The organism is Oleisolibacter albus (genome assembly GCF_003336875.1).
In the GTDB taxonomy this organism is placed as follows: domain Bacteria; phylum Pseudomonadota; class Alphaproteobacteria; order Azospirillales; family Azospirillaceae; genus Niveispirillum; species Niveispirillum album.
Genome location: NZ_QGNJ01000001.1, coordinates 451626 through 563004, shown reverse-complemented (window position 1 = coordinate 563004; position 111379 = coordinate 451626). Strand labels below are relative to the sequence as shown.

Genomic DNA, 111379 nt, shown 5'->3' with positions numbered 1-111379 from the left:
AGCCGGCTGGAGCAGGCCGGGTTCCGCGTGGAGGCCTGCCTGCTGTTCCCGCGGCCGACGCCGGTGGCAGCCGGCCTGCGTGCCTGGCTGGAGACGTTTGCCGGCTCCTTCCTGGCCCTGCTGCCCGAGGATGAGCGCGGCCCCTATCTGGACGAGGTGGCTGCGGATCTGGCCCCCACCTGCACCGCGCCGGACGGGAGCGTGACCCTGGACTATGTCCGGCTGCGCTTCCGGGCCGTGAAGCCATGATGCTGCCGGAATGCCGGATCAGGATGGCGGGACGGATGGCCGCCACGGGGACCGGCCGCGACGCCGGTCGAAGGGAGTTCCATTGCAATGAGCGCTGAAGCGCAGGGGCGGGCCGCACGGTCGCCGCTGTCGACCCTGCTGGCTGTCGCCGGCGGTCTTCTTCTGATGATCCCCGGGACGGCGCCGGCCCAGGACGCGGCTCCCCCGGCGCCGGCCGCCGCCGGAGAGATGGTCCCGCCGAGCGCCCGGCCGGAGGCGCCACCGGCGCCGGAGCGGCAGTTCGACGACATGGCCGTGGCCGAGTTGCAGGGGCTGGACAAGATCACCGCCCGCATCTCCTCCTTCACCGTGCCGGTGGGGCAGACCGGGCGCTTCGGCCAGCTTCAGGTGACGGTGCGCGCCTGCAAGAAGGCGCCGCCCATCGATCCGCCGGAATCGGCTGCCTTCCTGGAGATCACCGAACTGCGTCCCGACGAGGGGCCGGCGGCCGTGTTCCGCGGCTGGATGTTCGCGTCCAGCCCCGCCGTCTCGGCCATGGACCACCCGGTCTATGATGTCTGGGTCGTGGACTGTAAAAGCGCCGCCACCAGATCGTCCTCGCCCAAGGCCGGATAGAAGGTCGCCTCGGCGCGGACGGCCGCGGCCAGCTGGACCCGGTAGCGGTGGCGCGGAATCTCGGTGGCGCCGAACTGGGTCAGGTGACGGGTGACGAACTGGGTGTCCAGCAGCCGGTAGCCGCCGGCCCGCAGCCGGGCCACCAGATGCACCAGCGCCACCTTGCTGGCGTCGCTGGTGCGGGAGAACATGCTCTCTCCGAAGAAGGCTCCGCCCAGGGCCACCCCGTACAGGCCGCCGACCAGGGTCCCGGACTGCCAGCATTCTACCGAATGGGCGTGGCCCAGCCGGTGCAGCGCCGTATAGGCCTCCAGGATCTCGGCATTGATCCAGGTGCTTTCGCGGCCGGGGGCCGGGGCGCCGCAGGCCTGCATGACCGCCGGAAAGTCGCTGTCGATCCGCACCTCGAACGGGGTCTGCCGCATGGTGCGGCGCAGCCGGCGCGGCACATGGAACCCGTCCAGCGGCAGGATGCCGCGCCAGGGCGGGTCGAACCATAGTAGTTCGGTGCTTTCGGCGCTTTCCGCCATGGGAAAAACACCGGCCGCATAGGCGCGCAGCAGCAACTCGGGCGTCAGCGTGAGCATTGCGGGTTGTGTCTCGCGGGGCAGTACATCGCCAAGTGCTAACAGATACGGTCTGCCAGACAAGCTGTCATAAAAACTTCGCACCGTCGCGGCATGACTGTCGCAATCCTGCCTTATCTAAGGAACCGGTGGCACGGGCCTATGCCCATGCCTGCGGTAAATGTGTGTGTACGCATTATTATCCCGGTGAACGACCGGCCTGCCCCCAGCGAAGCGGATGGACCGATGACAGACTTCAGCCTCCCGGCCGATGCCGACCTTTCCGTGCCGGCAGATCGGGCGACAGCGGCGGGTGGTGGTGGGCCGTCCACGCTGGAGCGCCGGGTGGGCGACTGGCTGGCGCAGCTTTCCATCGTCACCCGCATCGGCCTGCTGGTGGGGGCGGCCCTGGTGACCGTGCTGCTGGTGGCCGGCCTGTTCCTGCTGGGCAATGCCCGCAAGGATGCGGCCACCGGGCAGATGGCGGCCCTGTCGGGGCTGGCGGAACGGGCGGCCGACCTGGACCGTCATGCCATGGCCCTTGAACTGCATATCGGCCGCCTGTTGCGCGACCGCGATGCCGACGCCGGGGACCGGTTCCGCGGCACGCTGGCGGACCTGCGCACGACGGCGGCCGCCATCGCCGCCGACCCGGCCGCCGCGGCCATGCGCGACACGGTCACCGGCATCGATGCCCGTCTGACAGAGGTGGCGACCCGCTTCGATACGCTGGTGGACCGGCTGCGTACCGTCGGCTTCGCCGATACCGACGGGCTGCGCGGCCGCATGCTGGCGGCATCGGGGGCGGTGGAGGCCGAGCTGAAGGCCTGGCCGATGGATCTGGCCGCGCCGCTCTTCATCGCCATGGCGGAGATGCGCACGGCCGACCGTGCCCTGCTGCAGACCGGCGATCAGAAATATCTGGGCCTGCACCGCAAGGCCTACAACGAGTTCAATTTCCAGCTGCCCCAGTCGAAGCTGGACGACACCAGCAAGGAGAAGCTGACCACGCTGGTTGCCAGCTACCGTCAGGAGACCGTGGCCCTGGCCGGCGCCATGGAGGAGATGGCCAAGCAGGTGGCGGCCTTCAACGCCGTGTTCACCGAGCTGCCGCGGCTGGTGGACGGTCTGTTCGTCTTCACCCGCCAGGGGCTGGAGCAGGCCAAGGCCGACGAGGCCGCCATCACCGGCGGCACCCGGCGCATGACGCTGCTGGTGGGTGGCCTGCTGGTAGCCCTGTTCTGTGCCCTGTCGCTGCTGCTGGTGCGCTCCATCACCCATCCGCTGTCGGAGATCGAGGGGGCCATGGACCAGCTGGCCCGCGGTGAGCGCCTGTCCTTCATCCCCGGCACCCACCGCCGCGATGAGATCGGCGACATGGCCCGCGCCATCGACGTGTTCCGCGCCAACGCCGAGGAGATGGACCGCTTGAAGGCCGAGGAGCAGGCGCGGGAGCGGCTGCACAAGCAGCAGTTCGCCGACCGTCTGTCCGGCCTGTCCGGCGCCATCGAGCGGGAGATCAGCAGCACCGTCACCGGCGTGCTGGACGAGGCCGGGGCCATCAAGGACCTGGCCGGCCAGATGAACGAGGCTGCCCGCCGCACCGGCGAGCAGAGCCGCGGCGTCGCCGACGCGGCCGAGGGCGCCACCGGCGCCGTGCAGACCGTGGCCGCTGCCACCGAGCAGCTCGCCGCCAGTTCGCGCGAGATCGGGCGCCAGGTGTCCGACGTGGCCGATATGGTGCATGAGGCCGTGCGCAAGGGCGAGACGACGCGGGCCGTGGTGGCACGGCTGTCCGATGTGGCCGACAGCATCAGCCGCGCGGCCGAGCTGATCGGCACCATCGCCGGCCAGACCAACCTGCTGGCCCTCAACGCCACCATCGAGGCGGCCCGCGCCGGCGAGGCGGGGCGCGGCTTCGCCGTCGTGGCGTCGGAAGTCAAGAATCTGTCGACACAGACCGGCAAGGCCACCGAGGAGATTTCCGCCCAGATCACGGCGGTGCAGCAGGCCACCCGCCAGGTGGTGGCCGATATCGGCGAGCTTCAGGGTGTCATCGCCCGCATCGACGATATCGCCGGTGCCATCGCCAGCGCCGTCACCCAGCAGGGCGCCGCCACCGAGAGCATCAGCCAGAGTGCCGCCAGTGCGGCCAGCGGCACCACCGAGGTGTCGGATCGCATCGGCACCGTGGCCCGCGACGCCGGCTCCACCCGCACCCTGGCCGACGACCTGGACCGCAAGGCGGCCGAGGTGACGGATCGGGTGCGCCATCTGCGCCAGCGGCTGATGGGAATCCTGGACAGCGCCGCCTGATCCGCTGACGGGGCGGGCGCGTTCGGCGCCGTGCCGGACGGGCCGCCTGATTTGTGCGACCGCAGGTCCGGCACCCGGAACCTCCCTGGTCTTCGGCAGCCATGCCGTGGGGGAGGCCGTGGGGGAGCATGCCATGGGGGAGGATGTGCCACCCCGGACCGCGGGCAGCGCCCGGCTGGACACGGACGGCACAGAAAAGGACCCGGCCGGGCGGCGCGGGTCCTTTCAGTGATCCGATCTGCGCGGCAGTCCGATCGGGCGGGTCCGCCGGCCCGGGGGGCCGGCGGCGTCAGCAGCGAAGGCGGCTTACTGGCCGCGCTTCATCCACTGTTCCATCCATTTGATGTCGTACTGGCCGTTGATGAAATCCGGCTCGGCGATGATGCGCTTATGCAGCGCGATGGAGGTGTCGACGCCTTCGATGACGAACTCTTCCAGCGCCCGGCGCAGCCGCATCAGGCACTCGTTGCGCGAGTTGCCCGACACGATCAGCTTGGCGATCATGCTGTCGTAATAGGGCGGCACGCGGTAGCCGTCATAGAGGGCGCTGTCCACGCGCACGCCAAGACCGCCCGGCACATGGTAGCGGGTGATCCGGCCCGGCGAGGGCAGGAAGGTCTCCGGGTTCTCGGCGTTGATGCGGCACTCGATGGAATGGCCGTGGAAGCGCACATCGGCCTGGCTGAAGCCCAGCGGGGCGCCGGTGGCCACCCGGATCTGCTCGCGCACCAGATCCACCCCCGTGATCATCTCGGTGATGGTGTGCTCGATCTGCAGGCGGGTGTTCATCTCGATGAAGTAGAAGTTCCCGTCCTCGTACAGGAACTCCATGGTGCCGACGCCGCGATACCCCAGCAGCTTGGCCGTGCGGGCCGCCATAGTGCCGACGCGCTCACGCTGTTCGGCGTTCAGGGCCGGGGAGGGGGCCTCCTCCACCACCTTCTGGTGGCGGCGCTGGATCGAGCAGTCGCGCTCGCCGAAATGCACCACGTTGCCGTGATGGTCCCCCAGCAGCTGGATCTCGATATGGCGCGGATTGGCCAGATACTTTTCGAGATAGACCTCGTCGTTGCCGAAGGCGGCCCGGGCCTCGCCGCGGGCCAGCTGATAGGCTTCCTTCAGCTCGTCGCGGTCCCAGGCCACCTTCATGCCCTTGCCGCCGCCGCCGGCCGCGGCCTTGATCAGCACGGGGTAGCCGATGCTGTCGGCCACGCTGGCCGCCGCCTCGTAGCTCTCCACCGGGCCGTCGGAGCCGGGCACGCAGGGCAGGCCCAGGCCGATCACCGTCTTCTTGGCGGTGACCTTGTCGCCCATGATGCGGATATGCTCCGGCGTCGGGCCGATCCAGGCGAAGCCGTGCTCGATCACCATCTCGGCGAACTGCGCGTTCTCGGCCATGAAGCCGATGCCGGGATGGATGGCGTCGGCGCCGGTGATGGTGGCGGCCGACAGGATCGCCGGAATGTTGAGATAGCTCTCCTTGGCCGAGGGCGGTCCGATGCACACGCTCTCGTCGGCAAGGCGCACATGCATGGCGTCGGCGTCGGCGGTGGAATGCACCGCCACGGTCTTGATGCCCATCTCGCGGCAGGCGCGGTGGATGCGCAACGCGATCTCACCGCGGTTGGCGATGAGGACCTTCTCGAAAAGCCCGTCCTGCATCAGCGTCACTCGATGATCATCAGGACTTCACCGAACTCGACAGGCTGGGCGTCCTTGACCAGGATGTCGGTGATCACGCCGCCCTTGGGCGCCTTGATCGGGTTCATGACCTTCATGGCCTCGATGATCATGACGGTCTGACCGGCCTTGACGGTGTCGCCGGGCTTCACGAAGGGCGCGGCGCCGGGCTCGGCCGCCGCATAGGCGGTGCCGACCATCGGGCTCTTCAGGGCGCCGGGGTGCTGGGCCGGATTGGCGGCCGCAGCCGGGGCGGCCGGAGCCGCCGCGGCCACCGGTGCCGCCATGGCTGCGGCCGGCATGGGCGCGTAGGCGACGGCAGGCGCCGGCGGGGCCGCGCGGCTGAGGCGGATGCGGCGCTCGCCTTCCGAATATTCCATCTCGGTCAGGCCGCTCTCCTCCAGGAGTTTGGCCATGGTGCGAACGAATTCCGCGTCCAGTTCGAAGCTCGCCATCGTCTTTTCAACCTTTTCCAAAGGCAGCGGTGCCGTCACGGCCGGCCGGACGCTTCGATCAGGCGGGCGACCGCCTGTAGCGCCAGTCCATAGCCATGCGAACCGAAGCCGCATATGACCCCCCGCGCGATCGTCGACACATAGGAATGGTGCCGGAACGCCTCGCGCCGGAAGATGTTGCTCAGATGCACCTCGACCACCGGCAGATCCACCGCCGCCAGCGCGTCCAGGATGGCAATCGATGTGTGGGTATAGGCCCCCGCATTCAGGATGATGGCGTCGTGTTCGCCCCGCGCCTCCTGAATCCAGGTCACCAGCTCGCCTTCATGGTTCGACTGGCGGAAATCGATGTCCAGCCCCAGGCGCGCCGCCTCGTCCTGGCACAGCCCTTCCACATCGTCCAGGGTCTCCCGACCATAGACATGCGGTTCCCGCGTGCCCAGCAGGTTGAGATTCGGCCCGTTGAGGATGAGCACGGAGGGCTGAATGGCCACGTAAGGGTACCCGGTCTGGTGACACCGAAAGCCGCGGCTTTATAGCATGGGTGTACGCCGGAGCAATGCCGGAGAGACAGGGGCACGGTTGCCGCCTGTCCCGGCCCCCCGGGCGGGCGGCATCAGCCGCCCTTCTTCGCGTCCTTGGATCCGTCCTTGCCCGCCCCCTCCTTGCCGGCATCGCGGGCCTGGGCGAACAGCTGCTTGAACTGGTCGGCCTGGATGGCACCGGGAACGATGGTGTCGCCGACGATGAAGCCCGGCGTGCCACGGATGCCCAGCTTCGGTCCCAGGTCGAGATTGGCCTGGATCTCCTTCTGGATGGCCGGGTCGCCCATATCGTCCTCCAGCTTCTTCACATCCAGCCCGACCCCCTTGGCGATCTCGCGGATGGTGTCGGTGTCCAGCTTGCCCTGATGCGTCATCAGGGCCGTGTGCATGGCCTCGTACTTGCCCTGGCGCTGGGCCGCCAGCGCCGCCTTGGCCGCCTCCATGGAGGAGGGGGCGAGGATGGGGAATTCCTTGTAGACCAGACGGACCTTGCCGTCCTTCTTCACCGCCTCGACCCGCTCGGGGTGGGTGCGTTTGCAGTAGCCGCAATTGTAGTCGAAGAATTCGACCAGCGTGACGTCGCCCTTGGGGTTGCCGCCCACCGGCGAGGTCGGGCTGTCGGTCAGGGCCTTGCGGTTGTCGGCCAGGGCATCGGCCTGGGCCTTGTCGCTGGCCGCCTGGTCCTTGGCCTCCAGCGCATGGATGGCCTCCAGGATGATCTCGGGATTCTTGACCAGCGTCTCCCGCACGATGGCTTCGACCGCGGCGCGGTCCAGCGGCTTCTCCTGGGCCAGGGCCGGCCGGGACAGGCCCGTCTGGGCGGTGGCGGCGGTCAGGATCAGGGCCAGGGCGGTGACGGGAGCGGGAAAACGACGCACGGCGGACATCCTCGAACAAGATCGGACAGGGGTGGAACAGGCCCGCAAGGTGCGCAGGAGCGGGCCGCCACGGCAACAGGAAACAGCGGCGGCGGCCATGGCGGCGGCGGGAACCTCCGGCCTCAGTGCAACCGATCCGAGAAACATCCTTGCCTCCCCGCGCGAGCTATGCGGAGATAGAATGGCAACGGAAGGGCGCAGCGGCCGTTGGATATCAGCATCGGGCCGGTTGACGGCTTTTTTGCGACAACACCGATCCGCGCCGCGCCCCTCAGCCAGTCCCGTGCAGGCCGATGAGCGATACAGACGATTTTCTGTTCCAGGACGATCCGCCGCCTTTGGATCTGACGCCCGCGGCCCGGCCGTGGCTGGTCCTGATCGTCGATGACGATCCCGAAGTGCATGCCATGACCCGGCTGGTGATGAAGAAGTTCACCTTCGCCGGGCGCCCGGTCCAGTTCCTGTCGGCCTATTCGGCCGAAGAGGCGATGGCCCTGCTGCGCGACGATCCCGGCATCGCCCTGATCCTGCTGGACGTGGTGATGGAGACGGAGGATGCCGGCCTGCGGCTGGTCCCCCGCATCCGTGAGGAGCTGAACAATGATGCCGTGCGCATCATCCTGCGCACCGGGCAGCCCGGCCAGGCGCCGGAAGACGCGGTCATCCACAGCTATGACATCAATGACTACAAGGCCAAGACCGAGCTGACGGCCCAGAAGCTGGGCACGGCCACGGCCGCGGCCCTGCGGTCCTACGAGCATATCCGCGCCCTGCAGCGGTCGCGCCGGGGCATGGAGCGCATCGTCGATGCCGCCTCGGTCCTGTTCACCCAGCGCTCCCTGGACGGATTTGCCGGGACCATCCTGCACGAGCTGGCCCGCGTCCTCGATCTGGCCGATGACGGGCTGGTCTGCGTCGCCCGCGGGCCGGCGCGGACCGAGGCACAGATCCTGGCCGGCACCGGCCGCCATGCCGGTGCCGCCGGCATGCCGTTGCGCGTGGCGGTCGACGGCACCCTGACCCAGGCGGTGCTGGATGCCCTGCGCGGCCGGCAGTCCGTCCAGGGCGACGGGTTCCTGGTGCAGGTGTTGACCATGGCCGACGGCCGCGACTGTGCCGTGTGCCTGCACACGGCCGGCCGCACGCTGGATGCGCTGGAGCAGCGGCTGATCGACGTGATGGCGGCCAAGATCACGGCCGGGTTCGAGAATCTCTATCTCTATGACCAGCTGCGCCGGGCCCACAAGGCCACGGTCATCGCCCTGGCGGGGCTGGCCGACCACAAGGATCCCGACGGCAGCGGCGACCAGGGTTTGCGTGTCTCCCGGCTGGTCAGCGAGACGGCGCTGGCCCTGCGGGCCGATCCGGCGCTGTCATCGCAGATCGACGACGGCTTCCTCGACCTCATCGCCATGGGCGCCATGGTCTATGACATCGGCATGGTGGCGGTGCCCGACCGCATCCGCTGGAAGCTGGGTCCCCTGGACGCCGATGAGCGCCATGAAATGCAGCACCATTGCGAGCGCGGCGCCGCGCTGCTGGAAAAGGCCTCGCGCCTGGTCCAGGGCAGCAACTATCTGTCCTTCGGGGCCGAGGTGGCCCGCTGCCATCAGGAACGCTGGGACGGCAGCGGCTATCCCGGCGGGCTGGCCGGCACCGATATCCCCCTGGCCGCCCGAATCGTGGCCGTGGTCGATGTGTTCGATGCCCTGACCCACCAGCGCAGCTGGCGCGAGCCGGAGCCCGTGCCCGAGGCGCTGAACTGGATCGAGGCGCAGGCCGGGACGCAGTTCGACCCGGCTGTCGTCCGCGCCTTCCTCAAGGTCATGGCCGACCGCCGTTTCCTGATGTGAGCGGCGGCGGCTATTCGCCCCGGTCCATGCCCACGCGGCTTTCCACCATGACGCGGATATCCTGGGCACGCAGCCATTCCGGCGAGCCGGCGGGCAGCATCTGCTCGGCCTTGTCCGCGTGGAACTTGGCGGCCCGGATATCACCGCGGGCCAACGCCTCCTCGGCGCGGGCATAGGCCAGCTGCGGCTGCATGTCGGCGCGGCTGTAGGCGCTGGACAGCAGCTGCCAGACGAAGGCCGAGCGGCGCTCCAGCCGGGCGGCCGCCTGCAGCGTCTGCACCGCCTCCGGCACCAGCCGGTCGTCCCCCACCTCCAGCAGCGCATGGCCCAGGGCCGAGCGGATCAGCCCGGCTTCCGGTGCCAGCTGCACGGACCGGCGGTAGGGCGGCACCGCCTCGGCGGCATGGCCGTTCTCGAACAGGATCTGGCCCTTCAGCTCCAGGAAATAGGGATTGTCGGGCTCCTGCTTGATCAGCCCGTCCACCAGCGGCAGGGATTCGGCGATGCGGCCCTTCTGGTACAGGGCGATGGCGCGGGCATAGCGGGCGGCGACCGCGGTGTCGTCGGCCGAGTAGCGCCGCAGGGCCAGATCCGGGCGCATGAAGCCCAGCAGCTTGGCCTTCATGCGGGCATGCATGTCGTAGAAGGCGGCCGGGAAGCTCTTGTTGTTGTTCTTCGACTCGTGCTCGACGAAGTTCTTGATGACCTCGACACGGTTGCGCGTCAGCGGGTGGGTGCGGACATATTCCACCTGCCGGCTTTCCGGCAGCAGCTCCTGCGAGGCCAGCTTCTGCATCATCGACAGCATGCCGGTGGCCGGCCAGCCCACGGCTTCCAGCGCATGCATGCCGAACTCGTCGGCCGAGCCTTCCTGCTGGCGCGAGAAGGAGAAGAAGCTGCGCATGGCGATCTCCTGCCCGCCGCCCATGACGCCCTGGGCCACGTCGCCGCGCCCGGCGCCGATGGCGGCGGCCAGACCCAGCAGCAAGGAGAGGGTGGCGATGGTGGAGGCGTTGGACATGGCGTCCCGGCTGCGGGCCAGATGCCCGCCGACGATATGGCCGGTCTCGTGGGCGATGACGCCGATCAGTTCCGGCATCTCCGTGTCCATCAGCAGGCCGGTATGGAAGAAGATGTTCTGGCCGCCGGAGACGAAGGCGTTCAGCGAATCGTCGTTGATCAGGGCGATGGTGACCGATTCCGGAACGATGCCGCCCTGCTGCCACAGGGGGGTGGCGTACTCGCGCAGGATATGTTCGATTTCCGTGTCGCGGATGAAACTGATGGACCGGGACTGGGCCAGGGCCGGCTGGACCGTCAGCACCAGGGACAGCACCCAGACGACTGCGATACCGGCCAACCGTTTCGGACCTGCAAACATGACGTCACCTTCTGGCGGCACTGCCCCGAGCGGGCAAGCTCAGCGCGATGAATTTGGCAAGGGAATGGCGGCGGCGCCAGCCCCGTCACCGCATGCGTCCCCTGATACGGCGGCCTGGGCACCGTCCTGCCGCGGCCAGGTGGCGCCCTTCATCGTCATGGAGGTGCTGCGGGCCGCCAACGCCCGGCAGGCGGCCGGGGGCGACGTGCTGCATCTGGAGATCGGCCAGCCCTGCACCCCGGCACCGGCGGCCGTGCGCGCCGCCGCGGCGCGCGCCCTGGAGGCCGAGACGCTGGGCTATACCGACGCCTTCGGCCTGCCGGCCCTGCGCGAGGTCATCGCCGGCTGGTACCGCGACCGTCATGGCGTGGCCGTGCCGCCGGAGCGCATCGCCGTCACCACCGGCTCCTCCGCCGCCTTCCTGCTGGGCTTCCTGGCGGCGTTCGAGAAGGGCGACCGGGTGGCCCTGGCGGCCCCGGGCTATCCCGCCTACCGCAATATCCTGCGCGCCCTGGACCTGGAGCCGGTGGAGGTGCCGGCCGGGCCGGAGACGCGGTTCCAGCCCACGGTGGAACGGCTGGAGGCGCTGCCGCAGCCGGTGCGGGGCCTGATCCTGGCCAGCCCCGGCAACCCGACCGGCACCATGCTGGGCCGGGCCGAGCTGCGGCGGCTGTCGGACTGGTGCGAGGCGCGCCGGGTGCGGCTGGTCTCCGACGAGATCTATCACGGCATCGATTATGGCAGCGTGGCCCCGGCCACGGCGCTGGCCTTCGGTCAGCGGGCGCTGGTGGTCAACAGCTTCTCCAAATATTTCAGCATGACCGGCTGGCGTCTGGGCTGGCTGGTGCTGCCGCCGGAACTGGTGCGCAGCGTCGAGTGTCTGGCCCAGAATCTCTATATCTCGCCGCCGACGCTGAGCCAGCATGCCGCCGTGGCCGCCTTCTCCTGCATCGGGGAACTGGACGGCCATGTGGCCCGCTACCGGCGCAACCGCGACCTGCTGCTGAACGAGCTGCCGTCGGCCGGGTTCGGCAAGCTGGCGCCGGCCGACGGCGCTTTCTTCCTCTATGCCGATGTCTCCGACCTCTGCGACGACAGTCAGGTGTTCTGCCGGCGGATCCTGGAGCGGACCGGGGTGGCCCTGACGCCCGGCGTGGATTTCGATCCGGCCCGCGGGCACCGCTTCATCCGTCTCAGCTTCGCCGGGACCGAGCCGGACATGGCAGAGGCGGCGCGGCGCTTGCGCTCCCTGACGCGCTGACCAGGAGCAGGCTGACCGGGGTCGGGCCGCTCAGGATGGGGCGCCGTCCAGCCGCCGGCTCCAATCCTCCACCGCCAGCGTCTCCAGCCGGGTGCGGGCCGTGCGGGCGAGGCCGGCGCTGATGCCGGGCAGCGCCGCCAGGGTGGCCAGCGCCTCCGGGTCCAGCATGTCCACATAGAGAAGGCGCAGGGTGCGGGGCAGGGTCCAGCCGGGATTGGGCCGGTCCACCAGGGTCAGAGGGTCGCCGGGGCCGATGGCCCCAGACTCCAGCACCCGGTAGTACCAGCCGGTGCGCCCGGTCTTCTGCACCAGCCGCGGCAGGGCGGGCAGGCCGAAGCGCACCCCCAGCTTCCAGCAGGGCTGGCGCGACTGGGTCAGTTGCAGCAGGGCACTCCCGGCGCGCACGATGTCGCCCAGGCAGACATCGGCCTCGCCAAGGCCGCGGGCGGAGAGATTCTCCCCGAAGGCGCCGGGGGCAGCCAGCAGCGGGGCCATGGGTGGTTGCTCCGCCGCCCAGCGGTCGTAATGGTCGCGGGGGTAGAAATGGATGGCCTTGTCCGGTCCGCCATGCACCGTGCCATCGCCCACCGCGTCGCCGGCCAGACCCAACGGGCCGGCCTGGACGGGACCCGCCGCCGGCACACGGGTGGCGATGGAACTGGGCGCGGCCTTCGGCCCCAGCGGCTGCGGCGTGCCGGTCAGGACGGCATCCAGGATGACGGGCTGCATGGGGTGCGCTCTCCTGCGGTGGTCGGGCCAGCCTACCCGCCCGCCGCCGCCAGGGGAACCGCGGGCATGCGGGACAGGGAGGGCAGGGGGCAAAGCGGGGACGGCATCGGGCGGGGGTCAGAGCCCGGCCAGGAAGTCCAGCAGCGCCTTGTTCACCGCCTCCGGCGCCTCCTGCTGCACCCAATGGCCGGCGCCCTCCACCAGGGTCGTGCCGCGGAAATCGATACAGGTCTCGTCGAGCCGGTGAACGGCCTTGTCCATGCCCGGCATCTTCAGCACCCCGTCCAGGGTGCCGGCGATGAAGCAGGCCGGCACCGGGATGCGGGCGCCGACCCAGGGCGCAGTGACGGCATGGTTGCGGTCCATGTTGCGGTACCAGTTCAGACCACCGCGATAGCCGGTGCGCCGGTAGGTTTCGGCATAGACGGTCAGATCGGCTTCGCTGAGCCAGGCCGGCAGGGTGTCCACGGCGGGACAGGCCTCCACCAGCGTCATGCCCTCGGGGATGACGGCCGGCCAGGCGCGGCCTGTGCGCACCGCGTCGCCGGAGGCGCCGACCAGCAGACGGCGGTGGCTCTCATAGGCGTCGCGCTCCAGATCGGCCTCGGCCACGCCCGGCTCCTGGAAATAGACCATGTAGAAGCGCTCCATGCCCAGATGGCGGGCCACGGCGACCACGCTGGCGGGACCGCGCGGCGACCAGGGCACCGACAGGCCGGCGACGCCGCGGAACAGGTCAGGACGGAACAGGGCGCAGTGCCAGGCCACCGGCGCGCCCCAGTCATGGCCGACGACCACGGCGTTGGGCTCGTCCAGCACCTCCACCAGGGCGACCATGTCGCCCACCAGATCCATGATGCCATAGGCGGCGATGTCGGCCGGGGCGTCGCTGGCGCCGAAGCCGCGCATGTCCGGCGCGACCACGCGGTAGCCGGCGGCGGCCAGCGCCGGGATCTGGTTCCGCCAGCTGTGGGCCAGTTCCGGCCAGCCATGGCAGAGCAGCACCAGCGGGCCGCTGCCCGCCTCCAGGTAATGCAGACGGATGCCGTTGACTTCGGCGAAGCGGCTCTGCGGCGTGACGTCCACGATGGTTTCCTCCCTGATTCTCGCCGCCCGGCAGGAGCCGGCGGCGGGTCTGTTTCTTGCCGCCCGGCAGAAGCCGGCGGCGGGGTTGCGTCCGGCGCGATTGTGCCCGGCCCCTTGCGGCCTATATACCGCGGCCATGGACGCGCAGCACCTCAACACGCTTGGATTTGCGAAATCGCCCGCCGACACCCGCGTGGTCGTGGCCATGTCGGGCGGCGTGGACTCCTCCGTGGTCGCCGCCCTGCTGAAACAGCAGGGCTATGACGTGGTCGGCATCACCCTGCAGCTCTATGACCACGGCATGACCGTGGGCAAGAAGGGGGCCTGCTGCGCCGGCCAGGACATCTATGATGCCAAGCGCGTGGCCGATGCCATCGACATCCCGCATTATGTGCTGGATTACGAAAGCCGGTTCCGCCAGTCGGTCATCGATGATTTCGTCGATACCTATATGCGGGGGGAGACACCGATCCCCTGCGTCCGCTGCAACCAGACCGTCAAGTTCAAGGATCTGCTGGCCCAGGCCCGCGACCTGGGCGCCGACTGCCTGGCCACCGGCCATTATGTCCGCCGCAACGGCGGGCTGACCGGGGCCGCCCTGCTGCGCGGGGCCGATCCCGGCCGCGACCAGAGCTATTTCCTGTTCGCCACCACCCAGGCGCAGCTGGATTTCCTGCGCTTCCCCCTGGGCGACAAGCCCAAGACCGAAACCCGGGCCATCGCCGAACGGCTGGGCCTGCCGGTGGCGGACAAGCCGGACAGCCAGGACATCTGCTTCGTGCCCTCGGGCGGCTATGCCAGCGTGGTGCAGAAGCTGCGGCCCGGCGCCATCGAGCCGGGCGAGATCGTGCATGTGGACGGGCGGGCCATGGGCCGCCATGACGGCGTCATCAACTTCACCGTGGGCCAGCGCAAGGGGCTGGGCATCGGCGGCCGCAAGGGGCCGGACGGCGAGGAACTGGACCCGCTCTATGTGGTGCGGGTGGAGCCGGAGACGCACCGCGTCATCGTCGGGCCGCGCACGGCCCTGGCCCGCGACCGGGTGCAGGTGCGCGAGGTCAACTGGATCGGGCCGGAGGCGGTGGGCGTGCCGCTGCGCATCGAGGTCAAGCTGCGCAGCGCCCAGCCGCTGAGTCCGGCGACCCTGCTGTTGCAGGGGGACGGCCAGGCCGTGGTCGAGCTGGATCAGCCGCAATACGGGGTCAGCCCCGGTCAGGCGGCCGTGTTCTACCAGGAGGACCGCCTGCTGGGCGGCGGCTGGATCGCGGCCACGGCGCTACGGGGCGGCTGAGCCGCCGTGGCTGTCACCGGTCGCCACGGCGGCCGGCACCAGACCATCGACCACCATGCTGTTCCATGCCTCCGACCAGCGCCGGACCGTTGCCGCATCGACGGCCGGCGTGGCCGCCAGCCAGAGTTCGGCCGGCAGGATCTGCGCTCCCGGTTTCAGCCGGTCGGCGGACAGGCCCAGCGCCCGATAGGAACTCAGCGCCGTCTCCAGCGCGGTGGCCCAGATCCCCACCCGGCCGCTGCTCAGCAGCTGGGCCGCCCGTCGCTCGGTCTGCACCGGCTCGATCCGGCGGAAGCCGGCTTCCTGCAACGCCTGCTCTGCCACCGAACCGGTCACCACCACCACCAGCTGATCGCGCGCCTGATCGAGACTGATGGCCGCCGGCGCGCTTTCGGAGACCAGGACCAGGTCGGCCTGTCCCAGGCGGCCGATCCAGTGCAGAGGGGCCTGACGCTCCGGCCGCCGGACCGTCACGAACAGCAACGGGCCGTCGCTTGCGGCCTCCCGGTTGAAGCGCGGCCAGGGAATCAGGGTCAGCCCGCTGCCATCCCCGACCCGGCGTGCCACCTCCCGGGCCAGATCGGCGATCTCGCCCCGCATGATCCCGTCTTGCGTATAGGCGAAGGGCGGCTGCTCGCCCGCGATGAAACGGACCGGGTCCGCAGCCGCCGGCAGCGGCAACAGCGCAAGGCAGGCGGCGAAGAGGGGGCGAGACATTCTGTGACCCCGTGCGGACACATTCATGCCGATGGAGGCGCATCATTTGACGAGAGTCAATATATTAAAAATGCCTTCCGGTTGTAGGGAAACCATTCGGGCGCTGCCGCAATTCTCCCCAGGCGGGCAGGTCACGGTTTGAGCGCGATTGTGTGTGTCACGCAGGCTGCGCATAGTGGGCGCCCTCACCATACCGGGGGTTCCCGTGCGCACTCTTGCATTGATCGTGTCCATATCTTTTCTTCTTTTTGGTTGTTCTTCCGTCGAGACGGGGGCTGCCGATAAGCCGCTGACGCTGGCCACCTGGAACATGGGCTGGCTCAGCGATCGCGCCGCGGAGATCAGCACCGGACTGCGCAATCCGCTGCACCAGCGCACGCCGGCCGAGTTCCAGCGTCTGGGGGACTATGCCAAGCGGCTCGGCGCCGACGTGGTCGCCATCGAGGAGGTGGACGGAGAGGCCGTGGCCAGCCGCGTGTTCGGGCCGGATTACACCATCGTCCTGACCGACGAGTCGGATTATCAGCGGCCCGGTTTCGCCATCCGCAAGGGCATCCGCTTCACCCGCAATCCCGATCTGGCCGAGCTGGATGTTCTGGCCGGGCAGGAACCCCGCAGTCTGCGCCGCGGCGCCGATGTGACCCTGCATCTGCCCGGTGGCGACCTGCGTCTTCTGGCCGTGCATCTCAAGAGCGGCTGTTTCCAGCCCGGCAGCAAGTCCGAGGCCTGTCCGCAGCTGGCCCGGCAGATCCCGATTCTGTCCGCCTGGATCGATGCGCGTCAGGCCGAGGGCGTGCCCTTCGTCGTGCTGGGTGACTTCAACCGCCGCTTCCCCGCCGGCGATCCGCTGTGGGCCGCCCTGGACAATGGGCCGACGCCGCTGCTGCGGGTGTCGGAAGGCCACAGGTCCGCCTGCTGGGGTGGGCAGTATCCCGACCATATCGACCATATCATCCTGGGCAATGGCGCCGTCCGCACCCTGGTGCCGGGCAGCTACCGCGAGCTGGTCTATGACGAGACCGACCGGGCGCTGCAGGACAGCCTGTCCGACCATTGCCCGTCGGCGGTGCAACTGCGGCCGGGCGCGCAGGTCGCCGCCCAGTGAGCCTCCTCGGCCCCGTCCTGTCCGGATCCGCGCGGGCGGTCTGTCCGCCGGCAACAGCCCATGGACAGGACGGGGCGTCCCGCCGCATGGTGTCCGCCTTGCGCTGTTTCTTCCGCCGTGATGTCCGTTCCGCCATGCCGCTCCCACCCGCTGATCCGGTTCCCTTCGACTTCCGCTGGCGCACCGGGGATGGCCGGTGGACCGAGATCACCTGCTGGGCCCGGACCCAGACCGAGGCGGAAGCCGCGGCGCGGCGGGGCGGCTGGCCCGGTCATGACGGCACGCGGCTGGGCCGGTTCCGCGCCTGGCTGCGCGGGGCCATTCTTGATGACCAGCCACCCGCCGCCAGCCCGTGAAGAAAATCGGCATCAGGATGCTTGACAGCCTTCGACGATTTCACTAAATCACGCGCCACGCCGGGGCGACGCTCCGGACGCGCTGAAGCACCGTAGCTCAGTGGTAGAGCAGGGGACTCATAAGCCCTTGGTCGGCAGTTCAAATCTGCCCGGTGCTACCAATATGGACGCCCGTCGGACCCCGGTCCGGCGGGCGTTTTCCTTTTGGCTGCCGCCTTCTGCTGCCGGCAGGCCCGTGGCCTCCTGCATAGTCCGGTATCCCGCTTTCCAGAGTGTGGCCCCGTTGCCGCGGGCGGTCCATCCCGGGTTCAATGCGTCCCATCGACACAGTTACGGGACTGAACCCATGTCCGTTGAAACGACCGCCTTTGCCGCCAGCATCCGCCAGGACGCGGCCCTGATGGCCCGCCTGTCCACCCTGTCCGACCGCGGCGCCCTGGTGTCGGCCCTGGCCGACGAGGCCCGGACCCGCGGCCTGCCGCTCGGCGCCGCCGAGATCGAGGCCGACCTCGACCGGCACCTGTCGACCGCCGAACTGGATGACAGCGCCCTGGATCTGGTCAGCGGCGGATCGAGTTATGGTGTCGGCCATCCGTCCGACACGTCGGTCAGCAGCAAGAAGCGCGGCTGAGCACCGGCCCGGGGCGCCTTCCATGCTCCGGGCCTGTCAGCCGTGGTCATAGTCCGGTCCCCGGTCCGAGTATCGTGCGAGTGCCGCAGGGCCGGGCTTGCAGGACCAGTGCTGATGATCTCTATCGACAATGGGGAACGAAGAATGTCCGCCGATACCGCCACGGCCTTTGCCGCCAGCATCCGCCAGGACGCGGCCCTGATGGCCCGCCTGTCCGCCCTGTCCGGCCGCGAGGCCCTGGTGTCGGCCCTGGCCGACGAGGCCCGGACCCGCGGCCTGCCGCTCGGCGCCGCCGAGATCGAGGCCGACCTCGACCGGCATCTGGGCGAGGGCGAGTTGGATGACAGCGCCCTGGATCTGGTCAATGGCGGATCGCGCCCCAACTGCAGCGCGCCGGGGAAGATGGACCCCGACGACTTCAGCCGGCAGAGCTGAGCGCGACGCCGCGTCTGGCCGCGGGCACCAGATAGTGGGCGCCAGACGGTGGGCACCAGACGGTGGGCGCCGCACAGCGGGTCTCGGATAGCGGCCATCGGGGCATCCCGGCTTCCCGCTGCTGTCAGCGTCTGCCGGTGTCAGCGCCGCCCGCCGTCCGTCCGTGCCAGCAGCAGGCACAGGATCAGCGCCGGCACCCCGACCAGGGCGGTGCCGGCGAAGAACAGGGCATAGGCGGTCAGCGGCGGCATGCTGGCCTCCAGCGCTTCGACCATGCCGCCGGAAAATCCCTTCAGCAGCTTGCCCAGGACCGTGTAGAGCGAACTCAGCAGGGCATATTGGGTGGCGGTGTAGCCCAGGCTGGTCAGGCTGGACATATAGGCCACCAGGGCCGTGCCGGCGAAGCCGGTGGCCACATTGTCCACCACCATGGCCGCGGTGAAGACGCCGATATCGGGTCCGCTGACCGCCATCAGGCTGAAGGCCAGGTTCGAGCCCGGCCCCAGGATGGCGCCCAGCACCAGGGTGCGGCGGTAGCCCAGCTTCAGCGCCGACAGCCCGCCCAGCGCCACCCCGGCGATGGAGGCCCACAGCCCGGCCGTGGCGCGGATGGAGCCGACCACCTCCTTGCCCAATCCCAGATCCACATAGAAGGGGTTGGCCATGGGGCCCATCAGGAAGTCCGGCAGCCGGTAAAGCGCCACCGCCGACAGCATCAGCGCGGCCTGGGCGCCATGGGCCTGGAAGAAGGCGGCGAAGGGGCCGACGATGGCATCGCGCAGGCCGCGCAGGCTCCATAACGGGCCGGCCGCGGCGATCACGGCCATGCGCACCGGCTCATGAGCCAGCAGTGTCGCCGCCAGACCGATACCCATGGCAAGGCCGCAGGCGGCATAGGAGGTGGCCCAGCCCACCTGCGCCGCCAGCACCAGGATCAGGGCGTCGGTGGCCAGCAGGGCGGCGCGGTAGCCCATCTGATAGGCGGCGGACAGCAGCCCGGTCTCGTCCGGGCTGGCCGCCGCCTCGATGCGCCAGGCATCGACCACCACATCCTGGGTGGCCGAGGCGAAGGCGGCCAGCAGGGCAAAGCCGGCCAGGGTGGCTAGGCTCGGTCCCGGCCCGGTGGCGGCCATGCCCAGCAGGCCGGCACCGACGAGCAGCTGCGCCAGGGCCATCCAGCCGCGGCGCCGCCCCAGCAGGCGGCCCAGCACCGGCGCATCCACCCTGTCGATGACGGGGGCCCAGAGGAATTTCAGCGAATAGGCCAGACCGACCCAGGACAGGAAGCCGATGGTGGTCAGGTCGACGCCGCCCTCGCGCAGCCAGAAGCCCAGCGTGTTGCCGGTCAGCATGAAGGGCAGTCCGGAGCTGAAACCCAGCAGCAGCATGATCAGCACCCGCGGCTGGCGCAGCGCCGTCAGCACCTCGCGCCAGCCGGGGCGGGGCCGTTTCGCCATCCCGTCCGGCCCTGCCGCCGGACCGGCGGCCGGCGGCGGCGGGGCGGTGGGGGCGGCGGGGGCGGGCAGATCGGACACGCGGGATTCACCGGGCAATCGGAACGGGTTCGCGAGTATAGAAGGGGGATGGGGACACGGGTAAGCTATTTGCGTACGAAGATTGCGCAAAACGCAGGCGTTCCGGACTGGAAACAACCCGTCCGATTCGCGTAGAACAGGTGCCCCGCCGCGGGCGCGGCAGGACGTGTTTTGACAAAGAGGTGGATCATGCCAACGGATAAGCAGATGGCCGGGACTGTCGGGCGCTGGGCGCCGGACAGCTGGCGCACCAAGCCGATCCGGCAGGTCCCGCAGTATCCCGACGAATCGAAGCTGCGGGCGGCCGAGGCGCGGCTGTCCACCTATCCGCCCCTGGTCTTCGCCGGTGAGGCGCGGCGGCTGAAGGATCTGCTGGCCAAGGTGACCCGCGGTGAAGCCTTCCTGCTGCAGGGCGGCGACTGTGCCGAGAGCTTCGCCGAGTTCCACCCCAACAATATCCGCGACACCTTCCGCGTCATGCTGCAGATGGCTGTCGTGTTGACCTTCGGCGGTGCGACCCCGGTGGTGAAGGTGGGGCGGCTGGCCGGCCAGTTCGCCAAGCCGCGCAGCGCCGATACCGAGGTGATCGGCGGCGTCGAACTGCCCAGCTACCGCGGCGATATCATCAACGGTTTCGATTTCAACGCCGATGCCCGCATCCCCGATCCGGACCGCATGGTCCAGGCCTACAACCAGGCGGCATCGACGCTGAACCTGCTGCGCGCCTTCGCCCAGGGCGGTTATGCCGACCTGCACAAGGTGCACCAGTGGACGCTGGGCTTCGTCGCCAAGAGCCCGCAGGGCGAGCGCTACCGCGATCTGGCCGACCGGCTGGACGAGACGCTGGCCTTCATGAATGCCTGCGGCATCACCGGCGAGACCACGCCGCAGATCCGCGAGACCGAGCTGTTCACCAGCCATGAGGCGCTGCTGCTGCCCTATGAGCAGGCGCTGACCCGCATCGACAGCACCTCCGGCGACTGGTACGACGTCTCCGCCCACATGCTGTGGATCGGTGACCGCACCCGCCAGCCCGACGGGGCGCATGTGGAGTTCCTGCGCGGGGTCAAGAATCCCATCGGCCTGAAATGCGGGCCGAGCATGGACCCGGACGAGCTGATCCGGCTGATCGACCTGCTGAACCCGGAGGACGAGCCGGGCCGCCTGACCCTGATCGTGCGCATGGGCCACGACCAGGTGGAGGACAAGTTCCCGCCGCTGCTGCGCCGCGTGCTGCGCGAGGGGCGGCAGGTGGTCTGGTCCTGCGATCCCATGCACGGCAACACGGTCAAGAGCAGCACCGGCTATAAGACCCGTCCCTTCGACCGCATCCTGGCCGAGGTGCGGGGCTTCATGGAGGTCTGCCGCGCCGAGGGCGCCCGCCCCGGCGGCGTGCATTTCGAGATGACCGGCCAGGACGTGACGGAATGCACCGGCGGTGCCCAGGCCATCACCGACACGCTGCTGGGCCAGCGCTATCACACGGCCTGCGATCCGCGCCTCAATGCCAGCCAGGCGCTGGAACTGGCCTTCCTGCTTGCGGAGCAGCTGAAGGCCATGCGCAGCGGTCTGCCCCGCCCGCGGGTGGCGGCCGAATAGGCCGAGGCACGACGGGGACCGATACGAACGTCCCGCCATCGATAAAAGCCCCTCTGCCCCTGTTATGGCAGAGGGGCTTTTTTCTGGGCGATGTCAGAAGTTCCGCAGACCGGCAGGTCCGGTCGGTCACATCCCGCATAAACTCACATCCGGCACAAACGCCGATGGCCACGCCCCCGGGAGGAGGCGTGGCCATGGGAAAGACACTATCGCAGAGGGGAAGGACCCGCAGGCAGGCCCGTGAACCCGGTCCGGCGTCGGCGGTCAGCCGATGGCGCCGAGCACGCTCTCGATCTTCTTCTTCAGGGTGTCGGCGTTGAACGGCTTGACGATGTAGTTGTTCACGCCGGCTTCCTTGGCGGCGATGACGTTTTCCGTCTTCGACTCCGCGGTCACCATGATGAAGGGCATCTGCTTCAAGCGGATGTCGGCGCGCACCTCCTTGAGGAGCTGCAGGCCGGTCATCGGCTCCATGTTCCAGTCGGAGATGACGAGCCCGAAGGCCCCACCACGCAGCTTGGCCAAGGCCTCGGCCCCGTCCGCCGCCTCTTCGATCTTGGTGAAGCCGATCTGGGTGAGCAGGTTTCGGATAATGCGCCGCATCGTCGCATAATCATCGACAACCAGCACCTGAAGATTGGTCACGGACACGCGGAAACCCCCACCTGGACGTGTTGCACGGCATCGCTCCGACCCGCATCCACCGGGACGATCATGGAGCGCTTGCGCACCTTACGCGGACTGGGGCGAAGGAAGCAATACGTACTCCCCCACCCCATCCGAATGGTACGTCGGCGGGCACTTTGGTGAGGGGACGGACCCTTGTCAAGACAGTGGAGGCTCGGCTTTTTCAACCCTGTAACCATCTGCCGCGGTGCGCTTTCCATCGACCCGGGGCGGAACCCGCCGCCCTGGTCTCATTTTTGTTGCAGCAGCGAGAGCAGGCCGCTGGTGATGGGATAGCGCCGGTCCTTGCCGAAGCTGCGGGCGGTGACCTTGACGCCCGGCGGCGCCTGCCGGCGCTTGTATTCCGCCCGGTCCAGCATGCGCCAGACCCGGTTCACCGTCTCGCGGTCGTGGCCGCGGGCCATGATCTCATCGAGTCCCAGATCCTGTTCCACCAGGCAGCTCAGGATATCATCCAGCACCTCGTAGGGGGGCAGGGTGTCCTGGTCGGTCTGGTTCGGCTTCAGTTCCGCTGTGGGCGCCTTGGTCAGGATGCGCTCCGGGATGACCCGCCCGCCGGGACCCAGCCCGTCGCCGGGCCGGTGGGCGTTGCGCCAGCGCGACACGTCATAGACCGTGGTCTTGTACACATCCTTCAGCACCGAATAGCCGCCGCACATGTCGCCGTAGAGCGTGGCATAGCCCACGCTCATCTCCGACTTGTTGCCGGTGGACAGCACCATGCTGCCGAACTTGTTGGACAGGGCCATCAGCGTCATGCCGCGGGCACGGCTCTGCAGGTTCTCCTCGGTGATATCCGGGTCGCGGCCGGCGAAATGCGGCGCCAGCATGCCGGCGAAGGCGGTCATGGCCGGCGCGATGGCGATGCTGTCCAGGCGGCAGCCCAGCAGCGACGCGCAGTCGGCGGCGTCGTCCAGGCTGTCCTGGCTGGTGTAGGGCGAGGGCATCATCACGCAATGGACGCGGTCGGCGCCCAGCGCATCCACGGCCACGGCGGCGGAAATGGCGCTGTCGATGCCGCCGGACAGGCCGATCAGCACACCGGGGAAGCGGTTCTTCTCCACATAGTCGCGCAGGCCCAGCACCATGGCCCGGTAGACCGATTCCAGCCGCTCCGGCGGCGGCGTCAGCGTGGTGGAGCTGCCGCGCCAGCCATCGGTCGTCCGGGTCCAGGCGGTGATGGCCACATGCTGCTCGAAGGCCGGCAGCTGGGCCAGCAGGGTATGGTCGGCGTTCAGCGCGAAGCTGGCGCCGTCGAACACCAGCTCGTCCTGGCCGCCCACCTGGTTCACATAGATCAGCGGCAGGCCGGTTTCCGTCACCCGCGCCACGGCCAGCGACAGGCGGCGGTCGGCCTTGTCCATCTCGAACGGGCTGCCGTTGGGCACGATCAGGATCTCCGCCCCGGTCTCGGCCAGGGTTTCGGCCACATCCGGCGTCCACATGTCCTCACAGATCAGCACGCCCAGGCGCACGCCGCGGAAGCTGATGGGGCCGGGCAGGCCGGCCGGCTCGAACACCCGCTTCTCGTCGAAGGGGCCGTAGTTCGGCAGGTCATGCTTCAGCCGCACCGCCTCGATACGGCCGCCATCCAGCAGCAGGGCAGCATTGTGCCGCTTGCCGCCGACGCGCCAGGGGGCGCCCACCAGCAGGGCCGGGCCGCCGTCCGCCGTCTCCGCCGCCAGTTCCTCCACCACCGCCTGGACCCGGTCGAGGAAGAAGGGCTTCAGCACCAGATCCTCGGGCGGATAGCCGCAGATCGACAGTTCCGGGCAGACCACCAGATCGGCGCCGCGGTCCGCGGCCTGGGCGCGGGCCTGGCGGATCAGCGCCGCATTGGCGGCCAGCGCCCCCACGGTCGGGTTGATCTGGGCCAGGGCGATGGTCAGGCGGTCGGTCATGGCTGTCGTTTCCTGAAACCGGGTCGGATAAATGTCTCCGCTTATGCTCTTCATGAGCATAAGGGTCAAGTTCTCCATCGCACTCTGCCACGGCAGAGGGGGGCGGGGGGAAGGGCCGAGACCGGAACTTTCGGCAAAGCCGTCATGTTCCCGAGCCAGGGCGGCATCCGAAGCGGCGGCCGCCGAACCCTGAAAGGAAGGCCGAGATGCGCGGCACCGGCAGCAGCAGATCCCTGTGGATGGACACGGCACCCCGGCCAGAGGCCACACGTGTCGCGCCGCATCCGGGTGAACCGGCGCATCCGTCGGACCTGGACATGGACAAGGGGCTGGCCTTTGCCCCTTACAGTCTGGTCGACCGCGACAGGCCGGCCGATGTCGTGGTGGTCGGCGCCGGCATCGCCGGGCTGACCACGGCCTATCTGCTGGCGCGGGAGGGGCGGGCGGTGCTGGTGCTGGATGCCAGGGACCCCGCCGGCGGCGAGACGGCCCGCACGACGGCCCATCTGTCCAACGCCATCGACGACCGCTACAGCTTCCTGGAGACCCAGGTGGGCGAGGAGGGGGCGCGGCTGGCGGCGGAGAGCCATACCGCCGCCATCGAGATGATCGGCCGCATCGCCGCGCAGGAGGACATCGCCTGCGACTATCGCCGGCTCGACGGCTGGCTGTTCCTGGCGCCGGGCGACGACCGGCATCTGCTGGAGGAGGAACTGGCCGCGGCCCACCGGGCCGGGCTGACCGATGTGGATCTGGTGGAGGATTTCCGCCTTCCGGCCAATTATGCCGGTCCGGCCCTGCGCTTCCCGCGCCAGGGGCAGTTCGATCCGATGAAATATGCCGCCGGGCTGGTCCGGGCCATCCGCGCCCTTGGCGGTCAGGTGGTGGCCGGCCAGCGCGTGACATCGGTGGAGGGCGGGGAGGAGGCCATCATCCATCTGGCCGATGGACACAGCCTGAAGGCGGCCGCCTGTGTCGTCGCCACCAACAGCCCCGTCATCGACACGGTCGCCATCCACACCAAGCAGGCCCCCTACCGCACCTATGTGGTGGCGCTGCGGGTGCCGCGCGGCAGCCTCGAACCGGCGCTGTGGTGGGACACGCGCGACGACTATCACTATGTACGCCTGCAGGCGGCGGCCGATGAACAGGGGGACGATATCCTCATCATCGGCGGCGAGGATCACAAGACCGGGGAGGCCCAGGACCACGACCAGCGCTTTCTGCGGCTGGAGGACTGGGCCAGGCGCCATTTCCCCATGGCGGCCGAGACGGTCTGCCGCTGGTCCGGCCAGGTGATGGAGCCGTTCGACGGGCTGGCCTTCATCGGCCGCGATCCGGCCAACACCGCCAACATCCTGATCGCCACCGGCGACAGCGGCATGGGAATGACCCATGGCACCATTGCCGGCATGGTGCTGACCGATCTGTTGCAGGGGCGCGCCAACGCCTGGGCCGGCCTGTACGAGCCCTCGCGCAAGCCGGCCCGGAACCTGCGCGAATACCTGAAGGAAAACCTGGACGTGGCCCGGGAATACGCCTTCGGCGGCTACCGCCACGAGGGCGGGACAGACATCACCAGCGAAGCCGCCATCGCGCCGGGCGGCGGCGGGGTGCTGCGGATCGGGGGGCAGCCCGTGGCCGTCTTCCGCGCGGAGGATGGCAGCCTGACCCGCGTCTCGGCCAAATGCACCCATCTCGGCTGCACCGTGCATTGGAACGGGCTGGAGAACAGCTGGGACTGCCCCTGCCATGGCAGCCGCTTCGCACCGGATGGCGCGGTGCTGGCGGGACCGGCCGTGGCCGATCTGGCGCCGGTCGATGCGTCCGGCGAGCCGGTCGGCCCGCCGCCGGAGCCGTGACCGGCGGGCCTTGCCGGGGCTGCGGGCCGGGCGTAGGGTCGCCGCCATTCCAAGCCGTGCTGGTGGTTTCCCGATGATGCCGTTCCCCCGTCCGTTCCGCCCGGCCGCCGCCGGTCTGATTCTGCTGCTGGCGGCAGCGCCGGCCCTGGCCGCCAAATTGCCAGCCCCGCAGGCGGACTACAGCGCCCGGCAGAGCCTGACCGCCAACGGCGTCACCACCGAGTCCCGGCTGTTCCATTCCCGCGGGCGGGAACGGCGCGAGGCCACGGTGGACGGTCTGGCCAATGTGCTGATCCTGCGGCCGGACCGGAACAAGGCCTATGTCATGCAGCCGCAGGCCCGCATCGCCATGGAGATCTCGCCGCTCGACCCCGAGGTGGGGCTGGATACGGCGCTGCTGGCGACGCTGGACGGCGAGGCGCAGGGCAAGGAGACCATCGGCGGCCTGCAGGCCACGAAGTACAAGGTCCAGGATGTCTTTGCCGGCGGCGGCGGTTTCACCGGCACCGTCTGGGCCACGGCCGATGGCATCTATCTCCGTGTCGACGGCACCGCCACCGACGGCGGCGAGGGTGTCCAGGTCCATATGGACCTGACCGGCGTCAGCCGGGGGCCGCAGGATGCCGCCCTGTTCGATCTGCCGGCCGATGTGCGGATGATGACGCTGGACACGCTGCCCGATCGCCCGCCGGCCCCCGGCACGCCCATGGCCGCTCCCGGCGACGCGATGCCGGCTCCGGCCGGCCGTGCGCCCCGCTGACCGCGTTTCCCGCTGACCGGCGGGCCGATCCCTCTCGACCCCGGCGCGCGGCAATGCTACGCGAAAGGGGCGGGCGGCCCGGCGATGCCGCCCGATGTCCTTACCTCGCGGAGATCTTCATGCCCCTGCGCCCCGCCTTCCTGCACAAGTCCCTGGTCACGGGCCTGGTGGCCGGTCTGGCCGTTCTCGCCGCCGGCAGCGCCACGGCGCAGCAGCCGCCCGCCGCCACCACGCTGCCGCCGCCCAGCCCGCAGAAGCAGTATCTGGTGGAGAACGCCAAGAAGCCGGGCTGGATGGTGACGGCGAGCGGGCTGCAATACCATGTGGTCAAGCGGGTGACGGGCAATGCGCCGCGTCCCCTGCCCACCGACACCGTGGTGGCCCATTACCGCGGCACCCTGATCGATGGCCGCGAGTTCGACAGCAGCTACAGCCACGGACAGCCGGCGACCTTCGCCATCAACAAGCTGATCCCCGGCTGGCGCGAAGGCATTCCGATGATGCGGGTGGGCGAGGTCTGGGAATTCGCCGTCCCGTCGGAACTGGGCTATGGCAACAAGGGCGCCGGCGATGAGATCGCTCCCGGCGCCACCCTGCTGTTCACGGTGGAGCTGCTGCAGATCAAGAAGCCGCAGGAAGAGAACCTGCTGGACAAGCCCGCCGGAATCCGCTGAGGACTCCGTTCGGCGGACCGGCCGGCCAGCCGGCGCGGGGGCAGCTGGCCGGCCGGGTCCTGTGGACGTCAGCGCCGCAGCAGGAACTCACGCCCGACCTTGACCCGCGGGACGCCGTCATACTCCACGATGTCGGCGGTGGCATAGGTCTCCGACCAGCGGTCCGGCAGGTAGCTGCCGGTCCCGACCACGTCGATGGGGGCCAGGGCGTCGGCCATGACCCGGCACTTCTCCGGATTGAACCCGCTGCTGGCCACGATCCTGACCCTGGGGAAGCCGGCCTCGTCCAGCTTCTCCCGCAGCCAGTGGATGGCGGCGGCGGAGACGCCGGCCCCGATGAGATGGCGCAGCTCCGATTCGTCGCGGTAGCCGCGGATGGAGGCCGGCGCCCGCCGGTCCAGGACGGCATAGCTCTGCGGCGGGTCCAGCCCCTCGACGAAGCGGCCGCCCGGCGTGTCCAGGCGCAATGACAGGGTGCCGGCCGCCGCCATGTCGGGGAAGCGCCGGCAGACCGCCAGGCTGTCGCTGACCTCGCGGCCGAAATAATCCACCAGCACCGTCATCGGCTCGTCCGGGAAGGTTTCCCGGTACAGCTCCGCCGCCCGCACGGTGGAGCCGGCATAGCCGATCAGGGCATGCGGCATGGTGCCCAGCCCCTGGTCCTTCCCGAAATAATGGGCCGTGGCGTCGGTGGCATTGCCGACGAAGCCCATGGCCCCGTCCTTGCGCTGAGCCCGGGCCGAGCCGACCGACGCGGCATAGGCCATGATCTCCGCCATCTCGGTCCCGGCGCAGTGCCGGGCATCCATGGCCAGGAAGGCGGTGCGGGGCAGGCCGGCGCACATCATGTAGGCGTTGTAGGCGGCGACGCAGGCCGGACCCAGCTTCATCAGGAACAGGGTTTCCAGTTCCACCAGCCGGGTGAAGGGACCGGTGATCCACAGCATGGGCTCGCCGGCGCCGACCCATTTGCCCTCCTCGTAATTCTGCTGGATCTCCGGGGTGAAACCACGCTCGGCGGCCACGGCGCGCAGCCAGTCCAGGGCCAGTTTCGGGGCGAAGATCACCGGGCGGCGCATGAACACGGCATAGGTGACCCGGGCATCACCGAAGCGCTCGACGATGGCGCGGGTGCGCTGGAAATAGGCGTCCGTCCAGCGGGAAACCTCGGCGGCGGCAGGCGGCGTGACGACAGGGGGGTGGCTCATGGTCTGGACCTGGATGCTTTTCCGGCATTGCGGGCAGGGCGGGGGCGGCGACACCGCCAGGATGAGGACAGCCGCGCCGGCCCACTGTAACCGTCCGCACAGCGAAAAAGGTAGGGGGTGCAACACCGGCCCGTCCCGCCCTGTTGTCAGGGCGCGGAACCGCCGGGGCCGCCATAGAGCCAGACCAACTCCCCCGGTCCCTACCGAAGACAGAGGAATTGCCGATGGCTGCGAAGTCCATGAAGGACCTGCTGGTCGAAGAACTGCGCGACATCTACGACGCGGAGAAGCAGGCGCTGAAGGTCTATCCCAAGCTGCAGAAGGCGGTGCAGAACGACCAGCTGAAGCAGGCGTTCCAGAAGCACCGCGAGGAGACCGAAGGCCAGATCGAACGCCTCAAGCAGTGCTTCGAGCATCTGGAGCAGCGCCCCCGGGCCAAGCACTGCGACGCCATGGAAGGGCTGATCGAGGAGGTGACCAGCCTGATGGATGAAGGGCTGCCGGCCGAGCTGCAGGATGCCGCCATCCTGGCCCATGCCCAGAAGATGGAGCATTACGAGATCGCCGCCTATGGCACCGTCCACGCCTATGCCGAGGCCTGCGGCCTGACCGACGTGGCCAAGCTGCTGGATGAGACGCTGGCGGAGGAGAAGCGGACGGACGAGCTGCTGAACAAGATCGCCACCGGCGACGTCAACCGGAAGGCCATGCAGGCCGCGGCCTGAGCCGGTCCGGCCGGCCTTCCGGCACGCAATGCCCCAGGCCGCAAGGGCCGCCCGACCGGGCGGCCCTTTTCACAGGCACCTTGTCACGAGCACCGTGACAATGGGCGCCGACGGGGGGGCACCAACGGGGGCGCCAACGGGGGCGCCGACGGGGGCGCCGACGGCAGCCGGTGCTTTCCCCGTCAGCGCTCGCCGCGGCCGGGCGCTTCAGGACCGCCGTCGCGCCGGCCCGGCGGTTCGTCACCAGGATCGGGCGGCGGCGGCAGCGTCCCCTTGCTCTGGGCCTCGTCCAGGGTCTGCACGATGGCGCCATGTACCCGCTCCTGGGCGTACTGGGTGGTCTGACGCAGCCGGGCCAGCGCCGCGGTGGCGGCGTCGGCGTCGAAGGGGCGGGCCCGCAGGGTGCGGGCGGCCTCGGCCATGGCCTGGCGCACGGTGTCGCGCAATGCCTCCCCTCGTGCCACCGCCGGATCCTCGGGATTGCGGATATGGCTCCACAGGGCCTTGCGCAGCTCGGACGGCACATGGCCCATGGCCAGTTCCGGATAGGGCGGCCGGTGGCCTTCCTTGCCGAACGGTCCGCCATGCAGACGATGGCCCAGCACGATGCCGGCCACGGCCAGATTGGCCGAAACGGACAGCACCAGCAGGATGGTCAGGATCAGGGTCTGCCGCCTCATGGCAGGGTCTCCAACGGGGAATAGAAGGCCAGGCTGGCGACCAGCTCGCCATCGCTGGCGCTGGCTTCGCTGCTGGCGGTGTCGGTTCCGGTCAGGCCGGGCAGGGTGATGAGCTGGCCATAGCCCAGGACGAAGCCCAGGGCGCCGGCGGCACAGGCGGTGGCCATGCCGGCGGACAGCGGCCGCAGCAACCCGGCCAGCCAGGCCCGCAGTCCGAAGCGCCGGGGCAGGGTCCGCGGATGGGCCAGGGGGATGGACAGGATGGCGGCGCGCAGGCCGCTGCCGGCTGTTGCACCGGGCAGCCCGTCGGCCAGGACCGTCCGCAGCTGCCGATCCGCCTCCAGCAGGGCGGCCATCTCCGGGGCGCGGCGCAACAGGGCGTCCGCGGCGGCGCGTTCACCGGCCGGCCACTGCGCCAGGTCCGGTCCGTGCCGGTCCAGCAGGTCTTCGAAGCGCGACGGTGTCATCATGCCCCTTCCTTCCTTTTGCTCTCTTCGTCGGTCCCGCCGGCGGCGCCCCAACCGGCCAGACGGGTCCGCAACGCGCGCCGGGCGCGCACCAGAACCGTTTCGAATGCCTTGACGCTGACATCCAGCGTCCGTGCCGCCTCGGCATTGCTGAGGCCGGCGTCATAGGTCAGCGTGATCGCCGCCCGCTGCCGCTCCGGCAGTTCCTGGATCGCGGCCGCCACGGCCGCCGCCGTCCGGTTCCGCACCAGATTGGTTTCGGCGTCCGGGGCCGGGTCCTGCGGGTCTCCGGCATCGTCCAGCGCCCTGCCCTTGGGCCGGCGCTGATGATCGAGGCAGAGATTCATGGTGACCCGGTAGAACCAGGTGGTGAAGCGGGCGCCGCTGTCCGGCCGGAAGCGGCCGGCATTCTGCCACAGGCGCAGGAACGCCTCCTGTGCCACATCCTCCGCTTCGGCCTGGCTGCCCAGAACCCGCCGGGCGATGGTGACGGTGCGGTCGAGATGGCGGTCGACCAGCAGCGCATAGGCGCGGCGGTCGCCGGCCGCCACGCGGACGACCAGCGCCTCGTCACCGGGTTCGCTCCGGCTGGCGTCCGATCCTGTATCCGCGGACCCGGTCAACCGCACTCCTCCAGAGGTGGGGGACCCGGCAGGCCGGGTCCCCTCCATCCTAGTGGCCAGTGCCTGCGCCGTCATCGCCGTTCACCCGCGGATCAGTTGCGTTTGCCCTGGGGCCGGTCTTCCGGCGTCAGCTTGCCGTCGTCGTTGCGGTCAAACCGCTCGAAACCCTTGCCGGCGCCAGCGGCGAACTCGTCGGCGGTCACGAATCCGTCCTTGTTGGTATCCAGCTGGTCGAACATGCGGTTCTGCATTTCCGCGTGGCGTTGGGTCCGGGCCTGGTCCATGGCGGCGGGGAAGTCGGCCTTGGAGATCTTGCCGTCGCCATCCTTGTCCATGCGCTTGAACATCTCGGCGCGGGCCGCCTTGAACTCGGCCTCGTCGACGACACCGTCCTTGTTGGTGTCCATCTTTTCCCACATGGCCTGGGCACCGGGGCCTTGCCGGCGAGGGCCTTCGGCCTGGGCATGCGCTGCCGAGGCCAGGACAAGGGTGGAGAGGGCGGCCAGGATCAGGGGGCGGACCATCATCGAAGGACTCCTTCGTTTCATCGTGGGGGCGTCATGCGGGCCATGTGCCCGTCGTCTCTGGTACGCCGGTCGCGGGAAAACCCTGCGCCGTCGCCCGGCGGTCCCGGCGGTCCCGGCGGTCGGCTCGCGGCGATTGCATGGAAAAAAGATGTACTTTCAAAAATTGCACCCCTGCCCCTATCGTCCTGATAGCGGCAAAATGATGCAGCGGCACCGGCCCCGGCGGGCCGGGGTCAACGTGGCCGGATTGGATGGGGATGGCGGAACCGGCAGAGGACAGGATGCGCGGTGTGGTGTACGGGCGGAGCCTGCTGCTGCGCCCGGCGCCGCCGTCTGCCGACAGGCTGCTGCGACCGCTGCGGCTGACCGATGTGGCCCCGGTGCCGGTGCCGCCGCCGGGCTGGCGCGACCGGCTGCGTCTGGCCCTGCATGCCGGGGGGCTGATCACCCTGTCGCCCACGGTCCGGCTGCGCTGGCGCTGGCAGGAGGTGCTGGACGGGCTGCAATCCTCGCTGCTGGGCCAGGGGGGACAGGGGCGGGGCCGGCCGATGAGCGTGACCCACCCGCTGCAGCTGCTGCCGGCCGTCGAGTTCATGATGGGCCTGCCGCCTGCCCTGGAGAAGGAGCGGCGCGCGTTGCACGGGGTGCTGGGGCGGGCCTTGGTCGAGTACCGCCGGCAGGCCACGCGCATGCGAGAACGGCCGCTGCTGTTCGCGCGGGAGGCCGCCAGTTACTTCGCCCTGGGCTACAAGGATCAGCAGATCGTCAGCCGCATCGGCAGTGCCAGCGAGCTGTTCCACACGCTCCAGCGCATCTACGACAATTATTATCTCTTCCGCGCCAACTACATCTTCAGCATCGTGACGCGGGAGCCGCCGGAGTCCGGCTATCGGCTGTTTTCCAAATATATGCGGGCCTCGTTCTTCCTTTCCACCATCCAGGAAGACGGCACCCTGTCGCCGAAACCGTCCTACCGCCAATTGCCGCCCAAGGAGCATGTGCTGTATCTGGTGCGGCGGGATCAGGCGCTGCAGGCCCGGCTGCGCGAGGATGAGGCGCTGCTGCGCGAGTTGCAGCAGCTGCTGCGCTATTTCCGCTCCCTGCGCCCGGCGGGGGAACAGGGGACCACCCGGCCGGGTTGAGGCAGGGGCGTCCGCTGCCGCCTCTGCCGCAAGAGCGCCCAGATCATGCCCCGCTTCCGCCCACGCGCCGTGCTCGGATCGCACCCTTCCGATCGCATCGACCGTGACCAAAGGCCCGTTCCATGTTCCTGCGTGCCGCCTTCGCCCTGCTCGGCCTCGTCGGTCTGGCCGCCTGTGCCGGCCCCTGCGACCGTATCCGCGACGACATGCGGACTCTCAATGCCGATACCATCCGCGATCCCGCCATGGTGAATGACGGGCGCTACCTCGCCCGCTTCCAGGACCTGGCCGCCCGCTCGGTGGAGCACAGCTGCCTGGGGCGGGACGGCTTTCCGTGATCCGGGCATCTCCGCCCGATATACCGCTTTCGGGGGAATTGCCGGCAGTCGGGTACCGCCGCCCTTGCCCTGGGCGGCCCGGGTCCCCATCCTGACGCCGAAACCGCCGCCCGGGACGTCCGCACCGTGACCACACCGCCTTTCCTGTCCGACCGCCTCCTCCCGTTGGCCGATTGGCTGTTCCGGGACGGGCCGCGCGATCTCGACCTCCTGTTCGCCGGGGCGCTGGAGCGGCTGGAGACGGCGGGGCTGCCGCTGGACCGGGTGCTGCTGGCCCTGGAATTCCTGCATCCCGAGGTCTCGGCGGAAGGGCGGCTCTGGGTCCGGGGTGAGGGCCTGAGCCGCCGCCTGCTGGAGCGCAGCGAGGAACGTCTGGAGGATTACGTCAACAGCCCCATGCACCGGGTGGACACCACGGGCCAGGCCTTCCGCGTCCGGTTGGACCAGCCGTTGCCGCCGATGCAGCTGCTGCCGCGGCTGCGCGACGAGGGCTTCACCGACTATGCCATCTATCCGCTGGGCTTCCAGGATTCCGGCCGCTCCGCCGCCATCTCCTTCGCCACGCGCCGGCCCGGCGGCTTCTGCACCCTGGATATCCAGGATCTCGACCGCACGGTGTCGCTGCTGTCGCCCCTGCTGGAGGCGCGAGTCATCCGCACCATCGCCACCGATCTGCTGACGACATATCTGGGCAGCGGTGCCGGCCGCCGCGTCTATGACGGCCAGATCGCCCGCGGCGACTGCGAGAGCATCTTCGCCGCCATCTGGTTCTGCGACCTGCGCCACTTCACCGGCTTCGCCCAGGACAGCCTGTCCGAGGCGGTGATCCAGCGGCTGAACTGCTGGTTCGATCTGGCCGTGGACGCGGTGGAGGCCCATGGCGGCGAGGTGCTGAAATTCATGGGGGACGGGCTGCTGGCCATCTTCCCCGCCGACATGCTGGACCCGCGGGTGGCCTGCGGCCATGCCCTGGCCGCCTGTGCCGACCTGTCCCATGCCGTGGACGCCTTCAACCGCACCCCGCCGGCGGGGCAGCCACCGATCGAATACGGGCTGTCGCTGCATCTGGGCCATGTGGCCTTCGGCAATATCGGCGGGGCGCGCCGGCTGGACTTCACCGTGGTCGGCCCGGCGGTCAATATCGCCAGCCGCCTGCTGGACGTGGCCAAGGCGCAGGAATGCCGGGTGGTGGTGAGCGAGGCCTTCGCCGGCTGCTCCGGCCGCGCCATGCAGCCGTTGGGCACATATCCCCTGCGCGGGCTGGACCAGCCCCATGCGGTGTTTACACCCCAGGGCTGATGCCGCTTTGCAGCGGCGGAGCCTGCGTGCTATCGCAGGCACCCCGCCGTTCTGACCGACCGAGCACCATGACCGTCGCCGTCCGCTTCGCGCCCAGCCCCACCGGGCTGCTGCATATCGGCAATCTCCGCGCCGCCCTGACCAACTGGCTGTTCGCGCGCAAGGCCGGCGGCAGTTTCCTCTACCGGCTGGACGATACGGACGAGGAGCGGTCGCGCCCCGAATTCGCCGCCGCCATCGAGTCCGATCTGCGCTGGCTGGGGCTGGACTGGGACCGCTTCGCCCGCGAGAGCGACCGCTACGACCGGTATGCCGTGGCGGTGGAGCGGCTGAAGGCGGCGGGCCGGCTCTATCCCTGCTACGAGACGGCCGAGGAGCTGGGGCTGAAGCGCAAGGCGCTGCTGGCCCAGCACCGCCCGCCGCTCTATGACCGCGCCGCGCTGAAGCTGAGCGGCGGCGACCGCGCCCGGCTGGAGGCTGAGGGACGCCGGCCCCATTGGCGCTTCAAGCTGGAGCATGCCCCCATCGTCTGGACCGACCTGATCCAGGGCGACAAGCAGTTCCATGGCCGCGACCTGTCGGACCCCGTGCTGATCCGTGAGGATGGCCGGCCGCTCTATACCCTGACCAGCGTCGTCGATGATCTGGATTTCGACATCACCCACATCATCCGCGGCGAGGACCATGTCACCAACACGGCGGTGCAGATCCAGCTGTTCCAGGCCCTGATGGCGGCCGAGGGACGGGGTGCCGTGCCGGCCTTCGCCCATTTCCCCCTGATCGCCGGGGCCGAGGGGGAGGGGCTGTCGAAGCGGCTGGGCTCCCTCAGCCTGACCGCGATGCGCGAGGAGGAGGGGATCGAGCCGCTGGCGCTGTTGAGCTACATGGCCAAGCTCGGCACCTCCGACGCCATCGTCGCCCGCACCAGCCATGCGGCACTGGTAGCCGATTTCGACCTGTCCCATCTGGGCCGCGGCACGCCGAAATTCGATCCGGCCGAGCTGCTGCGCCTCAACGCTCAGGTGCTGCACGCGCTGCCCTTCGCGGCCGTGGCCGACCGGCTGGCGGCGTTGGGCCTGACGGCCGATACCGCCTTCTGGGAGGCGGTGCGCCCCAACCTGACCAGGCTGGCCGATGCCCGCGACTGGTGGGAGGTGACCCATGCGCCGGTGACGCCGCTGGTGGAGGATGCCGGGTTCCTGGAACGGGCGGCGGCGCTGCTGCCGCCGGAGCCCTGGACGGCGGAGACCTGGGGCCAGTGGACCGAGGCGGTGAAGCAGGCCACCGGCGCCAAGGGCAAGGCCCTGTTCCTGCCGCTGCGCCGGGCGCTGACGGCGCGCGATCATGGACCGGAGCTGAAAACCCTGCTACCCCTGATCGGACGGACGCGGGCGCTGGCCCGCCTGTCCGGCCAGACCGCCTGACCTTCTGGCCACCCGACCACCAGACCGCCCGCCGCGACCCTGGTCGGCGTGCCGCTGGCGGGCCTTTTCCGGGGACGAGCTGCCCATGGTGCGACCGCTTCCGCGTTGCTGTTGCCGCTGACGGCCTTCCCGCCCGGTCCGGAGGGGCCGCGCCCCCAAAGACTGTGCCCCCGAAGACTGTGTCACAAGATCACGCCCCTCAAGACCACCGCCCAAAGACGAGTGCGTTTCCATGGCCCTGACGCTCTACAACACGCTGACCCGCAGCAAGGAAGCCTTCACCCCCATCGATCCCGGCCATGTGAAGCTCTATGTCTGCGGCCCCACGGTCTATGACTATGCCCATGTGGGCAACGCCCGCACCTTCAGCGCCTTCGATCTGCTGGCCCGGCTGCTGAAGCATCTCTATCCGCGCGTCACCTACGCCCGCAACATCACGGACGTGGACGACAAGATCATCGAGCGGTCCCACAAGTCCGGCGAGCCCATCGACAGCGTCACGGCCCGGACCACGGCCCAGTTCCATGCCGACATGGACGGGCTGGGCCTGCTGCGCCCCGATGTGGAGCCGCGGGCCACCACCCATATCGGGCAGATGCGGGCCATGATCGACACGCTGGTGGAGAAGGGCTTCGCCTATGCGGCCGAGGGGCATGTGCTGTTCCATGTGCCGGCCATGCCGGACTATGGCCGCCTGTCCCGGCGCAGCCAGGACGAGCTGATCGCCGGCGCCCGCGTCGAGGTGGCGCCCTACAAGCGCAGCCCGGCCGATTTCGTGCTGTGGAAGCCGGCCAAGGCCGGCGAACCCGGCTGGGACAACCCGGCCAGCGCCGGCCCCGGCCAGGGCCGGCCCGGCTGGCATATCGAATGCTCGGCCATGTCGGCCATGCATCTGGGGGCCATGTTCGACATCCATGGCGGCGGGCTGGACCTGATCTTCCCCCACCATGAGAACGAGATCGCCCAGAGCCGCTGCGCCCATGGCACCCCGGTCATGGCCAATGTCTGGATGCACAGCGGCTTCCTGACCATCGCCGGCGACAAGATGTCGAAGTCCCTGGGCAACTTCTACACCGCCCGCGAACTTCTGGACGAGTTCCCCGGCGAGGCCATCCGTCTGGCCCTGCTGTCGGCCCATTACCGCCAGCCGCTGGACTTCACCAAGGACAAGATCGCCCAGGCCAAGCAGACGCTGGACCGCTGGTACGGCGTGCTGCGCGCGGCCGGGACCGCCCCCGTTGATACCGCGCCGGTGCCGGCGGAGGTGCTGCAGGCGCTGTGCGACGACCTCAACACGCCGCTGGCCATCAGCGCCCTGCATGAGCTGGCCAACAGCTTCCACAAGGCGGGGACGGAGGCGGAAAAGCGTGCGGCCGCGGCGGCGCTGAAGGCCGGGGCCGGCCTTCTGGGCTTCCTGGGGCAGGAGGCGGAGTCCTGGTTCCGCTGGGCGCCGAAGGGCGCCGATCTGGACGCGACCGCCATCGAAGCGGCCATCCAGGCCCGCAAGGATGCGCGCAAGGCCAAGAACTTCGCCGAGGCCGACCGCATCCGTGCCGACCTGCTGGCCCAGGGCATCGTGCTGGAGGACGGGCCGCAGGGCACCAGCTGGAAGCGGGCCTGACGCGGCGGGGGAACGCGGGGGACCCACGGCGGGCGCCGGTTTCCGGCTGGCGCCCGCCCGTGCCTAGGACCGGGACGCCGGCCGCCAGCGCCGCAGCAGCAGGGCGTTGGCGACGACGCTGACCGAGGAGAAGGCCATGGCCGCCCCGGCCAGCACCGGATTCAGCAGTCCCAGCGCCGCCAGCGGAATGCCCAGCGCATTATAGACGAAGGCCCAGAACAGGTTCTGCCGGATCTTGGCCCAGGTCCGCCGCGACACGTCCAGCGCATCGGCCACCAGGGCCGGATCGCCGCGCATCAGGGTGATGCCGGCCGCCTGCATGGCCACGTCGGTGCCGTTGCCCATGGCCATGCCCACATCGGCGGCGGCCAGGGCCGGGGCGTCGTTGATGCCGTCGCCGACCATGGCGACCCGGTGTCCGCCGGCCCGCAGGGTCGCCACCGCCGCCGCCTTGTCGGCGGGCAGAACCTCGGCCAGCACCGTGTCCAGGGCCAGGGCGCCGGCCGCGGCCCGTGCGCTGCCGGCGCTGTCGCCGGTCAGCAGCACGGTGCGCACGCCGGCCCGCTTCAGCCGGGCCACGGCGGCGGCGGCGCCGGGCTTCAGCGCATCGCCGAAGGCCAGCAGACCCAGCAGCGCGCCCGTGCCGGTGTCGGCCAGATAGGACAGGGTGCGGCCGTCGGCGCCATACCGCGCCGCCGGGTCGGCCACGGGGGCCAGCGACAGGCCCAGCTCCTGCATCAGCCGGGCGCTGCCCAGCTGCAGCCGGCGCCCGTCAGCCTGTCCGGCGATGCCGCGGCCGGGCAGGGCCCGCACATCCGTCGCCGCCGGCACGGCCATGCCTTCGGTCGCCGCCGCCGCGGCCAGCACCGCCCGGGCCAGCGGATGCTCGCTGCCGCGCTGCAGGGCGGCCGCCAGCCGCAGCAGATCGGCCTGCGCCAGCCCCGCCACCGGCTCGGCCGCCAGCAGGGTCGGCGCCCCTTCGGTCAGGGTTCCGGTCTTGTCGAAGACCACCGTGTCCACGGATTGCGCCCGTTCCAGCGCCTCGGCGTCCTTGATCAGGATGCCGGCGCGGGCGGCGACACCGGTGCCGGCCATGATGGCCGTGGGGGTGGCCAGCCCCAGGGCGCAGGGACAGGCGATGACCAGCACGGAGACGGCATTGACCACGGCCCGCTCCAGCCCGGCCCCGGCCAGCAGCCAGCCGGCCAGCGTCAGCAGGGCGATGCCCAGGACGACGGGCACGAACACGGCGCTGACCCGGTCCACCAGCTTCTGGATCGGGGCCTTGGCGGCCTGCGCGTCCTCCACCAGCCGGATGATGCGGGCCAGCACCGTTTCGGCGCCCACGGCCGTGGTCTCCAGCAGCAGCCGCCCCTCGCCGTTGACGGCGCCGCCGGGCACGCTGCCGCCGGCCTCGCGCGCCACCGGCAGGCTCTCCCCCGTCAGCATGGACAGGTCCACATGGCTCTGCCCCTCGCGCACGGTCCCGTCCACGGGGATGCGCTCGCCGGGCCGGACGATGACCAGATCGCCGACGCGCACGGCGGCCACCGGCACCTCCTGCTCCACCCCGTCGCGCAGCAGCCGCGCCCGCTCGGGCCGCAGCGCCGACAGGGCGCGGATGGCGGCGGCCGTCTGGCGCTTGGCCCGTCCCTCCAGCTCCTTGCCCAGCAGCACCAGGGTGATGACCGTGCTGGACGCCTCGAAATAGAGGTGGGGCGGATGGCCGGCATCAGCCGTCAGCAGCATCCAGACCGACAGGCAGAAGGCGGCGCTGGTGCCCAGTGCCACCAGCAGATCCATGGTGCCGCTGCCGGCGCGCAGGGCTTTCCAGCCGGCCCGGTAGAAGCGTGCGCCCAGGCCCACCTGCACCGGCAGCGCCAGCGCCAGTTGCAGCCAGCCCGGCAGGTGCAGGGGCACGCCCAGCGGCTGCAGCAGCATGGGCAGCACCAGCGGCAGCGTCAGCAGCGCCGCCAGCGCCACGCTGGCCCAGCCGCGATCAGGGGGACCGGCGGGGGCGGGGCCGTCCATCACCGGGGCGGCACCATAGCCGGCGCGGGCCACGGCTTGGATCAGCCTGTCCGCATCGCCGCCCAGCTGCCGCACGCGGGCGCGCTCCGTGGCCAGATTGACCTGGGCCTCCAGCACGCCGGGCACGCGCCGCAGCGCCTTCTCCACCCGGCCGGCGCAGCTGGCGCAGGTCATGCCGGTGATGGCGAGATCAAGGGTGGCGACACCCGGCGTGAAGCCGGCCTTCTCCACGGCCGCCGCCGCCGCGGCCCCCACCTCGGCCAGACCCGCGGGGCCGGCCTCGGCCAGGGTGACGCTGGCCCGGTTGCTGGCGAGATTGACCGAGGCCGCGGCGATACCCGGCACCCGGCCCAGCACCTTTTCCAGGCGCGCGGCACAGCTGGCGCAGGTCATGCCCTGGACGGGAAAGGAGAGCGACGGGGAGGACATGGGCGGCATCCACGATCTGATCGGACAGTGTCCCCGGAGAGATGGACCTTCCAGTGACGGGAAGGTCAAGGGCCAAGGTCGGGATCGGGAGGGGCCGTGTGCCGCTGTGTGCCGCCGCTGCAGCCCGCCGCTGTGGGCCGCCGAAAAAGAAACCCCCACTGCCGGAGGGGCGGTGGGGGCTGCCAAGTGAAACCGAGCAATCACCAACCACTATACAGCAGTCGAGCGACAGCTCCAGATAACCCTCCGTATAGTGGTTCGATAGGCGGGATGGTGCCGGCAGCGGAACCGGCGCGGGCGGGAAACAGTTTTTTTAGGGAAATGAGCAGGATCAAGGCCCGGTTGCGGGCCGATCATGCTAGAACGCCGGCATGACCGAGCCGACCGTGTTTCTTGCCGCCATCGCCCTGATCCTGCTGACACCGGGGCCGACCAACACGCTGCTGGCGCTGGCCGGCGCGGATAGGGGGCTGCGTCGGGCCTTGCCGCTGATTCCGGCGGAACTGGGGGGCTATCTGCTGGCCATTTCCGCCTGGGGGCTGCTGCTGGCCGCGGTGTCCGCTGCGGCGCCCTGGCTGCCTTCGGCCCTGCGGCTGCTCTGCGCTGCCTATCTGGTGGTGCTGGCGCTGCGGCTGTGGCAGGCCGGCTCCGGCCTGTCACAGAACGGTCCCGGCATCACGCCGCAGCGCCTGTTCGTCGCCACCCTGCTCAATCCCAAGGGGCTGCTGTTCGCCAGCGGGCTGTTCCCGGCCGAGGCCTTCGTCCATATCCAGGGATTCCTGATGGCCGCTCTGCTGTTTGCCAGCGTTCTGGTGCCGGTGGCGCTGCTGTGGATCGGCTTCGGCGCGCATCTGCTGTCCAGGGCGGGCAGCGGGCCGCTGCTGCACCGGGCGGCTGCGGCCCTGCTGGCCGGGTTCGCCCTGTTTCTCGGCGGCAGCACGCTGGCCTGACCTGCTGTTCGCCGCCCACAGCGCCCCGTTCCCGCCACCCGCCGGACCCGCCATGCCCTACAGCCCCGAGGAAATCCGCGCCCGCGTGCTCCATCGGGACGCAGAGGTGCTGGTGTTCGACAAGCCGCCCGGCCTGCCCGTGCATTTCGGCACGCGCACGCCCGAGCATCTCGACCAGTATCTGCCGCTGCTGGCCGACGGGCCGGATCAGATCCCGCGGCTGGCCCACCGTCTGGACAAGGATACGGCGGGGTGTCTGGTGCTGGCCCTGACCGCAGAGGCGGCGGCGCGGCTGGGCCGTCTGTTCGTGTCCGGCCGTGTGGACAAGACCTACTGGGCCGTGGTCAAGGGCCGTCCCGTGGGGGCGGAGGGACGGATCGACCTGCCGCTGTGCAAGGTCCATATCCCCGGTTGCTCCAAAGTCGTCGTCGACCCCGCCGGCAAGCCGGCCCTGACCGACTGGCGCCTGCTGGGCAGCGATGGCGGCCTCAGCTGGCTGGAGCTGAAGCCGCGCACCGGTCGCATGCACCAGCTGCGGGCCCACCTGGCCTATACCGGCCTGCCCATGCTGGGCGATCCGATCTATGGCGACATCCTGCCGCCGGACCAGCCGCTGCATCTGCTGGCGCGGGGTGTGTCGTTCCCCTGGGACACCGGTCCCGTCACGGCGCAGGCCGAGCCGCCGCCGGCCATGGCCGCCACCCTGGCGCGGCTGGGGGCGCGACTGGGGGCGCAGCTGGGGGAGCGGCTGGCGCCGATGGGCTGACGGGCTGATCCCGTCTCAGCGCCGCCGGTCGGTCGGCGGCTGGGCGTGGCCGGCCTGGCCGCGGCAGCAGGCCTCCACCGTCTTGATTACGGCCTTCTCCGGTGTTGGTGGCGATGACTCGTCCGCGTGGCCGCGAGGGCGGAAGCGCGGCTGCTTGGCCTCATCGACGGGAACATTGCCCAGACCCCCGGGCCGGTCCTCATCCTGTCCGGACATGATTGCACCTTTTCCGTTGCGACGGACCTTTCCTGCCGTTGAGGCAACAGGGCGACGGCCGGGGCTGTTCCCCTGGCCGTGGACGCCCCAATGATCCCCGGGCGCGACCAAAGGGAGCGAAGAGTTCGTGCGGTGGCGCGATCTGGGCGGCAAAGGGCGGCGCCGTTTCTCTGCTTTCAACCTTAATTTTGCCGATTGTTGGAATTTTAAGTTGTCTACATCCCTGGGCTTCAAATCGTGAATTTTATCTCGCAAAGATGGCATGAAAACATTCTAATATTCTTTTCCGATTTGTGAGATTTTTCTAATGAATGGCTGGAATGTATTTGAGAAATGGCATCGGCTGATTTGCGTATTGCGCCGGTCATCTCGGATGCCGATAGTGCGGATAGCGGAACTATCCGCTTGGATGTCTTAATTTTTCGGTCTCGGATATGGCCGTTTCGGAACATCGTCCGCCCCTCGGACCGCAGCCATCGGCATCGCCCGTTCCTGCTGCCGCGGCCGACCTGCTGCGCCGGATTCCGGGCATGGCCTATCTGCGCGGGCCGGACCGTCCGGCCCTGCTCGACTGGACCGACGCCGTGACGCATTTTGTCGGTCTGGGTCCCGACGGCGCGGCCGAGTTGCCGCTGGACCAGCTCATCCATCCGGATGATGTCAACCTGCTCATGGCCGACGGACCGTCGGTGCGGCTGCGTTGGCGCCGATCCGGACCGGCGGCCTGGGGCTGGGTGCAGATCCAGGAACAGAAACTGCTGCCGGCGGCCTCCCCGGACGGGGGGGCGCTGCCGCTGGTACTCGGCGTCGTCACCGACATCGACGATCTGCTGCGCGGGCCTGCGGCCGGGGAAACCGTGCTGGCGCAAGCGCTGCATCAAGCGGCCGAGGTTCGCCGCCGGCTGCTGCGGGAGTTGAACCACCGTATCAAGAACAATCTGCAACTGGTGGCCAGCCTGCTGCGGTTGCAGGCGTTCAGCCTGACCGATCCCGCGGTGCAGGCCCTGTTCGACCAGACCTATCAGCGTGTGGCCTGTCTGGCCGACATCCATACCGGCCTGTACATGACAGAGACGGTGGCGGACCTGGATTTCGGCGCCTTCGTCCTGACTCTGGCCGAACGCCTGCCCCGGGGCCTCTCGGCTGTTCCGGCCGGCAGCCGGATCGCCATGCAGGCGCGGCCCGGCCTGATGCTGGATGTGGATCGTGCCGTTCCGCTGGGTTTGGTGCTCAACGAACTGCTCAGCAACGCCCTGTTGCATGGAACGGCGGCCGGCGGTGTCGTCCGGTCCGGGGTGGTCGTGACCGATGGTGTGCTGCGGCTCTGGGTCAGCGACGATGGTGTGGACACCCGGTCCCCGGCGGGCGGTTCCGGTGCGGACACGCGGGCGGCAAGCGGGCACCTGGGCCTGCGGCTGGTCCGCGCCCTGGTGGCCCAGGTGGCCGGACAATTGCTCGAACGGCAGGAGCAGGGCCGTACCATCGAGGTGACGCTGTCACTGACGCCGGTTCCCCCCTGACGCCACGTCCCTGATGGCCGGTGCCGGGCGGCCCGGCCGGCCGGCGGTCAGCGCTTTGCGCCATCGGGACCGACCAGGGCCTGCCGTGGCCCGGTCTGCTCATACTGGAATTCCGGCAGTTCCCGGATGGCATCATCGGTCAGGGGCAGGCGCAGGCGCTTGTCGTCGCCCTCCACCTGCACCTGCTGCCACGGCACGGCCACCAGGCGTTCGTTCATGCCGAGGAAGCCGGAAGAGGCCTCCACCACCACGCTGTCGATGCGCTCGCCAGTCAACAGCAGGTCGCGGACTTCCCCCACATCGTTGCCGTCCTGACCGACCACGGCCAGCCCCACCATCTGCTGGCGGTCGGCGACGCCGGCGTCGCGCAGGCTGGCCTCCTTGCGCGTCAGGCGTTCGATGCGGATCGACGGCTTGTCCTGGGACTGCTGGATCTGCACCTGGGGGTCGGCCGCCTGCACGTCGATCCGGGGTTCCGCGCGCCGGATGCTGATCTCGGCCTGTGTTGCCGGGTCCAGGCGTTGGGCCTGCCCCGGAGTCTGCTGCGATGCCGGGGGTTGGGGGTGATCCTGGGCCGACACAGGAAGCGAAACCAGGGGAGGCAGCACCAGGGCGGCCAGAAACGGGAGCGGCAGGCGCATGACGGTTCCTTCCATCGGAGAATCGGTCTTCCAGCCGGCTTGCCGCCGGGTTGCCGGCACCGGCACTGGCGCATGGGCGGTGCGGACGGGCGCTAGCGCGGGGCGCCATCCGTGGAGGCGGACGGGAACGGCTGCGGCACCGTCAGGGTCGTCCGGTCGATACGGACATCGCCATAGGCCACGCGCTGCAACCGGCCCGCCGCGTCCAGCCGCACCAGGAAGGCGGAAACCGTGCCTGGCCGCTCCGGCGCCATCAGCACATCCTCGACCCGCCCGACCGGGTCGCCCGTGCCGGACAGCACGATCCGGCCCACCAGCCCGCGCAGGGGCACACGGTAAGGCGCCGTATCGGGAGCGATGCCAGTCTGCTCCATCGCGTCCCGGTCGGGCGCGTCCTGGCCGGGGGACGGCGGAAGGGCCGCCACCTGCAGGCTGGGATCGACGGTGGGTTGCACCGCGCCCTGGACCTGGGGAGCCGGTGCCGCGGCATCGGCGCTCTGGTCGGGCGACCGGGCCGGCGGCACGGTCCGCGTCTCTCCCGGCGGCAGGCCCGGCTGATCGGCGGATGCGGGCGGGGGCTGCTCGTCCGGCGTTACGCCCAGATCCAGCGAGGGGGGATGGGCCGGAGCCGGTTCCGTCGCGTCCTGGTCGTCGGTGGCACTGGTCACCGGCGGTGGCTGCACGGCCGTGTCCGCGTCGGCCTGCGCGTCGGGACGGGTGGCCGCCCCTGTATCCGCCGGCGTGCCTGCCGGCTGGTCGGACATCGGTTCGCCCGCCGCCGGACCGGTCCCGGTCTGTGCCGGGTCAGGCGGCGCATTGGCCGTCTGGTCGATGGCGGCCTGTCCGGGGGATGTCCGATCCGCCGCCGCCGGGGGCGGGTCCGCCACGGGGGCCCCGGTGTCGGGGGTCCCGGTGTCGGGTGCCGCAGTGCCGGGTGTTGCAGGGCCGGGTATCGCGGTTTCCTCTGGCGTCGATCCGGTCTGCTCCCCCGTCTGTACCGCGGGCGGCGGGCTTTCGCTGCGCACCATGGGCGGTGCCTGGCTGATGCTGACCTCCGGGTCCTGCTGCTGCACGGCGACGGCGGGTGGCGGCACTACGGCCACGACCTGCGGCTCCGGCTGCTGTACCGCCACCTCCGGGTCGGCCTGTTCGATGATGATCTCCGGCTCGCGCTGGTGGACGATCACCTCCGGCTCGAACTGGCGGACGATGATTTCCGGCGGGAACTGCCGCACGGTGATGCGGGCCGGCTGCTGCCGCACCGTGATCTGGGGGGCCGGCTGGTCCAGCGTCAGCTGGGGTTTCTGCTGTTCGACCCGCACCTGGGGCGCATGGGGCTGCACGGTCACATGGGCCGGCTGCTGGGCCACGGCCACCCGAGCCGGCGGCTGCGCGACCGCAACGGCCGTTGGGTCCGGGGCTGTCCCGGCCGCGTCGACGCTGTCCTCACCGGGGTCCTCACCGGGGTCCTCACCGGGACCAGCCAGCAGGGCGACCTGTCGCGTCACATCGGCATTGTTGTCCCGGACCGCGGTCAAGGCGGTTCTGACCTGCTCCTGCGCCAGGGTCAGGGCGGCGCCCATGCGGGTCAGGGCGTCCTGCATGGCGGCCCGGGCACTGGCCTCCCGGTCGCGGTCGCCGGCGGCACGGGCCTGCTGCAGCGCTGACTGCGCCGCACCCAGGGCGGCCTGTGCCTGGTCCAGGGACGGGCCGGCGGCGGGCTGACCCGGCTGTGGCGTGGCTGCGGGCTGGGGGGCTTGAGCCGGTGTGCTCTCAGCCGGCGGGGCCTCCGATGAGGTGGCCTCGGACGGCGTGGACTGGGCCTGGGCCGGCCCTGCCAGGGCCAGGATGGCCAGGACCGGCAGGGTGGCCGTCAGCAGGGAGGTGCGCATCGACGGATCTCCGCAGGACTGTCGCCGGCGCCGGGAGCGGCGGCCGCCCTGCTCCAACCGGCGGCGCCGGGCGGCGTTCCCGCCTGGAGGTCGATCCCGACCGGGCTAACCAGGCCGGATCTGTCCCGGCACGGCCATCCCGTAAGCGGGTCCCCGGCGGGCCAGCCGTTCCGGCAGCGGCGGCGGCTCCAGCGGCGGCAGGGGAATCGGGGACGGCGGTTCCTCCACCGGCGGCGGTCTGTCGGGATCGTGCAGCGGCGGACCGCCCGGTTCGGGCAGGGGGGGCGTGGGATAGGGGCCGGCCAGGGGGTGGGCCAGTGGGCGGGGCAGCGGGCGGGGCAGCGAGCGGGGCGGGGCATCGTCCATGCTCCTGCAACCGCGGAAAAATCCCCTGGTTCCAACCCGGCGTCCGGGCCGCAGCCATGGCGCCCCCGTGCCCGCGGGGCGCCCGCGGGGCGGATGCTGGAGCGAAAGGGGAGACGGGCCAATGCTGCGTCCTGTAAAGTGGAGACCTCCCCAACCACGACCGGTTCGTATGCTCGATCAGATCCTTCTGTTTGCCGCCGTCGGATTCGCCGCCCAGATGGTCGACGGTGCCATCGGCATGGCCTATGGCGTCACCGCCTCCAGCGTGATGATGAGCCTGGGCATCCCCCCGGCCACGGCCAGCGCCAGCGTGCATGCGGCGGAGATGTTCACCACCGGCGCTTCGGGTCTGGCCCATTGGCGCATGGGCAATGTGCGGATGAAGCTGGTGTTGCGGCTGGCGGTGCCGGGCATGGTCGGCGGCGCCCTGGGCGCCTATGTGCTGGCCGATCTGGTGGGCGAGGCCATCCGGCCCTTCGCCTCGCTCTATCTCATGGGCATGGGCGCCCTGATCCTGTGGAAGGCCCTGCACCCGCCGCCGCCGCGGGAGGAACCGCCCCGCCATGTCGGTCTGCTGGGTCTGGGCGGCGGCTTCCTGGATGCGGTCGGCGGCGGCGGCTGGGGGCCGCTGGTGGCCTCCACCCTGATCGGCGGCGGCACGGTGCCGCGCTATGCCATCGGCTCCACCAACATGGCCGAGTTCTTCGTCACCACCACCGTGTCGGCCACCTTCCTGGCCACCATCGGGCTGGAGCTGTGGCCGGTCATCACCGGGCTGATCCTGGGCGGCGTGCTGGCGGCGCCCTTCGCCGCCTATGTGACGCAGCGACTGCCGGACCGTCCGCTGATGATCCTGGTCGCCATCGTCATCGTCCTGCTGAGCCTGCGCAATCTGCTACAGTCGCTGGGGCCGCTGCTGGGGGGCTGAGCCGTCGGCATCGGGCGGGCCGGCAGGGTGGAACCGCGGCGGCGGCGTGCGGTTGCCGCCGGGGATGCTCACACCGATGGAGGGATCGCATGGCCGAGGCCGAATGGTGGCAGCGCGGACTGGTGTACCAGGTCTATCCCCGCAGCTTCCAGGACAGCGACGGGGATGGTATCGGCGATCTCGACGGCATCCGCCGCCGCCTGGACCATCTGGTCTGGATGGGGGTGGACGCGCTGTGGATCAGCCCAGTCTTTCCCTCGCCGATGAAGGATTTCGGCTACGACATCGCCGATTATTGCGGCATCGATCCGATTTTCGGCGACATGGACGCCTTCGACCGGCTGCTGCGGGAGGTCCATGCGCGCGGACTGAAGCTGATCCTGGATCTGGTGCCCAACCACAGCAGCGACCAGCACCCCTGGTTCCGCGAAAGCCGCGCCTCCCGCCACAGCCCCAGGCGCGACTGGTACATCTGGCGCGATCCGGCCCCCGAGGGCGGGCCGCCCAACAACTGGCTGTCGGAATTCGGCGGCAGCGCCTGGCAGTTCGATGAGGCCAGCGGTCAGTATTATTACCACGCCTTCCTGCCGGAACAGCCGGACCTGAACTGGCGCAATCCGGCGGTCCGCGCCGCCATGCACGACGCCATGCGCTTCTGGCTGGACAAGGGGGTGGACGGCTTCCGCGTCGATGTCATGTGGCATCTGATCAAGGACGACCAGTTCCGCGACAACCCGGAGAACCCCGGTGCCGGGCCGGGCGGGGCGCCGGCCGGCCGGCTGATCCCGGAATTCTCCGCCGACCGGCCGGAGGTGCATGAGGTCGTGGCCGGCCTGCGGGCGGTGATGGACGCCTATCCCGCCCGCGTGCTGATCGGTGAGATCTGGCTGCCGCCCGAGCGGCTGGTGCGTTATTACGGCGCCAACCTGCAGGGGGCGCATCTGCCCTTCAATTTCCAGCTGATCGACGCCCCCTGGGACGCCCGCCTGATCGCCGGGCTGATCGACCGCTACGAGGCGGCGCTGCCGCCCGGCGGCTGGCCCAACTGGGTGCTGGGCAACCATGACCGCAGCCGCATCGCCAGCCGGGTCGGGCCGCGGCAGGCGCGGGTTGCAGCCCTGCTGCTGCTGACCCTGCGGGGCACGCCCACGCTCTATTACGGGGATGAGATCGGCATGACCGACGTGCCGATCCCGCCGGAGCGGGTGCGGGACCCTTACGAAAAGAATGTGCCGGGCCTGGGACTGGGCCGCGATCCGGTGCGCACGCCCATGCCCTGGGACGGCAGTGCCAATGCCGGATTCTGCCCGCCCGGCGCCACACCCTGGCTGCCGCTGGGCGCCGACGGGGCCGGACCCACCGTGGCCCGCCAGCGCGAGGAGCCGGACTCCCTGCTGCAGCTCTATCGCCGCCTCATCGCCCTGCGGCGGATGGAGCCGGCGTTGAGCCTGGGCAGCTATGTGGCGGTGCCGGCCGGGGGGCAGGTGCTGGCCTATGAGCGCCATCATGGTGACCGGCGGCTGCTGGTGGTGCTCAATCTCGGCGGCGATGCCGGCGTGCTGCCCCTGGCGGTACCGGGGCGGGTGCTGCTTTCCAGCGGCGGCCATGCCGTCGGCGCTGCCCTGTCCGGCCGGCTGGACCTGGAGCCGGGCGAAGGGGTGATCCTGGCGCTACAGCCAGGCTGAACCGCGCATCCGTCGCGGAACCGTCTTCCCGCCGTGTCCGTTCCCGTGGGCACGGGCAACAAGGGGCCGCTGGACCGTGCGGCTGGAGGGGGGGCGGTGATGGCGGCCCGGATCAGCAACCGTGACTATGCCGTGGTGCTGGGCCGGGCCTTCGGCGGCGCCCTGATCTTCTCCATGCCCATGCTGATGACCATGGAGATGTGGTGGCTGGGCTTTTCTGCCGACCGGCTGCGTCTGGCCCTGTTCCTGCTGGCGGTCTTCCCCCTGCTGGTCGGGCTGTCCTACTTCGCCGGGCTGCGCGAGACGGAGCGTTGGACCGATGCTGTCCAGGATGCGCTGACCGCCTATGCCGTCGGGTTCCTGTCCAGCGCCCTGTTCCTCTGGCTGTTCGGGGTGCTGGCGCCGGAGCAGACCCTGGCGGAGATGCTGGGCAAGGTGGCATTGCAGGCGGTTCCGGCCAGCATCGGGGCCGTGCTGTCACGCACCCAGCTCAACCTCGACGGCGGTCCCGGCGACACCCGCCCCGGCAGCGCCGGGCCGCGGACCCCGCGGGGTGATCCTTATGCCATCGAATTGTTCTTCATGACGGTGGGGGCGCTGTTCGTGGCCTTCAACGTGGCCCCGACCGAGGAAATGCTGCTGATCGCGTTCCAGATGTCGTCGCTCCAGGCCCTGGCCCTGGCTCTGGTGTCGCTGCTGCTGATGCACGCCTTCGTCTACACCCTGGATTTCGCCGGCCAGGAATCCCCGCCCGAGCATGCGTCTCTGGCCGGAATCTTCTTCCGTTTCACCGTGGTCGGCTATGCCATCGCCCTGCTGGTCAGCCTCTATGTGCTGTGGACCTTCGGACGGACGGACGGGCTGGGGCCGGCGGAGGTGATGCAGACCACGGTGGTGCTGGGCTTCGCCAGCGCCATCGGCGCGGCCACGGCCCGGCTGATCCTGTAGCGGAAAGGACGCTTCGATGGGACAGGGCGGCGGACAACGCCGGCATGGGGGCGAGGAGGGGGTGCCGCCGCTGGAATGGGCGGTGTCGCTGCTGGGCGCGGCGCTGGTGCTTTCCAGCCTTGGCTATCTCGGTTGGCAGGCCGTGGGCGAACGGACCACGCCGCCGGATATCGTCGCGGACGTGCGCAGCGCCCGGCCGCGGGGCAGTGGCTGGCTGATCGGAGTCGAGGTCCGCAACAGCGGCGGCAGCACCGCCGCGGCGGTCGAGATCCGCGGGCGGCTGGAGCAGGCCGGGACGCTGGTGGAGGAATCGGCGGTGACACTGGACTATCTGCCGGCCGCGTCCAGCCGCCGGATCGGCCTGATCTTCCAGCATGATCCCACCTGCTGCGACCTGCGCGTGCTGGCGGAAGGCTATGCCGAGCCGTAGGTCCCGGCCTGCAAATCATCACGGGGGGGGGGGATCGCGGGGGCATCCTTCGCCCGCTGAATCTCACACCCGGCCCGTGGGGATCTGTGGCTAGACTCGCGTCCTGACAGGGGATGTGCGGCGATCGTTCCGGATGCAAAACGGATCTGGCGGCGTGCAGCTGAGCGGGGCGCAGGTGAGCGGGGCAGGGATGCAGACGGGCGTGGTGAAGCTGGCGGGACGGGTGGTGGCGCATTTCCGCAGCCTGGACCCGGAGATCGGTGCGGTGGCCATGGCCATCCTGCTGACGGTGGCCGAGGCGGGCGAGATCGGCATGAAGGACATCGCCTGCCGGGTGGGGGTGGTGAAATCCTCGGTCAGCCGCACGGTGGCCGTGATGTCCCGGACGGGGCACAAGGGGATGCCGGGCCATGATCTGCTGACCTGGCGGGAGGACCCGCTGGACCGGCGCAACAAGCTGGTCTCCCTGACCCGGCCGGGCCGGGAGTTCATGGCCGAGCTTGAGCGGGTGGCCGACAGGCAGGCGGAAGCCCGGTCCCCGGCCCCCTACATCGGCAGCGGCCTGCTCGGCGTGGGATAGCCGGGATCGGCCGGATGGGCCGGCTCGGTGGGGATGCCTGTGCCGGGCAGGTCCGGATTGTCCGGCAGGCCGCCGGGCAGTCCCTGACCGGGCAGGTCTTCATTGGGGAACGGGCGTTCCTTCGGCGGCACGGGCTGCGGTCTGGGCATGGGCCGTCTCTCCTGGGGTGCAGGGCCGGGGTGCGCCGGACCCAGGATGACGTCAGGGCCGGCGCACCGGTCCCCCTGCAACAGGGGCGGATCGGGTCCGGTTCCCCGCCGACCGCTCGACTGCGCGGTTCTACTGGTCCGCCGCCTCGTAATCCGGAATGTCCGGCAGACGGCTTGCGTCCGGGGCACCGTCGCGGATCCAGCCGTCGCGGCGCTGGCGGTAGAGCGAGCGCATGGCGGCGTAATAGTCGAAGCTGTTGCGGCGCAGATCGTCGATGACGTCGATATAGCCGGCGCGGGTATCCAGCACCGTCAGACCGGCGCGGGTGTAGTTGGCCCACTCCAGGTCGTTGTTGCTGGCATAGAGGCTGACCGGATCGCCCAGATACTCGGCGCCGAAGCCGACGGCATCGCGCACCGAGGAGGCACCGATCAGCGGCAGCACGAGATAGGGCCCCTCGGGCACGCCCCAGACGGCCAGGGTCTGGTCGAAGCTCTCATACTCGTAGGGGATGCCCTGCTGGGCCGCCACGTCGATCAGGCCGCCGATGCCGACGGTGGTGTTGAGGGCGAAGCGCTTCAGCACATTGCCGGCGCCATCCCAGTCGCCCTGCAGCGTCTGGTTGGCCAGGTCCAGCGGCGAGCGCAGGTTGCGCAGGGCGTTGCGGACACCGGTCTGGGCCGGGTCCGGCACCACCTCGCGGTAAATTTCCGCCGCCGGGCGCAGCAGCACCACATCCAGCAGTTCGTTGAACCAGAAGACGCCGCGGTTGATCGGCTCCAGCGGATCGTTGGTGTTGTCGGCTTCCGTCGGTGCCGGCGGAGCCTCCTGGGCCGTGGCCAGCGAGGTCGACAGGGCCGTGGAGGAGAGAACCAGAAGCCAGGTGGCCGCGGTTGCCAGCCGGCGCAGGCGATGGGGGCGGTCGAGGACGGTTGGCACGGGCATGGTTCCTGGGTCGGCAAGGGATGAATAAGGCGTCGATACGGCGTCCCTGTACGCGCGATCGTCCGACGCGAACAAAGATCCACTTTAAGCCTGCACCTTGTACGGTGCGTAAAGAATTGTTCAAAGTGACGTCGGTCACACCATGCATACCGTGCAAACGGGCTAGAGGGTGGGCCGCACGGTCCCGTGACGCGACACTGTCCCATTCCCCGGGGCGCGGCGGGCTGCTACATCAGCGCACCATGGCAGAACCGCTTCCCACCCCACCCGATCCGACCATGCCGCCGCCCCGCTGGTTCGCCGACCAGCGGTTGCGCCGCCTGTTCAGCAATGCCGGCATCCTGCTGGGCGGAAAAGGCTTCAATGCCCTGTTCAGCCTGGCCGGCCTGGCCATCGCCGCCCGGGCGCTCGGCGCCGAGGAATTTGGCGTGCTGGTGCTGATCCACACCTTCACCCAGGCCATCGGCGAGATCGCCAAGTTCCAGTCCTGGCAGGCCGTGATCCGCTACGGCACCCCGGCCCTGGACAGCGGCGACCGGCCGGCTTTCCAGCGGCTGCTGCGCTTCACCGTGCTGCTGGACGGGGTCAGCGCCCTGGCCGGCATGGTCCTGTCGGTGCTCATCGCCTGGTTCGTCGGCCCGCATCTGCATTGGCCGGCGGAGGTGATGCCGGCGGCGCTGATCTATGTGACCTCGGTTCTGTTCATGGTGACGGCCACGCCGACCGGCGTGCTGCGCCTGGTCGACCGCTTCTCGCTCCTCTCGGTGCAGGGCACGCTGGGCTGGTTCGTGCGCATGGCCGCGGGTCTGGCCGTTTGGCTTGCCGGCGGCGGTCTGGTCGCCTTCCTGGCCGCCTGGTATCTGGCCACGGTGGTGGCCGGCCTGTTCCTGATCGCTGCCGGCTGGCGCGAGCTGCGCACGCGTGGCCTGCTGGAGGGGTTCCGCTGGCGCGGGGAGGGGCCGATGACCCACGGCTTTCCGGGCATCTGGAGCTTCGTCTGGTCCACCAACCTGAATTCCACCCTGGAACTGGCCTTTACCCATGTGGGCACGCTGGTGGTGGGCTGGATGATGGGGTCGACCGAGGCCGGCCTGTTCCGGGTGGCGCGCCAGGTGGCCGACGGCGTGGCCAAGCCGGCCAAGCTGCTGGTGCCGGCCATCTATCCCGAACTGGCGCGTCTGGCCGCCGCCGGCGACCGGGCCTCGATGCGCCATCTGATCGAACGGTCGGCCCTGATCGCCGGGGCCGGGGCCACGGCCCTGATGCTGGTGGCGGCGCTGCTGGGCAAGCCGCTGCTGTCGCTGGTGCTGGGACCGGAGTTCGTCTCCGCCTACGGCGTCATGCTCTGGCTGATCGCGGCGGCCGTGGTCGGCATCTGGTCCTTTCCGCTGGAGCCCATGCTGATCTCCAACGGTCAGGCGGGCACGGCCACGCGCATCCGCGCCTGGACCTCGGCCCTGTACATCCCGGCCTTGTTCCTGGCGCTCGACCATGCCGGGCTGGCGGGGGCGGGCTGGGTCCGCCTTGCGGTGGCCGTGCTGATGTTCGCCGCATTCCTGCGGCCGGTGCTGCGCTGGTTCCGCCAGCCGGCGGTGCAATCCGCCGGATAGGCCGGGCCGGTGCGAAGAAAGGGGGGGCGGCTGTTCCGGGCCGTCCTCGCAGGGGTCAGGACAGCATGAAGATCGCCTTCTACTACAACACCCAGTACCACCAGATCCTGCACAGCCTGCCGGTGGCCTTCGAGCTGTCGGCCCTGCGTCCGGATTTCGATGTCTGCATCCTGGCCTCGACCCAGGGACATCTGGATTTCATCCGCGGCCTGCAACCCCTTTATCCCGAGGCGCGGGTGCAGTACTGCCTGCTGGACGAACCGGCGGCCTTCAGCCTCTATCGCCGGGTCCGGCCCGTCACCGTGGCGCCGAAGCTGTGGACGCTGTGGCACAACCGCCGTCTGTTCGACAGTTTCGACGCCATCGTTCTGACCGAGAAGACCAGCCTCAATCTCAAGCGCTTCGGCGTGACCCGGCCGAAATTCATCCATACGGCCCATGGCGCCGGTGACCGGGCCACGGCCGTGGACAAGCGCATCGCCAAGTTCGACTTCGCCCTGACCCCGGGACCGAAGACAGCCAAGTGGCTGCTGGACCTGGGCATCATCCGCCCCGGCCATTACGCTGTCGGTGCCTACGCCAAGTTCGATCTGGTGCGGCGGCTGCGGCAGGAGCGGGCGCCGCTGTTCCCGGCGCAGCGCCCGACCATCCTCTACAATCCGCATTTCCGCCCGGCCCTGTCCTCCTGGCCCGATTGGGGCTTCCGCATCCTCGATCAGGTCGCGGCCAGCGACCGCTTCAATCTGATCTTCGCGCCGCATGTGCGCCTGTTCGATCCGCCCACGCCCGACAGCTACGCGCCCTTTGCCCGCTATCGCGGCCTGCCGCACATGCTGATCGATCTCGGCAGCACGCGGAGCATTGATATGACCTATGTCACAGCGGCCGATCTCTACATGGGCGATGTCAGCAGCCAGGTTTACGAGTTTCTGCTGTCACCGCGCCCCTGCCTGTTCCTGAACGCGCATGGGGTCGCCTGGCAGGGGGATGACCGCTACCGTTTCTGGACGTTGGGGCCTGTGGTGGACGATGTGCGCGCGGTCATGGCCGGGCTGGACGATGCCTTCGCCCGCGAGGCGGAGTTCCGCCCGGTGCAGACGGCCGCCGTGGCGGAGACCTTCGATCTCGGCGTGCCACATCCGGCACGGCACAATGCGGAGATCCTGGCTGATTTCCTGGATCGGCCGGGGCGTGCCTGACATGCTGGCCCCGCCGGAGCGCCGTCATTGCCGCAGGCGGGGCGTCTCTGCTAAGAGCGCCGCGCAGCGGTCCCGGCCGGGTGGCGGGCGGCCGTGTTTTGTTGTGCGGTCCTGCCCGTTGTGCGCAATATCCGCCCCGCCCTGCCGGGGCTTTCTCTTGTCGTTGGAATGAGTTGCCATGGTCAGTGTTACACCGTCGGAGTCCGGGCTGGCTCCCCGCCTTGCCGAGTTCGGGACTGTTGCCGAAGCCCTCGACTACGCCGCCAAGGGTGCGACCGGGTTCAACTTCTATTCCGGCCGGGGTGAACTGGTCGAGGTGCTGTCCTACCGGGACCTGCGCGACCAGGCGCTGGATCTGGCGCAGCGCATGCTGCGCGCCGGTCTGGTGCCGGGGGAACGCATCGCCATCGTCGCGGAATCCGACGGCGATTTCATGCGGGCCTTTGCCGCCTGCCAGTATGCCGGCCTGGTGCCGGCGCCGCTGCCGCTGCCCGCGGCCTTCGGCGGCAAGGACCATTATATCGACCATATCCGCCGCATGATCCAGGGCGCCCAGGCCAGCGCGGCCCTGGCGCCCGCCGCCCTGGGCGAATGGCTTCAGGCCGCCACCGACGGGCTGGGCCTGAAGGCGGTGGGGACGCTGGCCCTGTTCCAGGACATTCCCGCCGCCGGCGCCGACCTGCCGAAGGTCCGCGGCGACCATCTCTGCTATCTGCAGTTCTCGTCGGGCAGCACGCGCTTTCCCCTGGGCGTGGCTGTCACCCAGGATGCGCTGATGGCCAATGCCGCCGGTATCACCCGGCACGGGTTGCAGGTGCGGGGCGGCGACCGTGCCACCTCCTGGCTGCCGCTCTACCACGATATGGGGCTGGTGGGCTTCATGCTGGCGCCGCTGATCGCGCAGCTCAGCGTCGATTACCTGCCGACGCGGGAATTCGCCCGCCGGCCGCTGCTCTGGCTCAGCCTCATCACGCGCAATGGCGGCACCATCTCCTACAGCCCCAGCTTCGGCTACGAGCTGGCCGCCCGCCGGGCCGAGACGGCCTCGACCGAGGAACTGGACCTGTCGCGCTGGCGCGTGGCCGGCATCGGCGGCGACATGGTGCGTCCGCGGGTGATGGAGCGTTTCAGCACGGCCTTTGCCGCGCGTGGCTTCCGGCGCGAGGCCTTCGTCGCCAGCTATGGCATGGCCGAGGCCAGCTTGGCGCTGACCTTCGCGCCGCTGGACCGCGGCATCGTCACCGATCTGATCGAGCTGGACCGGCTGGAAAACGAGCAGATCGCCGTGCCGGCCCAGACCGAGTCGACCCGGGCCCGCGCCTTCGTGCTCAATGGCCCGCCGCTGCCGGGCCATGCAGTGGAGGTGCGTGACGAGGATGGCAAGCCGCTGCCGGAGCGTCGCGTCGGCCGCATCTTCGCCCGCGGTCCGTCGCTGATGAAGGCGTATTTCGGCCGGCCGGAGGAAACGGCGGCCGTCATGGGCGCCGATGGCTGGCTCGATACCGGCGATCTCGGCTACATCTGCGATGGTCAGATCGTCATCACCGGCCGCGCCAAGGACCTGATCCTGGTCAATGGCCGCAACATCTGGCCGCAGGATCTGGAATGGACGGCCGAGCATCAGGTGGCCGGCCTGCGCAGCGGCGACGTGGCCGCCTTCTCCGTCGATGCCGAGTCCGGCGAGGCGGTGACGGTGCTGGTGCAGTGCCGTTCCGCCGATCCCGCCGCCCGCACCGCGCTGGAGCAGGAGGTGGCCGGTGTGCTGCGTGCCGCCCACGGAGTCGAGGTCAAGGTGGTGCTGGTGCCGACCCATGCCTTGCCGCAGACCTCGTCGGGCAAGCTCAGCCGGTCGCGGGCCAAGCAGATGTATCTGCACGGTGCCTTCGCTGCCCCGTCGGCGGCCTGAGGGCCATGCAGCGTCCCGTTGCCGCCCTGACCGGCGGGACCGGCTTCCTGGGCCGCTATCTGGTCCGGGCACTGGACCGCGCCGGCTTCCGGGTGCGCCTGCTGGCGCGGCAGGACCCGGTGCATCCGCTGCTGCAGCCTGTGGCGCTGGAACTGGTACCGGGGGACCTGTTCAGTGACGGGGCGCTGGACCGCCTGGTCGCCGGGGCGGCGGTGGTGATCCATGCCGCCGGCCTGATCAAGGCCGTCAACCGCGCCGGTTTCTTCCGCATCAACGAAGCCGGGTCGGCCCGGCTGGGACAGGCGGTGGCGCGCTGCGCCCCTGCCGCCCGGCTGCTGCTGGTCTCCAGCCAGGCGGCGCGGGAGCCGACCCTGTCCGACTATGCCGCCAGCAAGCACGCCGGGGAGCGGGCCGCCATCGCCGCCATCGGTGCCGGAGAATGGCTGGTGGTACGCCCGCCGGCCATTTACGGCCCCTGGGACCGGGAAACCCTGGCCCTGTTCAAGGCCGCGTCCGGCCCACTTGTGCCCGTTCCCGGTGGACCCGAGGCCCGAATCGCCATGATCGAGGCAACGGACTGCGCCGCGGCCGTGGCCGCACTGGCCCGACCCGGCGGACCGGCGGGGCGGGTATTCGAACTGGCCGACGGAAATCCCGCGGGGTATGGCTGGGGCGAGATCCTGGACGCCGCCGCCGCGGCGGTCGGGCGCCGGGCCGTCCGCGTCCCCGTTCCCGGCCCGGCGCTGGCCGCTCTGGGGCTGGCCGGAACGGCAAAGGCATGGGCGACCCGCAGGCCAGTCATGCTGACTGCGGGTAAGGTGCGTGAGATCCGTCACTGCGACTGGTCTGTTGCCCCCACTACCCTTCCGCCCCTGTCGCTGTGGCGGCCTTCGTCGGACATCGTCAAAGGATTCGCCGCCGCCGTGGCCTGGTACCGGGCGGAGGGCTGGCTCTAGGCCCTCCAGCCTAGCCGTAGGGGACGATGTTGCGGAATTGTCAATCGCGCAGATTTCTGGACTGTCCAGTACGGTTATACAGTAGTTTGCGCTTGCATCCTGGAGCGTTGCACTTACCTTACGAGACCGTGACGCTTTTCTTTCCGATATCCGGCCTTTCAGCCAATTCAAAGAAGCAAGACCATCCTATGCCAAATCCCGGGTGCGTTGAATGAACGCCGAGATCGACGAGATCGTGACTGAAATCATTCATGCCCTCGGGCCCAGCCTGCAAGCGCCGGTCACAATAACACCTGATACCAGCATCACCCGGGATCTGGGACTGGACTCCCTGGCGGTGATGGATTTCGTCATGGTGCTTGAAGACAAGTTCGACGTCTCGATCCCCTTGGAGCGGATCGCCGAGGTCGAGACGGTCGGCGACTTGGCCTTGACGATTCAGGAACTCCGGGGGCGCGCCTGAATATGACGATTCTCGCAAAATTCTCACCGCTGCGTGAGAACTACGAACGACTGCGGTCCTTTGGCCATGATCCGTTTTCCGTCCGGTTCGAGCGCATCCTGTCGCCGACGGAAGGGCTGTTGAACGGCCGCAGGACCATCCTGCTCGGGACCAACAATTATCTGGGCCTGACCTTCGACGAGAGCGCGATTGCCGCCGGTGTCGAGGCGCTGACCCAGCAGGGGACGGGCACCACCGGCTCCCGCATCGCCAACGGCAGCTATGCCGGCCATGGCGATCTGGAAAAGGCGCTGGCCGACTTCTACGGCCGCCAGCACTGCATGGTGTTCACCACCGGCTATCAGGCCAATCTGGGCATGATCTCGACGCTGGTCGGCAAGGACGACATCCTGCTGATCGACAGCGACAGCCACGCCAGCATCTATGATGCCGCCAAGATGGGCACGGCCCAGGTGGTGCGCTTCCGGCACAACGACCCGGACGATCTGTACAAGCGGCTGCGCCGCCTGTCCGACCATCCCGGCAACAAGCTGGTGGTGGTCGAGGGCATCTATTCCATGCTGGGCGATGCCGCCCCGATCAAGGAATTCGCCCAGGTCAAGCGCGAGACCGGTGCCTTCCTGCTGGTGGACGAGGCCCATTCCATGGGCGTGCTGGGTCCGACGGGCCGCGGCCAGGCCGAAGCGGATGGGGTTGAGGCCGATGTCGATTTCATCGTCGGCACCTTCTCCAAGAGCCTGGGGGCCGTCGGCGGCTTCTGCGTCTCCGACCTGCCGGATTTCGACATCCTGCGCGTGGCCTGCCGGCCCTATATGTTCACGGCCTCGCTGCCGCCGTCGGTCATCGCCACCACCCTGCAATCGCTGAAGCGGCTGCAGCAGGAGCCGGATTTGCGCCATCGGCTGATGGGCAATGCCGAGCGGCTGTACAAGGGGCTGATGGATCTGGGCTTCTCCGTCGGTCCGCAGCCCAACCCCATCGTGTCGGTGATCCTGCCGTCGAAGGAGGTGGCCATCGCCTTCTGGAACGCCCTGCTGGATGCCGGCCTGTATCTCAATCTGGCGTTGCCGCCGGCCACGCCCAACAGCATGGCCCTGCTGCGCACCAGCGTCAGCGCGGCGCACACGACCGAACAGATCGACCAGGCCCTCGACCTGTTCGCCCAGGTCGGCCAGCAGCTCGGCGTGCTGCCGGCCAAGGAGTTCGTCCAGGCCGCGGCCGAGTAAGGCGCACGGTCCAATCATAACGAGGTTGCGACCGGCCCGGCGGCAACGCCGGGCCGGTTCGTTTTCGGGCGTTTGCTCCGGGCGGGCGTCAGCCCCGGCGCCGCCAGAGCCAGGCCTGCCAGTCCTGCTGCCGGCGGGGCCGGCCCGGCGGCCGGCGCCACTGTTCCACCAGATCGAATCCGGCACGGCGATAGAGGGCGGCCAGCGATTGCGGCCGGCGGAAGGCCAGATAGCGCCCGTCGGCCCAGCCCTCTTCGCCGGCGCCGCTGGGGTCGCAGGCATAGAGGATACCGCCGGGGCGCAGGCACCGGCGCAGCCGCTGCAATAGGTCCGGCAGCTCGGCCGTGGCGATGTGGAACAACACGGCCTGGGCGAACAGGCCGTCGAAGGCGGCCGGGGGCAGGGGCGCGGTGCGCAGATCGGCCTCCCACACCGGACAGCCGCTGTGCCGCCGGGCCACATCGGCCAGCACGGAACACCCGTCCAGCCCCACGGCCCGTTCGCCGGCCCTGGCGAAGGCGGCCAGATCCCGGCCGGGGCCGCAGCCCAGATCAAGGATGTCGGCCGGGTGCCGGGGCAGGGCGGCCAGGAACTTCTCCCGCGCTTCCCCCAAATCGTGGGACAGCAGCGCCTCGGCATAGGCTTCGGCATGCAGGTCGTAATGGGGCAGGCTGGACGGTTCCATGTCCCCGCCTCAGCGCACGGCGCCGCGACGCCACAGCCGCCAGAGCATCAGGGGGGCCGACAGCACCGGATGCCGCCGCTGCCACGGCGTCATCTCCGGCCGCACGCCGGAATGGCGCTCGATCTTCCACAGGATGTAATCGACGCCGCCGGTGAAGGTGAAGGCCGCCTTCACCAGCCGCGCCATGTTCAGCAGCTTGCCCAGCCGGCGGCGGACCGCCCAGGCGCGGCGGGCGCGGGCCCGTGCGGCCGGCGTCAGCCGGGGGACCAGGGGCCCGTCCGCACCCTGCTCCCAGGCCAGGCCACCGGCCGTCCAGGCCGGGGTCAGCAGCGCGGCGTAGCGGTCGCGGGCATGATCGACGATGCTGACGGCACGGTCTCCCTTTTCCACCCGCAGCTCGGCGGCATAGGTGTGGCGGAACAGGGCATCCCAGAATCCGGGCGCATCGGTGCCCTCCGGCGGCCCCAGCCGCGCGGCCCAGCCGGCCGCGGTGGTGACCGCGGCGGCGATGAGGGCGGTGACGCGCTGCCGGCTTTCCTGGTCACGGGCATACAGCAGCCGCACCGGCTGGCAGAACCGGGCCCAGATGGTGGTGTCGATGGCCCCGGCGCGCACGGCGCGGGCGAACTGGTCGGTGCGCAGCACGGCCACCTTGGCCCGCACGGTCCCGCCCTGCCAGGGCAGTTCCCAGTATTCCACCGTCGGTGGCAGCAGGCGCGTGGCCAGGGCCAGCCCGCCATGCCGGTGCCAGCCGCGCAGGGAACTGGTCAGCACATAGAAGTCCAGGATTCCGTCCAGATCGCCGGTGCGCAGCACCGAGCCATAGAACAGCACCGCCGCCACGCTGCCGCCGCCATGGTCCGCCAGGGCCGCAGCCAGGGCGGTGGCCGCCGCCGGTACCGGCAAGGTCAGTTCGGCGTCCACGGCGTGCTGCAGCCGGCTTGCGGCCACGTGGTTGCGGAAGGACATCTCAGGGGATGACAAAATCCACCACCGGGCCGGCATCGAGATGGATGGTGCCGCCGGGGCCGGGCTCGAAGCGCTCGCCATCCATGATGAAGGGCGCCGACAGCCCCAGCGTCAGCCGTTCGGCCACGCCGCTGCGGTAGCCGTCGGCCAGCATCCAGGGCGTGGGCTTGCCGCGCAGGACGGGCGCCAGGGCGGCCGTCAGCCGGGTCGGGTGGGCGGCCACATCGAGATAGCGCAACGCGCCATTCCCTTCGCCCCAGAACGGCCACAGCCCCATGACCAGCCGGTGCAGCGTGGTGGCCAGGAAGATGAAGCGGTTGCCGTCGCGGCCATTGTCGCGGCCGTCGGACACGGTCATCGGCTCGCCGTCCAGCCAGCCGTCACGGTCGCGGCCCAGCAGGGCGCTGCCCAGCACATTGGCCATGGTCAGCACCACGGCGGCATTGTTGTACAGGCCGCGGGCATGGATGCTGCTATTGGCAAGATCGGTGGCGCGGGTAAAGGCGCCGGCCCCCATGAACATGCCGCGGATGGTCTCGTGGCTGCCGTCGGGCCAGCTGATCTCCAGCAATGGCCGGCGTTGCAGGTGCGAGCCGAGGAAGCCCTTGCGCGCATCGTCGACCAGCCGGCCGAATCCTTCCAGGCCGTGGCCGGGCGAGCCCACATCGGCGGCGATGAGGTTGGTCTTGCCCGAGGCCAGGATGGCCAGCTTCGGTAACTCGCCGCCATAGGCGGCGGGCAGGGCGGTCAGCACCTCGCGCACGGTGCCGTCGCCGCCGTCGATGCAGATGATCCCCACCTCGTGCCGGGCGAAGTCGGCCAGCACCTCGGCCAGCTCGGCCGGGGTTGCCGGCTCGGCGAAGTAATAGCCCAGCAGCGCCGCCGCCTGGGTGCGCATGTCGCCGCCGCCCCGCTTGTTGCGCTGGCTGCGGGGATTGCGGATGAGACCGACGCGGATCATGAACGCGGCAGCTCCGGTCTCAGGAGGCCAGCCAGGAGCGGATCGGGCCGCGCCGGCTGGCGCCGAAGGCCTGGACGATCTGCACCATGTGGACCAGGAAGGACAGCAGCGTCCACACCGCCACGGCCACCATGCCGGTGTCCGGCTGGCCGGCCAGGGCGAACACCGTCAGCAGCAGCAGGTTGGGGTTGCGGCGGGCCGTGATCAGGCGGAACAGGCTGTCGAAGCGCCGCCAGATATGGATCTCGATCTTGAACAGGGCGATGAAGGCCCCTTCCTGCAGGCGTTGCGCCACATAGCCGCCGACGACGATGGCCAGGATCAGCCCCTCCTGTGCCAGCGGCAGGCCGACGGCGACCAGACCGGCCATCCAGGCCCAGTACCAGAAGGGCGGATGCACCAGATCGATGCCGTGGTCGAAGACATTGCCCCATTTGCTGCTGGTCAGGGTGACGCGGGCCAGCTTGCCGTCCACCGTGTCCAGGAAGGTCATGCCCCAGGCGCAGGCCAGGCCCGGCAGGAACTGGCCCTGCCAGAACAGCCAGAAGGCCAGGGCCACCAGCACGGCGCTCAGCGTCGTCACCATGTTGGGGCTGATGCCCAGCACGGCGCAGAGCTTGGTCACATGGCGGGCGGGCAGGGGCCAGACATACTTGGTCACCAGATCGGTGACGCCCTTGTAGCTGCCGCCGAACATGCGCTGTTCGATGCGGGGCAGGGCCTCCGCCGTCAGACGCAGCAGGAAGGGCGGCTCCTTCTTGCGCAGGGCGTTGTTGTAGGCCGAGGACAGATCGGCCGGCCCCACGACGCGCAGCCGGTTCTTCAGATCGGCCGGAACGATGCGGGAGCTGGTCAGCATGGCGGCAGCCGCGGCCACGTCGGAGGCGGCCACATGGGCAGCCACCGGCTCGCCCGAGCGCGGATCGGTCAGCACCGTGCCCGGCGCCTTGATCAGGTCGCGCACCAGCACCTCGTCGAAGACGAAGTCGGACCGCAACAGCACTTGGGCGCTGCCATGGTCCAGCCCGTCCCAGGCCCGCACCTGCCTGACACCGTTGCGCACCAGTGACCGCCGCAGCCGTTCCGCCGAGGTCATGCCCCACAGGCGCACCGGATTGTCGCCAAGGATGGCGCCCATCGGGGCCGCATCCGTCTTGTTGGTCTCCGCCGCAGTCACTTCATCCGCCCCGTCTGTCTCTCCATGCCGGCCATCCCGGAAAGGACGGTCCCGGCAGGCACGGCCGTACACAGCCCGCCCACCGCCGGCAGGCCGGAAACCGCGCCTAGATACCCTGGATGCGCGCCCTTGCCTATCGCGCAGGCGACAGTTTCATGACATGGTGGCCGCCGCGCCACATGACCCCGCCAATTTGTCGCATGCTTGCCTATCGCTTCGCGCATTTCTCCGACCCGCACCTGCCGCTGGACCCTGATCGCCTCCAGGGGCGGCAATGGCTGTCGAAACGGCTGTTCGGGTATCTGTCCTGGCGGCGCAAGCGCCACGCCCGGCACAGTCCCGCCGTGCTGGCGGCCCTGATCGCCGATGTGCGGGCCACGCGGCCCGATCATGTGGTGGTGACCGGCGACATCGCTAACATCGCCCTTCCCGCCGAGTTCGCGCGCGGGCTGGACTGGCTGACGGCCCTGGGCGGCCCGGCCGATGTCACCCTGGTGCCCGGCAACCACGACACGCTGGTGCCGGTGCCCTGGGCGCAGGGGCTGGGTCTGTGGCGTCCCTGGATGCAGGGGGACGACGGCGCGGCGCTGGCGGCCGACCGGCTGTTCCCCGCCGTGCGCGTGCGCGGCCCCGTGGCCTTTGTCGGGCTGAATTCCGGCCTGCCCACCCCGCCGCTGCTGGCCACCGGAACCCTGGGCGGGGAGCAGCTGCGGGCGGCGGAACAGGTGTTGTGGGATCTGGGCCGGCGCGGGCTGTTCCGCGTGGTGCTGCTGCACCATCCCGTCGGCCGTGGCGTCGTCTCGGCCCGCAAGGGCCTGACCGATGCGCCGGCCTTCCGTCAGATGCTGTCCCGCGTGGGGGCGGAGCTGCTGCTGCATGGTCATGCCCACCGTCCCAGCCTGGCCACCCTGGCCGGGCCGCTGGGGCCGGTGCCCAGCCTGACCGCCCCTTCCGCCTCGGCGGTCGGTCCCGACCGCGCCCATGCGGCGCGCTGGCATGATGTGCTGGTGCGGCGGGACGGGGCGGGCTGGCGGGCGGCGGTCACGGTACGGGGACTGGTGGAGGACGGCGGCAAATTCGCCACGCTGGGCCGGTATGAGCTGCTGCTGCCGGCCGTGCAGCCGCCAGCCGTGCTGGCCGCCTGACCGGGACGGTCAATAGCGCAGGTGGATGACAAGGTCGGTGCTGCCGGCACCGGCGTTGAAGCGCACATCCTTGAAGCGCGGCAGCCCCAGGGTGGTGTCGGCATCGTTGGAGAAGCCGTAGCCCTCGGCGGGCATGCCCAGCAGGGTGCGGTTGAAATCGTGGTCGCTGTTTTCATCGTGGTAGACGGCGACGGCGTAGGCGCCGGGCGCCGGCAGCGGCAGACAGACGCGGGTTTCCGGTGCCGTGGCCGGGATGCGGACACGGGCGATCTTGCCCTTGCGTGCCAGGAACTGGCTTTCATCGTCGGGATAGAGCGTGATCGCCATCAGCCCCTTGGCCGTTCCGCCCTTGCCGGTGCGCACGCCGGCCACCGTGATCTGCAGCCGGTTGGCCGTGGCCTCCGTGCAGGTTTCGCTGGAAACCTGGGCCTTGGCGCCGTCTGCGCCCGGCAGCAGCAGGGCGGCGGCGAACAGGGGGGCGGCGAGAATGGCGCCGGCCGGCCGGCGGGCGGCAGGCCAGGGCGACGAGGGCAGGGAGAACATGGACAGGAAGCTCCACCGGCACGGCAAAACGGCCGCCGGCAGGCGGCACCCGTTTCCGCACCCTGTTGTTTTGCCCCTACAATAAGCACTAAATCTGTGGCTACTGTGCCGGTCATCACACGCCAAGGCGCGCGATCCGGCGTTTAAGGGTCGCCGGCTGCTGGCGTTTCCCTTTCCGGCACCGATCCGTCCACGGCCCGCGACCATGCACAGACCGTTTGAACCCACGCCGACCATGCTGAAATTCGGCTATCCCCGGACCCTGGTGGCCGATACGCCGTCATGGCTGGTGCTGCTGCGGCCGCAGCAGCCGACCCTGGGCTCGCTGGTCCTGCTGTGCAAGGAACCGGTGACGGCCTTCGGTCAGGTCAGCCCCGCGGCCTTCGCCGCGCTGCAGCCGGTGGTGGCCGGGATCGAGCGTCTGCTCGCCGGCGTCGCCGCCTATCAGAAGATCAACTATCTCATGCTGATGATGGTCGATCCTGATGTGCATTTCCATGTCATCCCCCGCTATGAGGGCAGCCGGTCCTGGCAGGGGCTGGACATGGCCGATGCCGGCTGGCCGGGACCGCCGGCCCTGGGCCAGGCCGTGACCCTGGACGCGGCGGCCCAGTCGGCGCTGACGGCCGAGCTGGCGGCCCGCTGGACGGAGCTGGGCCTGTGATGGAACGGTGCGCGGTGACGGGGGGCGTCTGCCCGTGAGCGATCTGCCGGTGATCCCTGTGACAGAGCGGGCGGCACGGACGGGGATTCCCGGTGGCACCCGTCTGATCGACCGCTACATCCTGCGGGAAACGCTGAAGCCGTTGGCGGTGTCGCTGGCCGTGGTGCTGGTGGCGCTGCTGATGGAGCGCATCCTGCGCCTGTTCAATCTTCTGGCGGTGCATGGCGGCCCGTTCGACATGGTCATCCGCATGGCCGCCAATCTGGTGCCGCACTATCTGGGGCTGGCGCTGCCGGCGGCCTTCTTCATCAGCATGTTCGTGGTGGTGTCGCGGCTGGGCGAGGACAACGAGCTGGACGCCCTGCAATCCACCGGCCTGTCGGTGCCGCGGATCGGGCGGCCCTTCCTCTGGCTGGGCGGGGGGCTGATGCTGTTCAGCATCCTGCTGTTCGGTTTCTTGCAGCCCTACAGCCGCTATGCCTACAGTGCCATCTATCACGGCGTCATCAATGCCGCCTGGGATGCCACGGTCCCGGAATCGGCCTTTGTCGAGGCGGGTGACGGGGTGATGCTGACCGCCGATCTGGTCGACCCGACAGGGCGCGCGCTGGAGCGGGTGTTCATCCATCAGACGCGGCCGGACGGGGAGGAGTGGGTGACCACGGCCGCCACCGGCCGCCTGGGCGCCAATCCGGAACGCACCCACATCCTGATGACGCTGCACAATGGCGTGCAGATCCGCACCACCGCGGCGGGGGAGCCGCATGTGCTGGAATTCGCGACGCTGACCCTGGACCATCCCTTCAACCTGGATGTGCCGCCCTTCCGTGCCCGTGGCGGCAGCGAGCGCGAGCTGACCCTGGTCGAACTGTGGCGGGAGATGCACGACCCGACCTCGCTGCTGTCGCCACGGGTGCTGGCGGCGGAGTTCCATGCCCGCATCGTCCGGGCCCTGACCCTGCCGCTGCTGCCGCTGCTGGCCGTGCCCATGGGCATGGCGGCCAAGCGTGCCCGCCGTGGCCAGGGCGTGGCGATGGCCGCCATCATCCTGGTCGTCTACAACCATGCCATCCAGCTGGGCGAGAGCCTGGCCGATGTGGGACGGGTCCCGGCCCCGGTGGGCATCTGGGTGCCCTTCGCCCTGTTCGGCATCCTGTGCCTGTGGCTGTTCCGCCGGGCGCAGCAGCGGCCGGGCGAAAATCCCTTCGCGTCCACCTTCGAGCGGGTGGATGATCTGTTGCAGCGGCTGGGCCAGCTGTGGCGCCGCCGTCCCCGGGAGTCGAAGGCATGAGCCCGGCCGTCCTGACCCGCTATCTCACCCGCATGTTCGTGGTCCGCTGTCTGGCTGTGCTGCTGGCGCTGTCGGCGCTGCTGCAGCTGCTGGACCTGCTGGATGCGGCCAGCAGCGTGCTGTCGCGCGGCGGCGGCGTGATGGATCTGCTGCGCTATACCGGTCTGCGCCTGCCGCTGGTGGTGGAGCGGCTGGTGCCGCTGTCGGTGCTGATCGGCACCCTGTCCACGCTGTGGAGCCTGGCCTCCACCAACGAGATCGTGGCCATGCGCTCCATCGGCCTGACCCCGTACCAGCTTCTGGGCACGCTGATGCCGGCGGCGCTGGTGGTGGCCCTGCTGCATCTGCTGCTGGCGGATCAGGTCGCCCCGCGGACGGAGCGGGCCTTCCTGGACTGGTGGGCCAGCACCACCGAGCCGGGCGACGAGCCCGAGGCGCCGAAGCCGTTGTGGTTCCGCCTGGACGGCAGTGTCATTTCGGTGCGGTCGGTGGCCGCGGGCGAGCGCCGGCTGGACGGGGTGGAGGTGTTCCACCGCGACGGGCTGGGCCGGGTGACGGAAAAGCTGACCGCCGCCCGGGCGGAGCGGGGCAATGATGGGCGCTGGGTGCTGGAGGACGGAACCCGCACCCCGGTGGCCGTTCCGCTGAAGACGGAGCATTTCGAGCGGCTGGACTGGGAGATCAGCCTGACGCCGGCCAATATCCGCGATCTGCAACTGCCGGCGGAGAACATCTCCGTCCTGCGGCTGCGCAGCATCCTGCGCGGCGGCTGGGCCGGGTTGCAGAGTTCCGCCTATTACACCACCCGCCTGCACGAAACCTATGCCGGACCCCTGTCCACCCTGGTCATGGTGCTGCTGGCTGCCCCGGTGGCGCATGGGCTGCGCCGGCGCGGCGGGGCCGTGGGCAGTCTGGCCCTGGGCATCGTCATCGGGCTGGCCTTCCTGGTCACCAACGGCGCCCTGGCCGCCATGGGGCAGGCCGGGGCCGTGCCGCCGGTGATCGCCGTGTGGGCGCCGACCCTGTTCTTCGCCGCCGTCGGCGGCGCCATCCTGGTGCATGTGGAACAGTAGAAGACCCGGTTGGTGCAACGCGGATGTGACCGGGGTGCGCCTTGATGTCGGGACGGGTCGGTCATAGTTTCCGCGGATCATGAGTGCCCGGATGACGCGTTGCCGGGCTGGACACAAGAGGGATGAACGCTGATGTGGGGCGATGCCTGGAAGGGCCGCAGCTACGATCTGGGCAAGATGACGTTGAAGGACCTGGCGATCGCCTATTGGACCTATCCGGCGATTCAGGTCTATGCCGCGCTGGCGCTGGTCAGCGCCGGCCTCGCCATCGTCTGGGCGCAGAATTGGGGGCTGATCGCGCTGACCGTTCTCGTGGCCTCGCTGGTCTATCCGCTGGCCTGGTACGGCATCCACCGCTGGATCCTGCACGGGCGCTGGCTCTATCGCATGCGCTGGACGGCCGCGCTGTGGAAGCGCATCCATTTCGACCATCACCAGGATCCCCACAAGCTGGAGGTGCTGTTCGGCAGTCTGGCCAACACCCTGCCGACCATCGCGCTGATCACATTGCCCGTGGGCTGGCTGATCGACGGGCGGGCCGGGGCGGCCACGGCGCTGTCCACCGGACTGGCCACCACCTGCGTCTACGAGTTCTTCCACTGCATCCAGCATCTCAACTACAAGCCGCGCTGGGCCTGGGTGGTGCGCATCAAGCAGTTGCACCTCCAGCACCATTTCCATAACGAGGACGGCAATTACGGCATTGTCAGCTATCTGCCGGACATGCTGTTCGGAACCTATTACAGTCAGGCCCGCCAGCGCCCACGCAGCCCGCATGTGTTCAATCTCGGCTATGATCTGGCCGAGGCCGGGCGCTATCCCTGGGTGATGACGCTGACCGGCGCCCCGCCCCGCGACCGGCCGCCGCGGGCGGGCGAGGGGGCGGGCGCAGGGGCGCGGACCGACGCGAAGGCCGCATCATGAGCGCAGTTGAAAAAACGATACCGGTCCCCGACGCCGGCGACATCCGGATCGAGGCCATCGCCTTCACGGACAAGGCGGCCATCAACCGCTTCATCCGCGTTCCCATGCGCATCAATGCCGGGGATCCCGCTTGGATTCCCCCGTTGATCCTGGAGCGGCAGGAGGCGCTGTCGCCGGCCAAGAATCCGCTGTTCGAACATGCCGACGTGCAGCTGTTCCTGGCGGTGCGCGACGGGCGCGACGTCGGCCGCATCAGCGCCCAGATCGACCGGCTGTCGCCCCTGGTGGCCGAGGGCATCGGCCAGTTCGGCATGATCTGCGCCGAGGACGATCCGGCCATCTTCGCTGCCCTGTTCCGGGCGGCGGAGGACTGGCTGCGCGCGCGCGGCATGCGCACGGTCCAGGGGCCGTTCAACCTGTCCATCAATGAGGAGACGGGGCTGCTGGTGGACGGCTTCGACACGCCGCCCGTCATGATGATGCCCCATGACCGGCCCTTCATCCGTCCGCGGGTGGAGGAGCAGGGCTACGCCAAGGTCAAGGATGTCTTCGCCTACTGGTACGACATCCGGCAAGAACTTCCGGCCCATGTCCAGAAGATGCTGGCGCGCAAGCTGCCCGGTCAGGTGGTGCTGCGCCGCGCCGACATGAAGCGCTACGACCAGGAAGTCCGCGCCCTGACCGAGATCTTCAATGATGCCTGGCTCGGCAATTGGGGCTTCACGCCCTTCACCGAAAGCGAGACGGCCTATATCGGCAAGGCGCTGAAGCTGCTGATCGAACCTGATCTGGTCTGGTTCGTGGAGATCGACGGAGAGCCGGCGGCCTTCGGCGTCTGCCTGCCGAACCTCAACGAGGCCATCCGCGACCTGAACGGCAGCCTGTTCCCCTTCGGCTGGGCCAAGATGCTGTGGCGGCTGAAGGTCGGCACCATGCGGACGGCGCGTGTGCCGCTGATGGGGGTCAAGCGCAAGTTCCAGAAGGGTCTGTCCGGCGGCATCCTGCCTTTCCTGGTCATCGACGGCATGCGCCGGGGCGCCGTCGCCCGTGGCATCGAATGGGTCGAACTGTCCTGGATCCTGGAGGACAACATGCCGATGCGCCGGATCAATGAATCCATCGGCAGCACCGCCTACAAGACCTATCGGCTCTTCAGCAAGGCATTGTAACCATCGTGTCCATTCCCTGTCTGGTGCTGGCGGGGTCGCGGGGGCCGGAAGACCCCGTGGCCAAGCTCGGCGGCGTCAGCCACAAGGCCTTCGTGCCGGTGGCGGGTATTCCCATGCTGGTGCGTGTGGTGCGGGCCCTGGTGGCGGTGCCGGAGATCGGCACCATCGCCATTTCCATCGAACGGCCGGAACTGGTGCGGGATCATCCCGAGCTGGGCCTGCTGCTGGCCGGCGGGCGGCTGCGCCTGCTGGCGGCGGAGGGCAGCCCCAGCCGCAGCGTCGCCGCGGCGCTGGAGGCGCTGGGCACGCCGCTGTTCGTCACCACCGCCGACCATGCGCTGCTGCAGCCGGACTGGGTGCAGTATTTCCTCAATCATCTGCCGGCCGATGCCGACGTCTGTGCCGGTCTGGCCCGGTCGGAGGTGGTGCAGGCGGCGGTGCCGGACACCCAGCGCACCTATCTGCGCTTCGCCGACGGCCATTTCTCCGGCTGCAATCTGTTCGCCTTCCGCACACCGGCCGCCCGGGGCGCCGTGGAGATCTGGCGGCAGGTGGAGGCCCAGCGCAAGCACCCCTTGCGCATGATCCGGCTGCTGGGGCCGCTGGCGGTGCTGCGCTTCCTGCTGGGACGGCTGACGCTGGCCGCGGCGCTGCGGCGGCTGGGCCGGCTGACCGGTGCCCGCGCCGCCGTGGTGGAGATGCCCCAGGGGCTGGCCGCGGTCGATGTGGACAAGGCGGCCGACCTGGAACTGGCGGAACGCCTGCTGTCGCGGTAGCGCCGGACCGCTCCACATGCGAAAGGCCCGCCCCGACCGGGACGGGCCTTTGCGAGTCCGGGCTGGCCGGGCCGGATCAGAGACCCAGCACCGACTCCGGCGTCACCACCGGGCCCAGATGGGCGATGCCGGGGTGGGTCAGCTGGCCGCGGAAGACGTTGAGACCGTTGCGCAGATGCACATCCTCGGCCAGCGCCTGCTGCCAGCCCTTGTCGGCCAGCGCCAGGGTGAAGGGGGCCGTGGCGTTGTTAAGGGCGAAGGTGCTGGTGCGGGCCACCGCACCGGGCATGTTGGCCACGCAGTAATGGATGACGCCGTCCACCACATAGGTGGGGTTGTCATGGGTGGTGGCATGGGAGGTCTCGAAGCAGCCGCCCTGGTCGATGGCCACATCCACCAGCACCGAGCCCTTCTTCATGCGGGCCACCAGCTCGCGGCTGACCACCTTCGGCGCCTCGGCACCCGGCACCAGCACGGCGCCGATCACCAGATCGGCCTCCAGCACGGCCTGCTCGATGGTGTCCACATTGGCGTAGACGGTGTTCAGGCGGCGGCCGAACTGCAGATCCAGGGCGCGCAGCCGGTCCAGGCTCTTGTCCAGCACGGTGACATAGGCTTCCAGGCCGATGGCCATGCGGGCGGCATTGGTGCCGACGACGCCGCCGCCGATGATGGCGACCTTGGCCGGCGGGGTGCCGGGCACGCCGCCCAGCAGGATGCCGATGCCGCCATAGGACTTCTCCAGGCAGTGGGCGCCGGCCTGGATCGACATGCGGCCGGCCACTTCCGACATCGGCGCCAGCAGCGGCAGGCCGCCATTGCGGTCGGTCACCGTCTCATAGGCGATGCAGATGGCGCCGGAGGCCTGCAGCAGCTTGGTCTGCTCGGGATCGGGGGCCAGATGCAGATAGGTGAACAGGATCTGGCCGGGGCGCAGCATGCGGCATTCCTCCGGCTGCGGCTCCTTGACCTTCACGATCATCTCCGCCTTGGCGAAGATCTCGGCGGCGGAGTCCACCAGCGTGGCGCCGGCGGCGGCATATTCGGCGTCGGTCAGGCCGATGGCCGTGCCGGCGCTGGCCTGGACCAGCACCTGGTGCCCGTGGGCGGTCAGCTGGCGCACATTGCCCGGGGTCAGGCCGACACGGTACTCGTGATTCTTGATTTCCTTCGGCACGCCGACAAGCATTGGTTTCTCCCTGTCCGGATGGTACCGCAACAGTAAGGCTGGCGGGCTGCGAATGTCCTTGCAAACAGGGGTTGGTCTGTGCCCCTCTTTCGAAGCTTCGTGCGTGAAAACGCCGGACCGTCGAAGTTTCTTCGCTACCTGTTGCTGCGATGCGCAAAATCGACCTGGACTCGCTCGACCACCGCATCCTGGAGATCATCCAGGCCGATGGCCGCATCTCCAATGCCGACCTGGCCGATGCCGTCGGCCTGTCCCCCAGCGCCTGCCACCGCCGCCTGCGGCGGCTGGAGGAAGAAGGGGTGGTGGAAGGCTATGTTGCGCTGCTCAATCCGCTGGCGCTGGGCCGCGGGACCAGCGTCTTCGTGCAGATCACGCTGGACCGGCAGCAGGAGCAGGATCTGCGCGCCTTCGAGGCGCGGGTGATGGAATGCCCGGAGGTGATGGAATGCTACCTCATGGCCGGCGACAGCGATTACATGCTTCGCGTCGTCGTGGCCGATGGCGGCGATTACGAGCGTCTGCACACCCAGACCCTGACCCGGTTGCCCGGTGTGGCCCGGGTGCGCAGCAGCTTCACCCTGCGCACGGTGGCCAAGCGCACCACCATGCCGACACGGTGAGGACGATCAGGGCCGCGGCGGGAAGATGCCGCTGACGGCGATCACCGGCAGCAGACCGGTGGGCGTGGTGGCCGCCGCGGTCAGCTTCGGCAGGCCGAAGGTGGTGCGGCCATCGCCGCCGAACCGGTTGCCCAGCAGGGCGTACAGCGCCTGGTTGCTTGCAATCGGCAGGACCTGCCCGTCGCAGACGGCCCAGCCGGACGGGGCGTAGGGGAAGGCGACGTAGAGGACTTGGCCCAGATACGGGTCCATGAGTGGGTACTCCCGAAAGTGGTTGCGCCGCCAGAGTGGCTCAACATGCAATTGTCTGCAACTGTCGATTGCTCTGCGATGTACGCCTGTCGCTCTGCGCCTTCTCTCCGCCCCTGTCCGGCAAGGGAGGCGGGGGCGTGCGGCGGCCTGCGTCGGGTGACAGCCGTTGCGGCGGGCGCAACGGACCGTCGCATGCGACCGGCTTGCGGAGTTGCCGCCCGATCCCCATTGTGTGGCCATCTTCCCGATGGGAGAGCGTCGTCCGTATCGCCTGACGGCCCAAGGGGGCTGTCTTCTGGAGCACTCCGCCTGTGAAAGCCATCATCCTCAGCGCCGGTCAGGGCAAACGCCTGCTTCCGCTCACGGCCGAGCGCCCGAAATGCCTGATCGACCTGTCCGGAGCCTCGCTGCTGGAATGGCAGATCCGCGGGCTTGCCGCCTGCGGCGTTGCCGAGGCGGTGGTGGTCACGGGATTCCGGGCCGACACGGTGGAGGCGGCCCTGGCCGCCATGGCTGTTCCCGGTATCCGCACGCGGACGCTGTACAATCCCTTCTTTGCCCTGGCCGACAACACGGCCAGCTGCTGGGTGGCCCGGCATGAGATGCAGGGCGAGTTCCTGATTCTCAACGGCGATACCCTGTTCGAGCCGGCCATCGCCGAGCGTCTGCTGACCCGGGCCACGGCCCCGATCACGGTGACCATCGACCGCAAGGACGGTTATGACGCCGACGACATGAAGGTGCAGACCGACTCCGAAGGCCGCCTGCGCAGCATCGGCAAGACCCTGCCGCTGGACATCGTCACCGGCGAGTCCATCGGTTTCCTGCGTTTCTCCGCCGAAGGCGGCCGCCGCTTCTGTGCCGAGGTGGAGCGCACCCTGCGCACGCCGGAGGGGTTGCGGCGCTGGTATCTGTCGGTCATCGACACCATCGCCAAGGAGGAGGCCGGTGCCTCCGGCGCCGGCTATGTCGGCACGGTCTCCATCGAGGGGCTGGACTGGGGGGAGATGGATTTCCCCGCCGATGTGGAGAGCAACCGCCGGCTGACCGCGGCCTGGGCGGCGCGGCGCGGCTGAGGCGCCCCGGCTCAGGCGCCGGCACGGACCTCGATCCGGTCGAAATCGCGGGCGATTCGCACCGGGGGGAACAGGCTGCGCGCCTCGGCCAGAACCGCATCCGGATCATACCGGTCGGACTGGTGCGTCAGCACCAGCTGGCGTACGCCGGCCTCTCGGGCCAGGGTGGTGGCGTCAGCGATGGTCAGGTGCCCGCGCTGGCGGGCCAGATCGGCATCGGCGCTGCGATAGGTGGCTTCGATCACCAGCAGATCGACGCCGCGCACCACCTCGGTCAGGGATGAGACCGATTCGCAATCGCCGATGACGGCCAGCCGGGCGCCGGGTTCCGGCGGACCCAGCACGCTGTCACGGTCCAGCCTGCGTCCGTCCGGCAGACGGATGCTGTCCCCCCGCGCCAGTTTCTGCCGCTGCCCGCCTTCAGTGATTCCCAACGCCTCCATCCGCTCCGGATCCAGCGGACGGTGCGGCTCCTCCTCGAACAGGAAGCCGAAACTGTCGGTGTCATGGTGGCGGACGGGGAAGGCCGACAGGCGCAACCCGTCCTGCTGCTGGATACAGCCCGGGGCCAGGGGGACGTAATCCACGGCGAGTCCGGGATGCCCGTGCGGCCAGACCACCTGGTCCAGGAGAATTCGGGCGGTCTTCAGCGCATCGGCGCCGCCATGCAGGCAGAGCCGGTGGCCCTGGCCCCAGAGATCCAGGGTCCCGGCGAGACTGGCCAGTCCCAGGATGTGATCCAGATGCCCGTGGGTGAACAGGATGCGGTCCAAACGCCGCAGCCCCAGATGCGCTGCGCGGATTTGGCGCAAGGTGCCCTCGCCGCAATCCACCAGGAAACGGCGGGCCTCCTGCTCGACCAGCAGGGCCGAAACGCCCCGCTCCGCCGAAGGGACCGTGGCCCCCGTGCCAAGAAAAGTCAGGTGGAACATAGGGTTTCCGCTGCCTCCCTCGCCGCCGATTGCTTCTTACGGGCAACACTGACGCCCGCCAGTCAGTTCGGTGGGGTGCGATAGTTTGATGCGGGAACTGTATTGATCCTCGTCAATGCTCGGCCGCCAAAACCAGAACAGGGTAGCGCAACCATCCGCCTTCCTGCGCAACCATCCCGCCGACCGAGGTTTTTGATTATGCCAGACACCGCTTTCCGTTTCCGTCCCGAAGATGCCATCGCCCTGTGCTTGGTCGATCTCGCCAATGCCATCTCCCGCCACAGCGAAGCCATGCTGGAGCAGGCTGGCCTGACCGCGCCGCAATGGACCGTGCTGCTGAATGTGGCCGGCGACGCCAACTTCCAGGACGGCACCCGCATGGGGGGGAGCATCTTCTCCTCCGAGATCGCGGCCGCCCGCGGCCTGTCGCGCCCGCATATCAGCGCCACCGTGACGGAGCTGATCCGCAAGGGCCTGATCCGTCAGGACGATGATCCCCAGGACCGCCGCCGCAAGCTGCTGTCGGTCAGCCCCCAGGGCCTGGCGCTGCTGCGCCGGCTGCAGCCGCAGCGCCAGTCGCTGAACGACGTCATCCTGGCCGATCTCACCGCCGAGGAGCGCGAGCAGTTCCTGGACGTGCTGCTGAAGCTGCGCATCCGTGCCCGCGCCAACGAGCAGGCCATGCCGCAGCAGGCGCCGGTGCGCGAACGCGAAGGTCTGCGCATCGCCGGCTGAGCCGGCCCGGTCGCACCGGCCCGGATGTGCTCCGGAATGCGGCCCGTGTTGTGACGACGACGAAAAAACACGACGAAAAAACACAGAGAATCTTCCGGCGGCATCGGAAATCCCCGGACAGATTCCCAAAGGACCGGCTACAGGCGCCGCCTGATGGCGTGACCGGGAGGACCAGGATGGGCTGACGTGCGATCGGTTGTGACGGGGATGTCGCAACCGGTCGCCCGGCGCAGCCGGAGTGCGGTACGGCTCTGTGCTGCAATTCTCATGTTGCAATGGCTTCAATGCGCCGCGGAAAGTCCGTAAGGTCCATGCTCCTCCCACGCAGCAGCAGGGGTGAGTTCCATGGTTCTGGACATCCGCTGGATCACGGATCGCGTTGCCGTGGCACCGCAGATCGATGCGGCCGATATCGATGAGATTGCCGGTCGCGGTTTCACCCGTCTGATCAACAACCGTCCCGATGGGGAAGAACCCGGCCAGCTGCCCGCAGCCGATGCGGCCGAGGCCGCCCGCGCCGCCGGTCTGGACTATCGATTCCTGCCTGTCACCACGGCCGGGATGGATGAGGCGGCGGTTGATGCCTTCGACCAGCTCCTGTCGGGGAATCAGGGGCCGATCCTGGCCCATTGCCGGAGCGGCACACGCTCGTGTGTGCTCTGGGCGCTGGCCGAGGCCAAGTCCGGTCGCGGCGGTGTGGATGCGATATTACAATCCGCGGGTGCTGCGGGTTATGATCTGTCGGCTTATGTGCGGCGCTTGAGCGCTTATGCGGAAACTGCGCGTCAGCGGCCCTGAGACCTGCCTTAAAGGCATTGTCTTGGGCGAGGGCTTGTGCGAGTGTCGCCCCAGTGCCGGTCAACGGCCTGATTGGAGGCGACTGCGAGATGCACCAGCGTTGGGGCGGAAAGCTCCTCGCACTTCTGTTCTGTTCGATGCTGACCCTGGGAATGATCGTTCCCCGGAGCCATCTTGCATCGGTGCTGGAACAGGCTCTCGTCCCCTCCATGCTCGCCGGACAATCCGGTGAGGTTCCTCCGGCCGCGCGGATTGCAGCCCGCGCTGCCGACCTGTCCAGTGGGCGGGCTTCAGGCCCCGCCAAGTCGGACCAGGATGCCGCCGGCGACACGCCGAATGCGATCACCACCCTGGTCATTGTCGCCATCGCCTTGGTTTTTGCGCTGCCGCTGCGGGGCAGCCAGGTCGCCCGTGCGCTCCGGATCGGATTGACCCCGGAAGAGGCGTATCGGGAGGCGGGGCGGTGCCCAACGGGCCCGCCGCTGATGGCGGCCTGACGTCCGGGGGTGTCCGCCCGCGTGCGGGCCGATGCTCCCACTCTCCCTGAAACCGGCCATTGCTTCGCCCCGCAGGGCGGGACTGGCCTCGGCATCCGACATCCGACACCCGACTTTTCCGCCCGTCCCTGCGGGCCGGGGATGCGGGTCCAGTTTTCCAGCCAACCCTGTCGGGCCACGAAGAAGCCTGAACGGGCCGGGCGGGACTGGCGGATGCCTCATCTCGTGGACCGAGCAACCGACCGATGTCTTATCTGTCCCATCAAACGCCTTATCGGCGGCCGAAGCCGCCCATGACCGGGCGCTTGGTCGGCATCGGGTTTGTCATCCTCCTGCATGTCGGGCTGATTTACGCTCTGCTGACCGGCCTTGCCCGCGATATCGTGAAGGAAGTCACGAAGAACATCGTGGTCGAGACGGTCGAAGACACCCCGCAGCAGCCGGATGATCTTCCCCCGCCGCCGCCGCCGCCGCCAGATCTGAACACGCCGCCGCCGCCGCCCGCGCTGCCGCCGCCGCAGATCAAGATCCAGAACCCGCCGCCGCAGCAGAACCCGCCCACGCAGGTGACGACGACGGCGCCGATCCAGAGGTCCGAGACCTTCGCGCCGCCGGCGCCGCCGGGTCCGCCCGCGCCGCCCGCCCGTTCGGGTGGTGGTGTCGATCGCAACTCGATCCTGAAGAACCGGCCCGAATATCCGACCCAGTCGATCCGGCTGGAGGAGGAGGGAACGGTCGTCCTCGTCGCCTTCTGCAATGAGGATGGCAGGATCAGCGATGCCCGTGTGGAGAAATCCTCCGGACATGAACGCCTCGACAACTCCGCAGTGAGCATGGCGAAGCGGGGGCGGTGGAAATGCACGCCGGACAAAGAGGGGGGGACGCCCGCTCCTGGTTGGCTGAGTGTCCGCATTCCGATTCCCTTCCGTCTCGAAGACGCCCGCTAAGCCACGGGGACGGCTACCGTCCGCGACCAAACGAAGGTATGGAACAGACTAAGATGAAGAGCTTCTTCTCCGCCGCCGGCCGTCTGGCCGCCGTCGCCGCGATCGTCGCCCTCTCCGCGGCGCCCGCTATTGCCCAGCAGGCCACCGATCCGGCCGCCCAGCCGACCGCTCCGGCTGCCGCCCCGGCCACCACCGATCCGGCCGCCACCGCTCCGGCTGCCGCCCCGGCCGAGACGCCCGCTCCGGCCGAGACCGGCGTCGGTGAGGCTGCGGCCACCACTGAAGTGGTCGAGAACCCCTACGGCCTGAACGCCATCATCGAGCACGGCGACTTCGTGTCGAAGGGCACCCTGATCGCCATGGCCATCATGTCGGCCGGCACCTGGTACATCCTGGTCACCAAGCTGATCGAGCAGAGCATGCTGATGGGCCAGGCCAAGGCCGCCGAGCGCAACTTCTGGAATGCCGGCAGCCTGGAAGACGGCGCGGCCAAGCTGAAGGAGAACAACACCTTCCGCATGATCGCCGAGGACGGCCTGCGCGCCATCCAGCACCATGACGGCTCGATGACCGATGCCATCGACCTGAACAGCTGGGTGTCGCTGTCGCTGCAGCGCTCGGTCGATGCCGTCAATTCTCGCCTGCAGGGCGGCCTGGCCTTCCTGGCCACCGTGGGTTCGACCGCTCCCTTCATCGGTCTGTTCGGTACCGTGTGGGGCATCTATCACGCCCTGGTGTCCATCGGCATCTCCGGTCAGGCCTCGATCGACAAGGTCGCCGGCCCGGTCGGTGAAGCGCTGATCATGACCGCCATCGGTCTGCTGGTCGCCGTGCCGGCGGTGCTGGCCTACAACTGGCTGACCCGCCGCAACAAGGGCGCCATGGACAAGGTCCGCAACTTCGCCGCTGACCTGCATGGCCTGCTGATCGCCGGTCACAAGAACAGCGCCAACGTGGCGCGGAGCGCCTGAGCATGGGAATGAGCGTCGGCCCCGCTGAGGGCGAAGACGAGGTCGTGTCGGAAATCAACACGACACCCCTCGTCGACGTGATGCTCGTTCTCCTCATCATCTTCCTGATCACGATCCCGGTTGCGATTCATACGGTGCCCGTTCAGCTCCCCCTGGAGCGCAACGTGCCGACGGTGACGAAGCCGGAGAACATCACGATCGCGGTCGACCGGGACGGCAACCTGTACTGGAACGCGGCGCAGGTGGCCGACTACAACGCCCTGTTCGAGAAGATGAAGGAGATCGCGGTGCTGGAGCCGCAGCCCGAGATCCACATCCGTGGTGACCGGAATGCCAAGTACGAGGCCATCGGCCGCGTGGTGTTCAAGGCGCAGCAGGCCAGCATCTTCAAGATCGGCTTCATTACAGAGCCGCCCATGGGGGTCGCCGCCCCGCAGTAAGGGCGGCACCCTTCGGGGTCTTGAGAGGAGATCAAACCCATGGGTATGAGTGTTGGTGGTGGTGGTCACGAGGAAGGCGAAGTTCCGCCGGTGATGAACACCACACCGCTGATCGACGTGCTGCTGGTGCTGCTGGTGATGCTGATCATCACCATCCCCATCCAGACGCACGCCGTGAAGCTGGACATGCCCGTCAGCAACCAGCCGCCGCCGCCGACCGATGTCGAGCCGCAGGTGATCAAGCTGGATGTCGACTTCGACGGCACCGTGTACTGGAACGGCGAGACCATCGCCGGCCGCCAGGACATGGAGCAGCGGATGCGGGAGGCAGCGGCCCAGGCGGAGACGCCGGAGGTGCATCTGCGTCCGAACAAGCTGGTCGAGTACAAGCATGTGGCGGCGGTGCTGGCGACGGCGCAGCGCCTCGGCCTGAACAAGATCGCCATGATCGGCAACGAGCAGTTCGCCGACTGATGGTACGACGGATGGGGCGCCGTCCCCGGGCGGCGCCCTCTCCATCCTTTCGCCCCTTTTTCAGGGGACTCTGACAAGCCCGCCGGGCCGCCAGGCCCGCTTCCAACCCCTGTCGCTCGGTGCCCGCGGTCCAAGCCTTAGCCGCCGGTGCCCGCGGCCAGACGTTGAGACAGGACGATGACCCGCACCCGACTTTTCACCGCCGCCCTTCTGGGTTCCGCCGTTGCGTTGAGCAGCCTGACCGCCCTGATGCCGACGGATGCCTATGCGCAGCGCGCCGGTGCTGCTTCCCGGGAGAAGGAGAAGACGGAGGAGAAATCCGCGCCGACCGGCGATACCGTCCGTCCGGAGGTGGGCAAGCCGCTGCAGGAAGCGCAGGCCCTGGTCGGCCAGAAGAAGTTCAAGGAAGCGCTGGCCAAGATCGGCGAAGCCGACAAGGTCGCCGACAAGACGGCCTATGAGAATTTCGTGCTGGAGCAGCTGCGCTTCATCGCCGCCTACGGCTCGGGCAACAGCGCCGTGGCCGAGAAGGCCCTGGGCGAGCTGGAACAGAGCGGCCGTCTGCCGCAGCAGCAGCAGATCCAGTATCTCCAGGCCCTGGCCGGCGGCGCCTACAATGCGGCCGCCGCGTCGAAGAAGCCCGAGGATTTCAAGCGCGCCATCGCCCTGCTGGACCGCTATTTCAAGGCCGGCGGCAATGACCCGCAGATGCGCGATGTCATGACCCAGGCCCAGTTCCTGGGCGGCGACATGGCCGCCGTGGGCAAGGATGTCCGCGCCCAGATCGCTGCGGCCGAGAAGGCCGGCAAGAAGCCGGACGAGCGCGATCTGCAGCTGCTGGCCAATGTCGGCCTGAAGGGCAACGACAATGCCACCTATGTGGAGGCGGTCGAGAAGCTGGCGGTTTACTATCCCAAGAAGGATTACTGGCAGGACCTGCTGGTGCGGGCCCAGAAGAAGCCGGGCTTCCGTGGTGACCGTCTGGCCATCGATGTCTATCGCCTGCAGTCCAAGCTGGACCTGCTGAACACGGCCAACGACTATATGGAATATGCCCAGCTGGCGCTGCAGCAGGGGGCGCCCGGCGAGGCCGAGGCCGTGGTCAACAAGGGCTATGCCGTTGGCCTCCTGGGTCAGGGTGGCGAGGCTGAGCGGCACAAGCGCCTGAAGGATCTGGTCGCCCGCAACGTGGCCGAGGACCGCAAGTCCATCGATGCCACCGCGGCCGAAGCCGGCGGCAAGAAGGAAGGCGGCCCGCTGGTGCGTCTGGCCGAGGCCTATGCCGGCTATGGTCAGTATGACAAGGCCATCAAGATGATGGAGCAGGGCCTCGCCAAGGGCGGTCTGAAGAACCCCGAGGATGCCAAGCTGCGTCTGGCCACCTACTACGCCGCTGCCGGCAACAAGGCCAAGGCCGAGCAGTCCTTCCGGGCGGTCAAGGGTGCCGATGGCACGGCCGACCTCGCCCGTCTGTGGCTGCTGTCCATGAATGTGAAGCCGTAAGAAGACCAGGGTCCGGGGTGGTGCAGCGCCACCCCGGGACGTCACTTCGGGACCCCTTCCATTGACCGACTTGGAACCGACCTATCGTCCGCGGCTCGTTTATCCTGAACGGGCCTTGCGTTTACGTCGGGAAGGCCGTGTCGTTGTGGAGTTTCGCGTCGGCCCCGATGGAGCGACGCAGGATCTGCGGATTATCGATGCCGATCCGGCCGGGCTGTTCGAGCATTCGGCGCTCCGCTTTGTCGCCGGGCTGCGTTATGCGCCCAGTGATGTCACGGTGGTTCCCACCGACCAGCCGCTGCGGCGGTACATGGTCAAATTTGAGCTCCGGGGCCAGTCCTGACCTCTGTGCCGATTTCGCTGTCGCCCTCCCACAGTCCGGTGCGCTATAAGCGGCAGGGGATGGGATCGCGGCCCGCTGGGCCGCTGCCGCGCAGCCGACCGGCCGTCGTCCGCGACCGGCTGCCGACTTTCCAGGAGATGTGCGTTGGGCAGCCTCAGCATCTGGCATTGGATCATTGTTCTCGGCATCGTGCTGATCGTCTTCGGACCGGGCAAGCTGCCCCGCGCCATGGGCGACCTGGCCAAGGGTGTTCAGGCCTTCCGCAAGGGCCTGAAGGATGAGGGCGAGCCGCCGCCGCCTCTGGCCGCCGACAGCAAGACGACGGACACAGCGCCCCGGGCCTGAGCACGGGACGCACGCCGCGGGCAACTCGCCCGAACGGTGCGGTCCTGCGCCCGGCACGCCGGTGATGTGCGGAATCGCTCGGACGGCGCGCCGATGGCCGCCGCCGCGCAACCGGGCCGTCGGCGGCCGGCAGAGACCGCTGTTCTGTGCCTCCGGATATTGCCCGCACCCGCATCGCAGGAGCCGCCTGGGGGCGGGCCGCTTCATCGCTTCCACCACCAAGGGTCCGCTCGGCCGAGCGGACCCTTTTTCTTTGTCTCCATCCTATGGTGTCGTGTTCGCGAAAGTAGATTTTTAGGATCGACCACCAAAAGGTGAAAATGACGGTGTAAAGCCGATCAGGACGCGGCCTTGTCTTTGTCACGATAATTACCCATTATCACTTTCAAAAAAGAGACAGGATCGGCTATTACGTCGATCGGGTTCGTATTCTTGTGTTGCGGAGTATTTTGTTGAAATTCGCTTCGAAATTCGAAGTGTTTTGCTGAAAGAGAGGCGTGGACATGGATGGAACGGCGATGGCCGCGGATGGCGACGTCGCGGGGGAGGATCGGGCGTCGCCCGGACGCCCGTATCATGACATGGCGCGGCTGGTGGAGCGCCTGCACCGGCGTTTCCTCGACGTCATCCGGATCGAACTGGCCCGGCTGAATGTGGAGGATATCAGTCCGGTGCAGGCCTTGATGATGATGACCATCGGCACCGAGGAGCTGTCGGTACGCGATCTCATCCAGCGCGGCTATTATCTCGGCTCCAACGCCTCCTACAACCTCAAGCATCTGGTCGAGGCCGGTTATGTCGACCGGGCCCAGAGCCAGCGCGACCGTCGGGCCGCCCGCCTGCGCCTGTCGCCGCGGGGCCAGGAGCTGTGCCTGGAACTGCGCCGGGTGGAGACGGCCCATATCGACGGGCTGGTGCGCAGCGACGGCGACGCGCAGGAGGTGGAAGCCACCTACCGCACCCTGCGGCGGCTGGAGCGGACCTGGACCGATGTCATCCGCTACGATGCCTTGGATTTCGACTGATCACCGGCGGCCGCAGCCTTGCCCGCAGGACCGCGATAACGGGGCCAGCCCCCAGGGAGCGAACATGCCCGCTGATGACAATCTGACGCTCGACGACGTGGCCCGGCTCAGCAGTGACCGCTCCGCCGAGGCGCGGATCGACACCATGCGCAAGGTGGTGGCCGAGCTGGAGACCGGGCGGCTGGACGGCCGCGGGGCCGATCTGGCCCGCGACGTGCTGGTGCGCTTCGCCCGCGATGCCGAACTGGCGGTGCGGGAAGCCGTGGCCTGGCAGATCTACAACAGTCCGCTGCTGTCCGAGGATATGGCCCGCCGGCTGGCCCATGACGTGGCCTCGGTGGCGTTCCCGGTGCTGCGCCATGCCCGCCGGCTGGCCGATGATCTGCTGCTGTCGGTCATCGCCCAGCGTGATGGGCAGAAGCAGGTGGCCATCGCCGGCCGCGAAACGCTCTCTCCCGCCGTGTCCGATGCTATTGTCGAGAGTGCCAATCTCGTGGCCATCGGCACCCTGCTGCGGAATCAGGGGGCGGAGATCCAGCCGCCGACGCTGGAGAAGGTTGCGGACCGCTATGGCGACGTGCCGCTGGTGGCCGAGCCGCTGGCGCGGCGTCCGCATCTGCCGCTGACGGTGGTGGAGAAGCTGATCCACCAGGTGTCGGAGGAGATCCGCCACACCCTGATCGAGCGCTACCATCTGACGGCGCCGGTGGTGGGGGAACTGGTGGGGCAGGGGCGGGAATCCGCCACCATGCTGATGCTGCATCCGCTGGCGCGGCAGGACAGCGACCACGAATTGCTGGCGCTGCATCTCCAGATCAACGGCCGGCTGACCCCGTCGCTGTTGTTCCGGGCGCTGTGCGGTGGCGATCTCGGCCTGTTCACCGCCGGTCTCGCCGTCCGGGCCGGCACCACCACCGAGGCGGTGCGGGCGCTGCTGGCCGATACCGGACAATTGCCCCTGCGCGCCCTGTTCGAGAAGGCGCGGCTGTCGACATTGATCCTGCCGCCCTTCCGCTCGGCCCTGGCCGTGGCGCGCGACATGGGCTTCCATGGCGAGGAGGAACGCCGCCGCGACTTCCAGGTGGCGGTGCTGGGCCGTGTCTACAAGGAGTGCGGCCATATCGAGGAGCGGGCCATCGACGATCTGCTGATGCAGCTGTTCGATCAGAAAAGCGACGAGATGATCAACCAGGCCATGGACCTGGCCGGCATGCCCTTCGTGCCGCTGCGCGATGGCGGCCACGCCGCACCCTGACCGGCGCTGGACAGACAGTTGCGGCCGACGCGGTGACCGGCACCCACCCGTCACCGCGTCGGGCGGTCCTTCTCGAATTGTCAGCCCAGGCTCATGCCGCCGCCATCGCCGCGGGCAATGGCCCGGATGGTGGTCCGCTTGTTGCCTCCGGTCAGGTTCCAGGCGTGCAGATGGATGCTGTAGGGCAACTGGAACACGCCGTCGGCATCCGGGTAGGCGTCCCCCGTCTCCATGGAGACGTTCAGGCTGGACAGAATCTGCACCGAACCGTCCGCCGTCAGATGGAAGTTGCCGATATAGGTGCCGTTGTAGAGCCAGGACACGGCCAGGGTGAAGTCGATGATCTCGCTCTCGAACAGGAAGGACAGCTCCGAATAGAATTCGGACAGGGTCACAGGCCCCTGCCAGTCCGGGATGTCGCGCACCGACAGGCCGGCCGGAAGCACATTGACCGCCGTCCCTTCGTTCACCTTCATGCCGTCCTTGACCACGTCCCAGAGCAGCTTGGTCGCGCTGATCGCGGTGTCTGCCGTGCCGCCCATGATCAGCCTCCGACCCGTTGTATGCGATGGATCTGGGTGCTTCTGATACGATCGACCAGGATGGCCTTCTTCCACCGGCCCAGCCCGCCGGCCTGTTCCACCGGCGGTGTCTGCCGCGGCGGCGGGGCGGGGGGCGCACCCTCCAGCCGGACCAGGGCGGGCATCTGCGGATAATCCGGGCTGTAATCCTTGCAGGCTTCGAAGTCGCGCGAACAGATGTCGGCCTGCTCGACGATGCGGTTGAGTTCGGCGGAGATCTGGTCGTTGACGGTATTCAGCGTCGGGATGTCCAGATCCTTGAACCAGGCCTGGTTGCGCAGGGCGAAGTCGATGTCGTTCTGCATCCTCTGCAACGCCCGCATATGGTCGGACAGGCGGGCCAGATTGCGGCGGGCCGCCTCGATCTGCACGAAGGAGGCGTCGTCATTGGGGAGCTTCAGCTCGTTGTACGGGTCCAGTGTCACCGCGAACGGATAGCCGCGGCCGCCGCGGCCCTCGTTCAGCGCATTGGTGGCCAGCCGGAACAGGTCGGGGATGCCCTTGCAGATCTCGATGCTGCCGCCCTTCTGATAGACGAAGATCTCGATCTTGTGCTCGGCGCTGGACATGCTTTCCTTGAAGCTGACATTGGCCTCGCCGCTGGCGAACATGCCGTAGCTGGCCTCGACGGAGGAGGCGATCTCCTTCTGCCGCTCCACGCGCATGGCCTCGATGCGGACCACGCCATAGAATTCGACACCGATGAACAGGCCGCTAACGAACAGGTCGCCGAACCGCTCCCGGAAGCGTTTGCTGTTGCCGGTGTTCAGCAGATCCCAGGCATCGGGCGCCAGTTTCGGCTCGACCAGCCCTTCATAGGCGTTCAGCGCACTGACCCGCACCACGCAGAAGGTGGCCTGGCTGGACACCTTGCAGCGTTCCTTGAATTTGAACTTGGCGCTGCCGCTGAACAGGCCGAAACCGCCGCCGATCTTCACGTCGATATCAGTGGCCTGGTCGAAGTCGCTTTCCGAGTTGATGTTAACGAAGGCGAAGTCGCCCTGCTGTCCCGCTGCGCCCTCGATGGGCCTGTGCGCGCCGACGACGGCGGGTTGTTTGGCGTCTCCCCGTACATTGTCATAGCCCGTGCCATAATCCAGCCCGGGCTGCCAGTCCACCGCTTGCATGACGGCCTCCGATCGTCCCGTGCCACCGTCCGGGGACAGGCTGCGCCATGGGCAGTCCCGGATGATCTGTCGGAACGGTGTTGTCTGATCGTGTGACGGTAAGTGAAGGCCGGCATTCCGCCTGCATGATATTGGGACTCTACCCCTCTTGTACTTCCGTCATTTGCTATGATTGCTATAGCGGATGAATGGCTGATCTGGGCGGTGCCCGCCCTGTCTGGAATTCCGGGCAGACGCGCGCCGGCCGGATGATGGCGTATCGGGGACGTGCCGGGGCCGGCCTCCGGCCCGATCGAAGGTAAGTTGGAACAAGCCGGAAAGGCGGACGTTCTGTTCTGGAACCTGCGGGGGACATCCCGGCGTCAAGGGGGCGGAACGTGGCGGAACGCAAGGTCCGGGTGGCATTGGTCGGCGTCGGTAACTGCGCCTCGTCGCTGGTGCAGGGCATCCATTACTACCGCGATGCCGACGATGCGGTGGCCGTGCCCGGCCTGATGCATGTGACGCTGGGCGGTTATCATGTGCGCGATGTGGAGATCGTCGCCGCCTTCGACGTGGCCGCGGCCAAGGTGGGGCTTGATCTGGCCGAGGCCATCTTCGCCGCGCCCAACAACACCAGGCGTTTCGCCATGCCGCCGCCGACCGGCGTGCGGGTCCTGCGCGGGCCGACTCTGGACGGTCTCGGCACCTATCTGCGTCAGACCGTGGCCGAGAGCGAGGAGACGGCGTGCGATGTGGCCCGGGTGCTGCGGGACAGCCGGGCCGATGTGCTGGTGTCCTATCTGCCGGTGGGATCGCAGCAGGCCAGTGCGTTCTATGCCGAACAGGCGCTGGCGGCCGGCTGCGGCTTCGTCAATTGCATTCCCGTCTTCATCGCCAGCCGTCCCGACTGGCGGCAGCGCTTCGAGGCGCGGGGGCTGCCGCTGATCGGCGACGACATCAAGTCCCAGGTGGGTGCCACCATCGTCCACCGGGTGCTGACCAACCTGTTCCGCGAGCGCGGCGTCCGGCTGGATCACACCTACCAGCTGAATTTCGGCGGCAACAGCGACTTTTTGAACATGCTGGAGCGCGACCGGCTGGAATCGAAGAAGATCTCCAAGACCCGCGCCGTGACCAGCCAGATGGACGCGCCGCTGCCGCCGGAAGACGCCCATGTGGGACCCAGCGATTACGTGCCGTGGCTGACGGACCGCAAATGGTGCTACATCCGTATGGAGGGCACGACCTTCGGCGACGTGCCGCTGAACCTGGAACTCAAGCTGGAGGTCTGGGACAGTCCCAATTCCGCGGGTGTCGTCATCGATGCCGTCCGCTGCATCAAGCTGGCCCTGGACCGCGGCCTTGCCGGCGCGCTGGAGGGGCCGAGCAGCTATTTCATGAAATCGCCGCCGCGCCAGTTCACCGACGACGAGGCGCGGGCGCGGACCCGCCGCTTCATCGACGGTGTCGATGGGGCCGGCGCCTGATCCGCCGCCGCAGGGAACCAGCCGATGAAGCTCGTCATCTTCGGCCTGACCATCAGCTCGTCCTGGGGCAACGGCCATGCCACCCTGTGGCGCGGCCTGTGCGCCGCCCTGGCCCGGCAGGGCCACCGCGTGGTGTTCTTCGAGCGTGACCAGCACTGGTACGCCGGCAACCGCGACTATTGGGACCTGCCGGGCGGCGAACTGGTGTTCTATGCCGACTGGGACGGCGCGCTGCCGGCGGCCCGCCACCATCTGGCCGATGCCGATGTGTCCATGGTCACCAGCTATTGCCCGGACGGGGTGGCCGCCACCGATCTGGTGCTGACCGAGGCGCGCGGCCAGCGCGTCTTCTATGATCTCGACACGCCCGTGACCCTGGCCCAGTTGGCGGCGGGGGAGGGGGTGGACTATATCGGCCCCGGCGGCCTGTCCGGCTTCGATCTGGTGCTGAGCTACACCGGCGGGACGGCGCTGACGGACCTGCAGCGCCGGCTGGGGGCCGTCCGTGTGGCGCCGCTCTATGGCCATGTGGACCCGGCCGTGCATGCGCCCGCGCCGGCCCAAGACCGGTACCGGGCCGACCTGTCCTATATCGGCACCTACGCTGCCGACCGGCAGCGGGCGCTGGAAACGCTGTTCATCGAGCCGGCGCGGCGGCTGTCCCATCGCCGCTTCCTCATCGCCGGGTCGCAATATCCCCAGGACTTTCCGTGGACGCCGAATATCTGGTTCGTGCGGCACCTGCCGCCGCCGGAACATCCGGCCTTCTTCGCCTCGTCCCGGCTGACCCTCAATGTCACCCGCGGGGCCATGGCCGCCAGGGGCTGGTGTCCGTCGGGCCGCCTGTTCGAGGCGGCGGCCTGCGGCGCGCCCATCCTGTCCGACGCCTGGGAGGGGCTGGACGCCTTCTTCACGCCGGGGCGCGAGATCCTGGTGGCCCGGACCGCCGAGGAGGCGGAGGCCGCCATCGGCCTGTCCGACGCTGCCCTGCGCCGCATCGCGGCGGCGGCGCGGGAGCGGGTGCTGGCCGAGCATACCTCCGACGCCCGCGCCCGCGACCTGCTGGCGGCCCTGGACCAGGCCCGCCGCCCGCGCCCCCGGCCCGCCGCCGGGCTGGGCGCTTTCCCGACCGTTGGAGGCTGACCGCCATGTGGGGCATCGTACCGGCCGCCGGCAGCGGCACGCGCATCCAGCCGCTGGCCTTTTCCAAGGAACTGCTGCCCGTGGGCAGCCGCCAGGACGGGGAGACCGAGCGTCCCCGCGCCGTCAGCGAATATCTGCTGGAACGCATGGTGCTGGGCGGCGCCGACAAGATCTGTTTCGTCATCGGGCCGGGCAAGTCCGACATCCTGGACTATTACGGCGGCGCCTATGGCAACGCCCCCATCGCCTATGTGGTGCAGCAGCGCCCCGGTGGCCTGTGCGACGCCATCTTCCGCGCCTGTCCGCTGATCGGCCCGGACGAACCGGTGATGGTCGGCCTGCCGGACACCGTCTGGTTTCCGGACGACGCGCTGTCGCGGCTGCCCGATGACAGGCTGGGCTTCCTGCTGTTCCCGGTGGAGCGGCCGGCCCTGTTCGACGCCGTGGTGACGGCCCAGGACGGCACGGTGCTGGAGATCCAGGTCAAACGGGCCGATGCCGCCAGCCGCTGGATCTGGGGGGCCTTCAAGATGCCGGGGCGTGTGCTGCACGCGCTGCACGATCTCTGGCGCGAGCGGGACCGGCAGGACGAATATATGGGCACGCTGGTCAATGCCTGGATCGCCCGCGGCGGCCACGCCGTCGGCATCCCTGCCGGCGACGCCTATGTGGATGTGGGCACGCTGCACGGCTACCGCAGCGCCATCACCCTGCTGAGTGGCCAGGAGGGGGGCTGACCATGGATCATCTCGACCGGCCGACAGAGCAGGAGATCCGCCGCCGCGTGGCCGAACTGGGCCCCTGGTTCCACAATCTGCGCCTGGGCGGTGTGGAAACGGCGCCCGACCATTTCCTGGGTGATTACCCCGCCGTGAAATGGCGCAGCTTCGCCGCCGCCCTGCCGGCCGATCTGACGGGACGGTCGGTGCTGGACATCGGCTGCAATGCCGGTTTCTACGCGCTGGAGATGAAGCGCCGCGGCGCCGCCCGCGTCGTCGGCATCGACGAGGATGAGCGCTATCTGGAGCAGGCCCGCTTCGCCGCCCGGGTGACCGGGGCCGCCGGCGTGGAGTTCCGCCGCCTGTCCGTCTACGACGTGGGCGCGCTGGGGGAACGCTTCGATATCGTGCTGTTCATGGGGGTGCTCTACCATCTGCGCCACCCGCTGCTGGCGCTGGACCTGATCCGGGCCCATGTGGCCGGCGACATGATGGTGTTCCAGTCGATGCAGCGCGGCAGCCCGGAGACGGAGCCGGTGGCGGCCGACTATGAATTCTGGGAGACGGCCCATTTCGACCGGCCGGCCTATCCCAAGCTGCATTTCATCGAGCAGGACTATGCCCATGACGGCACCAACTGGTGGGTTCCCAACGCCGCCTGTGTGGAGGCCATGCTGCGGGCATCCGGCTTCGCCATCACGGCCCGGCCGGAACAGGAGGTCTATCTCTGCCGCATCGCCGAGCCGCCGCAGCCCGCCGGGGCCGTCTATCCGGCGCGGGCGCGCTGAGGCCAGAACGGCAAGGGCAGGCCGCCCGGCGCGGGCCACCGGAGCAACAGCGGGGCAAGACCCCGGCTTTTCAGGGAGTGGAAGACGCCGATGCTCGACAGCGTGATGATCTGGAACGAGCCCAACAACAAGTCGCACTGGGACATCGAGCTGGACCGCGACTGGGCCCTGTTCGCCGATATGGCCCGCACGGCCGGGCAGGCGCTGAAGCGGGCCTGTCCGCATGTTCCGCTTGCATTGGGCGGCATCAGCCCCATCGACCCGGACTTCATGCGCAACATGCGCGGCCGCGGCGTACTGGACGCGGTGGACATGGTGGCCGTCCACGGCTTCCCGCTGGACTGGAATCATTGGCAGATCAACGACTGGCCGGACAAGCTGGAGGAGATCCGGCAGGTCACGGCCAAGCCGCTCTGGGTGTCGGAGGTGGGCATCAGCACCTTCGGCGCCGAGGAGGTGCAGCTCTTCGGGCTGCAGCGCACGGCCGAGCTGCTGATCGGCCGGGTGCCGCGCATCCACTGGTACAGCCTGTTCGATCTGCCCAAGGCCTGGCCGGCCACCACCCGCCACCGCGAGGCCGAGGGCTCCAGCTATTACCGCCATTTCTACATGGGGCTGGTGCGGGAGGACGGCACGCCCAAGCTGGCCTATGACGCCTTCCGCGCCGTCACGCCGGACATGGGGCTGTGCCAGTGGTTCCATTTCCAGGATCACCGGCTGGACGCGGCCGTGGCCCGCATGAAGGATCTGGGCGTCACCTATCTGCGCACCGGTCTTAGCTGGGCCGACTGGTACCGGCCCGACGCGCTGGCCTGGTTCGACCGCCAGATGGAGGCGCTGCGGGATTTCCAGGTCACGGTGACCTATTGCTTCACCCCGGCCCATCGCGGGCTGGGGGAGGACCCGAACCACACCAGCCCGCCCATCGACCCGCAGGAATTCGCCGATTTCTGTGTGGACATGACCCGCCGCTATGGCGGAACCCCGGAGGCGGTGCTGCTGGAAGGGACGCTGGCACCGACCGGCGCATGAACGCCGTTCCCCGCCCGTCCCGCGACGGTCCCCCCCATGGCCGCGGCCTTGCCGCCGCCTTCCTGCGTGACCTGGGGCCGGGTGGTCCGGCGCTGCTGGACGCCCGCCGGGTGGCCGTGGTCGCGGCCCATCCCGACGACGAGACCATCGGGATGGGGGCGCAGCTGCCGCGGCTGGCCGGGGTGCGGGTGATCCATGTCACCGACGGGGCCCCCGCCGATATGCGCGATGCCGCCACCCATGGCTTCGCCACGCGCGAGGATTACGCCGCCGCCCGCCGCCACGAGCTGGAAGCCGCCATGGCCGTGGCCGGCATCCCGCCGGTGCGGCTGATCGGGCTGGGCATTGCCGACCAGGAGGCGGCTTCGGTCATGGCCGGGATCGCCGGGCGGCTGGCGCATCTGTTCGACCAGGGCGATGTGGGGCTGGTGCTGACCCACCCCTATGAGGGCGGGCACCCCGACCATGACAGCACCAGCTTCGCCGTGCAGGCGGCGGGCGCCCTGCTGCGGCGGCAGGGACGGCGCGCGCCCGCCCTGCTGGAATTCACCAGCTACCATGCCGGCGACGACGGCGATCTGGTCACCGGCCGCTTCCCGCCGGGCGCGCGCACGCCGCAGCTGGATCTGCCGCTGGATGCGGCGGCGCGGGCGCTGAAGGCCCGCCTGCTGGACTGCCATGCCAGCCAGCAGGCGGGGCTGGTGCCCTTCGGCCGGGAGGCCGAGCATATCCGGCTGGCACCGGCCTATGATTACCTGCGGTCGCCGGCCGGGGGCCGCGTCTGGTACGAGAATTTCGACTGGGGCTGCACGGCGGCGCGCTGGCGGGAGCTGGCGGCGGAGGCCATCGCCCAGCTGGGGCTGGAGGCGCCGCCATGGCCCTGACCGTGCTCCAGGTCGGCTATCCCCTGGCCCCGGTCGGGCCGGACAGCGTGGGCGGGGCCGAGCAGATCCTCTCCCATCTCGACCGCGGGCTGGTGGCGCGGGGCCATCGCTCGCTGGTGCTGGCGCCGGAGGGGTCCAGGCCATCGGGGCGTCTGCTGCCGGTGCCAGCCGTGGCGGGCGTGCTGGACGAGGCGGCGAAACGGGCGGCCCAGGCCCGCCACGCCGCCGCCCTGCGCGAGGCGCTGGACAGTCATCCCGTCGATCTGGTGCATCTGCACGGCATCGACGCCCTGTCCTATCTGCCGCCGCCCGGCGTGCCGGTGCTGGTGACGCTGCACCTGCCGCCGGACTGGTACCCGCCGGACCTCTGGTGCCTGGACCGGCCGGACAGCTGGCTGGTGCCGGTCTCCGCCCATCAGGCAGCCCGGTGCCCGCCCAGCCCGTTGCTGCTGCCGCCGGTGCCGAACGGGGTGCCGGTGGCCGAGCTTGCCTCCGGGTACCGCACGCGCCGGCTGCTGGCCGCCCTGGGGCGCATCTGCCCGGAGAAGGGGTTCGAGCATGCCGTCCGTGCCGCCCGCGGTGCCGGGCGGCCGCTGTTCCTGGCCGGCCGCCTCTACCCCTATGACAGCCATCGCGCCTACTTCGCCGCGGTGCTGCGCCCGGCGCTGGACCGGCGGCGGCGCTTCATCGGGCCGCTGGGCTTCCGCGGCAAGCGCCGCCTGCTGGGCATGGCCCAGGCACTGCTGGTGCCCAGCCTGTGTGCCGAAACCAGTTCGCTGGCGGCCATGGAGGCGCTGGCCGCCGGCACGCCCGTCATCGCCTTTCCCAACGGCGCCCTGCCGGAGGTGGTGGAGCAGGGGGTGACCGGGTTCCTGGTGCCCGATGCCGCCGCCATGGCCGATGCCGTGGACGGTCTCTCCACCCTCGATCCCGAAGCCTGCCGCGCCGCGGCCCGGACCCGCTTCTCCCTCGACGCCATGGTGGATGCCTATCTCGCCACCTACCGCCGTATCCTGGCCGGGCCGGCGGTGCGGGGGGCCGCGTGACCCGTCTGGTCCGCGGGCTCGCCGCCTTGCGGGGGCTGGAACAGCCGTGGTGGCAGCTGTGGCACGCCGACCCGCACGCCACCCCGTTCCAGTCCCCGGCGTGGCTGCTGCCCTGGGCCGAGAGCTTCCAGCCCGAAACCTGCGTCGCCTTCACCGACGGCCGGTCCCCGCCGGCCTTTCTCTTCCCATGGTTCAGCCTCGATGCAGGCCGCCATCTGCTGCCGCTGGGGGCCGGCACCAGCGACTGGCTGGGTCCGGTCGGGACCATGCCTCCGGACTTGCCCTGGCCGGCGGAGGCCGCGCTGATCGACCTGCCCGGCCTGCCCGCAACGTCGCCGCTGGCGGACCGGCCGCCCCCGCCCGGCTGGCAGGCCGAGGCTGGGGCGGGGGAACCCTGTCCGGCCCTGGACCTGCCCGCCCGCCTGTCGAAGTCGCTGCGCCAGAGCCTGCGCACGGCGGGCCACCGGATGGACCGGCTGGGCGACTGGCGGATCACCGCCATCCAGGATCGGGACATTCCGGCGGCGCTGGACCGGCTGTTCGCCCTGCATGCGGCCCGCTGGCAGGCGAAGGGGGAGCCGGGTGTGCTGGCCGATCCGGCGGTGCGCGCCTTCCACCACCGCGCCGCCCCGCGGCTGGACGCCGCCGGCCTGCTGCAGTTCTACGGGCTGGCCTGTGCGGGTGACTGGGTGGCGCTGCTCTATGGCCTCAGCGCCAAGGGCCGGTTCCACTATTATATCGGCGGCCACGACCCGGCCCTGGCCGCCGCCAGCCCCGGCAGTCTGCTGCTGGCCCACGCCCTCGGCCGGGCGACGGAGGAGGGCTGCACCCTGTTCGATTTCCTGCGGGGGCGCGAGCCCTACAAATACCGCTGGGGCGCCCGGGACCGCCCCTGCCTCTGGCGGCGCTGGCGCCGCTGATCCCGTCCGCCACCGGGCGCCCCCGCGTAATCCTCCGCGCCTCACCCCGCGTCATCCTCCGCGCAGGCGGAGGATCCAGGGGCAAGCAGGCCGAAGCGCCGTTCCCCCCCGTCTGCGCGGGCAGGACGCAGAAAGGGGCGGCCGTGCTCAGAACGCGCGGATCTGCATCTGGATCGGGCCGTCGGCGCGGCCGTGGATGAACTGGTCGACGAAGGCGTTGCCGGAGCGGTCGATCTCCGCCGTCGGGCCGACCCAGACCAGCTGGCCCTTGTGCAGCATGGCGATGCGGTCGGAGATCTTGCGGGCGCTGGCCATGTCGTGGGTGATGGAGAGCGCCGTGGCGCCCAGATCCTTCACGCACTGCACGATCAGGTCGTTGATGACGTCCGACATGATCGGGTCCAGCCCGGTGGTCGGCTCGTCGAAGAAGATAATGTCGGGCCGGGTGCAGATGGCCCGGGCCAGGCCCACGCGCTTCTGCATGCCGCCGGACAGTTCGGAGGGGAAGAGGTCCGCCACCTCCGGCGCCAGCCCCACGGCGCCCAGCGTGGCGATGGCCCGCTCGCGCGCCTCGCGCCGGCCGACCCCCTGGCCCTGGATCAGGCCGAAGCCGACATTTTCCCAGACCGGCAGACTGTCGAACAGGGCGGCGCCCTGGAACAGCATGCCGAACTTGCGCAGCACCGCCTCGCGCTCGCGGCCATGCAGGTGGGTGGTTTCCTCGCCGTCGATGAAGATGCGGCCCGCATCCGGCTCCAGCAGGCCCAGGATGCATTTCAGCAGCACCGACTTGCCGGTGCCCGACCCGCCGATGATGACCAGGCTTTCGCCGGGCATGACATCCAGGTCGATGCCGTTCAGCACCACCTTGGGGCCGAAGGCCTTCTTGACGCCGCGCAGGGAGATCTTCGGCGCGCCGGCCGCGCCGTTGCCGCTGGACTCCAGGCTCATGAGAAGAAGATCCCCGTCAGCAGATAGTTCAGCACCAGGATCATGATGGAGGCGCTGACCACGGCGTTGGTGGTGGCCGCGCCCACGCCCTGGGCACCGCCGCGTGAATTATAGCCGTGATAGCAGCCCATCAGCGAAATGACGAAGCCGAAGCAGGCCGCCTTCACCAGGCCGGAGACCACATCCATGAACTCCAGATACTGCCAGGTGCTGTTGATATAGGTGGAGGCGTTGAAGTCCAGCCGGTAGACCGCCACCAGATAGCCGCCGAACACGCCGATGATGTCGGCCACCAGCACCAGCAGCGGCAGCATGGCCGTGCCGGCGATCAGCCGCGGCGCCACCAGATATTTGAAGGGGTTGGTCGACAGCGTGGTCAGCGCGTCCACCTGCTCGGTCACGCGCATGGTGCCCAGCTCGGCCGCCATGGCGGCGCCGATGCGCCCCGCCACCATCAGCCCGCCCAGCACCGGCCCCAGCTCGCGCGTGATCGACAGCACCACCACGGTGGCGATGGCGCTCTCGGCATTGAAGCGGGAGAAGCCGCTGTAGCTCTGCAGGGCCAGCACCATGCCGGTGAAGACGGCGGTCAGGCCGACCACCGGCAGGCTGTAATAGCCGATCTCGACCATCTGCCGGCCGATATGGCGCAGATAGAAGGGGGGCCGCAGGCAGTGGGACAGGGCCATGAAGGTGAACAGGGTGATCTTGCCCAACGCTTCCAGGAAGCCAAGCGTCGTCCGGCCGATCGCACTCAGAAAGCCCATACAGGCACCCTTTCCACCACGGGGTCGTTCATTGGCTACCGAGATAGACCCTGTGGTAACGGCTGCCAAGCCTTGTCAGCACCTCGTAGCTGATGGTGCCGCCCTCCAGGGCCACCTGATCGACGCTGCGCCAGGGGCCGATGACCTCGACCCAGCCGCCCTCGTGCAGATGCTCCGGCGGCACCGCGCTGGCGTCCACCGTCAGCAGATCCATGGAGACGCGGCCGATCACCGGGGCCGGATAGCCCTCGATTCGGGCCACGCCCTTGCCGCTGGCGGCCCAGGGATAGCCGTCGGCATAGCCGATGCTGAACCCCACCACCGTGCCGGGACCCTGGACCCGATGCGTGGCGTCATAGCCCACGGTCATGGGCGCATCCACATGGCGCACCTGCAGGATGCGGCCCAGCAGCCGCACCACCGGCCGCATGGGATTGTCCTGCCAGGGCGTGGGGTTGCCGCCATGCAGGGCGATGCCCGGACGCACCAGATCGAAATGGTAGTCGCGGCCATGGAAGATGCCGGCGGAGTTCGACAGGCTGGCCGGTGCCGTGGGCAGGCGCGCCAGCGCCGCGCGGAACCGGCCCAGCTGCGCCGCGGTCATGGGATTGTCGGGATGGTCGGCGCAGGCCAGATGGCTCATCCAGGCCTGGACGGTCAGGCCGCGCAGCAGCCCGGCCGGATCGGCGGCCAGCCGGTCCAGTTCCGCCGCCTCCAGCCCGATGCGGTTCATGCCGGTGTCGATATGGCCGATGACGGGCAGGGGGCGGCCCAGGGCCGCGGCCTTGGCCCGCCAGCGCTCCAGGTCGCCCAGCGTGTTGGCCACGGGGATCAGGCCATTGTCGGCCAGATCGCCCTCGGTGCCGGCGGGGATGCCGTGCAGCACCACCAGCCGCGCCTCCGGCAGGGCGGCGCGCAGGCGCACGCCGGCCTCCAGCTCGGCCACGAAGAAGGTGCGGGCGCCGGCCCGCCACAGGGCCTTGGCCACCGGCACGGCGCCCAGCCCATAGGCGTCGGCCTTGACCACGGCGGCGCATTCGGCGGGGGCGACCCGGGCGGCCACCGCGCGCCAGTTCTGCACCACCGCATCCAGATCGATCAGAAGAACATTGCCGGCGCGCCGCGCGGCCGGGCTGTCCATGGCCTCCCGCCCTGCCGCCGGCAGGGGGTACAGCTCACTCGTTGTCGTAGGCACCGTGCTGGGTATCCAGATCGCCGAAGCGGGTAAAGTTGCCGTCGAAGAACAGACGGACGGTTCCGACAGGTCCATGGCGCTGCTTGCCGATGATGACCTCGGCCGTATTGTGGACCTGCCCCAGCCGCTCCTGCCAGCGCTGGTAACGATCGTTGAACTTGTCCTGGGATTCGTCGGGCCGCTGCCCCGGCTCGGCCCGCTCCAGGTAATATTGTTCGCGGAACACGAACATGACCACGTCGGCGTCCTGCTCGATCGAGCCCGACTCGCGCAGGTCCGACAGCTGCGGCCGCTTGTCCTCGCGCTGTTCCACCGAGCGCGACAGCTGCGACAGGGCGATGACGGGGACGTGCAGCTCCTTGGCGATGGCCTTCAGGCCGCGGGTGATCTCCGAGATCTCCTGCACGCGGTTCTCCGGCCCGCGGCCGGTACCGCCGCCGCGCAGCAGCTGCAGATAGTCGACCACCACCAGCCCCAGCCCCTGGGTGCGCTTCAGCCGGCGGCAGCGGGTGCGCACGGCCGTGATGGTCAGGGCCGGCGTGTCGTCCACGAAGAAGGGCACGCGGGCCAGATACTGGCTGGCCTCGACGAATTTCGGGAAGTCGCTGGCGGCGATGTCGCCGCGGCGGATCTTGTCGCCGGAGACCTCGGCCTGATCGGCCAGGATACGCAGGGCCAGCTGTTCCGCACTCATTTCCAGCGAGAAGAAGCCCACCGGCGCCCCTTCCTTGCCGCCGGACAGCATGTAGGCCTTGGCCGCGTTGAACGCGATGTTGGTGGCCAGCGCCGTCTTACCCATGGAGGGGCGGCCGGCCAGGATCAGCAGGTCGCTGGGGTGCAGGCCGCCCAGCTTGCTGTCCAGGTCGCGCAGGCCGGAGGTGACGCCGGTGACATGGCTGGTGCGGCGGAACGCGGCCTCGGCCGTGTCGATGGCGGCCTTCAGCGCCCGCTCGAAGGGGATGAAGTCACCCTTGACGTCGCCGAAGCTGGCCAGTTCGAACAGCTTCTTCTCCGCCTCCTCGATCTGGTCGTTGGCGGTGACGTCCAGCTCATGCTTGTAGGCGGTGTTGACCATGTCCTCGCCGACTTCGATGAGCTGTCGGCGCAGATAGCCGTCATGGATGATGCGGCCGTAATCCTCGATGTTGGTGACGGTGACGATGGCCGCCGCCAGCTGGGCCAGATAGTCGGTGCCGCCGATCTCGCGCAGGTCGTTGTCCTGCTCGAAATAGGCTTTCAGCGTCAGCGGGTTGGCCACCTGGCCGCGGTCGATCATCTTCATGATCGCCGCGAAGATCTTCTGGTTGGCCGGATCGAAGAAATGCTCCGGCCGCAGGAACTCGCCCACCTTTTCGAAGGCGCGGTTGTTGACGAGAATCGCGCCCAGAACCGCCTGCTCGGCCTCCTCGTTGTGGGGCGGCGTGCGGTAGGCGGGTTGGCCCTTCTCGCCCGCCTTGACGGGCGCGTCCATCAGCTTTGTATCCATGATGCCAGTGTAACAGGTCCCGGGTGTGGGCCGCCAATCGTCCGCGCCGCAGCCCAGGTGAAATCCGTGGACAGGATGTGAACAGCTCTGTGGATAAGCCCGCGGACGCGGCGGCGCAAGCGCGGCGGTTGCGGTCGTGGGCGGAGCGGGGATCAGCTCCGCGCCATCCGCGCGGCCGGACTGACCGCCCTGATCCCGGTCCCGTCCGCGCTCCGGTCCCGCCGGGCCAGGGCCTGCTCCTCCGTCGCCATGTAGGTCCGGGTCAGCGGCACCGCATCCACGCGCCGGGCCAGCTGCATCTGGAACACCATGTGGCCCTGATGGCGGAAGGCGCATTCGCAGCCGGCCAGATAGAACTCCCACAGCCGGCAGAACCGCTCATCATACAGGGCCGCGGCCGCCGCCCGCTGCGCCTGGAAGCGCTGGCGCCACTGGCGCAGCGTCTCGGCATAGTGCAGCCGCAGCACCTCCACATCGGTGATCCACAGCTGCGACCGCTCCACGGCGGGCACCACCTCCGACAGGGCGGGGGAATAGCCGCCGGGGAAGATGTATTTGCGAATCCAGGGGTTGGTGATGCCCGGCCCGTCCATGCGGCCGATGGAATGCAGCAGCGCCACCCCATCCTCGGCCAGCAGCCGGCGGACGGTGTGGAAGAAGGTGCCGTACTGCGGGCGGCCCACATGCTCGAACATGCCGACGCTGACGATGCGGTCGAAACGGTCGTCCAGTTCGCGGTAGTCGCGCAGTTCGAACCGCACCCGCCCGTCCAGCCCGGCCGCGGCGGCACGCTGGCGGGCCACGGCCAGCTGCTCCTTCGACAGGGTGACGCCCAGCACCTCGACATCGGCCAGCCGGGCCAGGGTCAGGGCCAGCCCGCCCCAGCCGCAGCCGATGTCGAGCACGCGCTGGCCGGGCTGCAGCAGCAGCTTGGCGGCGATGTGGCGTTTCTTGGCGGCCTGGGCCTGCTCCAGCGGCTGGCCCGGCTCGGTGAAATAGGCGCAGCTGTACTGGCGGTCGGCATCGAGGAACAGGTCGTACAGCGCCCCGGACAGGTCGTAATGGTGGGCCACGTTGCGGCGGGAGCGGTCCAGCGGATTGGTCTGCTGCACCAGCCGGGCCAGCCCGATGATGAGGCCACGCAGACGGGCCACACTGCCCAGGTCGGCGGTGCCGGCATTGCGGGTCACCAGATCCAGCAGATCGAAGATGGTGCCCTCCTCGATCCGCAGCGTGCCGTCCATATAGGCCTCGCCGGCATAAAGGCCGGGATTAACCGCCAGCTTCCAGTGCAGCGAGGACTCGGTCAGGCGCACGCGCAGGGGCGGCGCGCGGCCATCATTGCATCCGATTGTATGGATTCGGTCCTTCGCGTCGATCAGCGTCAGGCCGCCGGATTTGACCAGGCCGCGCAACAGGCGGGCGAACAGCATGGTCCTGCCTCCATCACCGCGTTCGGATGGAAGTCTCGGACTGGAATCGCCAGGGGAGAAGACGTGCGAACGGGCTATGGCGAACGGACGAATCGAAATGGCGCAACCCGTTGGGGTTGCGCCATTTCTTTTCTCAACCAGGCCGATAGGCCAGGGAAGGCGAGGCTCAGGCCTCGGTCTCCTCGCTGGTCTCGGCGGTCTCTTCGACCACCTCGTCCTCGTCCTCGTCGTCATCGGTGCGGGTGACCATGCCACCGCGCTCGGCCTGCAGGGCCGCCTCTTCGGCGGAGCGGGCCACGTTGACGGTCACGAGCACGGTGACCTCGGGGTGCAGAACGACGCGGACCTTGAACAGGCCCAGGGTCTTGATCGGCTCCTCGATGGACACCTGATTGCGGCCGATGCTGAAACCGGCCGTGGTGACGACCTCGGCCACGTCGCGGGACGTGACGGAGCCGTACAGCACACCGGTCTCACCGGACTGGCGCAGGATGACGACGGTCAGACCGTCGATCTTCACCGCGACCTGCTCGGCTTCCTTCTTGCGCTCCAGATTGCGGGCTTCCAGCTGCGCCTTCTGGGTCTCGAAGTAGGCGAGGTTTTCCTTCGTCGCGCGCAGGGCCTTCTTGCGGGGCAGGAGGAAGTTGCGGGCATAGCCCGGCTTCACCTTCACAACCTGGCCCATCTGGCCGAGCTTCTCGACGCGCTCCAGCAGAATGACTTCCATTGTCTGTTCTCCTGGCTCGCTTACTTCACGATGTACGGCAGCAGGGCGAGGAAGCGGGCGCGCTTGATGGCGCGGGCCAGCTCACGCTGCTTCTTGGCCGACACGGCGGTGATGCGGCTGGGGACGATCTTGCCGCGCTCGGAGATGAAGCGCGAGAGCAGCTTGATGTCCTTGTAGTCGATCACCGGCGCATTGGGGCCGGAGAAGGGGCAGGTCTTCCGGCGACGGAAGAACGGACGGCGGCCACCGCCGGCCGAGCGGGGCGCGCCGGCAGCGGCACCCTGGGGACGTTCGGCGTTCATGCGCGCTCTCCTTCACCCTCGGTACGATCCTCGCGACGCGGACGGTCGCCGTCACGGCGCGGACCACGGTCGCCGAACTCGCGGCGCGGGCCGCGGTCGCCGAAGCCGCCACGCGGGCCACGCTCGCCGCGGTCGCCCTTGTTGGCGAGCATGGCGGTCTGGCCTTCTTCGATCTTCTCGACCTTCACGGTCATGAAGCGCAGCACGTCCTCGTTGATGGACATGTTCCGCTCCATCTCGGCCACGGCGGCGGCCGGGGCGTCGATGCCGAAGTAGACGTAGTGGCCCTTGCGGTTCTTCTTGATCCGATAGGTCAGGGTCTTCAGACCCCACTGCTCGGTCTTCAGGATCGAACCGCCATTGTCCTTCAGGATCGTGCTGAAGGTCTCGGTGAGACCTTCCACCTGCGAGGACGCGATGTCCTGGCGGGCGATCATCACGGTTTCATACAGTGCCATATGACTCCCCATGGCTGTTACGCGGTCCGCCGCTGCGCGCCCCGGATGGGGGCCAGCCGCACGGTCCTAGCCGGCACCTGGCGAGTGCCGGCGGGGTTTCGGAAGCGCGGCACTATACACAGGCCGGACGGCAAAGCAAGGCGGAACCGGCGTTTCGGGCTGCGCCGGCCGCATGGCCAGGCCCCGGGCGGGTCCCTCTCCGCTCTCCGCTGCTGCCGGCGGGCGCCCGGCTGCGGCACCATGTCCCCAGGCGGGTGCAGCCATGTCCAGGGGCGGTGCCGTCTCCTCCGCTCTCGTGCGCGCGCACGATCCATAGTCATCAGGACGCCGATCCGCCTGCCTGCATTTGTGCCTATGCAGCGGCGCTGAAACGGTGGCCGCCGTCCCGCAAACGGCGTCGCTGCTTGACTAAGGCGGACGACGCGCTATCAAGGGCGCCGGACCGGGGCGGATTCCCCGAAGATCTGCAGACCATCTGCGTAAACCATTTGCAGAGTGATCAGCCCATGACACGCGCGTTCGTCTTTCCGGGCCAGGGCAGCCAGGCCGTCGGCATGGGGCGTGACCTCGCCGCCAATTTCGCCATTGCCCGTCAGACCTTCGACGAGGTCGATGCTGCCCTGGCCCAGCCGCTGTCCGCCCTGATGTTCGAGGGGCCGGAAGACCAGCTGACGCTGACCGAGAATGCCCAGCCGGCCCTGATGGCCGTGTCGGTGGCGGTTCTGCGCGTGCTGCAGGCGGAGAAGGGGCTGGATCTGGCCAGGCATGCCCGCTTCGTCGCCGGCCACAGCCTGGGTGAATATTCCGCCCTCTGCGCCGCCGGGGCCCTGACCCTGGCCGACACCGCCCGCCTGCTGAAGCTGCGGGGGCAGAGCATGCAGAAGGCCGTGCCGGTGGGTGTGGGCGCCATGGCCGCCATCCTCGGCGCCGACCTGGACGCGGCGCGTGAGATCGCCGCCGCCGCCAGCGCCGAGCGCGAGGTCTGCACCGCCGCCAATGACAATGCGCCGGGCCAGGTGGTGGTCAGCGGTCACAAGACCGCGGTGGAGCGGGCCATGAAGATCGCGGCCGAGCGCGGCTTCAAGCGCGCCATCCTGCTGCCGGTGTCCGCCCCCTTCCATTGTCCGCTGATGCAGCCGGCCGCCGACGCCATGGCCGAGGCGCTGGCCGCCACCACCATCTGCGCCCCGGTCGTGCCGGTGGTCGCCAATGTCACGGCCGAGGCCGTGTCCGACCCGGCCGCCATCCGCAGCCTGCTGGTGCAGCAGGTCACCGGCGCCGTGCGCTGGCGCGAGAGCGTCCTGTACATGAAGGCGCAGGGCGTGACCGAGCTGGTGGAGCTGGGGGCGGGCAAGGTGCTGGCCGGTCTGGCCAAGCGCATCGACAAGGATCTGGCCGCCCTGTCGGTCGGCACGCCCGCCGACGTGGCCGCCTTCGGGCCCGTGTGAGCCCAGTCAAGGAGTGACACCGATGTTCGATCTCACGGGCAAGACCGCCCTGGTGACCGGCGCCTCCGGCGGCATCGGCGCCGCCATCGCCACCGCGCTGCATGCCAAGGGCGCCACCGTGGCCCTGCACGGCACCAAGGTGGAGGCGCTGGAGAAGCTGGCCGCCAGCCTGGGCGACCGTGCCAAGGTGGTGCCGGCCAACCTGTCCGATCCGGCCGCCGTCGAGCAGCTGGCCAAGGAGGCCGAGGCCGCCCTGGGCCAGGTGGACATCCTGGTCAACAATGCCGGCCTGACCCGCGACACCCTGATCCTGCGCATGAAGGACGAGGACTGGCAGACGGTCATCGACGTCAATCTGACGGCCGCCTTCCGCCTGTCGCGCGCCCTGGTCAAGGGCATGATGAAGCGCCGCTTCGGCCGCATCATCGGCATCACCTCGGTGGTGGGCGTGACCGGCAATCCGGGACAGGTCAACTATGCCGCGTCCAAGGCCGGCCTGATCGGCTTCTCCAAGGCGCTGGCCCAGGAAGTGGCCAGCCGCAACATCACCGTGAACTGCGTCGCGCCCGGCATGATCCAGACGGCCATGACCGACGTGCTGACCGACGCCCAGAAGGAGGCCATGTCCAGCCGCATCCCCGCGGGGCGGCTGGGCTCGGCTGACGACATCGCCGCCGGCGTTGTCTACCTTGCCAGCGACGAGGCCGCGTATGTCACCGGCCAGACGCTGCACATCAATGGTGGCATGGCCATGATCTGAGGCCGGGACCCCGCCAGGACCCCTGCAGTATCAGCGATGCTGGTCAGGGACCGCGGGGTATGTTATGTGACGGCACTTTTCTGACCGGCGCGAGAACAGACTGGCGCAGACAGGATACCCGTCGCAGACCCGTCCTACTCACCAGAGCCACCAGAATACGACTACCCACCGGAAGATCCTGAAAGGTCAAATCAGATGAGCGACATTGCCGAGCGCGTTAAGAAGATTGTCATCGAGCACCTGGGCGTGGAAGAGGCCAAGGTGACCGAGACCGCCAGCTTCATCGACGACCTGGGCGCCGACTCGCTGGACACCGTCGAGCTGGTGATGGCGTTCGAGGAGGAGTTCGGGATCGAGATTCCGGACGATGCCGCCGAGAAGATCCTGACGGTGAAGGACGCCATCGACTTCATCCAGTCGAAGTCCGCCTGATCCATCGGGCCGCTTGTGGGGCCAGCCCATCCGGGCTGGCCTCGCACCATTTCGGGCCGGACCGTTCGCGGAGCCGGCCACCAGGGGAAACCAGGTACAGGTCGCACCCATGCGCCGTGTCGTCGTCACCGGTCTTGGCATGGTCAGCCCTCTCGGGGTTGGCGTGCAGCACAATTGGGACCGTCTGATCGCCGGTCAGTCCGGCATCCGCGCCATCGACAGCTTCGATGTCTCCGATCTGCCCTGCCGGATCGCCGGTATGGTGCCCCGCGGAACCGAGGGCGCCGGGGTCTTCAACCCCGACAGCTATGTCACGCCCAAGGACCAGAAGAAGATCGACGATTTCATCCTCTACGCCATCGGCGCGGCGGATGAGGCGATCAAGGACAGCGGCTGGAAGCCCGACACCGAGGAACAGGCCGAGCGCACCGGCGTGATGATCGGGGCCGGCATCGGCGGCCTGTCATCGATTTACGAGTCCTCGCTGCTGCTGGCCGAAAAGGGTCCGCGCCGCATCTCCCCCTTCTTCATCCCGTCGTCCCTGATCAATCTGGCCTCGGGCCATGTCTCGATCATCCACGGCTACAAGGGTCCGAACCACTCCGTGGTCACGGCCTGCTCCACCGGCGCCCACGCGCTGGGCGATGCGGCCCGGCTGATCGCCTTCGACGATGCCGATGTCATGGTGGCCGGCGGCGCCGAGGCGGCGGTCTGCCGCCTGGGTCTGGCCGGCTTCGCCGCGGCCCGTGCGCTGTCCACCGGCTTCAACGATACGCCGCAGAAGGGCAGCCGCCCCTATGACAAGGACCGTGACGGTTTCGTCATGGGCGAGGGCGCCGGCGTCGTCGTGCTGGAAGAGTACGAGCACGCCAAGAAGCGCGGCGCCAAGATCTATGCCGAGATCATCGGCTACGGCCTGTCGGGCGACGCCTACCACATCACCGCTCCGGCCGAGGACGGCAATGGCGGCTTCCGTGCCATGAGGATGGCGTTGAAGCGGGCCGGCCTGAACCCGGGCGAGATCGACTACATCAACGCCCACGGCACCTCCACGCCGGTGGGTGACCTGATCGAGCTGGGGGCCGTGCGCCGCCTGTTCGGGGCCGATCTCAGCGGCGCGTCCATGTCCTCCACCAAGTCGGCCATCGGCCATCTGCTGGGGGCCGCCGGCGCCGTCGAGGCCATCTATTCCATCCTGTCGATCCGCGACCAGATCGTGCCGCCGACCCTGAACCTGGAGAATCCCTCCGAGGGCACGGAAGGCGCCGACCTGGTGCCGCTGAAGGCCAAGGAGCGCAAGGTCCGCGCCGCGCTGTCCAACAGCTTCGGTTTCGGCGGCACCAACGCCTCGCTGATCTTCACGTCGATCGACTGATCCGGGCCGTGTCCACCGACAAGGCCGATCCGCCGGTCAAGCGCCGCCGCTGGGTTCTCCCGGCGGCGGCGTTTCTGCTTCTGCTGCTGGCCCTGGCCGGCGGCGGGGCATGGTATGGCTGGCAGCGCTATACCGGGCCGGGGCCGCTGGCCGCCGACAGCCAGCTGGTCATCGCCAGGGGCAGCGGCGTCCAGGCCATCGCCCGCCAGCTGGCGGGCGCGGGCGTGGTGCGCAGTCCCTACGACCTGATGCTGGCCGCCAAGCTGCGTGAGAGCGCCCAGCGCCTCAAGGCCGGTGAGTACGCCTTCACCGCCGGGATGAGCGTGCAGTCCGTGCTGGACCTGCTGGAGAGCGGCAAGACCGTGGTCCGCCGCGTCACCGTGCCGGAGGGGCTGACCAGCCGGCAGATCCTGGTCCTGCTGGAGGGCGAGCCGGGCCTTGCCGGTACGGTCGATCCGGTGCCGGCCGACGGTACGCTGCTGCCGGAGACCTATCATTATTCCTGGGGCGACAGCCGGGCCGAGATCGTGGCCCGCATGCAGGAGGCCATGCGCAAGGCCCTGGCCGAGCTGTGGCCGGGCCGGGCGGCCGGCCTGCCGGTGACGACGCCGGAGCAGGCGGTGACCCTGGCCTCGATCATCGAGAAGGAGACCGCCGTGGCGTCCGAGCGCCCGCGCGTGGCCGGCGTCTTCGCCAACCGTCTGCGGCTGGGCATGAAGCTGCAATCCGACCCGACCATCATCTATGCCCTGACCGGGGGCAAGGGGCCGCTGGACCGGCCGCTGACCCGGGCCGACTGGAAGCTCGACTCGCCCTACAACACCTATGTGGCGGACGGGCTGCCGCCCGGTCCCATCGCCAATCCGGGGCTGGCCTCGCTGAAGGCCACGCTGAACCCGGAGGCGCACAAATTCCTCTATTTCGTGGCCGATGGCAGCGGCGGCCACGCCTTCGCCGAAACGCTGGAGGCGCACAACCGCAATGTGGCGGCCTGGCGCAAGATCCGGGACGAGCAGGGGGAGACGGCGGCGCAGTAGCGCCGGCCTGCTGTCAGGCCTTCTTCTCCCAGCCGCCGCGCTCGGTCTGCTGCCAGTAGGTCAGGCCGTGCCCGGCCTCCTTGGCGGCCTTCCAGCGGCGGCGGGCCGCGGCGACGGCGTCGGGATCGGTGCCGTCGAACAGGTCGCAGACCAGGGCATAGTCGCCCAGCCGCGCACTTTCGGCCCCATCGGTCAGGAACAGCACATGGGCGTCGTTGGGGCGCTCGTCGGCGGCGGTCAGATAGACCGGCTGCCGCTCGGGAAAGCCATCCTTGGCCGTGCCATGGGGCAGGAAACTGTCGGGCTTCCAGGTCCAGAGATGCAGGGCCAGCGCCTCGGCCCGCTCCTCGCTGGAGGTCATGACAACGGCCGTCCAGCCGCGCTCCAGCGACTTCTCCAGCAGCCCGGGCAGCGTCTGCTCCAGGGAAGCGCGGGTCAGATGGTAGAAGCGCAGCTCGCTCATGCCCCGCCGTGCCTTCCGGATTGCAGGTTCAACAGGGGAGGGGCCGTCCTCACCGGTCGCCCAGGTCGCTGAAATCGATTCCGGCCGCCAGGGCCATCAGATCGTCCAGCGTCGCGGTGTCGGTGGACAGCATGGCCAGACCCGACACGCCCACCGGGATCTGGATGATGATGCGGTGCGGCTGCTGGCTTTCCACGATCACCGCCCGCTGCTTGGCCACGAGGGCGACGCGGGATGCCGGGGGCAGGTTGGCTGGGGTGGTGATGGAGCCGCGGATGGCGCTGACCAGGGTCGGGCTGCGCGCGGCGGCCACGGTGACCGCGACGGGGCCACGGCGATAGACGCGCTCGGCCGACAGCGCCGTGTACATGGCCAGCACGCCGCCGGCCAGCTGCGGTTCGCCCGCTGTCCAGCCCTTGGGCACGTCGGGCAGGGCGCCGACCAGCTGGCTGTTCGGCTCCCGCTTCTGCGCCGCCTGGGCCGCAGCCGGCGCCGGGGTCAGACCGGGCAGGGCCAGGCCGGGCGGGATCAGGCCCAGGACCAGAAGCCCCGCCAGGATCAGGGCGCTGCGGCGGATCGGGGAGCGGATCACGGGAACGATACTCCGGATGCGGGCGGGACGGCAAAACGGTCGGGCGGGCCGGCAGGGTCACCCTGCCGGCCGTTCCGGGAACAACGGGCCTCAGCCCTCGTAGTGATCGGCCACCAGCCGGTCCAGCAGGCGCACGCCGAAGGCGGTGGCCCCCTTCGGCACGATGCCGCGGTCGGCCTTGGCCCAGGCCGTGCCGGCGATGTCCAGATGGGCCCAGGGGGTGCCGTTGACGAAGCGCTGCAGGAACTGGGCGCCGATGATGCTGCCGGCGGTCATCGGGCGGCCGATGTTCTTCATGTCGGCGGCGTCGCTGTCGATGTCCTTGTCATAGGCCGGGGCCAGGGGCATGCGCCACAGCAGCTCGCCGGTCTTCTTGCCGGTGGCGGCCAGCCGCTCGGCCAGCTCGTCATTGTTGCTGAACAGGCCGGCATGCTCGTTGCCCAGGCTGACGATGATGGCGCCGGTCAGGGTGGCGAGGTTGACCATGAACTTCGGCTTGAAGGTGGCCTGCGTGTACCAGAGCGCGTCGGCCAGGACCAGCCGGCCCTCGGCGTCGGTGTTCAGCACCTCGATGGTCTGGCCGGACATGCTGGTGACGATGTCGCCGGGGCGCTGGGCGTTGCCGCCGGGCATGTTCTCGGCCAGGGCCACCACGCCAACCACATTGGCCTTGGCCTTGCGGCCGGCCAGGGCGGCCAGCAGGCCGATGACGGCGCCGGAGCCCGCCATGTCCCACTTCATGTCTTCCATGTTGGCGGCCGGCTTGATGGAGATGCCGCCGGTGTCGAAGGTGATGCCCTTGCCGATGAAGGCCACGGGCGCATCGCCCTCGGCACCGCCATTCCAGCGCATGATCACCAGCCGGGGCGGATGGGCACTGCCCTGGCCCACGCCCAGCAGGGCGCCCATGCCCAGCTTTTTCATCTTCTTCTCGTCCAGCACCTCGACCTCGACGCCGAGATCCTTCAGCGCCAGGCAGTGCTCGGCCAGGGACTCCGGATAGATGATGTTGCCGGGCTCGGACACCAGGTCGCGGGTCAGGAACACGCCGTCCAGCAGCTTCTCCTGCCGGTCCCAGGCCTTCTTGGCGGCCTTGGCCTCGTCGGTCAGCACGGTGACCTTCTTCAGGCTGGGCTTCTTCTCGGCCGGGGTCTTGGTCTTGTACTTGTCGAAACGGTAGCTGCGCGAGGCGGCGCCGAAGGCGATCTCCACGGCCAGCTCGGCGGCCGGCAGGGTCACGCCGTCATGGCTGTCCACGGCGATGGACAGCTCGGTCTCACCGGAGGTGACGAGGCCGGCCACGGCCACGGCGCCGGCGCTGTTGGCCGTCAGGGCGGTGACCTCGGCCGGCTTGCCGATGCCGACCAGCAGGATGCGGCCGCTGTCCACGCCGGTGGGGGCCAGCACGGTCAGCACCTCGTCCGCCTTGCCGCTGAAACGGCCCGACTCCATGGCGCGGGTCAAAAGCCCGCCCGTCCGCTGGTCCAGATCCCGGCCGAAGGCGCCCAGGGCACGCTCGGCGGCAACGGTCACGGCCACGACGCCCGCTTTGGGCAGGGCCACCGGGGAGAAGGCGATCTTCATTCTTGGCTCTCTGTTGTGGTGGGCACAGGCTGTTCTGGCGGGCAGACGACAGGGCTGCTGCCGGACGCGGAACCCGTCCCGGGTGTTGTCTCGCACTCTGGGAGTCGATAAAGAACAGCGTCCCGACCGTGTCAAGCCATGCGGCGCTCCGACGGGGTCCTTTTGCGGGGACCGCAGACCGGCGCCACGATGCCGACGCAATGATGCGCTAGGGCGGTGGCGGGTTGCGCGTGTGGGGAGCGGGGAACGGACCCGGCTCTGTGGTACGGGAAGGCATGAACCAGATCAGCCGTTATCTGCTTCGGAACCTGACGGTGGCGACGGTCTTCGTCACCGCGGGCCTGTCGGTGGCCATCTGGCTGACCCAGTCCATGCGGCTGGTCCAGCTGGTGGTGGAGGGCGGCGCGCCGCTGTCCATGTTCTTCCGGTTGGCCATCCTGACCTTTCCCACCTTCCTCTATCTGGTGCTGCCGGTGGGGCTGCTGGCCGCGGTGCTGTTCACCTACAACCGGCTGACAATGGACAGCGAGCTGGTGGTGATGCGGGCCGCCGGTCTGGGGCCGCTGGCGCTGGCGCGGCCGGCCCTGCTGCTGTCGGTGGTCGTGGCCCTGATCTGCTATGCGCTGACCATCAGCATCGGCCCGGCGGCCCAGCGGGAGATGATCCGCCTGCGCAACGAGGTCCGCAGCGAATACACGGCTGTGCTGCTGCGCGAGGGCACCTTCAACGATGTGGGGCCGGGCCTCACCGTCTATGTGCGCGACCGTGGCCGCAATGGCGAGCTGTCGGGCCTGCTGATCCATGATGTGCGCTCCCCCGAGGAGGCCACCACCGTCATTGCCGACCGCGGCATGCTGGTCGATGGCGACGGCGCGCCGCGGGTGGTGGTGTTCAACGGCACCCAGCTGAAGTTCCACGAGGCCACGGGCAAGCTGGAATGGCTGGAGTTCGACCGCTACGCCGTCGATCTGCAATCGCTGCGCAAGGAGCTGGGGCAGCGCTGGCCGGACCCGCGCGAACGGCCGCTGGGCCAGCTGCTGCACATCTCGGCCGACCCGCTGGATCAGCAGTTCGCCTCGCGCCTGCGGGCCGAGCTGCACAGCCGCCTGTCGATGCCGCTGCTGGCGCCGGCCTTCACCGTGCTGGCGCTCTGTGCCCTGCTGCCGGGCGAATTCTCGCGCCGTGGCCGGACCCGCCGCATCGCCGCCGCCGCCGTGGCGGCGCTGGTGCTGGAAAGCGCCGTGCTGGGCGTGGCCAATCTCGCGGGCAAGACGCCGCCGCTGACGCCGCTGCTCTATCTGCTGGTGCTGGCGCCGGTGGCCGGCGGCCTGTGGTACATGAAGCAATGGCGGCGGATGCGGCGGCTGCTGGGCCGTCCCGCCGCCACGGCGGAGGGACATTGATGCGCCTGTCGACGACCCTGTCCGTCTATATCGGGCGCCAGTTCCTGCTGTGGTTCCTGGTGGTCCTGGCCGTGATGCTGTCCATCATCTACCTGCTGGACACGGTGGAGCTGCTGCGCCGGGCCGCCAACCGGCCCGAAGCCTCGTTCCAGCTGGTGGTCGCCATGGGGCTGCTGAAGCTGCCGGAGATCGGGCAGCAGATCTTCCCCTTCGTCGTGCTGTTCGGCGGCCTCTACACCTTCTCGCGCCTGACGCGGACGCAGGAGCTGGTGGTGGCGCGGGCCAGCGGCATTTCGGTCTGGCAGTTCATCGCCCCGGTGCTGCTGGTGGCGGTGGCGCTGGGCGTGCTGCAGATCACCGTGCTCAATCCCATCTTCTCCGCCATGCTGACCCGCTATGAGCGGCTGGAGAACCGCTATCTGCGCGGACAGACCTCGTCCTTCGACGTGTCGAAGTCCGGCGTCTGGCTGCGCCAGCCGGGGGAGACCGGCGGCTATCTGATCCACGCGGAGTCGGTGGTGCCGGGCACGCTGGAGCTGCGCCGGGTCATGGTGCTGCTGAACGGCGCCGAGGGCGGCCTGACCAGCCGCATCGACGCCCAGGCCGCGACTCTGGCCCCCGGCTATTGGGACCTGCGCGAAGCCTGGTACAACCGTCCCGGCCGGGCGCCTGAATTCCTGGCCCGCTACCGCCTGCCCACGGTGCTGACGGAGGAGCGGATCCAGGAGAGTTTCGCGCCGCCCGATACCCAGTCCTTCTGGGAGCTGCCGCGCTTCATCGCCACGCTGGAGGCTACGGGCCTGTCCTCGCTGCGGCATCGGCTCTACTGGCACACGCTGCTGGCCCAGCCCGTGCTGTTCGCCGCCATGGTCCTGCTGGCGGCGGCCTTCGCCCTGCGGCAAACCCGGCAGGGCGGGACGCTGATGCTGATCGCCAGCGGCCTGCTGGTGGCGCTGGTCCTGTTCGTCATCCGCGATGTGGTCCAGGCCCTGGGCCTGTCGGGGAGCATTCCCGCCATGCTGGCCGCCTGGGCCCCGGCGGGGGCCACGGTGATGCTGGGGATGGCCGCCCTGCTCCATACGGAGGATGGTTGACCGTCCGGTGCTTTGCCTCCGGGCGGATTAACCTCTATAAGAACCCACCATGTCTCAGCCTGTGATCCGACGCACCATGAAAAGCCTCCTCCGGAGCACCCTCGCCGGCGTCACCGCCGCCTTCCTGTTCGCCGCGTATCCGGCGGCCGCGCAGCAGGGCGATCCTGCCGAGGGGCGCATCGCCGCCGTGGTCAACGAGGAAGCCATCACCATGGCCGACGTGCTGGCCCGCCTGCGGCTGGCCCTGGTCTCCTCCGGCCTGCCGGACACGGCCGAGGCGCGGCAGCGCCTGCTGCCGCAGGTGCTGCGCCTGCTGATCGACGAGC

General features: G+C 69.3%; 116 protein-coding genes and 1 tRNA gene (2 of these 117 only partly in view). 72 read left to right on the top strand and 45 right to left on the bottom strand.

What is annotated here, in order from left to right; translation table 11 throughout:
- A protein-coding gene (locus tag DK368_RS02700; protein ID WP_114392097.1) for a class I SAM-dependent methyltransferase crosses the window boundary here: on the top strand, window positions 1–249 show its end. 537 nt of this gene lie to the left of the window's left edge; only the last 249 of its 786 coding nucleotides appear in the window; its start codon lies beyond the left edge, outside the window; its stop codon occupies window positions 247–249.
- Window positions 250–336: 87 nt separating this feature from the next.
- Window positions 337–864 (top strand): DUF2155 domain-containing protein, encoded by a 528-nt coding sequence (locus DK368_RS02695; protein WP_240002303.1) that lies wholly within the window; start codon window positions 337–339, stop codon window positions 862–864.
- Here the strand turns inward: DK368_RS02695 and aat are convergent.
- On the bottom strand, window positions 798–1451 hold the full coding sequence (aat, locus tag DK368_RS02690) for a leucyl/phenylalanyl-tRNA--protein transferase (protein WP_114391986.1): 654 nt from the start codon (window positions 1449–1451) through the stop codon (window positions 798–800). The genes DK368_RS02695 and aat overlap by 67 nt on opposite strands.
- Before the next feature lie 225 nt (window positions 1452–1676).
- On the opposite strand from aat, the gene DK368_RS02685 reads away from it, so the two are divergent.
- Window positions 1677–3746: a methyl-accepting chemotaxis protein gene (locus tag DK368_RS02685; RefSeq protein WP_114391985.1), complete on the top strand. Its 2070-nt coding sequence runs from the start codon at window positions 1677–1679 to the stop codon at window positions 3744–3746.
- Window positions 3747–4052: 306 nt separating this feature from the next.
- On the opposite strand, the gene accC is transcribed toward DK368_RS02685, so the two are convergent.
- From accC to DK368_RS02665, 4 genes are all read right to left on the bottom strand, one after another.
- Window positions 4053–5408: an acetyl-CoA carboxylase biotin carboxylase subunit gene (gene accC, locus DK368_RS02680; RefSeq protein ID WP_114392095.1), complete on the bottom strand. Its 1356-nt coding sequence runs from the start codon at window positions 5406–5408 to the stop codon at window positions 4053–4055.
- Window positions 5409–5413: 5 nt separating this feature from the next.
- Window positions 5414–5881, bottom strand: a complete 468-nt coding sequence (accB, locus tag DK368_RS02675; protein ID WP_114391984.1) for an acetyl-CoA carboxylase biotin carboxyl carrier protein — start codon at window positions 5879–5881, stop codon at window positions 5414–5416.
- Window positions 5882–5916: 35 nt separating this feature from the next.
- Complete coding sequence (aroQ, locus tag DK368_RS02670) at window positions 5917–6375, bottom strand: type II 3-dehydroquinate dehydratase (protein ID WP_114391983.1); 459 nt, start codon at window positions 6373–6375, stop codon at window positions 5917–5919.
- A gap of 122 nt (window positions 6376–6497) precedes the next feature.
- Entirely contained in the window at window positions 6498–7304 is an 807-nt protein-coding gene (locus DK368_RS02665) for a DsbA family protein (protein WP_240002302.1), read from the bottom strand.
- Window positions 7305–7597: 293 nt separating this feature from the next.
- Here DK368_RS02665 and DK368_RS02660 point away from each other — a divergent pair, with 293 nt between their 5' ends.
- On the top strand, window positions 7598–9157 hold the full coding sequence (locus DK368_RS02660; protein ID WP_114391981.1) for a DUF3369 domain-containing protein: 1560 nt from the start codon (window positions 7598–7600) through the stop codon (window positions 9155–9157).
- Between the two features lie 10 nt (window positions 9158–9167).
- On the opposite strand, the gene DK368_RS02655 is transcribed toward DK368_RS02660, so the two are convergent.
- Window positions 9168–10517 (bottom strand): M48 family metalloprotease, encoded by a 1350-nt coding sequence (locus tag DK368_RS02655; RefSeq protein ID WP_240002301.1) that lies wholly within the window; start codon window positions 10515–10517, stop codon window positions 9168–9170.
- A gap of 178 nt (window positions 10518–10695) precedes the next feature.
- Between DK368_RS02655 and DK368_RS02650 the strand changes: the two genes are divergently transcribed.
- Complete coding sequence (locus DK368_RS02650; RefSeq protein WP_240002314.1) at window positions 10696–11799, top strand: pyridoxal phosphate-dependent aminotransferase; 1104 nt, start codon at window positions 10696–10698, stop codon at window positions 11797–11799.
- A 30-nt stretch (window positions 11800–11829) separates the two neighbouring features.
- On the opposite strand, the gene DK368_RS02645 is transcribed toward DK368_RS02650, so the two are convergent.
- Window positions 11830–12528, bottom strand: coding sequence for an MOSC domain-containing protein (locus DK368_RS02645; protein WP_114391978.1), 699 nt, complete (start codon window positions 12526–12528; stop codon window positions 11830–11832).
- Window positions 12529–12645: 117 nt separating this feature from the next.
- Entirely contained in the window at window positions 12646–13614 is a 969-nt protein-coding gene (locus DK368_RS02640; protein WP_205028002.1) for an alpha/beta fold hydrolase, read from the bottom strand.
- 136 nt (window positions 13615–13750) lie between these two features.
- Here DK368_RS02640 and mnmA point away from each other — a divergent pair, with 136 nt between their 5' ends.
- On the top strand, window positions 13751–14905 hold the full coding sequence (mnmA, locus tag DK368_RS02635; protein WP_114391976.1) for a tRNA 2-thiouridine(34) synthase MnmA: 1155 nt from the start codon (window positions 13751–13753) through the stop codon (window positions 14903–14905).
- On the opposite strand, the gene DK368_RS02630 is transcribed toward mnmA, so the two are convergent.
- Window positions 14891–15622 carry a substrate-binding periplasmic protein gene (locus DK368_RS02630; protein ID WP_162305830.1) on the bottom strand — a complete coding sequence of 244 codons (732 nt, stop codon included), beginning with the start codon at window positions 15620–15622 and terminating at the stop codon, window positions 14891–14893. The genes mnmA and DK368_RS02630 overlap by 15 nt on opposite strands.
- Before the next feature lie 226 nt (window positions 15623–15848).
- On the opposite strand from DK368_RS02630, the gene DK368_RS02625 reads away from it, so the two are divergent.
- The 5 genes from DK368_RS02625 (at window position 15849) to DK368_RS02605 (ending at window position 18149) form a co-directional block, all read left to right on the top strand.
- Window positions 15849–16727 carry an endonuclease/exonuclease/phosphatase family protein gene (locus DK368_RS02625; RefSeq protein WP_240002300.1) on the top strand — a complete coding sequence of 293 codons (879 nt, stop codon included), beginning with the start codon at window positions 15849–15851 and terminating at the stop codon, window positions 16725–16727.
- 134 nt (window positions 16728–16861) lie between these two features.
- Window positions 16862–17083 (top strand): hypothetical protein, encoded by a 222-nt coding sequence (locus DK368_RS02620; RefSeq protein WP_155524444.1) that lies wholly within the window; start codon window positions 16862–16864, stop codon window positions 17081–17083.
- 86 nt (window positions 17084–17169) lie between these two features.
- Window positions 17170–17244: transfer RNA gene (locus DK368_RS02615), tRNA-Met, on the top strand.
- A 185-nt stretch (window positions 17245–17429) separates the two neighbouring features.
- A complete protein-coding gene (locus DK368_RS02610) occupies window positions 17430–17714 on the top strand; it encodes a hypothetical protein (RefSeq protein ID WP_114391972.1) in 285 nt (94 codons plus the stop codon).
- 144 nt (window positions 17715–17858) lie between these two features.
- Window positions 17859–18149, top strand: a complete 291-nt coding sequence (locus DK368_RS02605) for a hypothetical protein (protein ID WP_114391971.1) — start codon at window positions 17859–17861, stop codon at window positions 18147–18149.
- 140 nt (window positions 18150–18289) lie between these two features.
- Here DK368_RS02605 and DK368_RS02600 read toward each other — a convergent pair whose 3' ends face one another.
- On the bottom strand, window positions 18290–19684 hold the full coding sequence (locus DK368_RS02600) for an AmpG family muropeptide MFS transporter (RefSeq protein WP_240002299.1): 1395 nt from the start codon (window positions 19682–19684) through the stop codon (window positions 18290–18292).
- 189 nt (window positions 19685–19873) lie between these two features.
- Here DK368_RS02600 and DK368_RS02595 point away from each other — a divergent pair, with 189 nt between their 5' ends.
- Window positions 19874–21283, top strand: coding sequence for a class II 3-deoxy-7-phosphoheptulonate synthase (locus DK368_RS02595; RefSeq protein WP_240002298.1), 1410 nt, complete (start codon window positions 19874–19876; stop codon window positions 21281–21283).
- 264 nt (window positions 21284–21547) lie between these two features.
- On the opposite strand, the gene DK368_RS02590 is transcribed toward DK368_RS02595, so the two are convergent.
- Complete coding sequence (locus DK368_RS02590; RefSeq protein ID WP_114391969.1) at window positions 21548–21934, bottom strand: response regulator; 387 nt, start codon at window positions 21932–21934, stop codon at window positions 21548–21550.
- Window positions 21935–22200: 266 nt separating this feature from the next.
- Entirely contained in the window at window positions 22201–23871 is a 1671-nt protein-coding gene (locus DK368_RS02585; RefSeq protein WP_114391968.1) for an NAD+ synthase, read from the bottom strand.
- Between the two features lie 317 nt (window positions 23872–24188).
- Between DK368_RS02585 and DK368_RS02580 the strand changes: the two genes are divergently transcribed.
- The 3 genes from DK368_RS02580 to DK368_RS02570 all read left to right on the top strand — a co-directional run bounded on the left by DK368_RS02580 (window position 24189) and on the right by DK368_RS02570 (window position 27167).
- Window positions 24189–25733: an FAD-dependent oxidoreductase gene (locus DK368_RS02580; RefSeq protein ID WP_205028001.1), complete on the top strand. Its 1545-nt coding sequence runs from the start codon at window positions 24189–24191 to the stop codon at window positions 25731–25733.
- Between the two features lie 73 nt (window positions 25734–25806).
- Window positions 25807–26493: a hypothetical protein gene (locus DK368_RS02575; protein WP_114391967.1), complete on the top strand. Its 687-nt coding sequence runs from the start codon at window positions 25807–25809 to the stop codon at window positions 26491–26493.
- Between the two features lie 119 nt (window positions 26494–26612).
- The gene (locus tag DK368_RS02570; RefSeq protein WP_114391966.1) at window positions 26613–27167 is read left to right on the top strand and encodes an FKBP-type peptidyl-prolyl cis-trans isomerase; all 555 of its coding nucleotides are present in this window, start codon (window positions 26613–26615) and stop codon (window positions 27165–27167) included.
- Window positions 27168–27235: 68 nt separating this feature from the next.
- Here the strand turns inward: DK368_RS02570 and DK368_RS02565 are convergent, their stop codons facing one another.
- Window positions 27236–28375, bottom strand: a complete 1140-nt coding sequence (locus DK368_RS02565; protein ID WP_114391965.1) for a beta/alpha barrel domain-containing protein — start codon at window positions 28373–28375, stop codon at window positions 27236–27238.
- A 224-nt stretch (window positions 28376–28599) separates the two neighbouring features.
- On the opposite strand from DK368_RS02565, the gene DK368_RS02560 reads away from it, so the two are divergent.
- Window positions 28600–29100, top strand: coding sequence for a YciE/YciF ferroxidase family protein (locus tag DK368_RS02560; RefSeq protein WP_114391964.1), 501 nt, complete (start codon window positions 28600–28602; stop codon window positions 29098–29100).
- 182 nt (window positions 29101–29282) lie between these two features.
- Here the strand turns inward: DK368_RS02560 and DK368_RS02555 are convergent, their stop codons facing one another.
- The 4 genes from DK368_RS02555 to DK368_RS02540 form a co-directional block, all read right to left on the bottom strand.
- The gene (locus DK368_RS02555; RefSeq protein WP_114391963.1) at window positions 29283–29780 is read right to left on the bottom strand and encodes a periplasmic heavy metal sensor; all 498 of its coding nucleotides are present in this window, start codon (window positions 29778–29780) and stop codon (window positions 29283–29285) included.
- The gene (locus DK368_RS02550; protein WP_155524443.1) at window positions 29777–30250 is read right to left on the bottom strand and encodes a hypothetical protein; all 474 of its coding nucleotides are present in this window, start codon (window positions 30248–30250) and stop codon (window positions 29777–29779) included. The genes DK368_RS02555 and DK368_RS02550 overlap by 4 nt, the downstream gene beginning before the upstream one ends.
- Window positions 30247–30870 carry an RNA polymerase sigma factor gene (locus tag DK368_RS02545; RefSeq protein ID WP_240002297.1) on the bottom strand — a complete coding sequence of 208 codons (624 nt, stop codon included), beginning with the start codon at window positions 30868–30870 and terminating at the stop codon, window positions 30247–30249. Before DK368_RS02545 ends, DK368_RS02550 begins: the two co-directional genes overlap by 4 nt.
- A gap of 92 nt (window positions 30871–30962) precedes the next feature.
- Window positions 30963–31397 carry an EF-hand domain-containing protein gene (locus tag DK368_RS02540; protein WP_162305829.1) on the bottom strand — a complete coding sequence of 145 codons (435 nt, stop codon included), beginning with the start codon at window positions 31395–31397 and terminating at the stop codon, window positions 30963–30965.
- A 281-nt stretch (window positions 31398–31678) separates the two neighbouring features.
- Here DK368_RS02540 and DK368_RS02535 point away from each other — a divergent pair, with 281 nt between their 5' ends.
- From DK368_RS02535 to cysS, 5 genes are all read left to right on the top strand, one after another.
- The gene (locus DK368_RS02535; RefSeq protein ID WP_155524442.1) at window positions 31679–32539 is read left to right on the top strand and encodes a hypothetical protein; all 861 of its coding nucleotides are present in this window, start codon (window positions 31679–31681) and stop codon (window positions 32537–32539) included.
- A 122-nt stretch (window positions 32540–32661) separates the two neighbouring features.
- The gene (locus DK368_RS02530) at window positions 32662–32877 is read left to right on the top strand and encodes a hypothetical protein (RefSeq protein ID WP_114391958.1); all 216 of its coding nucleotides are present in this window, start codon (window positions 32662–32664) and stop codon (window positions 32875–32877) included.
- A 126-nt stretch (window positions 32878–33003) separates the two neighbouring features.
- Window positions 33004–34176, top strand: coding sequence for an adenylate/guanylate cyclase domain-containing protein (locus DK368_RS02525; protein WP_114391957.1), 1173 nt, complete (start codon window positions 33004–33006; stop codon window positions 34174–34176).
- A gap of 68 nt (window positions 34177–34244) precedes the next feature.
- On the top strand, window positions 34245–35600 hold the full coding sequence (gene gltX, locus DK368_RS02520) for a glutamate--tRNA ligase (RefSeq protein WP_114391956.1): 1356 nt from the start codon (window positions 34245–34247) through the stop codon (window positions 35598–35600).
- A gap of 232 nt (window positions 35601–35832) precedes the next feature.
- Entirely contained in the window at window positions 35833–37221 is a 1389-nt protein-coding gene (gene cysS, locus DK368_RS02515) for a cysteine--tRNA ligase (protein WP_114391955.1), read from the top strand.
- A 63-nt stretch (window positions 37222–37284) separates the two neighbouring features.
- On the opposite strand, the gene DK368_RS02510 is transcribed toward cysS, so the two are convergent.
- Window positions 37285–39681 (bottom strand): heavy metal translocating P-type ATPase, encoded by a 2397-nt coding sequence (locus DK368_RS02510; protein WP_155524441.1) that lies wholly within the window; start codon window positions 39679–39681, stop codon window positions 37285–37287.
- 371 nt (window positions 39682–40052) lie between these two features.
- Between DK368_RS02510 and DK368_RS02505 the strand changes: the two genes are divergently transcribed.
- Window positions 40053–40631 carry a LysE family translocator gene (locus tag DK368_RS02505; protein ID WP_114391953.1) on the top strand — a complete coding sequence of 193 codons (579 nt, stop codon included), beginning with the start codon at window positions 40053–40055 and terminating at the stop codon, window positions 40629–40631.
- A 52-nt stretch (window positions 40632–40683) separates the two neighbouring features.
- Complete coding sequence (locus DK368_RS02500; RefSeq protein ID WP_114391952.1) at window positions 40684–41397, top strand: RluA family pseudouridine synthase; 714 nt, start codon at window positions 40684–40686, stop codon at window positions 41395–41397.
- Window positions 41398–41412: 15 nt separating this feature from the next.
- Here the strand turns inward: DK368_RS02500 and DK368_RS02495 are convergent, their stop codons facing one another.
- The gene (locus DK368_RS02495; protein WP_114391951.1) at window positions 41413–41613 is read right to left on the bottom strand and encodes a hypothetical protein; all 201 of its coding nucleotides are present in this window, start codon (window positions 41611–41613) and stop codon (window positions 41413–41415) included.
- A 530-nt stretch (window positions 41614–42143) separates the two neighbouring features.
- On the opposite strand from DK368_RS02495, the gene DK368_RS02490 reads away from it, so the two are divergent.
- Entirely contained in the window at window positions 42144–43133 is a 990-nt protein-coding gene (locus DK368_RS02490) for a sensor histidine kinase (RefSeq protein ID WP_162305828.1), read from the top strand.
- Between the two features lie 47 nt (window positions 43134–43180).
- On the opposite strand, the gene DK368_RS02485 is transcribed toward DK368_RS02490, so the two are convergent.
- The 3 genes from DK368_RS02485 to DK368_RS02475 all read right to left on the bottom strand — a co-directional run bounded on the left by DK368_RS02485 (window position 43181) and on the right by DK368_RS02475 (window position 46032).
- On the bottom strand, window positions 43181–43774 hold the full coding sequence (locus tag DK368_RS02485) for a PRC-barrel domain-containing protein (RefSeq protein ID WP_162305827.1): 594 nt from the start codon (window positions 43772–43774) through the stop codon (window positions 43181–43183).
- Window positions 43775–43866: 92 nt separating this feature from the next.
- Complete coding sequence (locus DK368_RS02480) at window positions 43867–45666, bottom strand: hypothetical protein (protein WP_114391948.1); 1800 nt, start codon at window positions 45664–45666, stop codon at window positions 43867–43869.
- 105 nt (window positions 45667–45771) lie between these two features.
- Window positions 45772–46032, bottom strand: a complete 261-nt coding sequence (locus DK368_RS02475; RefSeq protein ID WP_240002296.1) for a hypothetical protein — start codon at window positions 46030–46032, stop codon at window positions 45772–45774.
- 169 nt (window positions 46033–46201) lie between these two features.
- Between DK368_RS02475 and DK368_RS02470 the strand changes: the two genes are divergently transcribed.
- The 5 genes from DK368_RS02470 to DK368_RS02450 all read left to right on the top strand — a co-directional run bounded on the left by DK368_RS02470 (window position 46202) and on the right by DK368_RS02450 (window position 50603).
- Window positions 46202–46960: a sulfite exporter TauE/SafE family protein gene (locus DK368_RS02470; RefSeq protein ID WP_114391947.1), complete on the top strand. Its 759-nt coding sequence runs from the start codon at window positions 46202–46204 to the stop codon at window positions 46958–46960.
- Window positions 46961–47049: 89 nt separating this feature from the next.
- A complete protein-coding gene (locus DK368_RS02465) occupies window positions 47050–48645 on the top strand; it encodes an alpha-amylase family glycosyl hydrolase (protein WP_114391946.1) in 1596 nt (531 codons plus the stop codon).
- A 33-nt stretch (window positions 48646–48678) separates the two neighbouring features.
- On the top strand, window positions 48679–49593 hold the full coding sequence (locus tag DK368_RS02460) for a TIGR02587 family membrane protein (protein ID WP_240002295.1): 915 nt from the start codon (window positions 48679–48681) through the stop codon (window positions 49591–49593).
- 16 nt (window positions 49594–49609) lie between these two features.
- Window positions 49610–50023, top strand: a complete 414-nt coding sequence (locus tag DK368_RS02455) for a hypothetical protein (RefSeq protein WP_114391944.1) — start codon at window positions 49610–49612, stop codon at window positions 50021–50023.
- A 190-nt stretch (window positions 50024–50213) separates the two neighbouring features.
- Window positions 50214–50603 (top strand): helix-turn-helix domain-containing protein, encoded by a 390-nt coding sequence (locus DK368_RS02450; protein ID WP_114391943.1) that lies wholly within the window; start codon window positions 50214–50216, stop codon window positions 50601–50603.
- Here DK368_RS02450 and DK368_RS02445 read toward each other — a convergent pair.
- Together DK368_RS02445 and DK368_RS02440 are read right to left on the bottom strand one after the other, a co-directional pair.
- Window positions 50570–50752, bottom strand: a complete 183-nt coding sequence (locus DK368_RS02445) for a hypothetical protein (protein WP_114391942.1) — start codon at window positions 50750–50752, stop codon at window positions 50570–50572. The two genes, DK368_RS02450 and DK368_RS02445, sit on opposite strands and share 34 nt — an antisense overlap.
- Before the next feature lie 130 nt (window positions 50753–50882).
- Window positions 50883–51692, bottom strand: a complete 810-nt coding sequence (locus DK368_RS02440) for an MlaA family lipoprotein (RefSeq protein ID WP_240002294.1) — start codon at window positions 51690–51692, stop codon at window positions 50883–50885.
- A gap of 248 nt (window positions 51693–51940) precedes the next feature.
- Between DK368_RS02440 and DK368_RS02435 the strand changes: the two genes are divergently transcribed.
- From DK368_RS02435 to spt, 6 genes are all read left to right on the top strand, one after another.
- A complete protein-coding gene (locus tag DK368_RS02435; RefSeq protein ID WP_162305826.1) occupies window positions 51941–53308 on the top strand; it encodes a lipopolysaccharide biosynthesis protein in 1368 nt (455 codons plus the stop codon).
- Window positions 53309–53373: 65 nt separating this feature from the next.
- Entirely contained in the window at window positions 53374–54507 is a 1134-nt protein-coding gene (locus DK368_RS02430; RefSeq protein WP_114391939.1) for a sensor domain-containing protein, read from the top strand.
- A 178-nt stretch (window positions 54508–54685) separates the two neighbouring features.
- Window positions 54686–56413: a fatty acyl-AMP ligase gene (locus DK368_RS02425; protein WP_114391938.1), complete on the top strand. Its 1728-nt coding sequence runs from the start codon at window positions 54686–54688 to the stop codon at window positions 56411–56413.
- 5 nt (window positions 56414–56418) lie between these two features.
- Window positions 56419–57369, top strand: coding sequence for an NAD-dependent epimerase/dehydratase family protein (locus tag DK368_RS02420; RefSeq protein WP_114391937.1), 951 nt, complete (start codon window positions 56419–56421; stop codon window positions 57367–57369).
- Window positions 57370–57580: 211 nt separating this feature from the next.
- On the top strand, window positions 57581–57832 hold the full coding sequence (locus tag DK368_RS02415; RefSeq protein ID WP_114391936.1) for an acyl carrier protein: 252 nt from the start codon (window positions 57581–57583) through the stop codon (window positions 57830–57832).
- A gap of 2 nt (window positions 57833–57834) precedes the next feature.
- Complete coding sequence (spt, locus tag DK368_RS02410; RefSeq protein WP_114391935.1) at window positions 57835–59058, top strand: serine palmitoyltransferase; 1224 nt, start codon at window positions 57835–57837, stop codon at window positions 59056–59058.
- 88 nt (window positions 59059–59146) lie between these two features.
- Here the strand turns inward: spt and DK368_RS02405 are convergent, their stop codons facing one another.
- Genes DK368_RS02405 through DK368_RS02390 form a run of 4 tightly spaced genes read right to left on the bottom strand, consistent with a single transcriptional unit; the run spans window position 59147 to window position 62811 of the window.
- On the bottom strand, window positions 59147–59743 hold the full coding sequence (locus tag DK368_RS02405) for a class I SAM-dependent methyltransferase (RefSeq protein ID WP_114391934.1): 597 nt from the start codon (window positions 59741–59743) through the stop codon (window positions 59147–59149).
- A gap of 9 nt (window positions 59744–59752) precedes the next feature.
- Entirely contained in the window at window positions 59753–60712 is a 960-nt protein-coding gene (locus tag DK368_RS02400; protein ID WP_114391933.1) for a hypothetical protein, read from the bottom strand.
- Between the two features lies 1 nt (window position 60713).
- Complete coding sequence (locus DK368_RS02395) at window positions 60714–61673, bottom strand: diacylglycerol kinase family protein (RefSeq protein ID WP_114391932.1); 960 nt, start codon at window positions 61671–61673, stop codon at window positions 60714–60716.
- A gap of 19 nt (window positions 61674–61692) precedes the next feature.
- The gene (locus DK368_RS02390; protein WP_114392091.1) at window positions 61693–62811 is read right to left on the bottom strand and encodes a CDP-alcohol phosphatidyltransferase family protein; all 1119 of its coding nucleotides are present in this window, start codon (window positions 62809–62811) and stop codon (window positions 61693–61695) included.
- A 239-nt stretch (window positions 62812–63050) separates the two neighbouring features.
- On the opposite strand from DK368_RS02390, the gene DK368_RS02385 reads away from it, so the two are divergent.
- Window positions 63051–63995: a metallophosphoesterase family protein gene (locus tag DK368_RS02385; protein WP_162305825.1), complete on the top strand. Its 945-nt coding sequence runs from the start codon at window positions 63051–63053 to the stop codon at window positions 63993–63995.
- Window positions 63996–64004: 9 nt separating this feature from the next.
- Here the strand turns inward: DK368_RS02385 and DK368_RS21890 are convergent, their stop codons facing one another.
- Window positions 64005–64538 carry a DUF2141 domain-containing protein gene (locus DK368_RS21890; RefSeq protein WP_162305824.1) on the bottom strand — a complete coding sequence of 178 codons (534 nt, stop codon included), beginning with the start codon at window positions 64536–64538 and terminating at the stop codon, window positions 64005–64007.
- 205 nt (window positions 64539–64743) lie between these two features.
- Here DK368_RS21890 and DK368_RS02375 point away from each other — a divergent pair, with 205 nt between their 5' ends.
- From DK368_RS02375 to DK368_RS02350, 6 genes are all read left to right on the top strand, one after another.
- Window positions 64744–65202 carry an HIT family protein gene (locus DK368_RS02375; protein ID WP_114391930.1) on the top strand — a complete coding sequence of 153 codons (459 nt, stop codon included), beginning with the start codon at window positions 64744–64746 and terminating at the stop codon, window positions 65200–65202.
- Between the two features lie 34 nt (window positions 65203–65236).
- Complete coding sequence (locus DK368_RS02370) at window positions 65237–66493, top strand: LptF/LptG family permease (RefSeq protein WP_162305823.1); 1257 nt, start codon at window positions 65237–65239, stop codon at window positions 66491–66493.
- Window positions 66490–67566, top strand: a complete 1077-nt coding sequence (lptG, locus tag DK368_RS02365; protein WP_114391928.1) for an LPS export ABC transporter permease LptG — start codon at window positions 66490–66492, stop codon at window positions 67564–67566. The genes DK368_RS02370 and lptG (DK368_RS02365) overlap by 4 nt, the downstream gene beginning before the upstream one ends.
- 132 nt (window positions 67567–67698) lie before the next feature.
- The gene (locus DK368_RS02360; RefSeq protein WP_114391927.1) at window positions 67699–68490 is read left to right on the top strand and encodes a sterol desaturase family protein; all 792 of its coding nucleotides are present in this window, start codon (window positions 67699–67701) and stop codon (window positions 68488–68490) included.
- Window positions 68487–69659 carry a dATP pyrophosphohydrolase gene (locus tag DK368_RS02355; protein ID WP_205027999.1) on the top strand — a complete coding sequence of 391 codons (1173 nt, stop codon included), beginning with the start codon at window positions 68487–68489 and terminating at the stop codon, window positions 69657–69659. Before DK368_RS02360 ends, DK368_RS02355 begins: the two co-directional genes overlap by 4 nt.
- A gap of 5 nt (window positions 69660–69664) precedes the next feature.
- Complete coding sequence (locus DK368_RS02350) at window positions 69665–70435, top strand: NTP transferase domain-containing protein (RefSeq protein ID WP_114391926.1); 771 nt, start codon at window positions 69665–69667, stop codon at window positions 70433–70435.
- 76 nt (window positions 70436–70511) lie between these two features.
- Here DK368_RS02350 and ald read toward each other — a convergent pair whose 3' ends face one another.
- Window positions 70512–71624 (bottom strand): alanine dehydrogenase, encoded by a 1113-nt coding sequence (ald, locus tag DK368_RS02345; protein WP_114391925.1) that lies wholly within the window; start codon window positions 71622–71624, stop codon window positions 70512–70514.
- 149 nt (window positions 71625–71773) lie between these two features.
- On the opposite strand from ald, the gene DK368_RS02340 reads away from it, so the two are divergent.
- Window positions 71774–72244 carry an Lrp/AsnC family transcriptional regulator gene (locus DK368_RS02340; RefSeq protein ID WP_114391924.1) on the top strand — a complete coding sequence of 157 codons (471 nt, stop codon included), beginning with the start codon at window positions 71774–71776 and terminating at the stop codon, window positions 72242–72244.
- Window positions 72245–72250: 6 nt separating this feature from the next.
- Here the strand turns inward: DK368_RS02340 and DK368_RS02335 are convergent, their stop codons facing one another.
- Entirely contained in the window at window positions 72251–72496 is a 246-nt protein-coding gene (locus DK368_RS02335; RefSeq protein WP_114391923.1) for a phage tail protein, read from the bottom strand.
- Between the two features lie 311 nt (window positions 72497–72807).
- Between DK368_RS02335 and DK368_RS02330 the strand changes: the two genes are divergently transcribed.
- A complete protein-coding gene (locus DK368_RS02330; RefSeq protein WP_114391922.1) occupies window positions 72808–73572 on the top strand; it encodes a phosphocholine cytidylyltransferase family protein in 765 nt (254 codons plus the stop codon).
- Window positions 73573–73583: 11 nt separating this feature from the next.
- On the opposite strand, the gene DK368_RS02325 is transcribed toward DK368_RS02330, so the two are convergent.
- Complete coding sequence (locus DK368_RS02325) at window positions 73584–74504, bottom strand: MBL fold metallo-hydrolase (protein ID WP_114391921.1); 921 nt, start codon at window positions 74502–74504, stop codon at window positions 73584–73586.
- Between the two features lie 198 nt (window positions 74505–74702).
- Here DK368_RS02325 and DK368_RS02320 point away from each other — a divergent pair, with 198 nt between their 5' ends.
- From DK368_RS02320 to DK368_RS02265, 12 genes are all read left to right on the top strand, one after another.
- On the top strand, window positions 74703–75239 hold the full coding sequence (locus DK368_RS02320; RefSeq protein ID WP_114391920.1) for a MarR family winged helix-turn-helix transcriptional regulator: 537 nt from the start codon (window positions 74703–74705) through the stop codon (window positions 75237–75239).
- A gap of 345 nt (window positions 75240–75584) precedes the next feature.
- On the top strand, window positions 75585–76037 hold the full coding sequence (locus DK368_RS02315) for a protein tyrosine phosphatase family protein (RefSeq protein ID WP_114391919.1): 453 nt from the start codon (window positions 75585–75587) through the stop codon (window positions 76035–76037).
- A gap of 89 nt (window positions 76038–76126) precedes the next feature.
- The gene (locus tag DK368_RS02310; RefSeq protein ID WP_114391918.1) at window positions 76127–76534 is read left to right on the top strand and encodes a hypothetical protein; all 408 of its coding nucleotides are present in this window, start codon (window positions 76127–76129) and stop codon (window positions 76532–76534) included.
- Window positions 76535–76779: 245 nt separating this feature from the next.
- Window positions 76780–77481, top strand: a complete 702-nt coding sequence (locus DK368_RS22205) for an energy transducer TonB (RefSeq protein WP_114391917.1) — start codon at window positions 76780–76782, stop codon at window positions 77479–77481.
- A 38-nt stretch (window positions 77482–77519) separates the two neighbouring features.
- Complete coding sequence (locus tag DK368_RS02300; RefSeq protein ID WP_114391916.1) at window positions 77520–78452, top strand: MotA/TolQ/ExbB proton channel family protein; 933 nt, start codon at window positions 77520–77522, stop codon at window positions 78450–78452.
- An 8-nt stretch (window positions 78453–78460) separates the two neighbouring features.
- Window positions 78461–78892, top strand: a complete 432-nt coding sequence (locus tag DK368_RS02295) for an ExbD/TolR family protein (protein ID WP_420818884.1) — start codon at window positions 78461–78463, stop codon at window positions 78890–78892.
- A 39-nt stretch (window positions 78893–78931) separates the two neighbouring features.
- Window positions 78932–79366, top strand: coding sequence for an ExbD/TolR family protein (locus DK368_RS02290; protein WP_114391914.1), 435 nt, complete (start codon window positions 78932–78934; stop codon window positions 79364–79366).
- A 177-nt stretch (window positions 79367–79543) separates the two neighbouring features.
- Window positions 79544–80869 carry a hypothetical protein gene (locus DK368_RS02285; RefSeq protein WP_114391913.1) on the top strand — a complete coding sequence of 442 codons (1326 nt, stop codon included), beginning with the start codon at window positions 79544–79546 and terminating at the stop codon, window positions 80867–80869.
- A gap of 61 nt (window positions 80870–80930) precedes the next feature.
- On the top strand, window positions 80931–81212 hold the full coding sequence (locus DK368_RS02280) for an energy transducer TonB (RefSeq protein ID WP_114391912.1): 282 nt from the start codon (window positions 80931–80933) through the stop codon (window positions 81210–81212).
- 144 nt (window positions 81213–81356) lie between these two features.
- Window positions 81357–81557: a twin-arginine translocase TatA/TatE family subunit gene (locus tag DK368_RS02275; RefSeq protein WP_114391911.1), complete on the top strand. Its 201-nt coding sequence runs from the start codon at window positions 81357–81359 to the stop codon at window positions 81555–81557.
- A 518-nt stretch (window positions 81558–82075) separates the two neighbouring features.
- Window positions 82076–82582, top strand: coding sequence for a MarR family transcriptional regulator (locus DK368_RS02270; protein WP_114391910.1), 507 nt, complete (start codon window positions 82076–82078; stop codon window positions 82580–82582).
- 64 nt (window positions 82583–82646) lie between these two features.
- The gene (locus DK368_RS02265; protein ID WP_114391909.1) at window positions 82647–83837 is read left to right on the top strand and encodes a DUF2336 domain-containing protein; all 1191 of its coding nucleotides are present in this window, start codon (window positions 82647–82649) and stop codon (window positions 83835–83837) included.
- Between the two features lie 80 nt (window positions 83838–83917).
- On the opposite strand, the gene DK368_RS02260 is transcribed toward DK368_RS02265, so the two are convergent.
- Window positions 83918–84379, bottom strand: a complete 462-nt coding sequence (locus DK368_RS02260) for a hypothetical protein (protein WP_114391908.1) — start codon at window positions 84377–84379, stop codon at window positions 83918–83920.
- A 2-nt stretch (window positions 84380–84381) separates the two neighbouring features.
- Window positions 84382–85545, bottom strand: a complete 1164-nt coding sequence (locus DK368_RS02255) for a hypothetical protein (RefSeq protein WP_114391907.1) — start codon at window positions 85543–85545, stop codon at window positions 84382–84384.
- Window positions 85546–85922: 377 nt separating this feature from the next.
- On the opposite strand from DK368_RS02255, the gene DK368_RS02250 reads away from it, so the two are divergent.
- The 8 genes from DK368_RS02250 to DK368_RS02215 all read left to right on the top strand — a co-directional run bounded on the left by DK368_RS02250 (window position 85923) and on the right by DK368_RS02215 (window position 93546).
- Entirely contained in the window at window positions 85923–87014 is a 1092-nt protein-coding gene (locus DK368_RS02250; RefSeq protein ID WP_114391906.1) for an inositol-3-phosphate synthase, read from the top strand.
- Window positions 87015–87038: 24 nt separating this feature from the next.
- A complete protein-coding gene (locus DK368_RS02245) occupies window positions 87039–88157 on the top strand; it encodes a CgeB family protein (protein WP_114391905.1) in 1119 nt (372 codons plus the stop codon).
- 5 nt (window positions 88158–88162) lie between these two features.
- The gene (locus tag DK368_RS02240) at window positions 88163–88894 is read left to right on the top strand and encodes a sugar phosphate nucleotidyltransferase (RefSeq protein WP_114391904.1); all 732 of its coding nucleotides are present in this window, start codon (window positions 88163–88165) and stop codon (window positions 88892–88894) included.
- 2 nt (window positions 88895–88896) lie between these two features.
- A complete protein-coding gene (locus DK368_RS02235) occupies window positions 88897–89664 on the top strand; it encodes a TIGR04290 family methyltransferase (protein ID WP_114391903.1) in 768 nt (255 codons plus the stop codon).
- Window positions 89665–89754: 90 nt separating this feature from the next.
- Window positions 89755–90696, top strand: coding sequence for a glycoside hydrolase 5 family protein (locus tag DK368_RS02230; protein WP_114391902.1), 942 nt, complete (start codon window positions 89755–89757; stop codon window positions 90694–90696).
- Window positions 90693–91580: a PIG-L deacetylase family protein gene (locus tag DK368_RS02225; protein WP_114391901.1), complete on the top strand. Its 888-nt coding sequence runs from the start codon at window positions 90693–90695 to the stop codon at window positions 91578–91580. The genes DK368_RS02230 and DK368_RS02225 overlap by 4 nt, the downstream gene beginning before the upstream one ends.
- Window positions 91571–92626, top strand: a complete 1056-nt coding sequence (locus DK368_RS02220) for a glycosyltransferase (RefSeq protein ID WP_114391900.1) — start codon at window positions 91571–91573, stop codon at window positions 92624–92626. Before DK368_RS02225 ends, DK368_RS02220 begins: the two co-directional genes overlap by 10 nt.
- Window positions 92623–93546: a GNAT family N-acetyltransferase gene (locus DK368_RS02215; protein ID WP_114391899.1), complete on the top strand. Its 924-nt coding sequence runs from the start codon at window positions 92623–92625 to the stop codon at window positions 93544–93546. Before DK368_RS02220 ends, DK368_RS02215 begins: the two co-directional genes overlap by 4 nt.
- Before the next feature lie 147 nt (window positions 93547–93693).
- Here DK368_RS02215 and DK368_RS02210 read toward each other — a convergent pair whose 3' ends face one another.
- From DK368_RS02210 to rpsF, 8 genes are all read right to left on the bottom strand, one after another.
- Window positions 93694–94497 carry an ABC transporter ATP-binding protein gene (locus tag DK368_RS02210; RefSeq protein WP_114391898.1) on the bottom strand — a complete coding sequence of 268 codons (804 nt, stop codon included), beginning with the start codon at window positions 94495–94497 and terminating at the stop codon, window positions 93694–93696.
- On the bottom strand, window positions 94494–95264 hold the full coding sequence (locus tag DK368_RS02205) for an MlaE family ABC transporter permease (protein WP_114391897.1): 771 nt from the start codon (window positions 95262–95264) through the stop codon (window positions 94494–94496). Before DK368_RS02205 ends, DK368_RS02210 begins: the two co-directional genes overlap by 4 nt.
- A 28-nt stretch (window positions 95265–95292) precedes the next feature.
- The gene (gene alr / locus DK368_RS02200) at window positions 95293–96405 is read right to left on the bottom strand and encodes an alanine racemase (protein WP_114391896.1); all 1113 of its coding nucleotides are present in this window, start codon (window positions 96403–96405) and stop codon (window positions 95293–95295) included.
- A 34-nt stretch (window positions 96406–96439) separates the two neighbouring features.
- Entirely contained in the window at window positions 96440–97930 is a 1491-nt protein-coding gene (locus tag DK368_RS02195) for a replicative DNA helicase (RefSeq protein ID WP_240002293.1), read from the bottom strand.
- A 167-nt stretch (window positions 97931–98097) separates the two neighbouring features.
- A complete protein-coding gene (locus DK368_RS02190) occupies window positions 98098–99378 on the bottom strand; it encodes an SAM-dependent methyltransferase (protein ID WP_114391894.1) in 1281 nt (426 codons plus the stop codon).
- A 166-nt stretch (window positions 99379–99544) separates the two neighbouring features.
- Window positions 99545–100105, bottom strand: coding sequence for a 50S ribosomal protein L9 (rplI, locus tag DK368_RS02185; RefSeq protein ID WP_114391893.1), 561 nt, complete (start codon window positions 100103–100105; stop codon window positions 99545–99547).
- A 20-nt stretch (window positions 100106–100125) separates the two neighbouring features.
- Window positions 100126–100407 carry a 30S ribosomal protein S18 gene (gene rpsR, locus DK368_RS02180; protein ID WP_114391892.1) on the bottom strand — a complete coding sequence of 94 codons (282 nt, stop codon included), beginning with the start codon at window positions 100405–100407 and terminating at the stop codon, window positions 100126–100128.
- Entirely contained in the window at window positions 100404–100865 is a 462-nt protein-coding gene (gene rpsF / locus DK368_RS02175; RefSeq protein ID WP_114391891.1) for a 30S ribosomal protein S6, read from the bottom strand. Before rpsF ends, rpsR begins: the two co-directional genes overlap by 4 nt.
- Window positions 100866–101371: 506 nt before the next feature.
- Between rpsF and fabD the strand changes: the two genes are divergently transcribed.
- The 5 genes from fabD to mltG all read left to right on the top strand — a co-directional run bounded on the left by fabD (window position 101372) and on the right by mltG (window position 105917).
- Complete coding sequence (fabD, locus tag DK368_RS02170) at window positions 101372–102313, top strand: ACP S-malonyltransferase (RefSeq protein WP_114391890.1); 942 nt, start codon at window positions 101372–101374, stop codon at window positions 102311–102313.
- 22 nt (window positions 102314–102335) lie between these two features.
- Complete coding sequence (fabG, locus tag DK368_RS02165; RefSeq protein WP_114391889.1) at window positions 102336–103073, top strand: 3-oxoacyl-[acyl-carrier-protein] reductase; 738 nt, start codon at window positions 102336–102338, stop codon at window positions 103071–103073.
- Window positions 103074–103268: 195 nt separating this feature from the next.
- On the top strand, window positions 103269–103505 hold the full coding sequence (locus DK368_RS02160; protein ID WP_114391888.1) for an acyl carrier protein: 237 nt from the start codon (window positions 103269–103271) through the stop codon (window positions 103503–103505).
- 109 nt (window positions 103506–103614) lie between these two features.
- Window positions 103615–104880, top strand: a complete 1266-nt coding sequence (fabF, locus tag DK368_RS02155) for a beta-ketoacyl-ACP synthase II (RefSeq protein WP_114391887.1) — start codon at window positions 103615–103617, stop codon at window positions 104878–104880.
- Between the two features lie 8 nt (window positions 104881–104888).
- Window positions 104889–105917 carry an endolytic transglycosylase MltG gene (mltG, locus tag DK368_RS02150; RefSeq protein WP_114391886.1) on the top strand — a complete coding sequence of 343 codons (1029 nt, stop codon included), beginning with the start codon at window positions 104889–104891 and terminating at the stop codon, window positions 105915–105917.
- Between the two features lie 13 nt (window positions 105918–105930).
- Here mltG and DK368_RS02145 read toward each other — a convergent pair whose 3' ends face one another.
- The 3 genes from DK368_RS02145 to DK368_RS02135 form a co-directional block, all read right to left on the bottom strand.
- Window positions 105931–106380 carry a DNA polymerase III subunit chi gene (locus DK368_RS02145; RefSeq protein ID WP_114391885.1) on the bottom strand — a complete coding sequence of 150 codons (450 nt, stop codon included), beginning with the start codon at window positions 106378–106380 and terminating at the stop codon, window positions 105931–105933.
- 49 nt (window positions 106381–106429) lie between these two features.
- On the bottom strand, window positions 106430–106972 hold the full coding sequence (locus DK368_RS02140; protein WP_114391884.1) for a hypothetical protein: 543 nt from the start codon (window positions 106970–106972) through the stop codon (window positions 106430–106432).
- A 90-nt stretch (window positions 106973–107062) separates the two neighbouring features.
- Window positions 107063–108556, bottom strand: a complete 1494-nt coding sequence (locus DK368_RS02135; protein ID WP_114391883.1) for a leucyl aminopeptidase — start codon at window positions 108554–108556, stop codon at window positions 107063–107065.
- Window positions 108557–108831: 275 nt separating this feature from the next.
- Here DK368_RS02135 and lptF point away from each other — a divergent pair, with 275 nt between their 5' ends.
- The 3 genes from lptF to DK368_RS02120 form a co-directional block, all read left to right on the top strand.
- Window positions 108832–109959 (top strand): LPS export ABC transporter permease LptF, encoded by a 1128-nt coding sequence (gene lptF / locus DK368_RS02130; RefSeq protein ID WP_114391882.1) that lies wholly within the window; start codon window positions 108832–108834, stop codon window positions 109957–109959.
- Window positions 109959–111053 carry an LPS export ABC transporter permease LptG gene (lptG, locus tag DK368_RS02125; RefSeq protein WP_114391881.1) on the top strand — a complete coding sequence of 365 codons (1095 nt, stop codon included), beginning with the start codon at window positions 109959–109961 and terminating at the stop codon, window positions 111051–111053. Before lptF ends, lptG (DK368_RS02125) begins: the two co-directional genes overlap by 1 nt.
- A gap of 76 nt (window positions 111054–111129) precedes the next feature.
- A protein-coding gene (locus tag DK368_RS02120; protein ID WP_162305822.1) for a peptidylprolyl isomerase crosses the window boundary here: on the top strand, window positions 111130–111379 show its 5' end (the start). It continues 1022 nt past the right edge of the window; only the first 250 of its 1272 coding nucleotides appear in the window; the start codon lies at window positions 111130–111132; the stop codon falls past the right edge of the window.

Coding starts and splice junctions, on each gene's coding strand:
- DK368_RS02390 (WP_114392091.1), bottom strand. CDS start 62,811: ATGGGCGCCATCCTTGGCGACAATCCGGTGCGCCTGTGGGGCATGACC.
- DK368_RS02295 (WP_420818884.1), top strand. CDS start 78,461: ATGAGCGTCGGCCCCGCTGAGGGCGAAGACGAGGTCGTGTCGGAAATC.
- DK368_RS02445 (WP_114391942.1), bottom strand. CDS start 50,752: ATGCCCAGACCGCAGCCCGTGCCGCCGAAGGAACGCCCGTTCCCCAAT.
- fabG (WP_114391889.1), top strand. CDS start 102,336: ATGTTCGATCTCACGGGCAAGACCGCCCTGGTGACCGGCGCCTCCGGC.
- DK368_RS02265 (WP_114391909.1), top strand. CDS start 82,647: ATGCCCGCTGATGACAATCTGACGCTCGACGACGTGGCCCGGCTCAGC.
- DK368_RS02570 (WP_114391966.1), top strand. CDS start 26,613: ATGCCCCTGCGCCCCGCCTTCCTGCACAAGTCCCTGGTCACGGGCCTG.
- DK368_RS02510 (WP_155524441.1), bottom strand. CDS start 39,681: ATGTCCTCCCCGTCGCTCTCCTTTCCCGTCCAGGGCATGACCTGCGCC.
- rpsR (WP_114391892.1), bottom strand. CDS start 100,407: ATGAACGCCGAACGTCCCCAGGGTGCCGCTGCCGGCGCGCCCCGCTCG.
- DK368_RS02475 (WP_240002296.1), bottom strand. CDS start 46,032: ATGGACGATGCCCCGCCCCGCTCGCTGCCCCGCCCGCTGCCCCGCCCA.
- DK368_RS02630 (WP_162305830.1), bottom strand. CDS start 15,622: ATGTCTCGCCCCCTCTTCGCCGCCTGCCTTGCGCTGTTGCCGCTGCCG.
- DK368_RS02355 (WP_205027999.1), top strand. CDS start 68,487: ATGAGCGCAGTTGAAAAAACGATACCGGTCCCCGACGCCGGCGACATC.
- lptG (WP_114391928.1), top strand. CDS start 66,490: ATGAGCCCGGCCGTCCTGACCCGCTATCTCACCCGCATGTTCGTGGTC.
- DK368_RS02135 (WP_114391883.1), bottom strand. CDS start 108,556: ATGAAGATCGCCTTCTCCCCGGTGGCCCTGCCCAAAGCGGGCGTCGTG.
- DK368_RS02255 (WP_114391907.1), bottom strand. CDS start 85,545: ATGCAAGCGGTGGACTGGCAGCCCGGGCTGGATTATGGCACGGGCTAT.
- mnmA (WP_114391976.1), top strand. CDS start 13,751: ATGGACGCGCAGCACCTCAACACGCTTGGATTTGCGAAATCGCCCGCC.
- DK368_RS02400 (WP_114391933.1), bottom strand. CDS start 60,712: ATGTCCTTCCGCAACCACGTGGCCGCAAGCCGGCTGCAGCACGCCGTG.
- DK368_RS02425 (WP_114391938.1), top strand. CDS start 54,686: ATGGTCAGTGTTACACCGTCGGAGTCCGGGCTGGCTCCCCGCCTTGCC.
- DK368_RS02375 (WP_114391930.1), top strand. CDS start 64,744: ATGCACAGACCGTTTGAACCCACGCCGACCATGCTGAAATTCGGCTAT.
- DK368_RS02405 (WP_114391934.1), bottom strand. CDS start 59,743: ATGGAACCGTCCAGCCTGCCCCATTACGACCTGCATGCCGAAGCCTAT.
- DK368_RS02235 (WP_114391903.1), top strand. CDS start 88,897: ATGGATCATCTCGACCGGCCGACAGAGCAGGAGATCCGCCGCCGCGTG.
- DK368_RS02560 (WP_114391964.1), top strand. CDS start 28,600: ATGGCTGCGAAGTCCATGAAGGACCTGCTGGTCGAAGAACTGCGCGAC.
- DK368_RS02260 (WP_114391908.1), bottom strand. CDS start 84,379: ATGGGCGGCACGGCAGACACCGCGATCAGCGCGACCAAGCTGCTCTGG.
- DK368_RS02575 (WP_114391967.1), top strand. CDS start 25,807: ATGATGCCGTTCCCCCGTCCGTTCCGCCCGGCCGCCGCCGGTCTGATT.
- DK368_RS02325 (WP_114391921.1), bottom strand. CDS start 74,504: ATGTTCCACCTGACTTTTCTTGGCACGGGGGCCACGGTCCCTTCGGCG.
- DK368_RS02455 (WP_114391944.1), top strand. CDS start 49,610: ATGGGACAGGGCGGCGGACAACGCCGGCATGGGGGCGAGGAGGGGGTG.
- DK368_RS02195 (WP_240002293.1), bottom strand. CDS start 97,930: ATGGACGCGCCCGTCAAGGCGGGCGAGAAGGGCCAACCCGCCTACCGC.
- DK368_RS02320 (WP_114391920.1), top strand. CDS start 74,703: ATGCCAGACACCGCTTTCCGTTTCCGTCCCGAAGATGCCATCGCCCTG.
- DK368_RS02530 (WP_114391958.1), top strand. CDS start 32,662: ATGTTCCTGCGTGCCGCCTTCGCCCTGCTCGGCCTCGTCGGTCTGGCC.
- DK368_RS02485 (WP_162305827.1), bottom strand. CDS start 43,774: ATGCGCCTGCCGCTCCCGTTTCTGGCCGCCCTGGTGCTGCCTCCCCTG.
- DK368_RS02490 (WP_162305828.1), top strand. CDS start 42,144: ATGGCCTATCTGCGCGGGCCGGACCGTCCGGCCCTGCTCGACTGGACC.
- DK368_RS02685 (WP_114391985.1), top strand. CDS start 1,677: ATGACAGACTTCAGCCTCCCGGCCGATGCCGACCTTTCCGTGCCGGCA.
- DK368_RS21890 (WP_162305824.1), bottom strand. CDS start 64,538: ATGTTCTCCCTGCCCTCGTCGCCCTGGCCTGCCGCCCGCCGGCCGGCC.
- DK368_RS02205 (WP_114391897.1), bottom strand. CDS start 95,264: ATGGGCTTTCTGAGTGCGATCGGCCGGACGACGCTTGGCTTCCTGGAA.
- DK368_RS02310 (WP_114391918.1), top strand. CDS start 76,127: ATGCACCAGCGTTGGGGCGGAAAGCTCCTCGCACTTCTGTTCTGTTCG.
- DK368_RS02620 (WP_155524444.1), top strand. CDS start 16,862: ATGCCGCTCCCACCCGCTGATCCGGTTCCCTTCGACTTCCGCTGGCGC.
- spt (WP_114391935.1), top strand. CDS start 57,835: ATGACGATTCTCGCAAAATTCTCACCGCTGCGTGAGAACTACGAACGA.
- DK368_RS02420 (WP_114391937.1), top strand. CDS start 56,419: ATGCAGCGTCCCGTTGCCGCCCTGACCGGCGGGACCGGCTTCCTGGGC.
- fabD (WP_114391890.1), top strand. CDS start 101,372: ATGACACGCGCGTTCGTCTTTCCGGGCCAGGGCAGCCAGGCCGTCGGC.
- cysS (WP_114391955.1), top strand. CDS start 35,833: ATGGCCCTGACGCTCTACAACACGCTGACCCGCAGCAAGGAAGCCTTC.
- aat (WP_114391986.1), bottom strand. CDS start 1,451: ATGCTCACGCTGACGCCCGAGTTGCTGCTGCGCGCCTATGCGGCCGGT.
- alr (WP_114391896.1), bottom strand. CDS start 96,405: ATGGACAGCCCGGCCGCGCGGCGCGCCGGCAATGTTCTTCTGATCGAT.
- DK368_RS02495 (WP_114391951.1), bottom strand. CDS start 41,613: ATGTCCGGACAGGATGAGGACCGGCCCGGGGGTCTGGGCAATGTTCCC.
- ald (WP_114391925.1), bottom strand. CDS start 71,624: ATGCTTGTCGGCGTGCCGAAGGAAATCAAGAATCACGAGTACCGTGTC.
- DK368_RS02465 (WP_114391946.1), top strand. CDS start 47,050: ATGGCCGAGGCCGAATGGTGGCAGCGCGGACTGGTGTACCAGGTCTAT.
- DK368_RS02270 (WP_114391910.1), top strand. CDS start 82,076: ATGGCCGCGGATGGCGACGTCGCGGGGGAGGATCGGGCGTCGCCCGGA.
- DK368_RS02340 (WP_114391924.1), top strand. CDS start 71,774: ATGCGCAAAATCGACCTGGACTCGCTCGACCACCGCATCCTGGAGATC.
- fabF (WP_114391887.1), top strand. CDS start 103,615: ATGCGCCGTGTCGTCGTCACCGGTCTTGGCATGGTCAGCCCTCTCGGG.
- DK368_RS02290 (WP_114391914.1), top strand. CDS start 78,932: ATGGGTATGAGTGTTGGTGGTGGTGGTCACGAGGAAGGCGAAGTTCCG.
- DK368_RS02300 (WP_114391916.1), top strand. CDS start 77,520: ATGGAACAGACTAAGATGAAGAGCTTCTTCTCCGCCGCCGGCCGTCTG.
- DK368_RS02605 (WP_114391971.1), top strand. CDS start 17,859: ATGTCCGCCGATACCGCCACGGCCTTTGCCGCCAGCATCCGCCAGGAC.
- accC (WP_114392095.1), bottom strand. CDS start 5,408: ATGCAGGACGGGCTTTTCGAGAAGGTCCTCATCGCCAACCGCGGTGAG.
- DK368_RS02550 (WP_155524443.1), bottom strand. CDS start 30,250: ATGATGACACCGTCGCGCTTCGAAGACCTGCTGGACCGGCACGGACCG.
- DK368_RS02335 (WP_114391923.1), bottom strand. CDS start 72,496: ATGGACCCGTATCTGGGCCAAGTCCTCTACGTCGCCTTCCCCTACGCC.
- DK368_RS02220 (WP_114391900.1), top strand. CDS start 91,571: ATGGCCCTGACCGTGCTCCAGGTCGGCTATCCCCTGGCCCCGGTCGGG.
- DK368_RS02535 (WP_155524442.1), top strand. CDS start 31,679: ATGCGCGGTGTGGTGTACGGGCGGAGCCTGCTGCTGCGCCCGGCGCCG.
- DK368_RS02610 (WP_114391972.1), top strand. CDS start 17,430: ATGTCCGTTGAAACGACCGCCTTTGCCGCCAGCATCCGCCAGGACGCG.
- DK368_RS02500 (WP_114391952.1), top strand. CDS start 40,684: ATGCCCTACAGCCCCGAGGAAATCCGCGCCCGCGTGCTCCATCGGGAC.
- rplI (WP_114391893.1), bottom strand. CDS start 100,105: ATGGAAGTCATTCTGCTGGAGCGCGTCGAGAAGCTCGGCCAGATGGGC.
- DK368_RS02555 (WP_114391963.1), bottom strand. CDS start 29,780: ATGAGGCGGCAGACCCTGATCCTGACCATCCTGCTGGTGCTGTCCGTT.
- DK368_RS02240 (WP_114391904.1), top strand. CDS start 88,163: ATGTGGGGCATCGTACCGGCCGCCGGCAGCGGCACGCGCATCCAGCCG.
- DK368_RS02360 (WP_114391927.1), top strand. CDS start 67,699: ATGTGGGGCGATGCCTGGAAGGGCCGCAGCTACGATCTGGGCAAGATG.
- DK368_RS02210 (WP_114391898.1), bottom strand. CDS start 94,497: ATGAGCCTGGAGTCCAGCGGCAACGGCGCGGCCGGCGCGCCGAAGATC.
- DK368_RS02430 (WP_114391939.1), top strand. CDS start 53,374: ATGAAGATCGCCTTCTACTACAACACCCAGTACCACCAGATCCTGCAC.
- DK368_RS02470 (WP_114391947.1), top strand. CDS start 46,202: ATGCTCGATCAGATCCTTCTGTTTGCCGCCGTCGGATTCGCCGCCCAG.
- DK368_RS02450 (WP_114391943.1), top strand. CDS start 50,214: ATGCAGACGGGCGTGGTGAAGCTGGCGGGACGGGTGGTGGCGCATTTC.
- DK368_RS02645 (WP_114391978.1), bottom strand. CDS start 12,528: ATGCAGCCCGTCATCCTGGATGCCGTCCTGACCGGCACGCCGCAGCCG.
- DK368_RS22205 (WP_114391917.1), top strand. CDS start 76,780: ATGTCTTATCTGTCCCATCAAACGCCTTATCGGCGGCCGAAGCCGCCC.
- DK368_RS02435 (WP_162305826.1), top strand. CDS start 51,941: ATGGCAGAACCGCTTCCCACCCCACCCGATCCGACCATGCCGCCGCCC.
- gltX (WP_114391956.1), top strand. CDS start 34,245: ATGACCGTCGCCGTCCGCTTCGCGCCCAGCCCCACCGGGCTGCTGCAT.
- DK368_RS02385 (WP_162305825.1), top strand. CDS start 63,051: ATGCTTGCCTATCGCTTCGCGCATTTCTCCGACCCGCACCTGCCGCTG.
- lptF (WP_114391882.1), top strand. CDS start 108,832: ATGAACCAGATCAGCCGTTATCTGCTTCGGAACCTGACGGTGGCGACG.
- DK368_RS02160 (WP_114391888.1), top strand. CDS start 103,269: ATGAGCGACATTGCCGAGCGCGTTAAGAAGATTGTCATCGAGCACCTG.
- DK368_RS02650 (WP_240002314.1), top strand. CDS start 10,696: ATGGAGGTGCTGCGGGCCGCCAACGCCCGGCAGGCGGCCGGGGGCGAC.
- DK368_RS02285 (WP_114391913.1), top strand. CDS start 79,544: ATGACCCGCACCCGACTTTTCACCGCCGCCCTTCTGGGTTCCGCCGTT.
- DK368_RS02145 (WP_114391885.1), bottom strand. CDS start 106,380: ATGAGCGAGCTGCGCTTCTACCATCTGACCCGCGCTTCCCTGGAGCAG.
- DK368_RS02245 (WP_114391905.1), top strand. CDS start 87,039: ATGAAGCTCGTCATCTTCGGCCTGACCATCAGCTCGTCCTGGGGCAAC.
- DK368_RS02230 (WP_114391902.1), top strand. CDS start 89,755: ATGCTCGACAGCGTGATGATCTGGAACGAGCCCAACAACAAGTCGCAC.
- rpsF (WP_114391891.1), bottom strand. CDS start 100,865: ATGGCACTGTATGAAACCGTGATGATCGCCCGCCAGGACATCGCGTCC.
- DK368_RS02225 (WP_114391901.1), top strand. CDS start 90,693: ATGAACGCCGTTCCCCGCCCGTCCCGCGACGGTCCCCCCCATGGCCGC.
- DK368_RS02540 (WP_162305829.1), bottom strand. CDS start 31,397: ATGATGGTCCGCCCCCTGATCCTGGCCGCCCTCTCCACCCTTGTCCTG.
- DK368_RS02480 (WP_114391948.1), bottom strand. CDS start 45,666: ATGCGCACCTCCCTGCTGACGGCCACCCTGCCGGTCCTGGCCATCCTG.
- DK368_RS02595 (WP_240002298.1), top strand. CDS start 19,874: ATGCCAACGGATAAGCAGATGGCCGGGACTGTCGGGCGCTGGGCGCCG.
- lptG (WP_114391881.1), top strand. CDS start 109,959: ATGCGCCTGTCGACGACCCTGTCCGTCTATATCGGGCGCCAGTTCCTG.
- DK368_RS02695 (WP_240002303.1), top strand. CDS start 337: ATGAGCGCTGAAGCGCAGGGGCGGGCCGCACGGTCGCCGCTGTCGACC.
- DK368_RS02395 (WP_114391932.1), bottom strand. CDS start 61,673: ATGATCCGCGTCGGTCTCATCCGCAATCCCCGCAGCCAGCGCAACAAG.
- DK368_RS02505 (WP_114391953.1), top strand. CDS start 40,053: ATGACCGAGCCGACCGTGTTTCTTGCCGCCATCGCCCTGATCCTGCTG.
- DK368_RS02660 (WP_114391981.1), top strand. CDS start 7,598: ATGAGCGATACAGACGATTTTCTGTTCCAGGACGATCCGCCGCCTTTG.
- DK368_RS02315 (WP_114391919.1), top strand. CDS start 75,585: ATGGTTCTGGACATCCGCTGGATCACGGATCGCGTTGCCGTGGCACCG.
- DK368_RS02585 (WP_114391968.1), bottom strand. CDS start 23,871: ATGACCGACCGCCTGACCATCGCCCTGGCCCAGATCAACCCGACCGTG.
- accB (WP_114391984.1), bottom strand. CDS start 5,881: ATGGCGAGCTTCGAACTGGACGCGGAATTCGTTCGCACCATGGCCAAA.
- DK368_RS02415 (WP_114391936.1), top strand. CDS start 57,581: ATGAACGCCGAGATCGACGAGATCGTGACTGAAATCATTCATGCCCTC.
- DK368_RS02565 (WP_114391965.1), bottom strand. CDS start 28,375: ATGAGCCACCCCCCTGTCGTCACGCCGCCTGCCGCCGCCGAGGTTTCC.
- DK368_RS02190 (WP_114391894.1), bottom strand. CDS start 99,378: ATGCTGTTCGCCCGCCTGTTGCGCGGCCTGGTCAAATCCGGCGGCCTG.
- DK368_RS02580 (WP_205028001.1), top strand. CDS start 24,189: ATGGACAAGGGGCTGGCCTTTGCCCCTTACAGTCTGGTCGACCGCGAC.